Below are 108,462 nucleotides of genomic sequence, written 5' to 3'. Positions count from 1 at the left end.
GGTGCCCGCCCCCTGAGGCTTTCCCGGTTCCTGCTGGGAAAGGCCCGGACTGGTCCTCGATCCCCCTTGCCCGTCTGTGGGCGCTGGAGTTCCCCCCTCCCCTGGGGCCTGAGGGGAAGCCTCGGGCGGGGTCAGGGAAGGTTCCTGGGGGCTAGGCCCTGGGGCTTGGCCATCTTGGGGGGTTGGGGCGGGTTGGCTCTGGCCGGTTTCCGTCCCTTGGGGGTTTCCTGGGGAATCCGGGGCTGGGGTGGTCTTCCCGGGTGAGGACCCAGGCCCTTCGGCCGGTTTACCCCTATCCGGGGAGTCCTGGGGGGTTGCAGGGCGCTCGAGTCCGGGAACGAACCCGAAGGGGTGGGCTTCCCTGGGGGGAAACCCCGCCCACGAGGCCAGGGCCAAGGCCAGGAGGACCAGGTAGCCGACGAGCAAGCCCAGGGGAAAGGGGGGAAGGGGGATCTGCACCTTGCGGGCCTCCTGCCAAAGCCGCTCCTCCCCATAGGCCAAGGCGGTGGGATAGGCCAGGCTGGCCCGGGCGATTTCCCGTAGCGCCCGCCCTTCCCAAAGCCGGGCGGGAAGCAGAAAGGGCAGGAGGGAGGCCAAGGCGAAAAAGGGGTGCAAAAGGCCAAGGAGGGCCAAGGGGATGGCCAAGAGGAACCGGTAGCGCCAAGCCAGGCGCCTTGCGTAGAAAAGGTGGAACCCAGGCTCCACGACAAATCCATTATCCCCACTTCTGGGGTGGGAAAAGGTGGCCCGGGGCCTAAAGGCCCCGGGGGGAGGGAGTACGCCGGTCTACTTGACCGGGGGACGGGACTTGAGGACCTCCTGGGGGGACCTGGCCTTGGCCCTTTGCGCCTTCACCTCCTCGGGGCTGATGGGCTTGGCCTTGGATTTGGCAAAGGTGGTGAGGATGTAGTTCAAGAGATTAGCCACCTCCGGGTCCTTAAGCTGGCGGAAGGGGGGCATGACCCCGTTATAGGTCTTTCCCTCCACCGTCAGGCTTCCTTGGAGGCCGTAGAGGACTACCCGGATCAGGTATTCCCGGCCCCCCTTAGCCTGGACCACCTTGTCCAGATGGGTGAGGGGAGGGAAGGCTCCGGGAACCCCCTGCCCATTGGCCAGGTGGCAACTTTGGCAGTTGGCGGAATAGAGCTTGGCCCCAGGGCTTTGCGCCAGGGCTAGGGAACCCAAAAATACCAACAGAATAAGCCCGCGCTTCATGGTTCCATGATAGGGAACTTCCCTTCCTTAGGCCAGGGGCATTTGTCCTAGGCCTTTGGGGAGGTGGGCGCACCGGGGGTCCGAGGCCAGGTGGTCCCCGGTTTCCGCCCAGGCGCGGGCCCGGCTTCCCCCGCAAACCTCCCGGTACTCGCAGACCCCGCACTTGCCCTTAAGGAGGGCTTTGTTGCGAAGCTCCAGGAAGAGGGGGCTATGCCGGTAGATCTCCAGAAGGGGCTTCTCCCGCACATTCCCAGCGGAAAGGGGCAGGAAACCGGAGGGGTAGACCTCCCCCGTGGAGGAAACGAAAACGAAACCAAAGCCGTCGGAGAGGTGCACCCCCCGGCCCTCCCCCACCAAGGCCCCGTCCTCACCCCCTTCCCGTCTCCGGCGCTCCAGGGCCACCCGGCGGAACATGGGGCCTTCCGTGGTGCGCACCTTAAAGGGGTAGCGGCGGGAAAGGTCGTAAAGAAGGTGCATCACCTCCTCGTATTCTTGGGGGGAAAGCTGCTCTAGAAGCGCTCCCCGGCCCACAGGAACCAGGAAGAACACCTCCCAGGTGGCCACCCCTTTCGCCGCCAGGATCTCGGCGATGCCGGTGAGTTCCCCCTTGGTCCTCCGGGTCACGGTGGTGTTCACTTGGGTCATGAGGCCCACCTCCCGGGCCCATTCCAGGGCCTTAAGGGCCCGGGCAAAGGTGCCGGGAACGCCCCGGAAGCCATCGTGGCTTTCCGGTGTGGCCCCGTCCAGGGAGATGGCCATCTGGTGGACGGAAAGCTCCTTGAAGCGGGCCACCACCTCCCGGGTGAGCCGGGGGGTGACGGCGGGGGTGATGCCCACCTTGAGGCCCAGGCGTTTGGCCTCCTCCAGGAGGAGAAACAGGTCGGGCCGGGCCAAAGGGTCACCCCCCGTGGGCAGGAGGATGGGCTTCGGGGTGTAGCTGGCCAGCTCCTCCAAGAGCCTTAATCCCTCCTCGGTGGTGAGCTCCCCGGGCAAGGGGTCGGGTACCGCCGACGCCCGGCAGTGCTGGCAGGCGAGAAGGCAGGCCCGGGTCATTTCCCAGGCCACCAGGAGGGGGAAGCGGTGCAGGTCGGGTTTCATGTCCAAAGCATGGGCCCTCGAGGCGGGGGCAGATGTCCCTAGCGGGGGAGGGTGAGGCGGTAGGTGAGGGTGCGGGTTTCCTGGGGTTTCAAGGCCAGTTCCAGGCGGTACCCCTGGGGAAGGAGGCTGGCCCCGGGGAAGTCCAGGCGGAAGGGCTGGGGGAAGGTTTCCGAGAGGAGGAGGGTGATGGGGTAGGGGTAGGGGTTTTTGAAGCGGGTTTCCACCCGGTAGGTGGCTTCTTTTTCGCTTTGGCCCAGCAGGCTCACCGTCCGTTCCAGCCGGCCCTCCAGGTCCCGTCCCAGCCACACCTCTGCCACCTCCCCCTCAGGGGTAGCGGGAAGCACGGCCTGCCCCAGGAAGAAGCCTTCCTCCACCACCTCCAAAGTCCCCGGCGCCAGGGGGAAGGGGGCCTTGAAGCGGTAGCCCCGTTCCAGGGCCAAAAACCTGTCCGTGCGAAAAGGCCCCTGATAGCGAAGAAGCCGGCTGGGGTCCACCCGGGCCTTGAGGGCGGGGATCTCCGTGGTCCCAGGTTCTAGCCTTCTGGCTGGGAGCCCATAGCGGAAGAGGCCAAAAGGGCTTTCCCCTAAAGGAGCGGCCTCCGCAAGAGCCCGCATGGGTAGGCCCTTGGCCTCGGCCAAGCCCAGCAGGGGGGCCTCCCCCGCGAGAAGGGTGAGCTTTCTGGCCTCCATGGGCCCTCCCTCCAGCCTAAGCCGGGCCCAGAGGGTGAGGGTGGCCCCTTCCAGGGTGTAGAAGACCTCCCCGGAAAGCCCGGTGTAGAGGTAGCGCAAGGTGGCGGGGCCCTCTCCTTGGTAGCGGAAGAGGACCGCTCCGCCTTGGTAGACGCGCTCTATCTCTTCCACGCCGAGAAGCCTGAACGACCCCGGTACCACCCGGGTAAGCCTCTCCCCGCCCAGGTAGACCCAGGCCCCAGGGGGAAGGACCACAGGTTCTTTAATCTCCGCAAAGCCCGGGTAGACCACCACCTCCTGGGCCAGGGTGGAAAGGCTTAGGAGAACGAGGGCTAAAAGCCTTTTCATACCCCTAGTCTAAGGGCCAAGGCCTCCACTTCCTTCCGGGAGAGGGGTTTACCATGGCCCACATAGACCTTCTCCGCCCCCAGGTCCAGGATTTTGCGCACCGTCCTTTTGGCCAAGGCGTGATCCTCGTTGATGAACCGGGGGGGAAGGCCGTGGCCCCTTAAGGCGTCTCCGGCGAGGAGGAGGCCATCCCGGAAAAGCCCCACCTGCCCTAGGGTGTGGCCGGGAAGCGCCACCACCCTCCACCCCAGGATCTCCTCCCCTTCCTCCACCGGCCTTAAGGCCTCCCGGGGAAGGGGTGGGGCCAGGTTGGCCAACCAGGAGCCCAAGAAGGGGATGGGCAAGGGGGGCCTGGGCTTTTCCTTAAGGAGATACGGCCACTCCCGGGGATGGGCCAGGATGGGAAGGCCAAACCTTGCCCAAAGGGCCCGGGCGCCGCCCGCGTGGTCCAGGTGGTGGTGGGTGAGGAAAAGGAGCCTGGGGGGTTCCTGGAGAAGTCTAAGAAGTCTTCCCGCCTCCCAAGGGAGCCCGGCATCCACCAGGAAATACCCCCCTTCTGCGGGAAGGCGATAGAGGTTGGCGGCAAAGCGCAAGGTCTCAGGCCCGCTCATGGAGGGGAAGGATGCCCATCTCGGCCAAGGCTTCCCGGATGCCCCGGGCGTCTATGCCCGCCTGGCGGTGGAGGCTCGGGATAGGACCATGTTCAAAGAAGCGGTCGGGAAGGGCTAGGACCTTCACCTCGGGCTTTAAGCCCATCTCGTTAAGGGCCTCGAGGACCGCGCTGCCAAACCCCCCCATCCCCTGGTGGTCCTCCACGGTGAGGAGCTTGTAGCGGGCAAGCGCCTTTAGCATCTCCCGGTCCAGGGGCTTGAGGAAGCGGGCGTTCACCACCCCAATCCGGGGGTCGTCTTGGGCGGCCTCGAGGGCGTACCGCAAGGTCTTGCCAAAGGCCAGGATGTAAACCTCGGTGCCCTCCTTGAGCACCTCCCACCGGCCCCAGGCCATCTCCGGCCAGCTGCCCTCGGGAACCCGCTCCACATTGTCCCGGGGGTAACGGATGGCCACTGGGCCCCCGATCTCCAGGGCCTTTTTCAGCATGGCCCTGAGCTCCAAGGCGTCCTTGGGAGCGGCGATTTGCAGGTTGGGGATGGTGCGCAGGTAGGCGATGTCAAAGACCCCGTGGTGGGTGGCCCCATCCGCCCCCACCAGCCCGGCCCGGTCTATGGCGAAGATGACGGGAAGGCCTTCTATGGCCACGTCGTGGATCACCTGGTCGTAGGCCCGTTGCAGGAAGGTGGAGTAGATGGCCACGATGGGCTTTAGGCCCCTTAAGGCCATGCCTGCCGCCACCGTCACCGCCACGTCCTCGCAGATGCCCACGTCCAGGTAGCGCTCGGGGTGCTCCAAGGAGTAGCGCACCAGCCCCGAGCCCTCCCGCATGGCCGGGGTGAGGACAAAGAGGCGGGGTTCCAGGTGGGCCAGCTCCGTGACCGCATCCCCGAAGGCCTGGCTCCAGGAGTAGCCTTTGGAGACCTTTTCCGGCCTAAGGGGGTCAAAGCCGGAAGGCCCATGCCAGTAGATGGGGTCGGCCTCCGCCACCTTGTAGCCCTTGCCCTTCTTGGTGACCACGTGGAGGAGGGTGGGGCCCTCCAGCTCCTTCAAGTGTTCCAGGATGTGGATGAGCCCCTTAAGGTCGTGGCCATCCACGGGGCCCACGTAGCGGATGCCCCAAGCATAAAAGGGGTTTTCCTGATGGAGGATGAGCTTGGCCGCCTCCTTGGCCCGGTCCACCAGGCTGAAGAGCCTAGGGGAGATCTGTTCTAGGATGCTCCGGCCCAGCTTCTCAGCGTCCTGCACCCACTTTCTGATCTGTAGCTCCTTGAAGTACTTGTTGAGGGCCCCCACGTTTTCCGAGATGCTCATCTCGTTGTCGTTCAGAACGATGAGCATCCTCTTGCCCAGCTCCCCGATCTTGTTGAGGGCAGCCAGGGCCATCCCCCCAGTAAGGGCCCCGTCCCCAATCACCGCCACCACGTGGTAGTCCTCCCCCTTTAGGTCCCGGGCGATGGCCATGCCCAGGGCGTTGGCCAAGGAGGTGCTGGCGTGGCCGGCGGTGATGGCGTCGTGCTCCGACTCGGAGACCTTGGTGAAACCGGAAAGCCCCCCTTCCTGCCTCAGGGTGTGGAAGCGGTCCTTACGCCCGGTGACCAGCTTGTGGGCGTAGGCCTGGTGGCCCACGTCAAAAAGGATGCGGTCCTTTGGGGACTGGAAGACTCGGTGCAGGGCCAGGATGAGTTCCACCGCTCCCAAGGAGCTTGCCAGGTGGCCGCCGTTTTGCGCCGTGACCCGGATGATCTCGCTACGGATCTCCTCGGCCAGCTCCAGGAGCTCCTCGAGGCTCAGACCCTTAAGGTCCTCAGGGCTATTCACCTTGTCCAGTACCATCTTTCCCCCTAGAAGTTCTTCTCCACCAGGATGCGGCCTTCCCGGGTGCGCACCTCCCCCACCCGGGGAACGAACCAGACCTCCCGCGCATCCTGGCCGCGCTCATCCTGATACACCTGACGGATCCGGTACACCCGGAAGACCCCCGCGGGCAGGCGTACCTCCCGCTCCTCCAGCACCTCCATGGAGTAGCCCAGGCCGCCTTGGGCCAAGGGCTCCCGCCCCCCAGGGGTGAGGAGTTCCACCCGCACCGTCACCTTACCCCCCCAGCGGTAGCCCGGGCTCAGGAGGGCTTCCGGCGGGTACTCCAGGATGGGCGGGGTGAAGACCACCCGGGCCGAAGGGTCCTGGAAGCCTAAAAGCCGCACGCCAAAGGCCCCCACCTGCCGGTAGTAGACCCTATCCTCCCCCCGGCCAAAGCTTCGGTAGCGTAAGGCCTCCTGCCCCTCATAAAGGGCCGGGCCTTCCGCCCGCACCCGGTAGGGCGGGGCGGAAAGGGCTTCCCCCTCGGGCACATACACCCACTCCAGCCCCGTGGTGGCGGGGTAAAAGCCCGTTTCCTTCAGGAGAGGGCGGGCCTCCTGTGGGGTAGCCTGGGGGACGCAGGCGGAAAGGAGGAGGGCAAGGGCCATAAGGTTCCGCCTCATGATAGGGAGTTTACCCCTTAGGTCCCGTGGGCCGGCCCACACTTTTTGCCTCAGTCTAAGCATGGCCTATAGGGCGCTTCCGCAAAGGGCCCAAGCGGGGAGGGTCTAGGGGGAGTATTGGGGGTATGCGGCCTAGGCCTGGCCCAGTTCCCGCTTGAGGCGAAGGAGTTCTTCCTCCACCTCCCTGTCAGCGGATAGGGCGGCGAGCTCCTTGTCCAGGTCCTGGCCGTCCAGCTCCTTAAGGGCCTCGTGCCGGTCCTCCATGGCCAGGATGCGGGCCTCCATTTCCTCAAAGGCCTCGAGGGCCGGGTGCTGATCCAGCCGGGACTCCATGCGCCGCACGGCTTCGGCGGCCTCCACCCCCTTCTTGCGGGCGAGGAGGAGTTTCTTGCGGGCCTCCGCCTCGTCTATTTTGGCCTCCAGGGCCTTGAGCTGGGTCATGAGGCGCTCAATAAGGGCCCTTTGCTCCTCCGCCTGCTGTTTGAAGCCCTCGGCCAGGTCCAAAGCCCTTTTCCTGCGCCTAAGGGCCTCCTTGGCCAGGTCCTCGCGGCCGGCCTTAAGGGCCTCCTTGGCCTTTTCCTCCCAAAGGGAGGCTTCCTTAAGGTGGCTTTCCACCTCCCGTTCCAGGCGCTTGCCCTCGGCCATGGCGGCGGCCACCCCTTCCCGGGCCTCCCTTAAGGCCCCTTTCATGTCCTCCAGGGCCTGGTTGATGATCTTCTCCGGGTCCTCGGCCCGGCGCAGAAGGTCGCTGAGGTTGGCCCGGATGAGGCGGCTTAGACGGTCTAGTAGGTTCATGGTTGCCTCCCAAGTTGATTATGCCATGGTCCGCGGCCCTGTCCCTTGACCCATCTGGGAAAGGGGGGATAAGGTGCGGAAACGGGACCCTCTTCGGAGAGGGCGAGGGCTCCTCTCAGGGAGGATTCCCGAAGTTCATAGGGGTGATGCTATGGGGCAGGCTTGGTGGGTTGGGGTGGTGTTCCTGGGCTTGGCCCTGGCCCAGGGGCGCCTCGAGGCCGGGGTCTATGGAGTCCCTGGGGCCTTGGCCTCTACCCTGGAAGCGGGTTTCACCCTGGAGCCCGGAGAGGCCTTCCTCAGGCTCCAACTGGGACAGGAAACCCGTGGGGCCTTGGGCTTTTCCTCCAGCCTGGCCTTGGGACCCTTAGGGTATCTGGCCTATGGCCTGCAAACCGAGGCAGGAACGGGGGGGCTTGGGGGAATGGCCTTTGCCGAAGGGGGCGCCGGCCCCTTGGCCCTAGCGGTGCGGCTCGGCTACCGCCCGAAGGGGCTTTTCCCCCTGTTCCCCGAGGAGGGGGTGTTCGGCCGGCTCTCCTTGCGCTACCGGCTGGTGCCCAAGGAGGTGATGGGGTTTCTTTGGGAAGGGGGCGAGAACTCCCGGGCCGAGGTGAGCTACGCCCTGAGGGAGGGGGCCACCTACACCTTGGGGGCGGGTGTTTCCGGCCTTCCCTACCTCCTTTTGGGCTGGAAGGGGGAAGTAGGGGAGGGGATGGAGGTCCTGGACCTCTCCTTGCGCCTGGGGGGGCTAAACCGCCTGGAGGCCGGGCTTTACTTAGGGGAGGCTAGCCTTTTCCTCACCCTTTCCTATCCCTGGGCGGCTAGCCTCGGGGTGTGGCTTGGGGACCTGGGCTTGGAAGGAGGGTACAGGGAAGCCCCTTACGCCTGGGTCCGGTATGCCTGGAGGTGGCCATGAAGGCGATGTCCTGGGGAATCCTGTTGGTGCTGGCGACGGCCTTGGCCCAGTCCGTGGGCGAGATCCTGGACCGGGTGGAGAAGAACCTGCAAGACCCCTGGCAGGCGGTGGTGCAGGGCGAGATCCAGGGGCCTGCGGGCCGGGAGGAGCTCCGGGCCCGGGTCCTGGCCATCCCCAAGGAGAACCTTTTCCGCATAGAGTTTCAAAAGCCTGGCTCCTTGGAGGGCAACTTCACCGTGATCACGGAAAAAGAGGTCTGGAACTACCTCTACCTCACCAACCAGCTCGTCATCAGCCCCAAGGAGAAGGCCCAGGTGCAGGGCTTGGGGTTTAGCCCTCAAGGCCTTGGGGACCTCGTGGCCCTTTCCCAGCGGGTGAGCCTGCGCCTTGTGGGGGAGGAGCGCCTGCCGGAGGGCATGGCCTGGAAACTTGTGGGCCAGGCCCAGGAGGGCCAGGGCTTCGCTAGCCTGGAGCTTTACATCTTGAAGGCGGACCCTAGGCCCGTGCGCTTCCTCTTCCGGGATGAGGCGGGGAAGGTTCTGGCGGACCTTAGGGTGGTGGAGTTCAAGCGGACCCCTTTGCGCCCCCAGGACCTCAAGCGCTACCCCAAGGACGCCCAGGTGCTGCGCCGCTAGGGTTCGGCGTAGAGGAGGGTAGAGAGGTACTTCCAGCCCCCATCGGGGCTGATGCAGGCTACCCTTTTGCCAGGGCCTAGCTCCCGGGCCACCTCCAGGGCCGCCCAGAGGATGCCCCCGGAGCTCATCCCCAGGAAAAGCCCCTCCTCCTTGGCCAGGCGCCGGGCCAGGGGGAAGGCATCCTCCTCCCAGACCTGGATGACCCCATCCAGAAGGGAAAGGTCCAGGTTTTCCGGGATGAAGCCCGGGCCCATGCCCTGGAACTGGTGTTGCCCCATCTTGCCCCCGGAGAGGACGTTGGAGCGGGCGGGCTCCACGGCGATCACCTTCACCCCGGGGAGCCTCTCCTTCAAGTACCGCCCCACCCCGGTGATGGTCCCCCCGGTGCCCGAGCCGTAGACGAAGGCGTCTATACGTCCTCCTAATGCGGCAAAGAGCTCCGGTCCCGTGGTTTCGTAATGGGCGCGCACGTTGGCGGGGTTGGCGAACTGGTCGGGCATGAAGGCCCCAAGCTCCTCCTTAAGGCGCAAGGCCTCCTCCCGGGCGGCCAGCATCCTGCGGCTGGGGTCGGTGAGGACCAGCTCCGCTCCAAAGGCCTTGAGGACCCGCTTCCTTTCCTCGGACATCTGGGCGGGCATGGTGAGGATCAGGCGGTAGCCGCGGCTGGCGGCGATCATGGCCAGGCCGATCCCCGTGTTCCCGCTGGTGGGCTCCACGATGACCTGGCCCGAACCGGGGCGGAGGAGACCCTTTTCCTCGGCATCCCGGATCATGTACCAGGCGGGGCGGTCCTTGATGGACCCTCCGGGGTTTTGTCCTTCCAGCTTCACCCAGACTTCGGCCATTTCCGGCTCCACCACCTTAAAAAGCTGCACCGTGGGAGTTTTGCCGATGATGGCTTCCACCCGCATACCCCCACTATAGCCTTTGGCAAGAAGGGGAAAGGCCCCTTGGGTACAGGAAAAGAGCCGGGCATCTTTCCTGGGGGAAAGAGGTCTGCTAGGCTAGAAGGAGCAAGCTCGGCTTGCGAAAGGGTGACCATGAAGGTTGAACAAGATAAGGTGGTAACCATCCGTTACACCCTCCAGGTGGAGGGGGAGGTGCTGGACCAGGGGGAACTTTCCTATCTGCACGGGCACGGCAACCTGATCCGGGGCCTCGAGGAGGAGCTGGAAGGCCGCATGGAAGGGGAGAGCTTCCGGGCTAGCGTGCCCGCGGAAAAGGCCTATGGCCCCCGCGATCCCGAAGGGGTGCAGGTGGTGCCCCTCTCCGCCTTCCCCGAGGATGCGGAGGTGGTGCCTGGGGCCCAGTTCTACGCCCAGGACATGGAGGGGAACCCCATGCCCCTTACCGTGGTGGAGGTCCAGGGGGAGGAGGTCACCATTGACTTCAACCACCCCTTGGCGGGCAAGGACCTGGACTTTGAGGTGGAGGTGGTGAGGGTACGCGAAGCCACCCCGGAGGAGATCCTCCACGGCCACGTGCACGAGGGCGGGCATCACCACTAAGCCTCGAGGGGTTTTCCAAGCCCCAAGGCCCCTCGCGGTTTTGGGGCTTGACTTTTTGACCTGGCCGTGGGATAGTAAGGAGTCCCTGGAAAACCAGATGGGTTTGAGGGATGAAGGAGAAGCATGAAGAAGGGTACGGTTAAGTGGTTCAACGCGGAAAAGGGTTACGGGTTCATCCAACAGGAAGAGGGTCCGGATGTGTTTGTGCACTTTACGGCCATTGAGGCTGAGGGTTTCCGCAGCCTGAACGAAGGGGACCGGGTGGAGTTTGAGGTGGAGCCCGGCCGGGGCGGCAAGGGCCCCCAGGCCAAGAAGGTCCGCCGCCTCTAGAAGATTCCTCCGTCCAGAAGGCCCCTTCGGGGGCCTTTTTGTTTTAGGCTTGGGGTATGCGCATCCTGGTTTCCAACGACGACGGCATCTTCTCTCCCGGAATCAAGGCCTTGGGCCTGGCCATGCGGGAGCTGGGCCAGGTGTATGTGGTGGCCCCCGATGTGGAGCAGTCCGCGGTGGGCCATGGCATCACCGTAAGGCGCCCTTTGCGCTTCAAACACACCGCCAGCGCCGGCTTTGGGGAGATCCCCGCCTACCGGGTGGACGGCACCCCCGCCGACTGCGTGGTATTGGGAGTGCACCTTCTAGGCCGGCCTGACCTTTTGGTCTCCGGCATCAACATCGGGGTGAACCTGGGCTTGGACCTCACCCATTCGGGCACGGTGGCCGCTGCCTTGGAGGGTACATCCTTGGGCATTCCCTCCATCGCCTTCAGCCTGGATACCTCGGGGGAGGAGTTGAACTTTTCCTTGGCGGCGGAATGGGCGGTAAAGATCGCCCGCCTGGTGCTACAAAAGGGGCTTCCTAAGGGAGTTCTTCTCAACGTGAACTTTCCCGCGGGGGTGCCCAAGGGCCTCATGGTCACCCGGCTTTCCACCCACCACTGGGAGGACACGGTGGTGGAACGTCTGGACCCCGAGGGGAAGCCCTATTACTGGATCGCCGGCACCCCGGTGGGGGAGGAGGAGGAGGGCACGGATCTCCATGCGGTGCGGCGGGGGTACATCTCCATCACCCCGGTGAGCCTGGACTTCACCGCCTTGGACCTTCTGGAGGAGGTGGGGCGCTGGGTGGAGGAGCCATGACCACGGGCGTCCCCTCCCTTAGCCCCAGGGCCTCCTGGGCGCTCCCTCCGTTGATGCCGATCTCCAAAAGCCCGGCGCTTCCCAGGTAGGCCACGGCCTCGCCTTTTTCCACGTCGGCAAAGGTCTTGCGGATGGGGATCCTCTTCCCCGCCACCTCCACAAACCCCCCTAGGGGGGCCCTGAGAAGGGTGGTGATGGCGTTGCCAAAGCGGTCAAAGGTGAGGACCTCCCCTTGGGGTCCTGGGGTAAGGGAGAGGGGGAGGCGCACCAGGTCCCGTACGGGCACCTCCGGTCCGAGCCCTTCCGGAGCCAGCCCCATGGCCAGGTGGGCCGCGGCGGGGGCGAAGAGGTCGCGGCCGTGGAAGGTGTGGCCCCCCGGGGCCCAGCCTGGCAGGGGGAGGATGCCCTTGGGGCTTGGGGGGGAGATGCGGGCGATCTCATGGGCTCGGATGGGTGGGTCCAGGAGCCAGGCCAGGGTGAAAAGGCCGTTGTCGGGCCCCACGTAAAGGCGCCTTCCCAAAGCGGCGATGGCCCGCCTCCTTGTGCCCACCCCGGGGTCCACCACCGCCAGGATCACCCCGCCTTCGGGCAGATAGGGCACAGCCTCAAAGAGGGCATAGGCCGCCCGGCGCAGGTCCTGAGGAGGAAGGGCGTGGGACAGGTCCAGGACGGGCACCCCGGGGGCCTTTTCCCAGAGAACCGCCTTCACCACCCCCACGTAGGGGTCCTCGAGGCCAAAGTCGGAGAGGAAGAAGATGGGACGCATATTCTTGAGGGATTCCCGACCCGACCAAGCCGGGGTGGCCTTAAAAGGCCCGAAGCCAGGGGGCGGGGAAGAGGGCCAGGATCACCCCCGCCACCACCCAGCCCAGGGCTAGTCCCAAGGTGCCCTCCGCCCGCTCCTTAGCCCAAAGGAGCCCAGCCCCCAGGAGGATAAGGAGGAAGGTGGGCCCGGGCACGGCCAGGGCGAAGAGAAGGGCTGCCAGGTAGGGGTGGAGGTCCTTGTACCGCTCCCTGAGGACCAGGGGAACGAGGCCTCGGAAAAAGGGCTCCATGAGGGCCAGGCCCAGGAAGGCCAGGAGGTTTAGGGGCAGGGTGCCAAGCTCCAGGGCTTCCCGGATCCAGCCATAGAGGAAGAGGAGAAGGACCAAGGCCGGCCCCACCCAGAACCCTTCAATCCAGGTGGACCAGGAACCGAGCAGGTTAGGGAGGCGCTGGCGGAACCCCTTTACCAGCAAAAGGCTTGCGAAGAGGAGAAGACCATAGATGAGGTAAAGGTTGGGGAGGAGGAGGTCCTTCTGGTAGGGGGTGAAAAGGGCTAGGGCGTTGGCGAACAGGGTCTTTCCCAGCAAGGCGGCCAACAAAAGGGAGAGGAGGAGGCTACCCAGGAGGGTGAGGTAAAGGCTTCCCGGCCCCGGCAAGGGGTCCTCCACCACCTCGAGGGTGCGCAGGGGTTCGATGCGGCTTTCTCCCAGGAGCACGAGGAGCAAAAAGAGCAAAAAGACGAGAAGCCACGGCCAGGCCCTGGCCAGGAAGCGGGCGGGGAGGTTTTCCAGGGTGGCCAGCTGCCTTAAGGCGGCCTGCCCTCGGGAAAGCTGGCCCTGCCCCAGGTAAGCCAGGACCAGGAGGGAAAGGGCCTCGCTTTGCATCCGGGGCTGGGCGGAAAGCTCAGGGAGAAGCCCCTCCAAAAGGGGGATGGCCTCTTGGGGTTTGCCCGAAAGAAAGAGGAGGCGTCCCCTTTCCAGCCTTTCCCCCAGGGTAGGGCCCAGGACCTTTAGACCCTCCTGGGGATGTCCCAGGGCTAGGTAGAGCTGGGCCAGGAATAGCCGGGCTTCGGGGGTGGGGGGTAGGTTCTGGGCGAACCCCAAGGCCTCCTCGTACCGGCGAAGGGCCTTGAGGGCCTGGGCCTTTAGCAGGTTGGCCTCGGGTCCTGGAGGCAGGGAAAGCTTGAGGACCTCCGCGGCCTGGCCTTTTTGCAGGAGGATCCGGGCGCGAAGGAGCTGGGTCTCCGGTTCGTCGCCCAGTTGCCCCAGGTAGCTTTCCGCCTGCCCAAGGTCCCCCCTTTCCAGATGGATGCGGGTAAGGAGAAGAAGGCTTGGCCGGTGTTCGGGGTCGCTTTTAAGGGCCAGTTCGCAGGTGGCCTGGGCGCTTTCCAGGGCTCCTTGTTGGAAAAGCCGCTGGCAACGGGTGAAATAATCCTCGGCTCCCTGGGCCCATGCGGGGAGGCCCAGGAGCAACAATCCCAGGATAAGCCTCATGCCTTCCAGTTTACGCCGGGCAGGCTTTAGACCCGGTATAATCCCAGCGGGTGAGACCCGTGAAACACTGGATACCCTTTCTTTTGGTGGCGGCCCTTGCCTTGGGCCTGGCCCAGGCGCCGCAGGTGGCGGCCTTGCTGGATGCGGGGCGGTTTCAGGAGGCCTATGAGCTGGGCTTAAAGCAGGGTACCCCCGAGGCCCTGGCCTTAGCCGCCAAGGGAGCCAGCTTCTACGCCCTTTACCAGGCCAAGCCCGAGGAGAAGCGGGCCTGGTTTGAGAAGGCGGAGAAGGCCGCCTCCCAAGCCATCGCTAAGGCTCCCGATTTTCCCGAGGGTTACTTTGAGCGGGCCCGGGCCTTAGGACGGCTTTCCCAGTTCAAGGGGATCCTCGAGGCCCTGGCGGAAGGCCTAGCCCCTAGGATCAAAGGCGATCTGGAGAAAACCCTGAAGCTCAAACCCGACCACGCTGGGGCCATGGTGGCCTTGGCCCTATGGCACTTTGAGCTGGTGCAAAAGGGCTGGCTGGTGGCGGCCACCCAGGGGGCGGATGGTTCCCGGGTGGAACCCCTGATGAAAAGAGCCATAGAACTGGAACCGGAGGTCATCATCCACCGGGTGGAGTACGCCAAGGTGCTGGCGGCCTGGGGCAAGAAGGAGGAGGCGAGAAAACAGCTGGAAACCGCCCTCTCCCTTCCCGCCAAGACCGCCGCCGACCGCTACGACCAGGAGAGGGCCCGGCAGGAGCTGGCCAAGCTAAAATAAGCCTATTCCTCCAGGAGGACCACCGCCCGGGCCTGGACGTGCTCTGGGGCCAGCCCTTCGGAGGTTTTAAAAGTGAGGCCAATGCGGTCTAAGGGTAGGCGGAGGAGCCGGGAAAGGTTTTCCTGGAGGCCCTGCCGGTAGGGGGAAAGCTTGGGCTGGTCCAGGATGATGGCCAGGCTTACCTGGATCAGCTTTCCCCCCCTTTCCTCCACAAGGCGGAGGGCCTCCTTTAGAAAGACCTCGCTGCTGGCGCCTCGCCACGCGGGGTCGGTGTCGGGGAAGAGGAGGCCGATATCCCCGAGGCCATAGGCGGAAAGCAGGGCGTCGGTGAGGGCGTGTAAGGGAGCATCCCCATCGGAGTGGGCTAGGGCCCCGTGGGGGCTTGGGATCAAGAGGCCGCAGAGGTAGAGGGGCTTGCCCTTAAGAAGACGGTGGCTATCCTCCCCGTAGCCTAGGCGCATGGCTATACTTTAGGGCATGCCGAGCTTTGCGGAAGCCTTAGCCCTCATGGAGGCCTGGACGGAAAGCGAGTCCCTAAGGCGGCACATGCGGGCGGTGGAGGTGGCCATGCGGGCCTACGCCCGCCGCTTTGGGGGAGATGAGGAACTTTGGGCCATGGCCGGAGTCCTGCACGATATGGACTACGAGAAGTACCCCGACGAACACCCCTACCGGGGGGTGGAGGAGCTGAGGCGCCTGGGCTACCCGGAGGAGGTCTTGGAGGCCATCCTGGGCCACGCCTCCTATACGGGCGTACCCCGGAGGACCCTCATGGCCAAGGCCCTCTTCGCCGTGGACGAGCTCACCGGCCTCATCACCGCCGCGGTTTATGTGCGGCCAGACCGCTCCATCCTGGGCCTCGAGCTTCCAAGCCTCAAGAAGAAGTTCAAGGACAAGGCCTTCGCCAAGGGGGTGAACCGGGAAGAGATCGTCACGGGTGCGGAAGACCTCGGATTCACCCTGGACGAGCATATGGCCTTCGTTCTTAATGCCATGAAGGGGGAGGCCGAGCTTTTGGGCCTCAAGTAGTTGCCTTCCCGACCCCTATTCCGCTAGGGTGAAGGCGTGGAGCTACCCGACCTAAGCCCCTACCTGGGCCAGATGACCTTTGGCGGTTTGGCCGGGTATGCGGTGGGCTATGCCCTGAAGAAGGTGGGCCGGTTTTTGGCCATCATCCTTGGCCTTCTTTTCGTGGCTGTGCAGCTTTTGGCCCAGGCGGGTTATATCCAGGTGGACTGGACCCGCATCCAAAAGGACGTGGAGCCCCTCCTAAAGCAGCCCGGTTTGCAAAGCCTTTGGGAGAGGCTCCTTAACACCCTCACCTACAACCTTCCCTTTGGGGCCAGCTTCGTGGGGGGCCTGATCCTGGGCCTAAGGGCCGGTTAGCCCTAGAGCCAGGTGAGGTCAAAGCGGGCTTCCAAATGGCCCACCTCTAGCCCCCGATGGTTCCTGAGCTCCGGCCGGTCCCAAGGGGTGGGGCCGGGGTCCAGGCCCAAGAGGCGCACAAGGGCCACCACCGCCACCTCCCGGGCCTGGGCCGAGCCGTCTTCCACCTTAAGGGCGATGCCTAAGGGCCCATGGGGGCCTTCTAGGAGAGAGAGGCCATAGTAGCCGTCCGCACCCCGCTTGGCCACCACCGGCAGGCGCTCCATCAGGAGGGTGTCAATGCTTCCTGGCCCCGCCACCAGCTCAGGGTGGTGGCGCATGGCCTCCCGCACCCTCTTTAGGGCCTCTTGGTAGCTCCTGGGGGCCTCTTGGGGCGCTGCCAGCAGGTAAAAGGCCCGGGCGGCCCGGGAAAGGGGCAGGGCGAAGGTGGGGACGCTGCAGCCATCCGTGGCTATTTTCGGCTCCATGCCGGAAAGTTCCCGGAGGGTTTGGAGGTTGAGGCGTTGGGCGGGATGGTCTGGGCTTTCGTACCCTTCTGGGGAAGCCCCTAGGGCCAGGCTAACGGCCAGCATGCCTGCATGTTTCCCTGAGCAGTTGTGGTGAAGAGGGGTGGGGCTTAGCCCGGCTTCCTCCAGGGCCTTCCGAGCCTCTTTGGAAAAGGGAGGGTGCACGCCGCAGACCAAGGCCTCAGGGCCTAGGCCCAGCTTGGCCAGGAACCTCGAGGCCACCTCCACGTGCCGGGGGGTGCCGTCGTGGCTGGCGGTGGCCAGGGCCACCTCCTCCTCGCCAAGGCCAAAGCGTTCCACCGCTCCGGTGAGGTAAAGGGCCAGGGCCTGGAAGGGTTTGGCCGAGGAGCGCATATAGGTCCATAGCCCGGGGTTTCCCCCATAGGCTAAAAGCCCCTCCCGACCGTGGATGGCCAAGGAAACCCGGTGCCGGTTTTCCACCTCTTGACCGCGGTAGGCGTAGACCCAAGCGTTCACGCCCCAAGTCTACGCCGGGCCTCCTCCCATAGGGGCTGCCAGTTTAGGCCTAGATAAGGGGAAGGGAGGCCCTGAAGTTTGCCTTCCGCCTTCCTGAGGTTCCGCAAGCCGCCTCGCCCTTTTTCCGCCTGGTGCAAGGCTGCGGCCAGAAGTATAAGCCCCTGCAGAAAGCGCCGCTCTTCCCCTCGAGCCTCCCGCCAGACCTCCTCCAGAGCCTCATGGGCCTCAAAGTAACGGCCCTCCTGGAAAAGGTGCCAGGCCTGGCTCAAGGTTTCCACCCTTCCAGGCTAAACTCTTCCCATGCGCTTTATCCAGTCGGTGGTCCTCTTAATTGCCTTGGCCTCCAGCCCAGGCCTAAGCCTTAGGTTGGCCACCACCACCAGCGTCTACGACTCGGGGCTTTTGGATCGGCTTTTGCCAGCCTTTGCCAAGGCTGAAGGCCTACGGGTGGAGGTGTTGGCCGTGGGGACGGGGCAGGCCCTCCGGCTGGCTCAAAGGGGGGATGTGGATGCGGTTTTGGTTCACGCCCCCATCCTCGAGGGGGAGGCGCTACGCCGCGGCTTCATTGCCGAGCCCTTTTGTTTGGCGCAAAACGCCTTCCTCCTGGTGGGGCCACCCCAGGACCCTGCCCGGGTTGGGGAGGCGGGGAGTGTTTTGGAGGCTTTAAGGCGGATCGCCACCGCCAAGGCCCCCTTCGTTTCCCGGGGGGACCGCTCGGGTACCCACCTGAAGGAGCTGGAGCTTTGGCAAAGGGCAGGCCTAACTCCTAGGGGAGGTTGGTACCTGGAGTCGGGGGCGGGCATGGGCCAGACCCTGGTCCTGGCGGCAGAAATGGGGGCCTATACCCTTTCCGATCTGGCCACATACCTGACCGTGGGTCGAAAGAGGGGCCTGGTGGCCCTGTACCGCCGGGAAGACCCCCTTCTCCTGAACCCGTACACCTACTACCTGGTGCCCAAGGGGGCGAGGGTAATGGAGGCACGGGCGCTCCGTCGCTTCCTGGCCACCGAAGAGGCGGCCCGGCTGGTGGAGGGCTTGCAGGTGGAGGGAAGCCGCCTCTTTAAGCCCTTGAGGGGACGGTGTATCATCCCCAGGGGTGGAGGCCGCTGAGCTTTTAGAGATTTCCTTGCGGAGCCTTTGGGTGGCGGGCCTGGCCACCCTTCTCGCGGCCTTTCCCGCCGTGCCTTTGGGGCTTTGGCTGGCCTTAAGGGGAGGCGGGGGTCTTTTGGGTCGGATCCTCCTCTATGCGGGCCTTGCGCTTCCCTCCGTGGTGGTGGGGCTCTTCCTGTACCTCTTGCTTTCCCGTGCGGGGCCTTTGGGACCCTTGGGGCTCCTCTACACCCCTTACGCCATGGTGCTGGCGGAGGCGGTTTTAGCCTTCCCCCTCATTGCTGCCTTTCTCCTTTCCGGGGCCAGGGGCCGGGTGGAGGAGGTGCGGCTTTTGGTGAGGAGCCTGGGGGGTAGTGAGGCAAAGGTGCTCCCCACCTTGTTTTGGGAAAGCCGCCGCACCTTGGCCGCCGCCTTGGCGGCGGGGTTCGGTGGGGCCATCAGCGAGGTGGGGGCGGCTACCCTGGTGGGTGGGGATATCCGCCATCACACCCGGGTTCTCACCACGGCCATCGTGGTGGAAACCCGAAAGGGGGAGCTGGAAAGCGCCTTGGGCCTGGGTTTTGTCCTCCTGGGGGTGGCCCTGTTGGTCACGGCCCTCCTGGTTATCCTGGAGCGGGAATGAACCAGGTTGGGATCAACCCCGAAGGGCCCATCTTGGAGGCTGAAGGTTTGCTGTACCGCCACCTTGGTTTTCGCCTCGAGGTTCCCCATCTCGAGGTCCACCCTGGGGAGATCCTGGCGGTGCTGGGCCCTTCGGGAAGCGGCAAGACCACCCTTTTGCGCCTTCTGGCGGGCCTGGTTTCTCCAGAAAAGGGTCGGGTGGAAGGGGAATTCCGCGCCTATCTGCCCCAGACCCCTCCTCTTCTCAGGCGAAGCGTCCTGGAAAACGCCGCCTTCGGCCTCTGGCTTAGGGGTGTACCCCGGCGTCGGGCCCTGGCCCAGGCCGCTAGGATTTTGCCCCGGGTGGGCCTGGGGGATAAGGCTAGGCATCCTGCCCACCTTCTTTCCACCGGCGAGGCGGTGCGCCTGGCCTTGGCGAGAACGCTCTTGGTGGAGCCTGCGGCCTTACTCCTGGATGAGCCCACCGCTAGCTTGGACCCCGCCAACACCCTAAAGGTGGAGGCCTTGCTTCAGGAGGCGGCCCAAGAGGGCCGGGGTGTGGTCCTGGCTACCCATGACCTCTTCCAGGTGCGAAGGCTCGCCCATAAGGTCCTCTTCCTCCTCCGAGGCCAGGTGGTGGAAGAAGCTCCTGTAGACAGCTTTTTTAAAAGCCCAAAGGACCCAAGAAGCCAAGCCTTTTTGGAAGGGCGCTTACTTCCTTAGCCTCCACCCCGGGCGGCCGCCAGGTGGACCCGACCGTACCAGGCCTCGGCTTCTTCCCCTTCCACCTCCACCCGAAGCTGGCTTACGGAAAGGCTTCCTATCTTGAAGGGCTCTTCTTCTTGAAAGCGCACCGTGGCTCCAGGAAGGACATAGACCCCTTCTTCCACCTTTTTTCCGCCCCATTCCAGAAGGTACCTCTCCAAAAGCCAGGGGGGCAGGGCCCCAAAGCGCTGGACCAACCCTCCCCCCGCCACCGGGGGGAAGAGGTCCAAGGTGGCCTCCTCGGCCAAGGGGGTGGTGAGCCCTTGCAGGTAGCGCACATCCCGCCCATCCAGGAAGAGGGAGACCCCCTCGGACAACCCTTCCCCCTCAAAGAGCTCCGCCCTTAGGGCAGGATAAGCCCGCACCAGGGCTTCCAGGACCTCCCCCACGGTTTTGCCTTCCACCAGGACTTGGCTTTGGCCTGTAAGGTCGCGTAAAGTGGCGTATAGGTTCACCTTGGGCATGGCTTGAGTCTAATACCACCCCACCCCGGCTTGCGCCAGGGTGGGGGCCCGCACAACAAGGGTATTAGTCGGCGGCGTGGGAGAGGATGCCCAGGGCCTGGAGCTTGGCGGGGGGCACCACGCCCTTCTCCCAGCCCCTTTCCCGGTAGTACTCCTCCAACATCTGTTCCAGCTCGGTGAGCTGGCCCTTGGAGCCGGCGCAGTCGGAGGGTTCCTTCAGGAAGCGCTCGGGCAGGTAGTCGGAGCCTTCCCCATGGCCTGCCAGGTTGTTGTAGTAGCGCTCCAGGTTGTAGATGCGCTCCCCGATGAGGAGGATCTCCTCGGGGGTCACGGGCCGGCCCCAGTAAGCGGCAAGCTGCTTGGCGTACTCCTCGAGGCCCTCGGCGAACTGGCTGAACTTGCAGAGGTCCAAGGAGTCGGTGAAGGCGGAAAGGTCTTGGAATAGCTTGGTGAGCTTGCCCTTGCCCTCCCAGGCCAGAGGGTCGGTCTTGTAGGGCACGCCCAGGATCTCCGAGGCCGGGGTGTAGGCCCTAAGGTGGCAGGCCCCCCGGTTGGAGGTGGCGTAGGCGATGCCCATGCCCTTAAGGCCGCGGGGGTCGTAGGCGGGAATGGACTGGCCCTTGACCTCGAGGGAAAGCTCGGGATGGCCGATGGCCTTGGCAAAGCGCGCCGGACCCTCCGCCAGGCTGTCCCCTACCCCCCGGCGGTGGGCGATGGCCTCAAGGATGCGGATCTCCCCCTCCTTGTCGCCGAAGCGAATCCCATCGTGGCCTTGGTAGTAGCCCTTCTCCGTGGCCTCCATGAGGACGGCGATGGCGTTTCCGGTCTCTATGGTGTCCATGCCGTAGGCGTTGCAGAGGTAGATGGCGTAGCCCGTCCAGTCGGTGTCCGTGCTCCCCACATGGGCGCCTAGGGCCCAGGCGGATTCGTACTCGTAGGATTCAAAACGGATGGCCTTGCCGTTGAGGTGCACCTCCACCATCTTCTTGCAGGCCACGGGGCAGGCGTGGCAGGTGTTGTCCTTGATGAGGCGGTGTTCGCGGACGTACTCCCCGGAGATGGTCTCCACCCCCTCAATGCAGGTGTGCTGGCCGTTGAAGGTGGGGAGGGCCCCCATGACGTTGCAGATGTTCATGAGCACGTTGGTACCGTAGACGGAAAGCCCACCCTTTTTGGGGGCGGTCACGTTCTTGGGGTCGTTGATGGTGGCCGAGGCCTGCTGGTCCGCCTCCCGCCATAGCTCGGGGTCCTTGGGCTGGGGCATCTTCTCCTGCTTGCCCACCACCACAATGGCCTTGAGCTTCTTACTTCCGGCCACCGCCCCGGTGCCGCCCCGGCCTGCGGCCCTTTCGTCGCTATTGATCCAGTTGGCGAAGCGCACCAGGTTTTCCCCGGCGGGGCCGATGGCCATCACGTCGGCGTCCTCCCCATGCCGTTCCCTTAGGATGCGGTGGGTCTCGTGGGTGGTCTTGCCCCAGAGGTCGGAGGCGTCGTGGAGGGTGACCTCCCCGTCCTTGACCAGGAGGTAGACGGGTTTTTCCGAGGCCCCCTTGATGAGGAGCCCGTCAAACCCCGCCCATTTCAGCTTGGCTGCGGTCCAGCCCCCCATGTGGCTGTCGGTGACGGTGCCCGTGAGGGGGCTTTTGGTGACCACGGCCAGCCGCCCCGACATCTTGGCCCGGGTGCCGCTCAGGGGGCCATTCATGATGCAAAGGAGGTTATCGGGACCCAAAGGATCCACCTTTGGGCCGTTTTCAAACACGTACTTGACCCCCAGGCCCCGGCCCCCCACGTACATCTCCAGGTCCTTGGGGTCGGGGGCAAAGTACTCCACCTGGCCGCTGGAGAGGTTGATACGGGCAAGCCTATGCGCATATCCGCCAAGCATCTGCCACCTCCTTCTGGGCTTTAGGAAAGCACGCCCATAGCCGGGGGAATCGCACGATACTGCCCAGGTTCTTGGGGATTATACCACGGGGCCCCAGGGGGATTGTAAAGGGGATGACAGGCATAATGGAGCCATGCTGGCCCTAGCTGGGGAGGTGCTGGTGGACCTGGTTTTGGAAGGCCAGGACCCCTTGCGCTTCTCTGGGGTTTTAGGGGGCTCGGTGTTGAACACCGCCACCACCCTAGCCCGCCTCGGCTTTCCCGTGCGCTTCCTCTCGGAGGTGGGGGAGGACTGGGTTTCCGCCTGGGGCGAGGAGGAGATGCGAAGGCGGGGTCTAGGGTTGAGGCTTTTCCGCCATCCGGCCCCCATGCCCTTGGCCCTGGTGCGGCTGGATAAGGAGGGGAACGCCAGCTATAGCTTTCACCGCCCCTTCCGGGAGCCCTACCATCCGGAGCCAGGGAGCCTAAAAGGGGCCAAGACCTTTCATTTCGGCTCCCTCTTCGCCCTCGAGGACCGCACGGAGGAGGGCTTGGGGCTTCTTCTAGAGGAGGCGGAGGGGGAAGGGGCCCTCCTCTCCTATGACCCCAACCTCCGCCACCCCCCTACCCCCAAGGAGCGAAAGCGGATGGAAGCCTACCTGGCCCGGGTGGACCTGCTGAAGCTTTCCCTGGAGGACGCAAAGCTGCTTTTCCCCCAGGACCCCGTGGGGGCGGTGAAGGCCCTGGATCCACCCTTAAGGGTCCTCACCCTGGGGGAGGAGGGGGCGATGGCCTTCTTGGGGGAGGAGGAGGTGCGCCTTCCTGGGAAACGGGTGGCGGTAAAGGATACCGTGGGGGCAGGGGATAGCTTCGCTGCTGGGCTTCTCGCCCTTTTGCTCAAGAGGGGTTTCGGGAAGGAAAACCTATCCCGCCTGTCCCTGGAGGACCTCAGGGATATCCTGGAGGGCTCCATCGCCCTTTCCGCCCTGGCCTGCACCGTGCGGGGGGCCTACCTGCCGGAGGAGGGGCTTAGGGCCTGGAAGAAACGCTATTTAGGGGATTAGGAGGACCTTACCCGTGGTCTTTCGGCCTTCTAGGGCTTCGTGGGCCTCCCTGGCCTTTTCCAGGGGGAACTCCGCCCCGATGCGCACCTTAAGCCACCCTTCCCGAATGGCCTGGAAGACCTCCCCCGCCCGCCATAGGAGTTCTTTGCGGGTGGCGGTGTAGTGGTGGAGGGTGGGGCGGGTGAGGAAGAGGCTTCCCTTGCGGTTCAGCACCTGGGGGTCCATGGGGGGCACGGGCCCCGAGGACTGGCCAAAGAGGACCAGATAGCCCCGAGGCCTCAAGGCCTCGAGGCTCCCCTCAAAGGTGCTCTGCCCCACCCCGTCGTAGACCACGTCCACCCCCCCTCCCGAAAGGGCCTTCACCCCCTGGGCAAAGCCCTCGTAGGGGAGGGCGTGGTCGGCCCCGGCCTCGAGGCAAAGGGCCCGCTTCTCCTCCGTGCTGGCGGTGGCGTAGACCGTGGCTCCTAAGTGCTTGGCCCACTGGATGAGAAGGAGCCCCACCCCTCCGGCCCCCGCGTGCACCAGCACCTGGTCCCCGGGCTTCACGGGGTAGGTGCTCTTCAGGAGGTAGTGGGCGGTCATGCCCTGGAGGAGGCTGGCCGCCGCCAGCTTGGGGTCAAGCCCCTGGGGCACGGGCACCAGCCTTTCCGCCGGCACCACCTGGTACTGGGCATAGGCACCTTGCACGTTGGCGAAGGCCACCTTGTCCCCGGGGCGCACCCCCACCACCCCTTCCCCCACCTCCTCCACCACCCCGGCCCCCTCCTCCCCCAGGGTGAAGGGAAGGAGCATGGGGTAGAGGCCTTGGCGCTTGTAGGTGTCAATGTAGTTGACCCCGATGGCGAGAAGCCTGACCAGAACCTCCCCCGGGCCCGGCTTGGGGATGGGGAGGTCCTCGAGGGTCAAGACCTCAGGGCCGCCCGCTTGGTGCACCCGTATGGCCTTCATGGCTTCAGTCTACCGGTAAACTGAGGGGGTGAACCGGGCCTGGGATTGGCTTTCCCAAGCGGAAAGGGACCTAGAGATGGCCGAGATTGCCCGGAATGCTGGCCGGCATGAATGGGCTTGTTTTGCCGCACAACAGGCCGCAGAAAAGGCGGTAAAAGCCCTTCACCTCCACCTGGGCCAGGAGGCTTGGGGGCACGTGATCGCCCGGCTCCTCAAGGAGTTGCCCTTGGAGGTTCCCCAAGACCTGGTGGAAAAGGCACGCTACCTGGATGGGCTCTATATACCTACCCGGTACCCCGATGCGTTCCCCGAGGGGCCTTCCGCGGAGCACTACGGGCCCTTGCAAAGCCAGGAGGCGGTCCGCTATGCCCGTGAAATCTTTGAATTCAGCCGTGCTCAGATGGCCTAGCCGGGAGGAGGTGGAAGGGGCCCTTAGGGACTGGCTTGCCCGTCACCCCATCCCTGGCCTCTTGGCCCTGGGGTATTTCGGCTCCTACGCCCGGGGGGACCACGGGGTAGGAAGCGACCTGGACCTCCTGGTGCTTGTGGATTCCTCTTCCCTTCCTCCTTGGCAACGGGCCCTAAGTCTGCCCCTAGAAGAGCTTCCTGTACCCGCGGAGGCCCTGGTCTACACCCTCTCGGAGTGGCAAGCCCTGCCCCAGCGAAGCCCCCGTTTTTCCGAAACCCTAAGGCGGGAGGTGCGCTGGCTCCTTCGCCATCCCGCCCTTTCTCCTCTGGACCCTCCTTAAAATCCCCTCTGGTACTGGGGTGGGACCTCGGGAGCTACCCCTAGGGCCTTGGCCGCCTTTAGGGGGAAGTAGGGGTCTCTGAGGAGAACCCGGCCCAAAAGGACCAGGTCGGCGCTTCCCGCCTGCAGGAGGGTTTCCGCTTGCTCGGGGTTGGTGATGAGGCCCACGGCCCCCGTCCTCATGCCCACCTCCTTGCGCACGGCGTCGGCGAAGGGCACCTGGAAGCCGGGGGCCAAAGGAAGCCGCACCCTGGGCACCACGCCTCCGGAGGAGCAGTCCAGGAGGTCCACCCCAAGTTCCTTAAGCCGGCGGGCGAAGGCCAGGGTGTCCTTAAGGCCCCACCCCCCTTCCCCCCAGTCGGTGGCGGAGACCCGCACCAAAAGGGGAAGCTCCTTGGGTACCACCTCCCGCACCGCCTGGGCCACCTTAAGGGGAAAGCGCATGCGGTTTTCCAGGCTGCCCCCATAGGCATCCGTGCGCTGGTTGGAAAGAGGGGAGAGGAAGGAGGAGAGCAGGTAGCCATGGGCCATGTGGAGCTCAATCACCTGGAAGCCCGCCCTTAGGGCCCGCTTGGCCCCTTCCACGAAGGCCGTGAGAATCCGTTCCATTCCCGCCTCGTCCAGGGGTTCGGGTACGGGATACCCCTCGTCGTAGGGGAGGGGGCTTGGCCCCACCACCCGCCAGCCCAAGGGCTTTCCCCCTTCCCAGGGCCTACTGGTCCCCGCCTTGCGCCCGGCGTGGGCCAGCTGGATGCCGGGCACCGCTCCCGCTTCCCGGATCCTTCGGGCAAGCTCCCTTAAGCCCGGAAGATGGTCGTCCGACCATATGCCCAGGTCATGGGGGCTGATGCGGCCTATGGGCTCCACGGCGGTGGCCTCCACCAGGATGAGCCCCACGCCTCCCAGGGCCCGGGTGGGGTAGTGGAGGAGGTGCCAGTCCGTGACCATGCCTTCCAGGGTGGCGGAGTACTGGCACATGGGGGACATGGCCAGGCGGTTTTTCAGCCTGACGCTCCTCAGGTCCAAAGGGGTGAAGAGGAGGGACATGAGTCCATTATGGACCGGGTGGGCCTAGGGTAAAATCCGGGCGCCGAACCGCTGGAACCTCTTCCACGAGGTTCTCGAGGGGGTGAGGGAATGAAGCGGATCCTTTGGAGCCTGGCTCTCCTATGGCCCTTGGCCTTAGCCCAGCCCTTGCGGGTGGCCATCCTTTGGCACCAGCACCAGCCACCCTACGAGAACCCCTTGACGGGGCAGTACGAGGAACCTTGGGTGCGGGTCCACGGGGTGAACAGCTACCCTTGGATGGCCCAGGTGCTTAAGGAGTTTCCTGGGATCAAGGTGACCTTTGACCTTACCTCCACCCTTCTCAAGCAGATAGAGGACTACCTTTCCGGCAAGGCCAAGGACGCCTACTGGCGGCTTTCCGAGAAACCGGTTGCCGCCCTTACCCCTGAGGAACAGGCCTTTATCGTCCAGCGTTTCTTTGACATCAACCCCCGCTTCATAGAGAAAAGCCCCCGCTACCGGGAGCTCCAGGCCAAGAGGGCAAGGGGGGAGCCTTTTGCGGAGCAGGACCTTCAGGACCTGCGCCTCCTTTGGAACCTGTACTGGATCAACGTGGACTACATAGGCCAAGACCCCAGGCTCCAGGCCCTTTACCAGCAGGACCGAGGCTTCACCCAGGAGGATGTGAACTACGTGCTGGAAAAGCACCTGGAGATCATGGCCACCATCCTGCCCCTGCACAAGGAGCTTTGGCAACGGGGCCAGGCGGATCTCATCACCACCCCCTACTACCACCCCATCCTGCCCATCCTCCTGGAAAAGGAGGCCATCCGGGAATCCAACCCTGCTTTGGCCCTGCCCAAGGAGCCCATCGCTTGGCCTGAGGATGCCGCCTGGCAGGTGCGGGCGGGGAAGGCCTATTTCCAAACCCTTTTTGGCCAGATGCCTGGCGGGATGTGGCCACCCGAGGGTGCGGTAAGCCAAAAGGCGGCGGAGCTCTATGCGGAGGAGGGCATCGGCTTCCTGGTGACCGATGAGGCCGTCCTGGGCAAAAGCGGGGTACCCGTGAACCCCCTCACCCTGACCCGGACCTACCACGTGGAGAAGGAGGGCCAGCGGGTGGTCCTTTTCTTCCGCCACCGGGACCTTTCCGACCGCATTGGTTTCAGCTACAGCCAGATGCCTGCCGAACGGGCGGTGGAGGACCTTATCGCCGCCCTTCTGGAGATCCGCCGCCAGGTGATTGGGGAAAACCCCAACGCGGTGCTCACCCTTGCCCTAGATGGGGAAAACGCCTGGGAAAACTACCCCAATAACGGCAACGACTTCCGCCGCCTCCTCTACCGGCGCCTTGTTGAAGAGCAGGCTAAGGGTACCCTGAAGACCGTCCTCTTTTCGGAGGTGGCCCAAGAGCCCTCCTTGCCCTTGGCCCGGCTGGGCACCGGGGGTTGGGCAGGGGATTTTGCCATGTGGGCGGGGGAACCGGAGGAAAACGAGGCCTGGGACCGCCTAAGCCGGGCCCGGCAGGCGGTGATGGCCTACCGGGAGGCCGGAGGGGACCCTAAAGTGGTGGAGAGGGCCATGGCCCTCCTCTATGCGGCCCAGGCCTCGGACTGGTTCTGGTGGTACGGCCAGGACACCGCCTTTCCCAACCACGCCCCCTTTGACGAGGCCTTCCGGAGCCTTCTAAGGGCGGTGTACCAGATTTTGGGAAGGCAGGCCCCGGAGGAGCTCTTCATCGCCGTGCGACCCCCGGTTTCTCCCCAAGGAACGCCAGGCCGGGTGAAGCCCACCTTGGATGGCCAGGTGACCCCTGGGGAGTGGGAGGGGGCGGCCTACCTGCCGGATTCCGAGGGGGCCGCCATGCAGACCCCCGACGACCTCATCCATGGGGTTTACTTGGGTTTTGATGAGGCCAACGTGTACCTTCGGGTGGACCTGCGGGATGGGGTTAAGGCCCGGGACCTGGTGGGCCAAGGGTTCCGCCTGCATGTCTACGCCACCCAGCCTGGAGGGGAAGGGGGTGCCGCCTTTCCCGAGGGCCTGGAGGTTTCCCTGGGATTTCCCCTGCAACAGCGGATCACCTTGGACCTAGACCAGGTGAAGGAGGGGCAAGGGGTTTTGGTGCGCTACGCCTACCGGGAGGGCACCTGGGTTCTGGCCAGCTCCCCAGCGGACCTTTCGGGAAGGCGGGCTTGGGTGGGGGAGGTTTTTGAGCTTCGCCTTCCCTATACCACCCTCAAGGCGGAGGCCGGGGACACGGTACGGTTGGCCTTGGTACTCGAGAAGGGCGGGCGCGTTCTGGACTTCGCCCCCAACGGGGCACCTTTGGCCTTAAGCCTGCCCAGGCGCCTCGAGGGCAAGGAGGTGTTGCGCATCCCAGACCCCGAGGGCGACGAGCACGGCCCCGGCACCTACACCTATCCCAAGGAGGCCGCCTTCGCACCTTTTAAGGGCCTTTTTGATCTCCTGGAGATGCGCATTCTGGATAGCGACCATCTCTACACCTTCGTCTTCACCTTTGCGGAGATGACCAACCCCTGGGGGGCCCCGGCGGGCTTCAGCCACCAGCTCCTCAACATCTACCTGGACTTTAAGGAGGGAGGCCGGACCGACACCTTCGCCAAAGGGGCTAAGGTGGCCTTCCATCCGGAGCACCCTTGGGACCTTTTCCTGAAGGCCGCAGGTTGGCCCCAGTACGGCCAGCGGGTGGGCTTTCCGGACGGCACCGATACCGCCGAGGGCATCCTGGTGAGCAGTAACCCCGCCGACAAACAGGTGATCGTGCAACTGGAAAAAAGGCATTTTAACCCCAAGCCCGGCCAGCAGGTTTGCCTCTATGTCCTGGTGGGAAGCCAGGATGGCTACGGGCCGGATCATTTCCGTCCCGTGGGCCAGGAGGCTGGGCCCTGGAACCTGGGTGGGGCCCGGGATGAGGATGCCCCCTTGGTGGTGGACTACCTCTGGCCGGAAAAGGGGGTGCAGGAGGCCTTGCTTTCCCAATATGGGGGTGGGCGCTTGGCGGTCCTTAAGCCTTATTGCGTCGCTTGGCCTTAGGGGTGGGGTCTACCCCACGAGGGGCCTCCAGGGTAGACTGATCCCGTGGACCCCAGCCCTGGTCAGGGACAAGGTCCCCATCTTGCCACGGCTTTTCGCTATGTGGAAAGCCTTCTCTTCGGGGACATGGAGCGCCCCGGTCTCACCCTCTATGACCTGGAGCGCCTGGTGGGCTACCCAGCCAAAGGGGAGGGGCCTTTGACCTACACCCTGCCCCGCACCAAGAGCCTTTCCGGGGTGCAGGCGGTGCGGTTTTACTACTACCCCAAGGACCCTACCCTCCAGCTCATCGTGGAGATTGAGGACCTTCAGGGGAAAAAGCACCTTCGCCATTTCCGCTGGAATGGGTTTACTTGGGAAACGCCCCAAGGGGGACAAGGGGAGCTAAAGCCCACCCGGGAGGAGGTGGGTCTGGTGCAGGCGGGAGAGGATTTTTTCCTGGGCTTCCCCCGGGAGGAAGCCCTGGAGCTGGAGGAAGCGGTGCGCAAGGGGGAGGCCTCGGGGGCTAAATACCTCCTTTGCCCTCGCTGCCGGTCCCGGATTTTCTACGCTCCCTCGGTCCGCCCCGCGGGCCTTACCTGCCCCAAGTGCGGCAACCCCACCCTGCTTTTCAAGACCCTCTCCGCGCCCGAGGGGCCCAAGGACCCCCTCGAGGCCCTTGTGGAAGAACAACGGACCCTGAGGAAGGCCATAGAGGAGCTAACCGCTTACCTTAGGCGCAAACTGGGGCCTTAGACCCTCACCCCGGGCTGGCCCCAGCCGGTGTAGGCGTAAAACCGGCCCCGTTCCCCTCCGAGGTAGTCCAAAAGGGGCTCCAGGAGGGGGCGGTGGCCGGAAAGCTTGGCCGTCACCTCCTCGGGGGTGAAGAACCGGGCTTCCACGATGTGGCCGTCGGGATCCCTGGGGTTCAGGAGCCCCTCGTAGCTGGCCCTAAAGGCCAGGGCCAGAGTGCGCTCGTTTTTGCGGCGGTCTTCCACCTGGATGGCATAGGCCAGGTGCTCAATGGCCCTCACCTTTAGGCCGGTTTCCTCCCGGACCTCCCGCACCAGGGCTTCCAATACCGTTTCCCCAGGCTCCACCGTGCCCCCGGGGAGGGTGTAGCGCACCTGGCCCCGCCGGCCCCAGTCGTTTCCCACCAGAAGGACCCGGCCTTGGCGGTCCAAGAGGATGGCCGCCACCACCAGGATCTCGCGGCGCATCACGCTTCCGTCAAGGCCTCCAGCTGCCTTTCCTGGTCGGCCCGTTTAAGGGCTTCCAAAAGGGGCTGGAGATGTCCCGAGAGGATGCCCTCGAGGTCGTGGGTGGTGAAGCCGATGCGGTGGTCCGTGACCCGGGACTGGGGGAAGTTGTAGGTGCGGATCTTCTCCGAGCGCTCCCCGGTACCGATCTGGGCCAGGCGGGTCTGACGGAGCTTTTCCGCCTCTTCCGCCCTTTTGATCTCCAAAAGGCGGCTTCTTAGTATCATGAGGGCCTTCTCCCGGTTCTTGATCTGGCTGCGGGAGTCCTGGCAGGTGACCGTGATCCCCGTGGGCAGATGCACCACCCGCACGGCACTATCCGTGGTGTTGACCCCCTGGCCCCCGGGCCCGGAGGCCCGCATCACGTCAATGCGGATCTCGTCCATGTTGAGGTGGAAGTCGGACTCCTCCGCCTTGGGCAAAACCGCCACCGTGGCCGTGGAGGTGTGGATCCGCCCCTGGGTTTCCGTGGCGGGAACCCGCTGCACCCGGTGGACCCCGCTTTCGTACTTGAAGGTGCCGTAGGCCCCAGGGCCCCGGATTTCCACGATGACCTTGGAGAAGCCACCCAGGTCGGTGGGGTGGGAATCCAGGATCTCGGTTTCAAACCCCATCTCCTGGGCGAAGCGTAGGTACATCTCCAAAAGGTCCCGGGCGAAAAGGGCGGCCTCCTCGCCGCCGGTGCCGGCCCGGATCTCCAGGATGGCGTCCCGCTCGTCCAGGGGGTCTTTGGGCAAGAGATGCCGCTCCAGCTCCTTTTCCAGCTCCGCCTTGCGAACCAGGAGGGCCTCCTTCTCCGCCTTGGCCACCTCCTTGAGCTCGGGGTCCTCGAGGAGGCCCTCCAAGCCCTCCAAGTCCTCCAGCACCTTCCGGTACTCCCGGATGAGGGCGATCACCTCCCCCATCTCCGCATACCGCCGGGAGAGGGCCTGGTAGCGCTTCTGGTCCCTGAGGACCTCAGGGTCGGCAAGGAGCGCTTCCAACTCCCGGTATTCCTCTTCTAGGCGCGCAAGCTTCTCCAGCATACCTTACCTCAGGATACTCCAAGGCGGGATTGCCGTCTGTTTTAGGTGACCCTAAAATAAGGCCTATGGAAACCTCGGTTTTCCTCTATGCCCTCTTGGGAGGGCTTTTCACCTGGGGGCTTACCGCGGTGGGAGCGGCTAGCGTGTTCCTGGCCCAAGAACCCAGCCGCAAGCTTCTGGACGGCATGCTGGGTTTCGCCGCCGGGGTGATGCTGGCGGCCAGCGTCTTTTCCCTCCTCCTTCCAGGTATGGAGATGGCCGAGGCTCAGGGCCTGGTTCCTTGGGTGCCTGCGGTGGTGGGCTTCCTTCTGGGTGGGGCTTTGTTGCGCCTCCTGGACCGCTTCCTGCCCCACGTGCACCTGGGGCCAGGGGCTGAGGAGGAGGGTATCCGCACCCTCTGGCGGCGCACCACCCTCCTGATCCTGGCCATCACCCTCCACAACTTCCCCGAGGGCCTGGCGGTGGGGGTGGCCTTTGGGGCTGCGGGGTTGGACCCTACGGGAGCCGCCACCTTGGGTGGGGCCATCGCCTTGGCGGTGGGCATCGGCCTGCAAAACCTGCCGGAGGGGTTGGCGGTGGCCTGGCCCCTAAGGCGGGCAGGTATCCCGGCGGCAAGGGCCTGGTTTTACGGCCAGCTGTCCGCCATCGTGGAGCCCCTTGGGGCCTTGTTGGGAGCCCTTTTGGTCACGCAGATGCTTTACCTATTGCCCTACCTCATGGCCCTGGCGGCAGGAGCCATGGTTTTCGTGATCGTGGAGGAGGTCATTCCGGAAAGCCAGGCGGAGGGCAACGGGGACATCTCCACCTTTGGGGTGATGACGGGCTTTGCCGTGATGATGGCTTTGGACGTGGCCCTGGGCTGACCAGGCGGATTAGGCCTGGGAATCCCCTTTGCCCAAGCGTTCCTTAAGGAGGCGGGCGGCTTCCTCCGCCTTGGCCTTGGCGGCTTCGGCGGCCTGGGCGGCTTTCTCCGAAAGCTCCTTCAGCTTATCGGGGATGCCGTCCTTATCCTGGTCTAGCTGGGCCAGGCGGGCCTTGGCCTCCTCCAGGGCCTTCTGGGCTTCCTGAAGGGCCTTTTCCACCAGGTCGGGCTTGCCGTCCTTGTCCTGATCTAGCTTTTCCCGAAGCTCCTTTAAGCGCTTCTCCACCTCGCCGGTGGCGGAACGGGCCTTCTCGGAAATTCTTTGCAACACATCCTTGAGAAAATCCATGGGGATAGTTTACAACAAGGCTTGGAGGTCCCTCACCACCTTCTCCGTTTCCTCCACCTTGTCCGGGCTAAAGAGGAGGACCAGCTGGCCCTCCTTTACCACAAAGGTGGTGGCGGTGTGGTCCACCAGGTACTCCCCGGGGCCCCGGTACTGGGTTTTCTGGTAGTAGACCCCGAAGGTGCGGGCCACCTCCTGGATGGTCTCGGGGCTTCCCGTGAGGCCTAGGAAGCTCGGGTTAAAGGCTTTGGCGTACTGGTCAGAGATCTCCGGGGTGTCCCGCTCGGGGTCCACGCTGATGAAGACTACCTGCACCCTTTCTTGCTCCTTGGGGGATAGGCCCTCGTAGGCCCGCTTCAGGGCCAGCATGGTGGTGGGGCAGACGTCGGGGCAGTGGACGTAGCCGAAAAAGATGAGAACCAGCTTGTCCTTGAAATCGGAAAGCCGCACCGGGCCTTGGGGCCCCTCGAGGACAAAGTCCACGGGCTTGGGGTTCAAAAGCCGAGTGCCGTAGAAGCTATGGGAGCCCTTAGGCAGGAGGAGGTAGGCCACCGCCACCAGGGCCAGAACCAGCAGGATGGGAATAAGAGGCTTCTTCATCGCATCTCCACCGGTAGCATCACCTTGAGCTTGGTGCCATCCTGGAACCTTAGGACCAGGGTTACTTTCTCTCCCGGCTTCAAGGGCCGCTTAAGCCCTTCCAGCATAAGGTGGTACTTCCCTGGGCGGAACTCCACCCTGCCCTTAGGGGGGATGTCCAGGTAAGGTAGGGGGCGCATGCCCAAGACCACCTGGCCCCCACGGTGCTCCCGGTGGTCTTTGTGGATGGAGACCCGCTGGGCTAGATCCGTTTCCACCGCCACCAGGCGCAAGGGCGTGCTTCCCCGGTTTTCCAGGGTCAGGTAGGCGGCGGTGTCCTTCACCACCGGGGGCACCAGGCGCACCCAGCCGGGGGTGGCCAGGGCCTGGGCCCAGGCGGCCCCGCCCAGGAGCAGGCCGACTAGGGCTAAACCTCTGGGAAAACCCCGTGACAAGAAGGAAATAGGCCTCACGCCCTTAGGGTACCAGGCGGTGGGGAGGAAAGGAACCCGGCAAGTGAAGTACAAATGTCCCATTCCCCCCTCTTACCCTGGGGGAGAATGCGGGCGTTTCTTCCCCCCCTCCTAGCCCTCGCCCTCCTCTCGGCCTGGGCGGCCCCGGCACTCCGCCTGCAGGGGGAGGTGGAGGGGCCTTTGGTCCTTACCACCCCCAACCTGGTGGTGGAGGGAAAAGGGGCGGTGCTACGGGGGAAGGGGGGGCATACCCTAAGCCTCCTGGCCCCGGGGATAAGGGTGCGGGGGCTGAAGGTGGTGGGGGCAGGGCCTGAGGAGGATTTTTTTGAACCCCATGCCGCCCTTTACCTAAGGGGATGCGAGGGCTGTCTTCTAGAGGATGTGACCGTGGAGGGTGCCCCCACCGCGGTGCGGGTGGAGGACTCCCCGGGGGCGGCCATCCTGGGCCTGAAGGCCCAGGGCCTGGGTCAATCCCCAGGGGTCTTGGTCTACGGGAGCCCCGGGGCCAGGGTGGAGGGGGGTTGGCTTAGGGGGTATATGGATGCCATTTACGTGGAGTATAGCCCCGGGATGCGCATTGTGGGGAATCGCCTCGAGGACAACGGGCGCTACGGCTTCCACGTGATGTTCTCCTGGCAGGTGGAGGTGGCCGGCAACGAGTCCCGGGACAACGGCATTGGCAACGCGGTGATGCACGGGGCAGAGAACCGGATAGGGGAAAACCGGCTTTATGGCCACAAAAGCCCCGTGGGCTATGGGCTTTTGGTCCAGGACGAGCAGGGGACCGAGGTCCGGGGCAACCTCTTTGCGGAAAACACCCTGGGCCTGGTACTAATGGACGCCACCCGGGTGAGGGTGGCGGGCAATCGCTTCCAGGAGAACGGCACCGCCTTGCGCATCACCCGGGAGAAGGGGGGAAACTCGGCCCAGGTGGAGGGGAACGCCTTTTGGGGCAACCTCTACGATCTCCTGGTGGACGATCCCTTGGCTAAGGCTCGGGTGGTGGGGAACCGGTACGACCGGGCCTCTAGCCTTCCGGTCCCCCACCTGCCCACGGGGAGCTTTGCCCTTCTCCTTGCTCGGCAGCCCGAGCTTTCCCTCCTAGCCCTTTCCCCGGGGGTCATCCTCTGGGAGGCCGCGGAGGCCCAGGTGCCGGGGCTTAGGCTGGTGGCCCTGGCCGATCCCCAGGCGGCCCCCGTGGCTTGGGAGGCTAGGTTCGGGGGTCTTTGGGCCTTCTTGGGCCTTTTGGGAGGAGTCCTATGGTGGTGGCGGAGGGGCTGATCAAGGCGGGGAGGCTTAGGGGGGTGGGCCTTAGGGTACCGGGGGGCGTGGTGGGGCTTCTCGGCCCCAACGGGGCGGGCAAGAGCACCCTCTTGGCCCTCCTGGCGGGAAGGCTTAGGCCCGATGGGGGTAGGGCCAGCCTCTTGGGCCACCCCCCCAGGGCCCCGGGGGTCTTGCCCCTTAGGGCCTACCTGCCCCAAAGCCCCAGGTTTTTCCCCCACCTGCGGGTCCTCGAGGTCCTGGAAGGGGCCAGGCGGGTGAAGGGCCTGGGCCGGGAAGCCCTGGAGGAGGCCCTGGAGCGCATGGGCCTGGGGGCGTTCTTGGGGAAGCGGGTGGGGGAGCTTTCCGGGGGGCAGCGCCAGCGCCTGGCCCTGGCGGCAAGCCTTATGGGTAACCCCCCCATCTGGCTTCTGGACGAGCCCACCGCGGCCCTAGACCCCAAGGGCCGGGAGCGGTTTTGGACCTGGGTGGGCGAGAAGGGGCAAGGGGCGGTGCTCATCGCCCTGCACCACGTGGAGGAGGCCATGAAGGCGGACCGCCTCCTCCTCATGAAAGGGGGGGAGGTTTTGCAAGAAGGCCCCCCGGACCAGGTTTTGGGCCCAAGGGGAGAACGCCTCCCCTGGCTAATGGAGGTGCTCTATGAGGAACCGGCGTGAGGTGCTCAAGGCTTTGGGCGGTTTGGTGGTGGCGGGGCCAGTCTTGGCCCAGCACATGGGGCACGGGATGGAAAGCCCGGCTCCTGTGGGGGGGATGCGGGTTCCCGCCCGGCCCATTCCCTGGGATGAGGGCCTGTGCGCCTTCTGCGAGATGCCCATCAAGACCCCGGAAGGGCAGTGGCGGGGCCGCACCTTCCCCAAGGGCTTCTTTGAGCAGACCTACAGCCAGATCGCCTTTGAGAAGCCCCGGCCTGCCCCCCACGATCCCAAGCAGGTGGTGGAAGCGTTGCACTTTGAGAGCATCGCCTGCATGGTGAACTACGCCTGGGTGCATGGGCTTAAGGACGGGGAGGGGGCCACCTTTTACGTGACCGACCGGGGAGCCTACGATCCCGCCAGGCCCCAGGAAACCGTGCGCCTCATCCCCGCCCGCCAGGCCACCTTCTACTGGGGGGAGAAGATGATGGTGGTCATGAACGCCAAGCTTCTGGCCTTCGCCAGCGCTAAGGCAGCCCAGGAGTTTGCCGATAGGAACAAAGACCAGCACGGCCGCCAGCGCTTCTATAGCTTCCAGACCCTTTGGGACCTGGCGCCCTTACCGGAGATGAACGTGGTAGCCCTCCTGGCCCGTCACGCAGGGCTTTTGGGGGACAAATAGGGGGCCGGGTTATCCTGGAGGAGCCCCGACATGACGGGGCTCCACCGGGTCTTCCAGAAGGAGAACTATGGACCGAAGGACTTTTTTCCTGTCCCTTCCCTTTTTGTTGCGGGCTCTGGCTGCTCCCCGAACCCTACGGGTTGGGGTGGACGCATGCCCCTACTGCTTCATGACCATCCTGGACGCCCGCTATGCGGCCCAGGCGGTTAATCCCCAGGGGAAGGCCTTCTTCTATGACGATCCAGCCTGCCTTCTGGACCAGTTAAACGGCTGGGGAGGGCCCAGCCTCACCGCCAAGGAGGTCTACCTGGCAGACTTTTCCGAAAGCACCCGCACCGCTCCCAGGTGGGTGGAGGCCGCTAAGGCCGTGCTCTACCATAACCCCAAGATCCGTACCCCCATGGGCTCCGGGCTTCTGGCTTTTGGTAACCGGGAGGCTGTGGAACGACACCTTCGGGAACGGCCCGAGCGGGCGGGGGGACGGGTCTTGACCTGGGCCCAAGCTCTAAAGGAGGGCGAGAAGCGTACCTGGGTGCCCGCCGACTTCTTTTCCCCACCGCCAAAGGCCCCATGACCCCCCTTTTCTTCAAGGAGATAGCCCGTAACCCCTGGACCCTAGGTCTTTTCCTCTTACCTTCCCTCCTGGCCCTGGGCTTTCTGGGCCGGGGGGAAGGGGTAGGGCTGGTGGGGCTTTACTCGGGGCTTCTCCTCCTCCTGCCCCCCTTGGTCCTGGCCCTGGCTCTGCCCCTTTTGGCCTCGAGGGAGGAGTGGGCCTTCCTCTTAGGGCTTCCCGTGGGGGCCTTCCGGGGCTTTGGGGAGGGGGTGGTGGGGGTTTTCCTGGGGCTTCTTCTGCCCCTTCTTCCCGGCCTTCTTCTGGGGGCGGGGGTGTTGGGCCTCTCTGGGAAGGCCACCCTGTGGCTTCTCCTTTCGGGGGTGGGGGTTTTGGCCTTCTGGGTGGGACTTGCCGCCTTCTTGGCCGCCCTGACCCTGGAGGAGAGGCGGGCCCTGGGGCTGGGTTTTGGGCTTTTTGGCCTTTTAAACGTGCTCTACGGGCCCTTGGTGGTGGCCCTGGCGGTGCGCCTTAGGGAGTACCCTCTGGAGGGCCTCCTCACCCTGGCCCTCCTGCTGAACCCCCAGGAGATCCACCGGGTGGGGCTCCTTGCTGGGCTTAAGGCCCCGGTGCTCACGGGGCCCATAGGGTACCTGGTGGCGGAGCGCCTGGGGGCGGTGGGGCCTTGGCTAGGGCTTTTGTACCTGGCCCTCTTGGGGGTCGTTCTGGCCCTGCTGGGTGCCCTGGTCTTCGCCCGCCGGGACCGGTAGGATGGAGGCCATGGGGGTTCTCAGGGCCACCCTAGGCGGGCTGCCCGGCTACCGGCTGGCCCGGGTGCTGGGCGTGGCCAAGGGAAGCGCAGTGCGGGCCAAGCACCTGGGCAAGGACCTCGAGGGGGGTTTGCGCAAACCGGTGGGTGGGGAGGTACCGAAGTATATGGAGATGCCTCAGGAAGCTTGCCGGGTGCGGAACGCCGGATGCTGGCGGTCCATTTGGGATAGGAGCCCCAAAGAGGAGGCCAAGCGCCTGGGTACCGGTGCCGTCTTGGGGGCGCGGTATACCGCGGCCCACGTGTTCCACGGGGCAGCGGAAATCCTGGTCTATGGCACTGCTGTCCGGCTAAAGCCCACAAAGGAGCCCCGATAATGCGCCTGGCCGCCACCCTCCTCATCCTCCCCTTTTTCCTTCAGCTTTTAGGCTTTGGCAACACCCCCTTGGGCGGGGGGCTTTGCGGGGAGCTTTTCCTAGTGCAAAACCCCGCCCTGGCTTTCCAGACCCCAGGGTTTTGGTACGGAGCCCTTTTCATGGGCCTTCTGGCCTTACAGCTGGGGTATGGCCTTTCCCTCCTCCTTCTGCCCCTTTTGGAGGTGCCTATAGGTCCCGGCTGGCTGCGCCTGGGGCGGGGCTTGGTGGGGCTTCTTTTTCTCCTTTTCCTTCTCACCCGCACCACCGGCCTGCCGACCCCGGGACCGGGGGGATGGGTGGTGGACCCGGCGGGTGTAGACCCCCTTTCCTTGCTTTTGGTGGGCTTTTCCCTGGCAGGGGGATTCCTCCTGAGGGAGAATGGGGGGCATGGAACGGCTTCTTGAGGTGATGCGCCGCCTTCGGGGGCCCGGGGGTTGCCCCTGGGACCGGGCCCAGACCCACGAAAGCCTCGTCCCCTACCTGTTGGAGGAGGCCAGCGAGGCGGCGGATGCCCTCTTGGATGGGGACCCCAAGGAGATGGCGGAGGAGCTTGGGGATGTGCTCCTGCAGGTGGCCTTTCACAGCGTGATCGGTGAGGAGGAGGGGCGGTTTACCTATGAGGACGTGGAAAGAAGCATCGTGGAAAAGCTCATCCGCCGCCACCCCCACGTCTTTGGGGAGGCCAGGGCCAAGACCCCAGAGGAGGTGAAGGCCCGCTGGGAAGCATTGAAGGCCGAGGAGGGGAAGGGGGAGGAGCCCTGCGGCCTGCCCAAGCACCTTCCCACCCTGCTTCGGGCCTACGAGCTTCAGCGAAAGGGCGTGGATCCGGGAAGCGAGGAGGGCCTAAGGATGGCCCTGGAGAGGGGGAACCTCGAGGAGGCGCTTTGGAACCTGGTGGGGCTTTTCGCCAAACGGGGCCTGGACCCCGAGACCGCCTTAAGGCGGCGCTCCCACAAAGCCTGCCGGGAGGGCTAGCCCTTCTTCCGGGCTTTCGGTTGGCGGCGGTGGCCGTGCCCCTCCTGGGGGAAAGCCTCCTTTTCACCCTGCGTAGCCCCCACCTGCCCACCCACGCCGGCCAGGTGAGCTTCCCCGGAGGGGTGGTGGAGCCAGGGGAAACCCCCCTGGAGGCCGCCTTGCGGGAGGCGGCGGAGGAGGTGGGGCTAGGGGGGCTGGAGGCCTTGGGCTACCTTTCCCCAGGGTTTTCCCCCCAGGGTTTCTTGGTCCAGCCGGTGGTGGTCTTCCGGGAAGACCTTCCTCCCTTACGCCCTAACCCCCTCGAGGTGGCCGAGGCCTTCTTGGCCCCAGTGGAGGAGCTCCTTGGGATAACCCCCTGGAGCGAGGTGCGCCAGGGCCGGACCGTTTGGCACTTTCCCTGGCGGGGGGTGGACATCTGGGGGGTGACGGGAAATATCCTTAAGGAGTTCCTGGAGGTGTGGCGTGAGGCGAGTGGGCATCCTTTTGGCCGATCTCTTTGACGAGCGGGAGTTCCTCTACCCCTACTACCGGGTCCAGGAGGCGGGCTATACCCCCTTGGTCATCGGGCCTGAGGCCCGGGAGTATAAGGCTAAGTCCGGCTTTGCCTGGAAGGCGGAGGTAAGCGCCCGGGAGGCAGGGGAGGTGGCGGGCCTCCTTATCCCCGGGGGCTTTGCCCCCGATTACCTGCGGCGAAGCCCTGAGGTCCTTTCCTTGGTGCGAAAGGTGGCGGAAGAGGGCAGGCCCATCGGGGCCATCTGCCATGCGGGCTGGGTTTTGATCAGCGCCGGACTGGTGCGAGGGCGAAGGGTCACGGGGTTTGCCTCCATCCGCCACGACCTGGAAAACGCCGGGGGGCTTTACCAGGAGGCCGGGGTGGTGGTGGACGGAAACCTGGTAACCGCCCAGGGGCCCAAGGATCTCCCCGGCTTCCTCTTGGCCTTTTTGGAGCTCTTGGCTAAAGGGTAAAGCGGGTTCCCAAGACTCCCTTTAAGACGCCCTCCAGTACCCCCCTTTCCCCCCGGGCAATGGCCGCCCAGGGAGCCCCGGCCCTAAGGGCGTTCAAGGCCGCCTCCACCTTGGGGATCATGCCTCCTTGGATCACCCCAGAGGCCTTGAGTTCCTCCACCTCCTTCGGCGTGAGGCGGGGCAGGCGGCTTTTGGGGTCCTGGGGGTCCTGGAGGACCCCGGGCACATCCGTGAGGAAAAGGACGGGCCACCCTAAGGCCCCGGCTACCGCCCCAGCGGCGGTGTCGGCGTTGACGTTTAAGGGGCCTGCCTCGTCCAGGGCGATGGGGGCCAGGAGGGGGGTGTAGCCCTGTTCCACCAGGTCCAGGAGCACGCCCACCTCCACCCCCACCACCTCCCCCACCCGGCCCAGGTGGGCTAGGGCCCTCCCCTTTAGGCAAAGGGTATCCCGCCCGGAGAGGGAAAGCGCCCTTTTTCCCCTTCGGGAAAGGCCTTCTGCCAGGCGCTTTCCCGTGAGGCAAAGGCTCATTTCCACCACCTCCATGTGCTCCGGGGGGGTTACCCTCAGGCCCCCCTCAAAGCGGCTTTCCAGGCCCAGGCGGGAAAGCCAGGCCCCGATCTCCGGCCCACCCCCATGCACCAGGACCAGGGGGCCTGGGTAGCCCGCAAGCTCGTCTAGGAGGGTTTCGGCACCTCGTAGGCTTCCGCCCACCTTCACCAACAAGGGTTCACTCAAGGTAGACCACCTCCTCTGGCAGGCCTCCTTCTTCCTCGGCCTCCAACAGGTCCAAAAAGCCCAAGGCCGCGTGGTCGGGGTGGAGGCCAAAATGGGTGGCCAGGGCCTGGACCGCGCTCAGGGGGGGCATGGAGGCGGCTTTCTCCAGCAGGGGCTTGAGGTCCGCAGGGGCTTGGAGCCTGGGCCCTAGCTCCGCCCCCTGGGCCAGTTGGGCTTTAATCTCCCCCTTTTCCGCAAGGAGGAAAAGAAGCTCCTCCTCGGCCAGGACCAGGAAGGCCAGGGCCCTTCCCAGGTGGGAGAGCTCTTCCAAAAAGGCCCGGATGGCCTGGGGGTCTTCCTGGGCCTCGAGGGCCTCGTGGTACAGGCTCACCCAGGGGGGGTCCGGGACCAGAAAGACCCCCGCCCCCTGGGTTTGCCCCTGGGCCCAGGCCCGCACCTCTTCTAAAGGCGCCGCCACGTGGAAGGAGAGAAAGCTCCGCACCAAGCCCTATACTAGCCATTGTGGGCGCCCTCTACCGCAAGCTCCGCCCCCTCACCTTTCAGGAGGTGGTGGGCCAGGAGCATGTGAAGGAACCCCTCATGCGGGCCATAGGGGAAGGGCGCTTGGCCCATGCTTACCTCTTCTCGGGCCCTCGAGGGGTGGGGAAGACCACCACCGCCAGGCTCCTGGCCATGGCCGTGGGGTGCCAGGGGGAGGTGCGCCCCTGCGGGGTCTGCCCGCACTGCCAGGCGGTGCAAAGAGGGGCCCATCCCGATGTGGTGGAGATCGACGCCGCCAGCAACAACTCGGTGGAGGACGTGCGGGAGTTAAGGGAGAAGGTGCTTCTGGCTCCCCTTTCCGCCCCCAAGAAGGTCTTCATCCTGGACGAGGCCCATATGCTCTCCAAAAGCGCCTTCAATGCCCTCTTGAAGACCCTGGAGGAGCCTCCACCCCACGCCCTTTTCGTCTTCGCCACCACCGAGCCGGAGAGGATGCCCCCCACCATCCTCTCCCGCACCCAGCACTACCGCTTCCGCCGCCTCACCGAGGAGGAGATCGCCTCTAAGCTCCGGCGCGTCCTCCAGGAGATGGGCAAGGAGGCGGAGGAGGAGGCCCTCCTCCTGGTGGCCCGGCTGGCGGACGGGGCGCTTAGGGATGCGGAAAGCCTCCTGGACCGCCTGCTCCTCCTGGAGGGCGCCCTGACCCGGAAGCGGGTGGAGGAGGCCTTGGGCCTTCCGCCCAAGGAGGCCCTTTCCCGCCTGGCCCGGGGGCTGGCCCGGGGGGACCTCAAGGAGGTGCTCTCCGAGGCCAGGGGGCTTTACGCCCAGGGCTTTGCCCCGAGAAGCCTGGTGGGGGGGCTTATGGAGGTGGTGCGGGAGGCCTTGTACGCGGCCCACGGCCTGCCGGGAGAGGGGATGGAAGCCCCTCCCGAGGCCCTGCTGGGGGCCCTCACCGCCTTGGACGAGGCCATGGAGCGCCTTTCCAAGCGCTCGGACCTCCTGGCCCTGGAGGCGGCCCTTTTGCAGGCGGCAAGGGTTTTCCCCTCCGGGCGAGCTGTGGGGGTGGTCCGGCCCGCGGCGGGCCTTCCTGCTGGGGAAGCGGCCCAGGTGGGGGCTCTTGTGCCCGAGGGGCCAACGCCTCGGCGTGAGCCCGCGGCCTCCGGGGAAGACCTGCCCGAGTTCCACCCCACCCAGCCCTTGGCGCCGCCGAGCCTCAGGGAGGCGGGTCCCCCCGGGGGGGAGGAGGGGGATCAGGCCGGGAGGTGGAGGGCCTTCCTCGAGGCCCTCAAGCCCACCCAAAGGGCCTTCCTCCGCGAGGCCCGGCCAAGTTTGGAGGAGGGGCGCCTTGTGCTCCGCTTTCCCGAGAGCAAGGCCTTCCACCACAAACGGGCCGAGGAGCAAAAGGCCTCCCTCCTTCCCCTGATACGGGCCCACTTCGGGGTGGAAGAGGTGGTCTTCCTCCTGGAAAAAAAAAGCCTAAACCCTAGGCCCCTTTCCCGAAACCTGCCATTGCCTGAGGAAAAACCCACCCGGGGTGGGCCGGCCGAAGAGCCTAAGGCCTCCGAGCCCTCTTCCCAAGCCCTGCCGGAAGGGGAGGAAAAGCCGAGGGAGGTCTTTCCCGAGCCTGCCGAAAGGCTGCCTTCTGCCCAAGCCCCTTGGCCAGGGTGGCCGGTTCCCTCTGGACCCGATGCCCCGGCGGAGGAACCCCCCAGGCCTCCTGAGGATCCCAACCGGCGCCTGGCGGAGATCATCCGCCTCCTGGGGGCGCGGCTCCTTTGGGTGCGCAGGCCCAGGCTTCCCGAGGCCGAGGAACCCGTGAGCGAAGACGACATAGGGGGTACTGGTATATAATGCCCCCATGACCAAGACCACCGAGTTGGGGCAAGAGACCGTGGAGAACATCCTCAAGCGGCTACGGCGTATAGAAGGCCAGGTGCGGGGTTTGCAGAAGATGGTGGCCGAAGGGCGTCCTTGTGACGAGGTGTTAACCCAAATGACCGCCACCAAAAAGGCCATGGAGGCGGCGGCCACGTTGATCCTGGAAGAGTTTCTCAACATTTGCGCCGCCGAGGTTTCCGAGGGCAAAGTGGACCCCAAGAAACCCGAGGAAATCGCCACCATGTTGAAGAAGTTCATCTAGCCTCTTACCGGGTGGGCTTTTACGGTTTTCGGAAGAGGCTCCGGCGCCTTTGGCAGGCCTTCTTTCCCCAAGAGAAGGGGTTGGACGATGCCTTTGCCCTGGCCTTTTTGCAGGGGGAGGAGCGCACCCTGTACCTGGCCATGGACCCCCGGGATAGGGCCCATGCGGTGCGGGTGGCCAAAAGGCTCCTTAAGGATTACCCCGACGCCCCTGCCTTTGTCATTCGCGCGGCGCTCCTTCACGATGCGGGAAAGGCCTTGAGGCCCTATAGCCCCTGGGAGCGCATCCTTACCGGGCTTTATGCTCCTCCCGTACCGCCCTACCCCTTGCAGGAGGGGTTTTGGGGCGCCTTCCAGGTGCGCCGCCACCACCCCCTGTACGCGGCGGAGCGCATCCGGGATCCCCAGGTGCGGGCCCTGGTTCTGGAGCACCACCGCCCGCAAAGCCTCTGGGGCCGGAGACTCCACCAGGCGGACCAGGAGGAGTAGCCCCCTTTGGGCGAATGCCCCTAGCCAAATCCCACCCTTAAGGAGTAGGGTATCAAAGAGCGAAGGAGGGCTTATGGAAGAGTTCACCTGGCGCGTGGGCGGCCCCCAAGGGGGCGGGATAGAGACGGCGGCCACCCTCTTCGCCCGGGCCGTGGCCAAGGGCGGTTGGTGGGTGGCCACCAAGCGGGAGTACCACTCCAACATCATGGGGCGGCACTCCTATTTGGACGTGCGGCTAGGGCGAAAACCGGTGGGGGCCTTCCGAGAGAAGGTGGACATGCTGGTGGCCCTGGATGGGGAGACCCTGGCCCGGCACCTGGACGAGGTCCGGCCTGAAGGGGTCCTCCTCTACGATCCCCGGGTCCTGGAGCTCACGGTGCACAAGCTGCCCATGTTGGACCACCGGGTGGCGGATGGCCTCTCGGAGCGCTTTGGCAAGCTGGATCCCAGCCTGAAGGACATTCTAAAGGCCTATGTGGAGGCTGGGGTACAGCCCCTCCCTTACCCCTTTGAGGAGGTGGCGGACCGGATCGGGGCGGAACTGGGTGTTCCCTCCCTCCAGGCCCGCCGCACCCTGAACACCATTGCGGTGGCAGCAAGCCTCCACCTCTTGGGCTTTCCCCTAGACCCCCTGCTGGAGGCCCTGGCCCTCCAGTTTAGGGGCAAGGTGTTGGAGTTAAACCAACGGGTGGCCCAGGCGGTCTACCGGGAGGAAATGCCCAAGCTTTCCTTCCAGCTCCACCTGAACGGCTACGAGCCGGGCCGGGTCTACCTTACCGGGGCCCAGGCGGCGGCCTTGGGCAAGCTGGCGGGCGGGCTTCGCTTCCAGACCTACTACCCCATAAGCCCCGCCACCGACGAGTCCACCTACCTCGAGGCCCACACCGCCTTTACCGGGGCGGACGTGGCCGTGGTCCAGACCGAGGACGAGATCGCCGCGGTGACCATGGCCGTGGGGGCCGCCCTCACCGGGGCCAAGGCGGCCACCGCCACCAGCGGGCCCGGCTTCAGCCTCATGGCCGAGGGGATGGGGTTTGCCGGCATGATCGAGGCCCCCTTGGTGGTAACCCTCTACCAGCGGGGTGGGCCCAGCACCGGCCTTCCCACCCGCACCGAGCAGGGGGACTTGATGTTCGCCATCCGGGGTGGGCATGGGGAGTATCCCAGGATGGTCTTGGCTTCCGGGGACATCCAGGACGCCTTCCTGGATGCGCAAAAGGCCCTGGCCTGGGCCTGGCGCTACCAGACGGTGGTGGTGCACCTGGTGGACAAGTTCCTGGCCTCCATGGCCCAAAGCCTTCCCAAAGAGGCCCTAAGGGTGCTTTCCCTGGACGGGGAAAAGCGCCTTGGGCCCAGGCAAGAGGGCTTTGGCCCCTATGAGCGGTATGGGCCATCGGAAGACGGGATTTCCCCCTTCATCCCCATCGGTACCCCCGGGGGCTTTTACTGGATGACCTCGGACGAGCACGACCCCGTAGGCCACATCACCGAGGACGTGGTCCTGCGGGAATACCAGATGGAAAAGCGCATGCGGAAGCTGGAGACTGCCCTCAAGGAGATTCCTTTAGAGGACCAGTACACCCTCTTTCGGGACGGGGAGGTCCTGGTCCTGGGCTGGGGCACGGTGAAGGGCACCTTGTTGGAGGCCTTGGACCACGTTCCTGGGGTGGGCTACCTGCACCTAAGGCTCCTTTGGCCCTTCCCGGAGATCGGCTCCCTTCTGGAGGGTAAGCGGATCGTCACGGTGGAGCACAACTACTCGGGGCAGCTGGCGGACCTGGTACAGCAGGAAACCCTTAAGCGGGTGCACCACCGGGTGGTGAAGTACAACGGCCGCCCCATCACCCTGGACGAGGCGGTGGAGGCCTTGAAGCAGGTGCTCGCGGGCAAGGCCCCTGGGCGCCTGGTGCTCAGGAAAGGAGTTTAGCCATGCTGGAGCTTAAGCTGGCGGATTATAAGGCGGAAAAGCAACCGGACTGGTGCCCGGGTTGCGGGGACTACGGCATCCTCTCCGCCCTGCAGATGGCCCTTTTTGAGCTGAAGCGGGATCCTCCCCAGACGGCCATCTTCTCGGGGATCGGCTGCTCGGCCAAAACCCCGCACTACCTGAACGTCTATGGGGTCCATACCCTCCACGGCCGCGTTCTCCCCGTGGCCCAGGGGGCCAAGCTGGCCAACCCCCACCTCACCGTGGTGGCGGTGGGGGGGGATGGGGACGGTTTGGGGATTGGGGCGGGGCACTTCGTGGCCGCCGGCCGCCGCAACGTGGACATGCTCTATATCCTCTACGACAACGAGGTCTACGGCCTGACCAAAGGGCAGGCGGGCCCCACCCTGGGCCTAGGGGAGAAGACCAAAAGCCTGCCCAAGCCCAACCCCCAGGGGCGCATCAACCCCCTCCTCCTGGCCTTTGCCTCCGGGTACACCTGGATCGCCCGTGGCTACGCCTACGATGTCAAGGGCCTGAAAGAGCTCATAAAGGAAGGTCTCAACCATCAGGGCCTGGCCTTCCTCCACGTGCTCCAGCCATGCCCCACCTACAACGACCTCCACACCAAGGAGTGGTTTGCCCCCAGGCTGTATAGGCTCCAGGATGATGGGTATGACCCTTATGTCCCAGAGGGCTTGCCTCCTGAGGAGTTAGACAAAAAGATGGCCAAGTTTCAGGAGAAGGCGGGAGAGTGGGGGGAGAGGATTCCCATAGGGGTTTTTTGGAAGGCGGAGGTGCCCACCTTTGAGGAGCGCCTTAAGGCCTATCTCCCCCGCTACCCCGAGGTCTACCCCGCCTTGGGCCAGCGGGAGCCTTTGGACCTCGAGGGCCTTCTTAAGGAGTTTGCCCTCTAGGGGCGGATGAGCCGCGCCGGGGTGGCGATGAGGTCCACCCGGCGCTCGGGTTCCACGGGAAGCTTGGGGTAGACCATGAGGGCGTGGGCTAGGGTGGCGAAGGGGGCATCCACCCTAAGCCAAGCCTGGGGAAAGCCGTAGCCCTTGCCCACCCAGCCCCCTTCCTCGTCCACGGCCACGGCGCCGATGAGGACCAGGTCTATGGGTTGGCCCTCGAGGCTGGCCTTTGCCCCATAGCGGTAGGCCTCCCGCACCCTCTTCAGCTTCCTGGGGTCCAGGCTCTTGAGGAGCAAGAACTCCCCTGGCCGGTCGGGATGGGGGAGGAGGAGGGCCTTCCCCGCCTTTAGGGCCGCTTCCCTTAAGGGTTTTAAGACCGCATCCATCCCCGCCAGGATGAGCCTGGCCCTCTGGAACTCGGGGGTAGCTTGGAGGCGCTCCGCCGCCTTCCTGGCCCCCAGGAAGTTGGGATGGTGGCCGTGGGGGGGTGTGGGGTGGAGGGCCAGGTCGTAGCGGGCCAGGGTGTTCCAGACTTCTTCCCTGAGTTGGCCTAGGGTCATGGGGTTTTAGGCTCAGGGGCAGGGTCCATGGGCGACAGCCCCGCCCTTTCCCTGGGGAGGGGATGGGTTCCTTGGGGTGGCCTGGGATCCAAAACCCTGGATGGCGTGGGGGAGGACGGGGGCATCTTCCACTAGACCACTATACCCAGGTCCCGGGTAGACTGGACCCCATGGGCCGCCTTAAGTTCGCCCACCTGCACCAGCACACCCAGTTTTCCCTCCTGGATGGGGCGGCGAAGCTTTCCGACCTCCTCAAGTGGGTGAAGGAGGTCTCCCCCGAGGACCCCGCCTTGGCCATGACCGACCACGGCAACCTCTTCGGGGCGGTGGAGTTTTACAAGAAGGCCACCGCCATGGGGATCAAACCCATCATCGGCTATGAGGCCTACGTGGCGGCGGAAAGCCGCTTTGACCGCAAAAGGGGGAAGGGCTTGGACGGAGGCTATTTCCACCTCACCCTTCTGGCCAAGGACTTCAAAGGTTACCAGAACCTGGTGCGCCTGGCCAGCCGGGCCTATCTGGAGGGCTTCTACGAGAAGCCCCGCATAGACCGGGAGATTCTTCGGGAGCATTCGGAGGGGCTTATTGCCCTCTCCGGTTGCCTGGGGGCGGAAATCCCCCAGTTCATCCTGCAAGACCGCCTGGACCTGGCCGAGGCCCGGCTGAACGAGTACCTCGCCATCTTCGGCGACCGCTTTTTCCTTGAGATCCAGAACCACGGCCTTCCTGAGCAAAGGAAGGTGAACCAGGTCCTCAAGGAGTTTGCCCGGAAGTACGGCCTGGGGATGGTGGCCACCAACGACGGCCACTACGTGCGCAAGGAGGACGCCCGGGCCCACGAGGTGCTTCTGGCCATTCAGTCCAAAAGCACCCTGGATGACCCCGAGCGCTGGCGCTTCCCCTGCGACGAGTTTTACGTGAAAACTCCGGAGGAGATGCGGGCCATGCTCCCCGAGGAGGAATGGGGGGATGAGCCTTTTGACAACACCGTGGAGATCGCCCGCATGTGCAACGTGGACCTGCCCATCGGGGACAAGATGGTCTACCGCATCCCCCGTTTTCCCCTTCCCCAGGGCTGGACCGGTGCTTTGCCCGCAGGGCAAACAGATTTGCGTAAGCAAGGTGCTTTGCCTGCAGGGCAAACAGATTTGCGTAAGCAAGAGGCCCAGTACCTGCGGGAGCTCACCTTTAAGGGGCTTCTTTTCCGCTATCCAGACCGCATCACCGAGGGGTTCTACCGGGAGATTTTCCGCCTTTTGGGCCGCATCCCCCCTCACGGGGACGGGGAGGCCTTGGCGGAGGCCCTGGCCCAGGTGGAAGGGGAGGCGTGGGAAGCCCTTCGCGCCCAGCTGCCCCCTTTAGAGGGGGTGCGGGAGTGGACGGCGGAAGCCATTCTGCACCGGGCCCTTTACGAGCTTTCCGTGATTGAGCGTATGGGGTTCCCCGGCTACTTCCTCATCGTCCAGGACTACATTAACTGGGCCAAGCGAAACGGGATTTCCGTGGGGCCGGGCCGGGGAAGCGCCGCCGGGAGCCTGGTGGCCTATGCGGTGGGGATCACCAACATTGACCCCTTGCGCTTTGGCCTCCTCTTTGAGCGCTTTCTGAACCCCGAGCGGGTCTCCATGCCGGACATTGACACGGACTTTTCCGACCGGGAGCGGGACCGGGTCATCCAGTACGTGCGCGGGCGCTACGGGGAGGACAAGGTGGCCCAGATCGGCACCTTCGGCAGCCTGGCCTCCAAGGCGGCCCTCAAGGACGTGGCCCGGGTCTACGGCATCCCCCACAAGAAGGCGGAGGAGCTGGCCAAGCTGATCCCCGTGCAGTTCGGCAAGCCCAAGCCCCTGGCCGAGGCCATAGAGCTGGTGCCGGAGCTGAGGGCGGAGATGGAGAAAGACCCCAAGGTGCGGGAGGTCATAGAGGTGGCCATGCGCCTGGAGGGCCTAAACCGCCATGCCTCCGTGCACGCCGCTGGGGTGGTGATCGCCCAGGAGCCCCTCACGGACCTGGTCCCCCTCATGCGGGACCAGGAGGGGCGGCCCGTGACCCAGTACGAGATGGGGGCGGTGGAGGCCTTGGGGCTTTTAAAGATGGACTTCCTGGGCCTGCGTACCCTCACCTTCCTGGATGAGGCCAAGAAGATCGTGAGGGAGTCCAAGGGGGTGGAGCTGGACTATGACCGCCTGCCCCTGGACGATCCCAAGACCTTCGCCCTCTTGGCCCGGGGGGAGACCAAGGGGGTTTTCCAGCTGGAATCGGGGGGCATGACCGCCACGGTGCGGGGGCTTAAGCCCCGGCGCCTGGAGGACATCATCGCCCTGGTCTCCCTCTACCGCCCAGGGCCCATGGAGCACATCCCCACCTACATCCGCCGCCACCATGGCCAGGAGCCCGTGAGCTACGCGGAGTTCCCCCATGCGGAAAAGTACCTAAGGCCTATCCTGGAGGAGACCTACGGCATCCCCGTCTACCAGGAGCAGATCATGCAGATCGCCTCCCAGGTGGCCGGCTACTCCCTGGGGGAGGCGGACCTCCTGCGCCGGGCCATGGGCAAGAAGAAGGTGGAGGAGATGCAAAGGCACCGGGAGCGCTTCGTGCGGGGGGCCAAGGAACGGGGCGTCCCCGAGGAGGAGGCCAACCGGCTTTTTGACATGCTGGAGGCCTTTGCCAACTACGGCTTCAACAAGTCCCACGCTGCCGCCTACAGCCTCCTTTCCTACCAGACCGCCTACGTGAAGGCCCATTACCCGGTGGAGTTCATGGCCGCCCTCCTCAGCGTGGAACGGCACGATTCTGACAAGGTGGCGGAGTACATCCGCGACGCCCGGGCCATGGGGATTGCGGTCCTCCCCCCCGACATCAACCGCTCGGGCTTTGACTTCAAGGTGGTGGGGGAGGAGATCCTCTTTGGCCTTTCCGCGGTGAAGAACGTGGGGGAGGGGGCGGCCCAGGCCATCCTGACGGAGAGGGAGCGGGGTGGCCCCTTTAAGAGCCTAGGGGATTTTCTAAAGCGCCTGGACGAGAAGGTGGTGAACAAGCGCACCCTCGAGTCCCTCATCAAGGCGGGGGCTTTTGACGCCTTTGGGGATAGGGCGAGGCTTCTCGCCTCCTTAGAACCCCTCCTTCGCTGGGCGGCGGAGGGTCAAAGGCGAACCCGTTCGGGCATGCTGGGTCTTTTTGCCGAGGCCGAGGAGCCTCCCTTGCTGGAGGCTCCGCCTTTGGACGAGATCACCCGGCTCCGCTACGAGAAGGAGGCCTTGGGCATCTATGTCTCCGGCCACCCTGTGCTCCGCTATCCGGGGCTGAGGGAGGTGGCCAGCTGCCCCTTGGAGGAGCTAGCCGATTTCATCCAGGGCCTTCCCCCAAGGGCCAGGGTACTCCTTGCGGGCATGGTGGAGGAGGTGGTGCGCAAGCCCACCCGTAGCGGGGGGATGATGGCCCGCTTCACCCTTTCCGACGAGACCGGGGCCCTGGAGGCGGTGGCCTTCGGCCGGGCCTACGAGGGGGTTTCCCCCAAGCTCAAGGAGGACACCCCCCTTCTGGTCCTGGCGGAGGTGGAACGGGAGGAGGGGGGGCTTAGGGTGATGGCCCAGGCTGCCTGGACCCATGAGGAGGTGGCCGAGGCCCCCAAGGCCCTGGAGGTGGAGGTGGACCACGCCCTTTTGGATGAAGGGGGCGTGACCTTGCTTAAAAGCCTTTGGGATGAGCACCCCGGGAACCTCCCCCTCTACCTGAGGGTCCAGGGTCCCTTTGGGGAGGCCATCCTTTCCTTGCGGGAAGCCCGGGTGGGGGGAGGGGTTCTGGAGGCCCTCGAGGCGGAAGGCTTCCGCGCCTACCTGGTGCCGGACCGGGAGGCCTTCTTGCAGGGGAATGGCGGGGCTAGCCCCAAGGAGGAGGTGGTGCCCTTTTAAAAAGGAGGCTGGGCCTAGGCCCAGCCTCACTTGCCCCGTTGCTGGGGCCCCCAACCTGGCTTCGCCAGGTGGGGGTGGCTTTAGAAGTCCATGTCGCCGCCGCCTGCGGGAGCGGGGGTGGACTCCTTCTTCTCGGGCTTCTCCGCCACCACCGCCTCGGTGGTAAGGATGAGGGAGCCGATGGAGGAAGCGTTCTGCAGGGCGGAGCGGGTCACCTTGGCGGGGTCCACGATGCCCGCCTCCACCATGTCCACGAACTCCCCGGTGGCAGCGTTAAAGCCCAGGCGCAGGTTCTGGGTCTCGGAGAGGATGCGCTGCACCACCACCGAGCCCTCGTAGCCAGCGTTTTCCGCGATCTGGCGGGCGGGCTCCTCCAGGGCCCGGCGCACGATCTTGGCCCCGGTGGCCTCATCCCCCTCCAGCTTCTTGAGGAGCTCGTCCACGGCGCTGATGGCCCTGAGGAGGGTTACGCCACCGCCCGGGACGATCCCTTCCTCCACCGCGGCCCGGGTGGCGGAGAGGGCGTCCTCAAAGCGGTGCTTCTTCTCCTTGAGCTCGGTCTCGGTGGCCGCTCCCACCCGGATCACCGCCACGCCTCCCGCCAGCTTGGCCAGGCGCTCCTGGAGCTTCTCCTTGGCGTACTCGCTGTCGGTGGTCTCCAGCTCCTTCTTGATGCCGTTGATGCGGGCCTCGATGTCCTCCTTCTTGCCCTTGCCCCCCACGATGGTGGTCTCGTCCTTGGTGATCCGCACCCGCTCGGCCCGGCCCAGCATGGAGAGGGTGGCGTTCTCCAGCTTGAAGCCCAGCTCCTCGCTGATCACGGTGCCCCCCGTGACCGCGGCGATGTCCTTGAGCATCTCCTTGCGGCGATCACCGAAGCCGGGGGCCTTCACCGCGGCCACGTTCAGGGTGCCCCGGAGCTTGTTGACCACCAGGGTGGCCAAGGCCTCGCCCTCCACGTCCTCGGCGATCAGGAGGAGGGGCTTGCCCGTCTGGGCCACCTGCTCCAGGATGGGGAGGAGCTCCCGCACGTTGGACACCTTCTTCTCCACGATGAGGATGAAGGCGTCCTCGAGGACCGCCTCCATGGCCTCGGGGTTGGTGACGAAGTAGGGGGAGATGTACCCCTTGTCGAACTGGTACCCCTCCACGAACTTCAGTTCGGTGTCCAGGCTCTTGGACTCCTCAACGGTGATGATCCCCTCCTTTCCCACCTTCTCCATGGCGTCGGCAATCAGCTTGCCCACGTCGGGGTCGTTGGCGGAGATGGTGGCCACCTCCTCGATGGCCTTGCGGTCCTCCACGGGGATGGCCAGGGAGCGGATCTTCTCCACCGCCGCCTCCACCGCCTTCTCAATGCCCCGCTTGAGGGCCAAGGGGTTGGCGCCGGCGGCCACGTTCTTAAGGCCCTCCCGCACGATGGCTTGGGCCAAGACGGTGGCGGTGGTGGTACCGTCACCGGCCACGTCGTTGGTCTTGGAGGCCACCTCCTTGAGGAGCTGGGCCCCGATGTTCTCCAGGTGGTTTTCCAGCTCGATCTCCTTGGCCACCGTCACCCCGTCCTTGGTGATGGTGGGGGAGCCGAACTTCTTCTCCAGGACCACGTTCCGGCCCCGGGGGCCAAGGGTCACCTTCACCGCATCGGCCACGGCGTTCACGCCGCGCTCCAAAGCCCTGCGGGCTGCCTCGTCAAACACTAGGACCTTCGCCATACCTCACCTCCTATTGCAAGACCGCCAAAAGGTCGCGCTCGGAGAGGATCACGTACTCCTCGCCGTCAATCTCAATCTCGGTGCCGCCGTACTTGGCGAAGACCACGATGTCCCCCTCCTTGACCTCCAGGGGCACCTTCTGCCCGTTCTCCAAGATGCGGCCCGAGCCCACCGCGATCACCTTGCCCTTCTGGGGCTTCTCCTTGGCGGTGTCGGGGAGCACGATGCCGCCTTTGGTCTTAGGCTCCTCTTCAATCCGCTTCACCACAACCCTGTCGCCTAGGGGCTTGATCACCGTCTTCACCTCCGCAGCCATATTCACTCCCCCCTTTGACGCTCAAAGGCCGAGAGTGTCAAACCAAGGGTTATTATTTTGGCCCCGCGTCCTTTTGTCAAGGGGGTTGAGGGGAGTCTTATAAGGCAAGGGTCTGGTGGCCCCGCACCACCCGGAGGCTTATCCCATGGGCCAGGAGAAGGTCCTTCATGGCCAGGGCCCGGGCCAGGCCTGGGGTCTTGCCAAAGGCTACCCGGCCCTTTTCACCCGGGTAGAGGAAGTATCCCTCGGGAAGCAGAAGAAGGACTCCCTGCCGGGCCTGGGCGGCTCCCCTTAGGGTTGCCTCCAGGAAGGATTCCTCCGCCCCCTGGCTGATGAGGAAGTAGGTGCTCCCGAAAGGGGCCTTGGGGGGAAGGGAGGGGCCTGGGGTGGATTGCAAGCGGGCTAGGAGCGAGAGGGCCCTTACCAGGTGGGCCTTTCCCCGCCCTAAGGGGAGGACCTCTCCTGCGGAAAGGCCGTATTGGGCTCCTTTCTTTTCCGCCAGCAGGAGGAGCCAGGCGGCGAGGCTGGTGGCGTGGTCCAGGTAGGCGGGGTGGAGGCTTTGGGTGTCCAGGTGGAGGAAGAGGCCTCCCAGAAGGCTTTTTTCCACCTCCCGTACAAAGGGATGACCCTGCCGGAGGCTTGCCTGCTTGGCCAGAAAACGCAAGGGGTCCCCCGCTTGGTAAGGGCGGAGGCCCTTGGCCTCCAGGGGATCCGGCAGGCCAAAGGGCTCGGGCCTGCCCTCCAGGAAGAAGCTGGGGGCGGGCTCAAAAGGCGGCAGGGGGCGCAGGGAAGGATAGACCAAGGCCTTTCCCACCTCGAGGCTTACAAGCCTTTCCCCCAGGCCCAAAGGGCTTCTCAGGAGGAGGGTGAGGCCCAAAGGGTATTCCCCCCGCCGGCGGTAGCGGTAAGGGAGGGGAAGCGGTAGCCGCATCCTTCCCCAGACCACCCCAGAGAGGCTCTGGGGTTTGAGGCCCAGGGGAGCCGAGGGCAGTGTTTCCAGATGCACGTAGAGGGGTAGGGGGGCCCAGACCTCCACCTCCACCTGCCCCTCTCCCTCCTGGCCGGGGAAACCTGGGGCCAGGCCGTGGGCTTTGACCCGGACCTGGGCGAACCAGGGCGCTCGCCAAAGGGCTAGGAGGAGGGCCAAGGAGAGGAGAGCCAAGACCGCTTCCACAAAGCCCCTTCCTCCATCCCTAGGCCCTTTCCACCGGGGTGGGTACCACCTTAAGGGCCTCGACCACCAGCCCTTCCGAGCTGGCTCCGGCTAGCTCCGCCTCCAGCTTTAGAAGGAGGCGGTGGGGGATGGCGGCCCGGAAAGCCTCCTTGATGTCCTCGGGCACGGCAAAGCCTCGCCCCTGCAAAAGGGCCAGGGCCTGGGCCAGGCGCTCCACCTGTAAGAGGGCTCTAGGGGAGGGGCCAAGCCGCACCTCCTCCCGGCTTCTAAGCCAGGTGGATAGGGCCAGAAGGTAGTCCAGCAGTTCCTCCGCCACCTTTACCCGGCGCACCTCCTGTCGCAGGGCCAAGAGTTCCTCCCCCTGGGTAACGGCCTCCAGGCCCTCCAGGGGGTCCTTTTCCTTGAGGGCCAGGAGAAGGGCTTTCTCATCGGGATAGCCCAGGGAAAGCCGGGCGGTGAACCGGTCCCGCTGGGCTACGGGGAGAGGGTAGGTGCCCTCCTCCTCCACGGGGTTTTGCGTGGCCAGGACAAAAAAAGGCTCGGGCAAGGGGTGGGTTTTCCCTTCCAGGGTCACTTGGCCTTCCCCCATGGCCTCGAGGAGGGCGGACTGGGTCCTGGGGGTGGCCCGGTTGAGCTCGTCCACCAAAAGGACCTGGGTAAAGATGGGACCCTTCTGCCACACCAGGTTCCCCTCCCGGTAGAGGTAGACCCCGGTGAGGTCCTGGGGCAGGAGGTCTGGCGTCATCTGGATGCGGCTAAAGGAAAGCCCCAGGACCCGGGCCAAGGCCTTGGCGAAGGTGGTCTTGCCGGTGCCGGGTACATCCTCCAGGAGGAGGTGGCCCCCGGAGAGAAGGGTGGCCAGGGAGAGCCTTAGGGTCTCCTCTTTCAGGAGGACCCGGCCCGAAAGGGCCCTTTGGATGCGGGTGAGGAACATAGCCTAAGGATATCCGCCAAGAGGGTTTCCGCCCTTTCCGCTTCCTCCTCTCCGGCTTCTCCCCCGTAGCGCACGGGCAGGTAAAGCCTGGTGAGGCCGTCCAAGGGTTCCCTCAACCCGGGAAGAAGGGGGGAAACTCTCCCCAGATACTCCAAGGGCCCCTCGGAGGCCATGCGGGGGAGACCGCTTTTCTTGAGGGCCTTCAGGGCCTGATAATAGGCCCGCCGCACCCGGTTTTGGGGGTGCGTTTCTTTAAAGGACCGGGGAACTTGAGGTTCAAAGCTCCGGTCGGTTTCCTGCCCTCCCCTTTCCCGGTGGCGCCAGACCAGGAAGGCCAGGAGGGAAAGGAGGCCCAGGGTCACGAGGGCGGAAAGCCCCGCCAGGGCCACCCCCACCTCCCCCAGCCTCCTGGGCCCCGGTACGGCTTCCTTTGGACCGCTTTCCTGGGGAGGGACGGGCGTGGAGGCCGACGGGGTGCTTCCCGGCACGCTCTCCCCACCTCCCAGGCTGCCCAGGTAGAGGAGGAAGAGGCCCGCTGCCAAAAGGGCCAGCACCAGGGGCAAAAGGTGCATCCCCCGGTAGGGAAGCCTTTCCCCCCGGCCCAGAAGGGGTAGCAGGGCTAAGAGGATGAGGAGGAGGGCTAGGGGTCCTGCGTAGGCCAGGGCCCGGTTCAGAAAGGCCACCCAGGGGAAAAAGCCTTCCCTAGGAGCCTGGTAGACCACCTCCTCCCCGGGCTGGGGTCTGGTTTCCGGGGAAGCGTGGAGGCTAAGGGAGGGTGGGGTGGGTAGGGGAAGGGCAGGGAGGCGCAGGGGGAGGAAGGCCAGGCCTGCCAGCAGGAGGCCCAGGATCCCCGGAACCCAGAGGGCGGAAGAAGGGCTCCAGAACCGCTCCCCCTTTTCCTGGGCGCGCCGATGGGCCTCCTCGAGGAGGCTAAACCCGTGCAAGAGCCCTAGAAGGAAAAGGCCAAGGGGACCTAGCCAAAGGGCTGGGGGAAGGAGAAAGAGGCTGGAAAGGGGCCGAGCCTTGGTGGCCAGGAAAAGGCCGTAGAGGAGGAGAAGCCCAGACGTCAGGGCCCATCCCTGGAGCCAGGAGGGGAACGGGGAGGCAAGGGCGTGGAGAAGGCCAGGGAGGAAGGCCCCCCACAGAAAGGCTCCCCCATAAAACCTCTTGGCTAGGTGGAGGAGGAAGACGCCCACGGCCAAAGGAGGGGTCCAGAGGGGTAGGAGGGCCAGAAGCCCTAGGCCCAGGAAGGGGGTAAGGGGAACGGGCTTCATCCCCCCTCCCGCTGGCGCAGGGCCTCGTAGAGGAGGAGGGCGGCGCTCACGGAAACGTTGAGGCTATCCGCCGCCCCCCGCATGGGGATGCGCACCCGAACCCCCGCCCGGGCAAGCCAAGCCTGGGAAAGGCCTTCGTCCTCGGCGCCCAGCAGGAAGGCCACGCCTTTTTTGTAGTTCTCTTCCCAGTACACCTTTTCCCCTCTGGGGGTGGCCGCCACCAGGAAGAGCCCTTTTTCCTCCAGGAAATGGGCCACTTCCTCCTCGGCCACGGGAAAGACGGGCAAGGAGAAGACCACCCCGGTGGAGTTCCGGATCACCTGGGGGCTATAGAGGTCCACCCCTTCCGCCACCAGGACCAGGTCTACCCCCGCCCCATCCGCCGAGCGCAGGATGGCCCCCAGGTTGCCGGGCTTTTCCAGGCCCAAGAGGACCAGGACCAGGGGATTTTGCGGGAGCCTTGCCTCCTCGAGGGTCCTTCGGGACAGGCGGAAGACCCCGATGACGGGCGAGGGATTTTCCCTTACGGAAACCCGCTCCATAGCCTCTTGGGAGAACTCCAGAACAGGGGCTTGGCCCGCCAGGGCCCGGTCTTCCGGGGTGGCCTTGGGGCCGAGGAGGAGGGTTTCCAAGCGGAGGCCGGCCCTAAGGGCTCTTTCCACCTCCCGCCGGCCCTCCACCAGGAAAAGGCCAGCCCGCTCCCGCTCCTTTCGTTCCTTCAGGGCGGCTAGGGCCTTCACCTTGGGGTTAGCGGGGCTTTGGATGCGCATGGGGGTCTCCTGAAAGGCGGATGGCAAAGCGGGCGATGGAGGGGCCGGAAAGCTCCAAGGACACCTCCTCTACCTGGGGGAACTCCTCCAGGAGGCGGGAAAGGCGAAGGAGGATTTCCTGGTAGGGGGTAGGGTCTACCTGGTCCCCCAGGGGTCGGGTGAGCTCCCGGGCATCCTTTTCCGTGAGGGGGGAGAGCCTTTCCCCCAAGGCTAGCTCTCCCAGAGGAGTGGGCAGGAGCAGGGCGAGAACGGGGCCGAAGAGGGGGTGGGGCTTGGCGGTGAGCCTGAGAAAAAGGCCTTCTCCTTGCCCCACGGGAAGGCCAAAGCAGCGGAGGAGGGCCTCTTCCTCCTCGCGCCGTAGCTCCTTCTTGCCCTCCAAAAGCCTTCTTGCCTCCTCCAGGTGCAAATCCGCGAAGTCGGGGAAGTGGAGGGGTTCTTCCCGCCAGGCCTTGTAGGCCCAGGCCCGGCTCAAGGCGATGGCCGCCGATTCGGGAAAGCGGTAGAGGGCCACCCGGCCCATAACCCTTGCCCGCACCCCGGGGGAGCCCATCACGCAGCTCAGGAGGAGCTTGTTTCCTTCCACCCCTTCCAAAAGAGCCAGGAACTCCTCCTCGCTGGCAAAGCCCATGGGTACGAAGAGGAGGAACACGCTTCCCGCCTCGCTTTCCATGGCTTCTTCCAGGGCGCGGGCAAACTCCTTCGCCTTGGCGGTGGAGCCCAGGTCCACGTGTTCCGCGGCAAGCCCCCCTTCCCGTAGGGCCTCGAGGGCCAGGTTGGAGGGACCGGAGGCGTTGGAGATGAGGCGGACCCGGTTGTTCTCCGGAAGCTGTCCCAGGGCCAGGAGGGCGGCCACGTCAAAGGCTTCCTCCAGGCTGTTGGCCCGGATCACCCCGGCCTGGGCGAAGAGGGCCCGCACCAAAGGGTCCCGGGAGGGGTGCACCGCCAGGATGGGTTTTTTCTTGCCGATCCTCCGGGCTAAGCGGGAGAAGCGCCTGGGGTTGCCGAAGCTTTCCAGGTAGAGGAGGATCACCCGGGTCCTCTCGTCCTCCTCCCAGAACTGCAGGAGGTCGTTGGAGGAGATGTCCGCCTTGGCTCCTAAGGAAACGAAGGAGGAGATGCCCAGCCCCATGCCCTCCGCATAGGCCATCACCGCCCGGCCCAGGGTCCCCGACTGGCTGGAGATGGCCAGGGGTCCAGGTTTGGGGAGGGGAGCCAGGCCCGCCGCCAGGCGGACCTCAGGGTGGGTGTGGACCATACCCAAGGAGCCAGGCCCCAGGAGGCGCATCCCATGGCGCCGGGCCTTGTCGGCCAGTTCCCTGGCTTCTTTTTCCGTAAAGCCGGTGGTGAGGACGATGGCCGCCCGCACCCCCCGCCTTCCTGAGGCCTCGAGGGCCTCAAAGACCCGCTCCTTGGGCACGGCGATCACCGCCAGGTCCACGGGGCCGGGGATGCTTTCCACCCGGGGGTAGGCGAGAAGGGGCCCCACCGTGCCCCCCTCCTTGCCGATGGCCTCGTTCACCGGGTAGACGGGCCCTTGGAAGCGGCCAAAGATGAGGTTTTCCAGCACCCGGTAGCCGATGCCTTCCGGGTCCCGGCTCGCCCCCACCACCGCCACCCCCTTGGGGAAGAAGAGGGGGTGGAGGCTAGCCAAGGTGGAGACCTTCTCCCGCCACTCAAAGCGCTCCGCCACCCGTTCCTCCAGGAGGATCTCAAACTCCACCTCAATCTCGCCGCTATCCCGGTGGGCCCGCACCTGGAAGCCGCTTTCCATGAAAACGTTGAGCATCTTCTGGTTCTCCGCCAGGACGAAGGCCTGAAACCGCCTTACCCCCCGCTTAGCGGCGATCAGGGCCAGGCGTTCCAGAAGGAGGGTGCCCAGGCCCTTGCCCTGGAAGGCATCATCCACCAGAAAGGCCACCTCGGCGGTGTCCTCCCCTTTAAGGCGCACGTACTCCCCCGTGGCCACCATCCGGGGAGGCTCCCCCGCCAGGACCACAAGGGTCACCTTTTCCTCCTCGGGCTTGGCGGCAAGGAGGAGCTCGGCGGCTTTCTCCGGGGAGATGGGAGAGAAGAAGCGCATGCGCAAGGACTCCGGGGACAGGCGCCTCAGGAACTCTACAAATAGGGGGAGGTCCTTGGGGCTTGCCCGCCTTAGAAAGGCGGTGCGCCCGTCCTTAAGGAGGACGGGGCCCTCCTCGAGGCCGTACTGGGGCGTGGGTGGGGGCACGTAGCCCATGCCTTTAGCCTACTCCCCATAGCCTGGGGGTTATTCCTTTTCCCGCCCAACCAGGTGGCCTTTCCTCTGGATTCCCGGTAGCATGGGGCCATGCTCAGGTTGGATACCCGCTTCCTTCCCCGTTTCCCCGAGGACCTAAGGGCCCATGCCCCCACCCTCCTAGGGGCCCAGGAGGCCCTTTTGGCCAAGCGGAAGGACCCCAGCCAGATGCTGGGCTGGATAGACCTTCCCGAGGACACGGAAACCTTAAGGAGTATCCGCCGCTACCGCGAGGCCAACCCTTGGGTGGAGGACTTTGTCCTTCTGGGCATCGGGGGGAGCGCCCTGGGGCCTAAGGCCCTGGAGACCGCCTTCAACGAAAGCGGGGTGCGCTTCCACTACGTGGACCACGTGGAGCCGGAGCCCGTGCTCCGGATCCTTCGGGGCCTGGACCCCCGGAAGACCCTGGTGAATGCGGTTTCCAAGTCGGGAGCTACCGCGGAAACCCTGGCCGCCCTCCTCCTCTTCCTCAACTGGCTTCGGGAAAACCTGGGGGAGGACTGGCGGCGGCACCTGGTCCTCACCACTGACCCCAAGCGGGGGGCGCTACGGGCTTTGGCGGAAAGGGAGGGTCTTGTGGCCTTCTCCATCCCCGAGAACGTGGGGGGGCGCTACTCGGTGCTTTCCCCGGTGGGCCTCCTCCCCTTGGCCTTCGCCGGGATGGACCTGGAGGCCCTCCTCATGGGGGCCAGGAAGGCCAATGAGGTGGCCCTGGCTCCCCTGGAGGAGAACCTTCCCCTGCAGACCGCCCTCCTGCAGCACCTCCACCGCCAGCTGCCCATCACCGTCTTCATGGTGTATTCCGAGCGACTCCGATACCTTCCCGCCTGGTTTGTCCAGCTCCACGATGAGTCCTTGGGCAAGCGGGACGGGGAGGGCAACCGGGTGGGCACCACCGCGGTGCCCGCCTTGGGCCCTCAGGACCAGCACGCCCAGGTGCAGCTCTTCCGGGAAGGCCCCCTGGACAAGCTCATCGTTTTGGTGGTGCCGGAAAGGGCCACGGAGGACCTCACCCTGCCCCGGGTGGAAGGCCTCGAGGAGGAGGCGGGTTACCTCTTTGGCAAAGGCCTGTTCCAGCTTCTAAGGGCCGAGGCCGAGGCCACCTACCAGGCCTTGGCGGAAGCGGGGCAAAAGGTGTACACCCTTTACCTTTCCGAGATCTCTCCTTACACGGTGGGTTGGCTGCTTCAACACCTCATGTGGCAGACCGCTTTTCTAGGGGAGCTTTGGGGGGTCAACGCTTTTGACCAGCCGGGGGTGGAGCTGGGCAAACGGCTTACCTTCGCTCTCCTGGGGCGCCCGGGCTACGAGCCGTAGGCCTGGAAGCGTGGAAATAAGTGTATGATGCCCTAGGCATAAGGGGGTTGCTATGGACCGACTGGAGCCTTTGGGCATCAAACCGAGGAAACAGGTTTTTTGGAACACGGTTTCCCCCATCCTGGTGGAACACACCCTGGCCCGGGGGGAGGGGTTTTTGGCCCACAAGGGGTCCTTGGTGGTGGACACCACCCCCTACACGGGGAGAAGTCCCAAGGACAAGTTCGTGGTGCGGGAGCCTGGGGTAGAGGAGGAGATCTGGTGGGGCGAGGTGAACCAGCCCTTCGCCCCAGAGGCCTTCCAGGCCCTCTTGGAGAGGGTGGCTGCCCACCTTTCCGACCGGGACCTTTATGTCCAAGACCTTTATGCCGGGGCCGACAAGCGTTTCCGCTTGGCGGTAAGGGTGGTGACGGAAAGCCCCTGGCACGCCCTCTTTGCCCGCAACATGTTCATCCTCCCGCGCCGCTTCCCCGAGGACGACGAGGTGGAGCCCTTCGCTCCCGGCTTTACCGTGGTCCACGCCCCCTACTTCCTGGCTGACCCCGGGCGGGACGGTACCCGGAGCGAGGTCTTCGTGGGCATCAGCTTCCAGAGGAAGCTGGTGCTCATCGTGGGTACCAAGTACGCCGGGGAAATCAAGAAGAGCATCTTCACTGTGATGAACTACCTCATGCCCAAGCAAGGGGTCTTCCCCATGCACGCCTCGGCCAACGTGGGGCAGGGAGGGGATGTGGCCATCTTCTTCGGCCTTTCCGGGACGGGAAAGACCACCCTTTCCACCGACCCGGAAAGGCCTTTGATCGGGGACGACGAGCACGGCTGGAGCGGGGAGGGGGTATTCAACTTTGAGGGAGGGTGCTACGCCAAGGTCATTCGCCTTTCCCGGGAACACGAGCCCCTTATCTATAAAGCCTCCAACCAGTTTGAGGCCATTCTGGAGAACGTGGTGGTGAACCCGGAAAGCCGCCGGGTGGAGTGGGATGACGATACCAAGACCGAGAACACCCGGGCCTCTTACCCCCTTGCCCACCTGGAAAACGTGGTGGACTCGGGTATGGCGGGCCATCCCAAGGCCATCTTCTTCCTCTCCGCGGATGCCTATGGGGTTCTACCTCCCATCGCTCGGCTCTCTCCGGAACAGGCCATGTACTACTTCCTTTCCGGCTACACCGCCCGGGTGGCGGGGACGGAAAGGGGGATCACCGAGCCCAAGGCCACCTTTTCCGCCTGCTTTGGGGCGCCCTTTTTGCCCCTTCATCCGGGGGTTTACGCCAAGATGCTAGGGGAAAAGATCAAAAAGCATGGGCCCAGGGTGTACCTGGTGAACACCGGCTGGACCGGGGGACCTTACGGGGTGGGCCGGCGCTTCCCCTTGCCCGTGACCCGGGCCCTTCTGCAGGCGGCCTTGACTGAGGCCCTCGAGGGGGTCCCTTACCGCCAGGACCCCGTCTTCGGCTTTGAGGTGCCCATGGAGGTGCCCGGGGTACCAAAGGAGCTTTTGGACCCGAGGGAAACCTGGGCCGACAAGGAGGCCTATGACCGCCAGGCCAGGAAGCTGGCCACACTTTTCCAGGAAAACTTCCGTAAATACGCCGACGGGGTAGAGGAGGCGGTGCTCCAGGCGGGGCCGAGGGTGGGATAGAGGCGAGTCTGCAAGGCTGGGCTTAGGGGCCAACCCCTTGCCAAATAGGGCCGGGGGGTCTTAGGCTCCTAGGTGGCAGGTAATGGAAGGGACAAATGTACTTCACCCCCCGGCCGGGTCTTCTGGCAGAATGGTAAGCGTTACCGTCTGGGGGACGGGTTCGCCATGAGCCAAGCCTGGTTTAGCCGTTACGCCTGGGGAGTCTTGGGGTGGAACATCCTGGTGGCCCTCTGGGGGGCTTACGTGCGGGCCACGGGGTCGGGGGCGGGGTGCGGCTCCCACTGGCCCACCTGCAACGGGGAGATCATCCCCAGAAGCCCCCAGGTGGAGACCCTCATTGAGTTCGCTCACCGGGCCACCTCGGGCCTGGCGTTCCTTTCCGTGCTCCTTTTGGCGGGGCTGGCTTTTCGCCTTTTCCCCAAGGGCCATCCCGTGCGCTTCGGGGCCGGACTTTCCCTCCTCTTCATGATCACCGAAAGCCTGGTGGGGGCTTCCTTGGTCCTCTTCGGCTGGACGGCCCACAACGTGAGCGCGGCCCGGGCCGTGGTGCAGATGGTGCACCTGGCCAACACCTACTTCCTCTTGGCCTCCTTGGCCTTAACCGCCTGGTGGGCTTCTGGCGGTGCTCCTTTACGGGTAAGGGGCCAGGGGGCTGTGGGCATAGCCCTCTTCCTCGGGCTCATGGCCTTGCTCTTTTTGGGGATGAGCGGGGCGGTTACCGCCTTGGGCGACCTGCTCTTCCCCGTTAGGAATACCCTCGAGGCCCTGGAGCGCTCCTTAACTCCCGGTGAGCACTTCCTGGTGCGCCTTAGGGTCCTTCACCCCCTCATTGCTGTGAGTGTGGGCCTGTATGTGGTCTTCGCCGGCTACCTGGTAGCCCACCTAAGGCCTTCTTCCCATACCCGCCGCTTGGCCCACGCCCTTGCCTACCTTTACGGGGCGCAGCTTTTGGCCGGGCTGATAAACGTATGGCTTAAGGCCCCGGTCTGGATGCAGATCCTGCACCTTCTCCTGGCCTACGCCGTCTGGATTCTCTTTGTTCTCCTCTCGGCTGCAGCCCTGGCCAAAGGAACCAGGCGGGTGGAACTGGGGGAGGGCGCGGGGGGCGGACAGGTGCACCGGGGTACCGGGGGGGCCACCTGGAAGGATTACCTGGCCCTCACCAAGCCCCGGGTCATCAGCCTTCTCCTCTTCACCACCCTGGTGGCCATGCTCATGGCCGCCAAGGGCTGGCCGGGGACGGGGCTTTTTCTGGTGGTGGCCTTGGGCGGGTACATGATGGCGGGAGCCGCCAACGCCATCAACATGGTGGTGGACCGGGATATAGATGCCCGCATGCGCCGCACGGCCAAAAGGCCCACGGTCACCCAGCGGATCTCCAGTAGGGATGCCCTCCTTTTTGCCTTTGGCTTAGCCACCCTCTCCTTCTTGCTCCTCTGGTGGGGGGCGAACCTCCTCACGGCCACCCTGGCCCTCATGGGCCTTATCTGGTACGTGCTGGTCTACACCCTTTATCTCAAGCGGCGCACTTGGCACAACATCGTCATCGGCGGGGCGGCAGGGGCCTTTCCTCCTCTGGTGGGCTGGGCGGCGGTGACCGGGGACCTTAGCCTCTTTGCCTGGTACCTCTTCGCCCTCATCTTCTTCTGGACCCCCGTGCACTTTTGGGCCCTGGCCCTCATGATCCAGGAGGATTACCGGGCTGTGGGCGTGCCCATGCTCCCCGTGGTGTTGGGGGAGCGGGTTACGGTGATGCAGATCGCCCTTTATGCGGTGCTTACTGCCTTGATCTCCCTTATGCCCCTTCTTCTTGGCGAGCTGGGCCTTTTGTACCTGTTCTTCAGCCTCGCACTTAACGGTTTGCTTATCCTTAAGAGCCTTGCCCTCTACCGCCAGCCCGAGCGGAGGACGGCGGTTTCGCTGTATAAATACTCCATGCTCTACCTGGCCCTCTTGTTCGTGGCCATGGCGGTGGACCGGGTGCTTTAGGGAGGGAAGCGGATGAAAAGAGTGGCTGTGGCGTTCAGTCTTCTAGGTTTGGCCCTGGCCCAGGAGGCTCACCGGGTGGGGATCACCCATCCTTTCTCCCCTTTCAACCGGGAGACCAACTTCCTCCTGGTCTGGGTCTTGATCTTCGCCATCCTTGTCTTTGGGGTGGTGGCAGGGGCTTTGGCCTACGTGACGTGGAGGTTCCGGGCTAGGCCGGGGCAACAGGGGGAGCCCCCCCAGGTTCATGGCAACGACCGCCTCGAGGTCATCTGGACGGTGATCCCAGTGCTCATCGTATTTGTGTTATTCGGCCTGACCGCCCGTAGCCTTATCCAGGTGAACCAGCTTCCTCCCGGAGGCTTGAAGGTGGAGGTGACCGGCCACCAGTTCTGGTGGGATTTCAACTACCCCGAGCTGGGTTTCCGTAACTCCAACGAGCTCATCCTTCCCGCAGGGGTCCCTGTGGTGCTGGAGATCACCTCCAAGGACGTGATCCATTCCTTCTGGGTGCCGGGACTTGCGGGCAAAAGAGACGCCATTCCGGGACAAAAGACCCTTCTTTCCTTTACACCCGAAAAACCCGGAAATTACTACGGCTTCTGCGCAGAGCTCTGTGGTCCCAGCCACTCTCGCATGCTCTTCCGGGCCATCGTTCTGCCCAAGGAGGAGTTTGACCGGTTGGTGGAGGCGGCGAAGAACTATGCCCCCCCTGTGGCCGATGCCCGGGGCCAGGCGGTCTTCCAGCAAAACTGCATGGCCTGCCACGATGTACAAGGGAAGATGCCTCCCGCGGTTATCGGACCAGAACTGGGCTTCTTGGGCAACCGGGTGAGTTTGGCGGCAGGCATCGTGGATTATACCCCTGACCACTTGAAGGCCTGGATCAAGGACCCCGCTTCCATGAAACCGGGGGTGAAGATGCCGGGCTTCCCGCAGCTCTCCGAAGAGGATTTAAACGCGTTGGTGCGTTACTTGAATGGGCTTAAGGTGGAAGGGTTTGACTTTAAGGGGCTTCCCAAGTTCTAAGGAGGTAGGGAAATGGCCATCGCGACCAAGCCAAAAGCCGGTTTTTGGGCAACCCTTTGGGATCTCCTCACCACGGTAGACCATAAGAAGATTGGGCTTCTCTACACCGCCACCGCCTTCTTTGCCTTTGCCTTGGCGGGAGTCTTCTCCTTGCTTATCCGGGCGCAGCTGGCGGTGCCCAACAACCACTTGCTTACCGGGGAGCAGTACAACCAGGTCCTCACCCTGCACGGGGCCACCATGCTGTTTTTCTTCATCATCCAAGCCGGCCTCACGGGTTTTGGCAACTTCGTGGTGCCCCTCATGCTGGGGGCTAGGGACGTGGCCCTGCCCCGGGTCAACGCCTTCAGCTACTGGGCCTTCTTGGGGGCCGTCATCCTGGCCCTCATGAGTTTCCTTTTCCCTGGGGGCGCACCCAGCGTGGGCTGGACCTTCTACTACCCCTTCTCCGTACAGTCGGGTAGCGGGGTGAGCTTTTACATGGTGGCCATTCTCCTCTTGGGCTTTTCCAGCCTCTTGGGCAACGCCAACTTTATTGCCACCATCTACAACCTCAGGGCCCAGGGGATGAGCATGTGGAAGATGCCCATGTACGTTTGGAGCGTCTTCGCCGCCAGTGTCCTCAACCTCTTTAGCCTGGCGGGGCTCACCTCGGCCACCCTCCTCGTCCTGTTGGACCGCAAGATTGGGCTTTCCTGGTTCAACCCTGATATCGGGGGGGACCCGGTTCTCTTCCAGCAGTTCTTCTGGTTCTACTCCCACCCCACGGTTTACGTGATGCTTCTCCCCTACCTGGGGATTTTGGCGGAGGTGGCCTCCACCTTTGCCCGTAAGCCCCTTTTCGGTTACAAGCAGATGGTCTGGGCCCAGATGGGCATCGTGGTCTTGGGCACCATGGTCTGGGCCCACCACATGTTCACCGTGGGGGAGTCCACCGTTTTCCAGATCGCCTTCGCCTTCTTTACGGCTCTCATTGCCGTGCCCACGGGGGTGAAGCTCTTTAACCTCATCGGCACCCTTTGGGGCGGGCATTTGCAGATGAAGACGCCCCTGCTTTGGGTCTTGGGCTTCATCTTCAACTTCCTCCTGGGGGGCATCACCGGGGTTATGCTCTCCATGACTCCCCTGGACTACCACTTCCAAGACTCCTACTTCGTGGTGGCCCACTTCCATAACGTGCTCATGGCGGGGTCCGGTTTTGGGGCCTTCGCCGGGCTTTACTACTGGTGGCCCAAGATGACGGGCCGCATGTACGACGAGCGCCTGGGGCGGCTCCATTTCTGGCTTTTCCTGGTGGGCTACCTGTTGGTCTTCTTGCCCCAGTACGCCCTGGGCTTCCTGGGCATGCCCCGGCGGTACTACACCTACAACGCCGACATCGCTGGCTGGCCTGAGCTAAACTTCATCTCCACCGTGGGGGCCTTCATCCTGGGCTTGGGTGGCCTGGTCTGGATCTACGCCATGTGGAAGAGCCTGCGCTCCAGGGAGAAGGCGTCCGACAACCCCTGGGGCGGCTACACCCTGGAGTGGCTCACCACCTCCCCGCCCAAGGCCCACAACTTTGACGTGGCCTTGCCCAAGGACTTCCCCTCGGAAAAGCCCCTTTACGACTGGGCTAAGAAGGGGGTGGAGCTGAAGCCGGAAGATCCCAGCCATATCCACCTGCCCAACAACTCCTTCTGGCCCTTCTACTCCGCGGCCACCCTCTTCGCCTTCTTCGTCTCCGTGGCGGCGTTGCCGGTGCCCAACACCTGGATGTGGGTCTTCCTGGCCCTTTTCGCCTATGGCCTTATCCGCTGGGCCCTCGAGGACGAGTACAGCCACCCGGTGGAGCACCACACCCTTTCCGGTAAGTCCAATGCCTGGATGGGGATGGCCTGGTTCATCGTCTCCGAAGTGGGCCTCTTCGCCATCCTCATCGCCGGCTACCTCTACCTCCGCCTCACGGGCGCGGCCGTACCCCCAGAGGAGCGGCCGGCCTTGGGACTTGCCCTCCTTAACACCTTCTTCCTGGTGAGCTCCTCCTTCACCGTGCACTTTGCCCACCACGACCTAAGGCGGGGCCGGTTCAGCCCCTTCCGCTTTGGCCTTCTCGTGACCATCATCCTGGGGGTCCTCTTCTTCCTGGTGCAGTCCTACGAGTTCTACCAGTTCTACCACCACTCCAGTTGGCAGGAGAAGCTCTGGACCGCCACCTTCTTCACCATCGTGGGCCTCCACGGCCTGCACGTGGTGATCGGGGGCTTTGGCCTCATCCTGGCCTACCTGCAGGCCCTAAGGGGCAAGATTAGCCAGCACCACCACGGCACCCTCGAGGCGGCCAGCATGTACTGGCACCTGGTGGACGCGGTCTGGCTCTTCATCGTCACCCTTTTCTACGTCTGGTAAGCCGCTGGCCCTTAGCCCCCGCCCAAGAGGCGGGGGCTTTGCTATGTATGGAAGGGGATGCGGCTACTGGTGGTAGATTTTGACTACTTTTTCCCCGTGCCCCAGGATGCGGAAGACCCTCTTGCTTTCCTTTTCTCCTGGGCCCAGTTTGAAACCCCCTTCTACCTGGGGCAGGCCTGGGAGGACCGGGCCTTGGCCTTTCTCTTAAGGAGACTGCCTTTACCCCAAGCCCAGGGCTGGGAAGGGTTTTGGGAACGCTTTACCTTCGCTCCCGATGCCCAGCTCTACTATGCCGACTCCAACGCCTTAGCCTTTCATCCCGAGGTGCGCGAGGGGATACGGGAAGTGGTCCTCTTTGACGCCCATCACGACGCTGGGTATCGCCCCTTGGGGGAGGAGCCCGCCTGTGACGACTGGATGGTTTACTACTCCAGACAAGGGGCCAGGCTTCGGGTGTTCTACCCCCCTTGGCGGGATCCTTCCCGGGAGCCCGAGCCTAAGGTTCCCCTGGTGCGGGCTAAGGACCCTGGAGGCCCGGTGGAGGGGATGTTCCATCGGGCCTTCCTGTGCCGCAGCGGGGCCTGGGTGCCCCCTTGGGCCGACGAGGCCTTTTTCAGCTTTCTTGAGGCGGCTCCTCTTCCCAAAGTGGCCTTAGAGCCTGTGGAGCCTAGGCCTTTTGACCTCGAGGCCCTGCGGCAGAGGGCAGAGGAGGAGGCTTTTGGGCTTTGGTTCCTAGAGCGGCTAAGGGGGCTTTCCTAGTCCGTGCCCTGGACAAGCCCTTGCCCTTCGCCTATAATCACTAAGGCTGTTGGGCCGTTAGCTCAGCTGGCAGAGCAACCGACTTTTAATCGGTAGGTCGCAGGTTCGAATCCTGCACGGCCCACCAAAGCGGGGCCCCATCGTCTAGCGGTCAGGACGCGGCCCTCTCAAGGCCGAAACGGGGGTTCGATTCCCCCTGGGGTCACCACGGGCGGCTAGCTCAGCTGGTCAGAGCGCTCGCCTTACAAGCGAGAGGTCAGAGGTTCAAATCCTCTGCCGCCCACCACGATGGAAACGGCATAAACCCCGGGTTTATGCCCGGGGTTTTGTTTCTTCTTACCCCTTGTTTACCCCTTATCTGTAGCGGCGCATTTACCAAAAGGTGAAAGATAACCCAAGTAGCCCCTTGGTGATGGAGCACGCTCCCCACCGTCCCCACTACCCTCTATCCGGGCTCCACGGGTCCGGCAAGAGCCTAAGGGATTTCAAGGTAGCTTTGAGGTCTTCCTGGGTTACCTTGGCGTAGTGTTGGAGGGCGGTTTGGAGGCTTTTGTGGCCGGCCAGGGCTGCGGCCAGCTTGGGGTTACCGGTTTGGCGGATGATGCGGGTGATGAAGGTGGCCCTGAGGTCGTGGAGGCGGGCTTTGGGGATGCCTGCTTTTTGCAGGAGGGTGGTCCAGGTTCGCCGGAGGTTTTCTGGGCGTAAGGGGGTGCCGTTTATGGAGGGGAAGACCAGGCCTTCGGGGTGGTAGAGGCGGTCTTCTATCAGGCGGGTTCGGTGTTCCAGGAGGACTTGCCGGGCTTCTTCGGGAAGGGGAAGGGTTCGGTTGGACCCCGAGGTTTTGGTGGGACCTAAGACGGTTTTGCCGCTTAGGAGGTTGGGCACTAAGGCTCGGCGGATGTGAATCTCCCCCCGGTCCAGGTCCACATCGGGCCAGGTGAGGCCCAAGACCTCGCCCCTCCTCAGGCCCAAGGCCGCCAGGAGGTAAAAGGCAGCGAAGAGGCGGTGGGACCGGGCCACGGCCAGAATGCGCTCCAGCTCCTCCTCCGTGATCTCCCGGCCTGCTTCCCGAGGGGTGATTCTGGGGAGACGGGCCAGGTCCACGGGATTCTGTCCCGCCCTGCCGTATCGGATGGCCCGTTCGTAAGCTCCATGGAGAAAGTTACGCACATGGGTAATGACGCTTTGGGAGTACCCCAGGCTCACCAGACGGCGGTAGAAGGCTTCCAGGGCTTCTGGGGTAAGGCGGTCCAGGACGGGGTTTCCCAGGTGTTGTTTCACCAGGGTGATGTAGCGTCCATAGTGGTAGAGGGTGTTGTCCCGACGCCCTTCAGTGCGAAGGGCTTCCGCATGCGCCTCCAACCAGTCCAGGAGAGGAGGGGGTGTGCCCTCCAAGGGGGTAAGGCCATAGGCCAGGGCCAGCTTGCGCCGGAGGAGGTCAGCCTTGCGGTCGTTTTCCCGGGTTTTGGGACCTTTCAGGTAGACACTCTTACGGCTTCCGGCCACGGTGATGCGGATCTCGTAGGCCCGGAGGTCCTTCCGGTACCGCACCGAGCCTTCTCCTTTGGCGCGACGGGGCATGGCCTCAGGGCAGGAGATGACGACCAGGCTTGCCCCCGGGCAGGGAGCGCACGATCTGGATCACGGGTCCCCAAACCTTTGCTCCCTCGGGCACAGGCTGGTCGGGATACCGGGGGTTGAGGCTGTGCATCAGGGGCTCCCCCTTGGGGCCGTAGTAGAGCTGCTTCACGATGATGCCGTTTCCGGGAATGCCGATGGCCACCAGGGTACCGGGGCCATAGCCCCCTTCCGTCCACACCACGGCGATGTCCCCCTCATAGAGGAGGGGTTCCATGGAGTCCCCCACGATGCGCACCCCAAACACCTGGCCCCCCTTGCCCCGGAGATCGGGGAGGTAAAGGATCATGGTCTCTTGGGCATCGTCCCAGGCGGGTGACCCGGCTCCCGCCTCCACCACGGGGAGGACCAGGGGGGTTAGGGTTTCCGCCTCGGGCGGCACCTCGGGCTTCTCCTTGGGCAGGGATACCTTCATCCCCGTCCAAAGCCCGATGAGTTCCAGGATGAGCTCCTCCTCCAAACCGTAGGCCTTCAACACCCGGATGAGGATGTCCGGCCTGATCTTGCGGAAGTTCCTATTCCCCGCCTCCAGGTGGGAGAGGTACGAGGCATGCACCCCGGCCAAGGCCGCCACCTGGTGCTGCCTCAGCCCCCGCTTCTCCCGCAACTCCCGTAAAAGCCGCCCTAGCTCCTCCGAGGACATCTCCGCCAGTAACCGGGCTTCAAGATACGGGCTACGCCCGTGACCCAGCGACTCCGCCATAGGGGTATCCTACCTGTTCTTTACATGCTGTCAACACATATGTTTTGGCAATCCTGTCATTGCGCTAAAGATTGACAAAAAGACATGTACTGTTGTATGGTGCTGGCATGGTGGGTGAGCGGTTGCGGCAGTTACGGGAGCGGTTGGGCATAGGGCGTGAGGAGCTGGCCCGGTTGGCCGGGGTTAGTGGGCCGACGGTGTGGCGGTTGGAGAAGGGGGAGAGGGGGGGTTCGGTGGAGGTGGTGGCCCGGTTGGCGAAGGCCCTGGCGCAGGTGGGCAACCTGGAGTTGCGGGAGGTTTTGGCCTTTTTGCTGACCTCTTCTTCCGTTCCCTCCCTTGATCCGATTCCCACCCGGTCCCTGCCGGTGCGGTACCTGACGGTGCGGGAGGCGGCGAAGGTGCTGGGTGTGCCCATCTGGGAGATACGGGAGGCGGTGCGGAAGGGGGTGATCCGCCCCCGTCCCCGGCCTGGTCCACGAGGGGCCACGGTGATCTCCCTGGAGGAGTTGGAGCGTTACGCCAGGGAGCATCTTGAGGCTCCCGCGGGGAGGTAAGGGGATGGGCAGGAAGTCCCGGGTGGATTTGGCCCTGGAGGTCTTGCGGGAGGAGGTTTCCCTCTTCCAGGCCCAGGGCACGCAGGAGGTGTTCGTGGACCTCCCTGGGGGGCGGACCTATCCGGTGGAGGACGAGCGGTTTCGGCGCTGGGCCATGGGGAAGGTGTTTACCTCCTTACCCGACCCCGTGATCCTTCGCCGGGAGGACTGGACCACCCTGGTGGACGGCCTGAAGGCCTTAGGGAGCAAGGCGCCCCACTATCCCCTCTTTGTGAGGGTAGGGGGGTTTGGGGAGGAGCTGTTTTGGGACCTAGGGGAAGGGGTGGGGGTGGTGCGCATAGGCCCCGAGGGGTGGGAGGTAGTCCAGGATGTGCACGCCCTACCGGTGCGGTTTTTGCGGTCGGCCTACATGCAGCCCCTGCCCTTTCCTGAGGAGGCGGAGGCCAGGGAGGTTTTCCTCCTCAAGGAGCTCCTGAGCTTTACCGAGGGTGATCCCAGGGTGGATGAGGGCCTGCTGCTCCTCATAGGGTGGCTTTTGGGAACCCTGAACCCCCATGGGTCCTACCCGGTGCTGTTGCTGAGGGGGGAGAAGGGGGCGGGGAAGACCACGGCGGCCCGGGTGTTGAAGAGCCTGGTGGACCCTCACCGGGTGCTGTCCATGGCCCCCTCAAGGGATGCCAAGGACCTCATGGTGGCCGCCACCTGGAGCCATATCGTGGTGATGGACAACGTTTCCTCCTTTAGCCAGGAGTTTGCCGACTCCCTGTGCCGCATGGCCACGGGGGAGGCCATGTACTTGCGGAAGCTGTACACGGACCAGGCGGAACATGTGGCCGTCTACCGGCGGCCCCTCATCCTCACCTCGGTGGTGGACCCCATGACCCAACCCGACCTGATTGACCGGTCCATGGTGGTGGAGCTCTACCGGGTCCCCGATACGGAGCGTAAACCGGAGACAGAGGTTTACGAACGCCTCGAGGCCCTACGGCCCAGGATCATGGGTGCCCTGATAGAGCTGGTCTCCCTGGCCCTGCGGGGCACCGGTAAACCGGACTTTGTGCCCCGGATGGCCGACTTTGCCCTTTTCGTGTGGCGGGGCCTGGGGGGAATCGGCCTAGGGGATGCCTTCCTGGACGCCTACGAACGCTCCCGGGGGATGTTGGAGATCTCCGCCGTGTACGACGATGTGGTCATAAGCCTCCTGGTGTCCTACATCGGGGAAAAGGGAAGCTTTTCGGGGACGGCCCAGGACCTCCTCCAGGAGCTGGAGGACTATGCGGGCTACACCAAGGTGAAGCCCAAGGGGTGGCCGGGGAATCCCCTGGGGTTATCCCACCGCATAGCCCGTTTTCGCTCCTCCCTTAAGGCCCTCGGCATAGATGTGAGAAAACAACACACCAAGCGAGGCAACATTTGGACCATAGCCCTGCAGGACCTCCCGGATGTTGGCTCTGATGGTGAGTTTGCCAGTGCCGTTGTTCCCGAGGAGGTTATCCTCCTTCGTTCCAGGGCCGCTTTGGACTAGGGCTCATGTCTCCCCAAGACCCCTTTCTTGCCAAGTTTTGGTTCTCCCTGGAGGGTGAGGACTTCCTGCGCTTCCTATACGACCTTCTCAAAAGGGGTAGGGGGTTTACCCTACGGGAAGCCCCCGAAGGGGTGTGGGTATCGGTCCCCAAGGGGTATCCGAAGGATGATCTCCTTCGGCTGGAGAGGGGTTTGGATGCCCTTCTCCCCTGGCTCCGGAGGGACCGACCGGTGTCCTTGGGGGAGGTTCTTTGGCGGATACGGCGGGCCTTGGAGGAGAGGTTCTTGGCCACGGCCAGTCCGGAATGGCTCCGTTGGTGGGAGGAGAGGAGGTGGGGGTGGGATGCGAGCCTGGAGCTCCTTAGGGTTCTCCGGGATTGGGCGGACCTGCCTAGGCCGCCCCGTGCCCCACGGAGAGGTTCATTTGGGGTGCAGGGGCCCCAAAGCGGAGGCCGCCTCCTGCGGAGGCTGGTGCGGTTGGGGAGGCTTTTGGGGTGGCCTGAGGTGGCCTACTGGCCCCATGAGAAGCTTCTAGGGGGGAGGGAAAACTGGCGGAAGTTTCTCTCCTTTGCCGATGTGGAGAGAATGCGTGCCGTATGCCAAAAGTTGGCCAGTCTGTCTACCACAGAAGTCAAACGTGATACCGTTAAAGTAGAATGTTGAGGAAGCATGAACTGGACAAGCTGGTACGCTACTTTGCCCTGTGGAGTGGGTTGCGGGCAAGGGTGGTGCTTGGCGAGGGGGGCTTTAGGCTTGAGGGGTCTTTCCCCCGGGGGTTGTATCCCGATGAGGTGGAGCGGTCCTTGGAGATAGCCGTTTTGGAACTTTTGTCCCTGGCGGGGGGCCGTTTAGACCCCGATGCCCTTAGGATGCTGACCCTTGCGGGGCGGAGCCGAGGGTGGGCGGGCATGGTGGAGGGGGCCAAGGCCTTGGGGGTTCTTCGGAAGTACGGCTTTTTCCTGGGGCAGGGGGTGAAGGATGGGGAGAGGGTACCCGTGGCCTAGGGTTGTGGTCCTAGGGGGTGTGGTCCTTGCCTTAGGGTTTCTCTGGGCCTTATGGGATGGACGGGCTCAACCGGTACACCCTACGGATTGGGTGTTGGAAAACGCCTGGCCTAGGAGGGAAAGGCCCTATGTGCTCCTCTTCACCGATCCCCTCTGTCCCTTTTGCGGGCGTTTGGAAGCGGCGCTCGCTTCCGATGCGGAGGTAAAGGCCTTGGTGCGGTACCTTCCAGTGGCCAAGCACCAGGGGTCCTACGAGGCCTGGCTCATCAGGCTGAGGGATTGGGGCTTTGACGAGGGTGAGGCAAGGAAGTGGTTAGAGGAGGGCCTAGCGGAAGCCGAACGTTCCGGGGTCAGGGTTACACCCACCGCCGTGGTCATGGGGAAGACGGAAAAGGTGATCCTGGGTTTCTCCTCTTACCGGACGTGGAGGGAGGAGGTGTTGGATGCTATTGGCCCTTGATCCGGGGGTTCACCTGGGGTATGCCCGGTTACCGGGGGGGGAGTTGGGAGTTTTGGTCCTTCCCCAAGACCCAGAGGAGGCGGTGCGTCGCATGGTGGAAGGCCTCCGTCCCTTGCTCCTCACCTCAGACCGGATTGTGGTGGAAGGGTGGCAGGTACGAGGTAAACGCCCTGGGCGGCATACCCTGGTCCCCGTGGCCCTGATAGGGGCTTTGGTGGCCTTGGGAAGCCATGTGGTTCCCCCCACCTGGAAGAGAGCTTTTGCTCCCCGGGTCCCCCTCACCCACTTCGCCGGACTTTCTTTCCCATCTGGCTTAGACCCCACGGATCGGGGCATCTGGCTTCGGCTTCACCTGGACGGGTACGGTCCCCTGCTAAAGGACATCCAGATGCTACCTAAGCGATACCGACCCCACGCCCTGGATGCCCTGGGCCTTGCCCGCTATTCGCTCCTACACGGCATAAAGGAGGGAATGGACCATGCACGGGCCGTATGATCCCTTTGGGGCATTCGTGTCCATCGGACTAGCCTTCCTTTTGGGCCTGGCCGTAGGGAGTGTCCTGAGGATACCCCTTCGCTTCCTCCTGGGAGGGATGGCCTTTCTAATCGGGGTTTACTGGGTCCTTTCTCCCCATGAGGTGGAAGGGTGGATTTCCTCTTGGAGAGGGTATGTGGAGAGGGAGGTTTCCCACCTTTTGGTTTGGGGAACCCGGTTCTTCACCTTTGCGGTGCACTCACCGCAGGAGGCCCTAGCCCAGGTCAGTGGTTTTCTCCTCAGCGTGGCTCCTACCTACGCTTTCTGGGCAGGGGTTTTGGGGAGGGTGTTGAGTTGAAGCCGGTTCTCAGGCTCAGTTTGGAGGTGCTTAGGCTTTTGCAGGCCAAGCAAACCTTTCCAGGCTTAGCCCTCATGGAGGGCGTTGGGGTGTTGTGGCGCAGGGAGGTGAGGGAGATACTGAACCTTTTAGAGGAGGGCAGGGTATGTGATGCGGCGGTGCTTTCCGTGATGATGGCCCGATCCGAGTGGTTTCACAAGGACTTTCGGGAGAAACCTCCATCGGGCTGGAGGGAGTTGGACCCCATCCTGGCGGAGGCGGTACGGCGTCAGGACCACCTTCTAGCCGAGGAGGCCGCTCGTCTGAAGCGGGAGGCCACCTGGCCGGAGGCCCGGTGGTTGGAGCTTCTCTATCGGGCTTACGGTGGGGGCAAGGTGGGTTGGGAGGACCTGGTGTTTGCGGTGCGGTTTTTGGCCAATCGCCGGATCGTGGTGGAGCGGTTAGGGATAGGACAGGGAGGTAGGGATGAAGGGTATCCGCATGCGAAACCGGGGGGAGACGGCCAAGCGGATAGCAGAGGTTTTGGTGGAGAACCCCTATCTGGGGAAGGCCTTGGCCCTGGGGTTTAAGGTCCTCTTGGACCGGGAGTACCGGCGGTTTGAGGCCTTGGTCCTGGAGGGGCGCTATGGTGAGGCTGGGGCTTTAGCCCTGGTGTGGATTAGGAGCCCTAAGGTGCCCAAGTTTCCTAACCGTAGGGCACCCTTTGAGGGCTGGAAGGAGTTAGCCCCGGTGGTGGAGAGGTCTTTGGCCCTAGGCGACACGGAAGTGGTAGAAGGAGCGGTGCGACTTAAGATGGAAGGGGATGAGGCGGAGGTCCTCTTGCTCCTGGAGCTCCAGGCCCTAGGGCAAGAGGCCCTTCCCGTTTTGGGGAGGACCATAAAGGCCATGGTGGAGCATCTGCCGGATGACCGTTACCATGGGGCCAGTGAGGTGCCCGGTCCCTTTTTGGGCAAGGGGGTGGTGAAAGGTGGTTGAAGGGCTGGTCCTGCTCCTCATGGTCTACCTGTCCATAGCCCTTCACGAATGGGGCCATTTTGTGGCCCTGAGGCGGTTTGAGGTCCCGGTTTCCCTTTGGGCCGTGGGAGGCCCCCCCTGGCTTTGGCGTTGGCGCAGGGGGGGTACGGAATACCGGATTGGGCTTCTGCCCCTCCTGGGGTTTGTAAACCCTGGGGAGAGGGATTTTGCGGGGTTACGCCCCTGGCAGAAGGTCCTGGTCTATCTGGCGGGGCCAGGGGTCAACTTCCTGGCGGCCTTGGTAGGCCTGGTGGCCCTGGGCTTCTTGGGAGACTGGGGCATTTTCTGGCGAGGGCTGGCCCTCTTCTTCACCCTGCCTCCCTTGCTGGTCTCTGGCCTGGTGGGGTTTTTCTTAGGTTTAATCCCAGCAGGCGAGGCGGGTTTTCTAGCCTTTTTCCGTCAGGGTGCCACCCTTTTGGAGGGTGGTGTGGTGAAGGGGTTGGCCCTTTGGGTAAGCCTTCAGCTAGCCTTGGCCTGGTTCAACCTGCTTCCCCTACCGCCCTTGGACGGTGGCCAGGCCCTGTTGGCCCTGGGGGAGCGCTGGTCTTTGGTGATGAAGGTAGGCCGTGCGGTTACTGTGGCGGGGGTGGTCTTTCTGTTCCTAAGCCTGTTGTGGGGCCTGGGATATGACCTGGGCCTCTTAGGGAGGTGAGAAGGGATGCGGCGGTTGGTGTGGCTCATCGCTTTTCTAGCGGCTTGTGCACCTACAACGGGAGGTCTTTTTGGGGAGGCAGATTTGGCTGGGGTCCTACCTGGTGCGGGGACTTACCGGGGACCGGAACCGGTTCCCACGGTGGGGGAGGACCTCTTGGCCCATCCTGATCCCCGCATCCGGGAGGAGGCGTTTGCCCGGCTTCGGTCGGAGAAGCGGAATGCGGAAGCCTATGGCAGTGGTGCAGGCCCAGAGTTCCATTACCTTTACGGGGTCTACTATGCTGCTTCTGGCCAGTGGGATGTGGCCATTTCCTACTACAACCTGGGACTAAAGGCCCTTTACCCCTATGCCTTTGACCGGCAGGGACGGGACATCTGGCTGTACGGGTACGGGAGGGCCAGGGCCTATCTCCAGAGGGAACCCGCCAAGGCCCTCCGGGATGCCCGCATCCTGCTCCAGCATGCGGCTCCGCCGGTCACTGGCAGGATGCCCCAGGAAATCCTGGCCAGGGAACTCCTGGTGGAAGCCTACGTCCGGACCGGGGGTTATGAGCAGGCCCTAAAGGCCGCAGACGAATACTTCAGGGCCTGGAAGGAGCTTGTGGGGACCATGCCCTATGTGGGAGGGTGGTACTCCTTCTGGCGGGTGGTCTTCCAAAAGGGAAAGGCCTTAGAGGCCCTGGGGAGGAGGGAAGAGGCCAGACAAACCTACGCCTCCATCCTGGCTCAGGAGAAGGAGGCTAAGACCCCGGTGGAAAGGGAAGTCCTCAGGAAAGCCGAGGAAAGGCTAAACGCCCTGGGAGGTTCATTTGGGGTGCAGGGGCCCCAAAGCGGACCCCCGCCACCGCAGGCCTCCCAACCCCAGCCGCAACCCAAGGCCTCGGACGAGCCCGTGCGCAAGAACCCCAGCGAGGTGGCCACGGAAGAGGCACAAAAGGCGGTCCAGGGCCTGGTGGAGGCCCTCAAGGCCGTGGACCTGGTCAAGGCGGACAACTACCTGGCCATCCCCCGGTTTGACCGGAGCCTGGTGGAGCGGATTTCGCCTGAGGCCAGGGCCAAGGCGGCCACCTTCCGGTTTGAGGTGGGCCGGGTGGTCCTGCCCAGCGCGGTGCAGGCCTATATCACCGTGGAACTCACCTACGACTTCGGTACGGGACCCAAGACCATACGCCTGCCCTTGCTCTCGGGTGAAGCGGGCCAGGGCCTCAAGATACGGGCTACGCCCGTGACCAAGGTCTTGAACGGCACCCCGTCGGTGATCATGGGAGCCCTCCTGGGCCTGGGGGACCTCCCGGAAAAGGTCAACGCCTTCCTGGATGAGTACCTGAGGGCTTTGGGCCTGTAAACCGAAAAACCCACCCCCGAGGTCAGGGGTGGGTGCGGGGTACTGGGTTCAGTACCCCAGCAGTTTGGCCACCACCGCCAGAGCTATCCAGAAGCCTACGATAGCCCAGGCGATGATTCCCGCCCTTTTGACAAACTCCCAAAGGGCGGATCCTCCACTCCTTCCATCCTCAACCGCATCACCGACGTCCCGCCAGGGGACGTCAATGACGTCCTCTTCCTTCCGGGGGACCAGGTAGTCCCCCTTCCTCCGTATCAACCCATCCTTTTTCCGCCGTATCAACTCATCCTTCCTCATACCTCCACCCCTCCTATTGGATCACCCCAAGTCTACTACTGACTTAGTAGCTTCACAAGTCTTGCCTTCTGTGTATAATCTATGGCAGATGCGAGGCGTAGGGTTAGTGGTGGGGGTGTGGCTTTGGGGCCTAGGGATGGCCTGGGGTACGGGGGCTTACCGCATTGAGCTGGTACCCTATGCCACCACGGTTTTGCGTTTTGGGGAGGAGGTGCGGTATGTAGCCACGGGTTGGCCCTATGTGCAGGTGGCCGTCTTGGAAGGCACCATAGTGCTGGTGCGACCCCTGGTCAAGGAGGGGAAGGGAGAGCTTTGGGTAATGCTTTGGGACGGCAGGGAGTACCGGCTTTGGATGGAGGTAAAGGAGGGCGTCTTGGCACGGACATACCAGTTTGCACGGAGGTAAGGGGGTGAAGAGGTTTCTTGCCGTTTTCCTAGTCGGGTGGGCTTTAGCCCAGTTAGGCCCCTATGTGGAAAGGGTTTACGACGTCCGGGACCTGATGGTGCGGCCTGGGATCGTGGTCCTCACCCCGGGGTTTCTGACGGTGGTGGATGTGGACGAACAGGTGGAGCAGGCGGTTTCCGCCCGTTCCGACCTCTTTGAGCTCCGGGTCTTCGGCAACAGCATCTACCTCAGGCCCACCAAACGGGCAGGAACCACCGACCTGGTGGTAACCGCAGGAGGTAGGGTCTTCCTCCTCCGGTTGGTGATAGACGAGAAGAACTTCACCACCTACCGTTATCGGATCCGTTACCCTCAGCAGACGCAGGACTTTCCCCCTCCCTTACCCGAGTCGAGGGTCTCGGGTGGGGCGGATTCCCGCAAGGGAGAAGTGGCCCCATCTTCTCCCCTACAAGCGGAGTTCACGGTAACCAAGGCTGGGGAGGGGCTTCTCCTGGAATACCGGGTTCTGAATGCGGGACGGGACCCGGTGGTCCTGGACCCGGCCCGGCTTTCCCTACGGGGCAAGGATGGTCCCTTTTCCTTCCGACTCCTGTGGCGGGAAGGGGCGGCGGTTCCCGGGAGGCTCCTACCTCAGGAATCCGAACGTGGAGCCTTTCTGGTGGAAAAGGGAACTCCTCCTTTGGAGCTCTCTTGGAGTGCCACGGTGGTGGGTACGGGGCGTCAGGTGGTCTTGAGCCAGAGGTGGGGTGAGGTGAAGTGATGCGCAGGTGGGGAGTTTTTGCGGGCCTAATGCTCCTTCCCCTGGGAGTGGCCCAGGGTTGGTCGGAGGAGGCGGCCCAGCAGTTGGTGCAGGAGGGTATCCTCTACGGGTATCCCGATGGGGCCTTGCGTCTAGACGCCAACATCACCCGTGGGGAGATGGCGGCCATGTTATGGCGCCTCATTCTCCAGTACCGGCTTAAGGACCTACGGGACCTCACCAAGGAGGATATAGAAGCCCTCAAGGGGCTTTTAAGGGCGGTGGAGTTGTGGCGCAAGGAGGTGCAAGGTTCTCAGGAGGCGGTGGCCGGGCTTTCGGATCGTCTGAAGACCCTCGAGGGCAAGCTGGCCTCCTTGGAAGGAGAGCTTTCCACCTTGGCGGGGAAAGGGGTAGAGGCTTCCAGGGAGGCCTTGGCCCAGGTGGGAGAGGTGGCGGCCCGCCTTTCCGACCTGGAGGGGGTGGTTTACCGTTCCCTCAAGGACTACCGGGAGGAGATGAACACCCTGGCCGGAGCCTTGCGGGATGTGGACGGTAAACTGAAGGCCTTTGAGGAGAGTTTCTCCCAGGGACTAGAGGGGAACAGAAAGCTCTTAGAGGAGAAGTGGGCTGCCTTGTCCGCCTCCTTAGCCCAGTTGGGTAACCGGCTAGCGGCAGTGGAGGCGGCATCGGCTAAGGTGAGCGAGCTGGAAAAGCGTCTTTCTGGTCTCTCGGGGCGTGTGGACTCCCTGGAGGAGGCGGTGCGTTCCCTTAAGGAGGAGGTGGCCCGTTTACGGAAGGAAATACCCCGGTCTTTTACCCCCAAGCCCTTTGGGTTGGCCGTCTACTTGACCGGGTTGGATTCGGGATTTGCCCAGTTGGATTACACCTTGCCTTCCGGTCTCTCCCTAAGGGTCTTGGGTGCCCTAGGAGGGCTGGGTCCTTACGGGTCCCTAGGCGTGGGTTACCGGGGGGAGGGACAAGGCATCGGCTACCGCATGGGTTTGGGTCTGGGGTATGGCCTCTACGGCCCTGGTTTCCTCTACGGAGAAGGGAGTTTTGGCCTAAAGGTGGACCTGGTGGCGGGTGTATCCCTGGCCCTTGAGGGGTTGCAGTCTTACCCCTTGGGAAGTGGTCCCATCGTGTCCCGGTTTGGTGTGGGGGTGATGTACCGATGGTAAGGGCATGGCTTTTGGGGATGGCCTTGCTTTTAGGAGCTTGCACCAGCATACAAGGTTCCCTGAACGGGGAGCTTTCGGTGGCCGTAGGGGGGCTTCCGGAAGGGGTGGAGGCGGATGTAACGGTCCAACCCAAGGGGATTAAACTTTCCGCTTCCAAGGTTCTGGAGCTTCCTGAGGGCAGCTATGAGGTTACCGCCAATCCGGTAACGGGTTCCGGGGGAGAGAAATACCTTCCCACGGTGGAGGGAAGCCCCGCAGAGGTGAAGTACGGAAAGCGGGCTCAGGTGCGGGTGCGGTATGCCGTGGACGTGTCAACTCTTCCCGGTACCTTCATCCTGGTGGTGGACGGTCTTCCAGAAGGAGCCGAAGGCAGTATTCGGGTAAGTGGCGAAGGATTTGACGGGAGGGTTACCAAGACGACACGGTTAACCCTACGACCGGGTGTCTATACCCTAAGGGCTGAGGCAGTAACCTACGCCGGGGAACGGTACCTGCCCAATCCCACATCAGACTTTGTTAACCTTGCCCCCGGAAGCACGGTTTCCAAGACCATTACCTACGCCAAAGAGATTCGCACCGGAGAACTCCTGGTGAACATCTCCGGCCTGCCTAGCGGCACCGATGCCCGGGTACGGGTGAAGGACGGAAGCGGCACCACCGTGTCCTCCCTCACCACGAGCCGGCTCCTCACCCTGCCCCCAGGCACCTACTTTGTGGAAGCCGACCCCGTGGGCACCTATGTGCCCAGCGTGAGTGGCTCCCCGGCCCTCCTAAACCCCGGAAGCCGGGCGGAGGTCCAGGTGGCCTACCAAAACCGGCCCGCATCCCTCACCCTCAGCCTGGACCCCACCACCCTCACCGTGCCCCAGGGGGGGACCGGCACCGTGAAGGCCACCCTCACCCCCCAGAACGTGAGCGGGAACGTGGCCCTCTCCCTGGTGGGGGCACCCAGCGGCGTCACCTTGACCCCCGATAGCGTGGCCGTGAACGGACCCACCCAGGTGGTCTTGGCCCTGAAGGTGGAGACGGGCGTGGCCCCCGGAAGCTACACCCTCACGGTCAAAGCAGAAGGGGGTGGTGCCACGGCCACCGCCAGCCTGGTCCTCACCGTATCCCAGCCGGACTTCACCTTCAGCCTGTCCCCCACCTCCATGACCCTGACCCAGGGAGCGTCCACCACCTTGGTGGCCTCCATCTCCCCACAGAATGGCTTCACGGGTAGCATCAGCTTCACCCTTGTGGGGGCTCCCCAGGGGTTTAGCCTCACGGGTGGACCGGTAACCCCTAGCGGGCCTACGGACGTACCCCTGACCCTTTCCGTGGCCAACACGGTAGCCCCTGGTACCTACACCCTGGTGGTGAAGGCCTCCGGGGGAGGCGTTGAGCGCACCCAGGGCATCACGGTGAACGTGACCTCGCCCACGGGAGAGCTGGCCCTGGCCATCCTCTTCCAGGGAGCACCGAGCGGCACCGACGGGCATGTGGTGGTCTCGGGCCAAACCGGGGACATCACGGTTACCAAGAGCACTGTCCTTAACCTGCCCCCAGGCACCTATACCATCACCGCCTTCGCCGTGGTGGTGAACGGGATCACCTATACTCCCACGCCCCCAGGGGGCACGGTCCAGATACAGGCGGGACAGACTACTAGCTTTACCATCACCTACACACCATCTAGCGGACAATAACTCTACTACCGTGTATAATGGCTCCCGAGGTGTCTATGCGGGGCATAGCCTTGGGAGCCTTTCTGTTGGGTTTAGGCTTGGCCCAAACCTGCCACGTTCCCCGAACCCCACCGGATTACCGGGAGCTTCCCGTGGGCCAGCCCTCCCTCACCCTCCAGGTGTTCCCTACCGGGCTTACCCAGCGGGGGAGCTTTTCCGTTTCGGCCAGCACCACGGCCCCAGGGGCCACGGCCTGGGTACGGGTCTCGTGGAGTGGCGGGCAGCTGGCCCTTAAGGATGTGGCCTGGGGGACGGCAGGCTACGATCCCCCCTTGCAGGGTCCAGGGGGAAGCCAGTGGGTCCAGGGGTGCCCCAGCGTGTCCACCTCCACCCGGGAGCTGGACGACCGCGATAACGGACGCCATACCTTCCGGGCGGAGGCCTTCGTCTACTGGCGGGAGCAGTGGGCCAACTTCAGGTGTACCACCCAGCAGTGGAACGGGAGCACCTGGGAGACCACCACCTACTACCAGAACTACCAGGTGAGCCCGGTCTACTCTGCCCCCTCCTACTGCGCAGAGGTACCCAATAGCCGCTACTGGGAAGTAAGGTCCGGCACCATCACCGCTACAGGGACGGCCTACGCCTACATCTCCTGGGAGCAGAGGGCGGGGATGGACTACGACACCGCCCTCCAGGAGTTTGCCCGCCGCATTGAGGAGGACCACAAGCGGGCCACCGCCAGCATGCTGGCCTACGCCTACGCCAAGGAGATTCCGGGCCCGGTGCGGGAGGCCCTGGCGAAGGCGGCCCGGGGCTACTTCTACGACTGCAACTGGCTGGGCATCTGCACCAGGGCGGACCCCGCCGGGGAGATCAAGATCCTCACCGATGTGCCCAGCATCCTCCAGGGCCTCCTCTACACAGGGAGGCTTTGCGGAGGGTTCATCACCTTCTGCTTCGGGGGGCAGAACGCCCGTGGCGCCGACATCGGTCCCAAGGTGGAGATCAAGACCTTCCTCATGGTGAAGGGGTGGCGGCACGACTACCTCCTTCTGGACCGCCTCATCCCCCGGCGCTACTACGACCCCGCGGACCGGGAGTACCCCGGGGTACCCGAGGAGGAGCGCCAGCAGGTGCTGGCCTCGTGCCGCCTCTACAAGGACACCCAGGAGGGGAGGCGGTGCCTGGCCCTGGTGGAGACCCCCACGGGCATCGTGCCCACCCTTAAAGGTCTCCTCATGATTGAGCCCATGTTCCAAAGGGGGCGGCAATACCCCTAAGGGAGGCGATATGCGTCAGTTGGCGGTCATTCCCCTTCTCTCCCTGGCCCTGGCCCAGGTGGGCCTGGTGGATGGCCCGAGGCCCTCCACGGAGGTGCGGGGCTACCTGGAGGGCAACGCCCAGGAGGGCTACCGGGTGCGGGTGGAGTTCCTCCTGGAGACCGGGGGTAACCCCACCCAGGGCACGGTGTATCAGTCCCTTTCTTGGAACGGGCGGCTTTACCTGTGCCCGGGGGCTTGCGATACCTTCACCCTTTCCGGCTTTAGCCCTGGGAGCTACCCCAACGGACAGACCTACGACGTCTACGACAGCCAGGGGAGGCTTCGGGGCAAGGCTGGGGTGACCACGGAGTACGACGCCAGCAACCGGCCCTACCGCTACCGGGTGGAGTACGCCGTCTGGCCCCTCTCGGGGGTCAAGACCTGGCAGGCTTCCCCGGATGGGGCCGTGCCTATGGAGACTGGGGGTTGGCTTACCGTCAGGCCCCCCGGGGGAAGCCCGGAGCGCTACCGCTACCCCGGGATGACGGGCTACCAGCCCCCTTCCGGGGGGAGCATCTTCGCCGGCATCTCTCCCGCAGACCTGGCCCAGAAGACCCTCATTGACTCCATGGCCAAGCTGAGGGCCTTCTACGGGCGCCAGACCCGGGGGGCGGAGATCTGGTTCTTCGTGCCCGAGGTTTCCCCCTGGACCTTTCAGCTGGCCCAGGAGTACACGAGCCGGGTGGGGGGGCCGGTGCGTTTCGTGGTGCCGGAGGGTACCGCAAAGGCCTACTGCCCCACGGGCTATAGGGCGGATACCCGCTTCCATGTCCTGCCCAAGGCCACCCTGGACAAAAAGGACAGCCTGGCGGTCATCTGGCCCCCGCAAGGTGCCGGCCAGAAGGGAGCGGCCATGGCGGGGAGGTACCTGGTGGACCGTCCCGACTGGCCGGATGGTCCGGACTGCCTGGGCCAGACCCTGGCCCTGGTGCCCACGGCAGACGGCCTACCCGAGGCCCGGGCCTACCTCTACGGGTGCATCTCCCAGGCCAACCTGAAGGCCCGGGTGGAGTTTAAGGAGCTGAGCTTGAGCGAGCCTAGCCCCTTATGGCGGTGGGGGGGAGGGTGGTTAACGGGGTGGACCAACATCTACACCTACGGAGGGGATTGGAATGGCAAGGCCACCTTCGACCTGGGAAACGGCAGCGAGGAGGTGCGCCTCACCCTGCCAAACCCTCCCCCCACGGACTGGACCCGGGTGGAGCCGGTTACCGACGCCCAGGGGAGGAACCGGGGGTACGCCCTGGTAAAAGCCCGGGGCACCCTGAGCCTGGACGAGGAAAACCCCCAGAGCCTCACCTACACGGACCAGACCATTCCCCCCTGGGACTTCACCTTTGGCGGCAACTATGGGGCCGGTTGGGAGAGCTTCCGCCTCGTCTGGCGCTGGCAAGGCCAAGCCTACTTCTGTGGTCTAACCCGTTACGGTGCCACCAACGCTTACCCCATCACCTGCGAAGTGTGGGACGGGCAGAACCGGATACGGGGTAGCGCCCAGGTGGAGAGGCGTTGGATCAGCCTCTTCTCCGTCCACTACGACTACCAGATCCAGGTGTACGGATGGCGGCTCCAGGTGTCGGCGTGGGATGTGCAGTGGTACCTCTCCCGCTGGCGGACCACCTGGCGGGCGGCCACGGACAACGACCGTCCCGTGGAGCCAGGGGGCTATGTAACCGCAGAGGGGAGGCGGTACCGGATACCCGGGCTTGAAGGTTACCTCCAGCCCCAGGGCAAGGAGATCGAAGCGGTGGAGGGGGACCCCTACGTCACCTACATCACCCGTAGCCTCCTCCCTGACCGCAACCCCTATGGGGGCCTGAACCGCCCCGAGGCCAAGGAGTGGTACAAGCGCCTTGGGGACTGGTGCCGTGAAAGGGGGTTGTGATGCGGCGCCTGTCTTTCCTTTTGCCTTTACTCCCTTTGGCCCTGGGGCAGAACACGGTCCCAGGCCCCAGGTACGAGGAGTGGACCAAGTACTTGCTGTCGCAACCCGACTATCGCTTAGAACAACTCCTCAAAGGGCGGTGGCCTTTCCTGGAGGTCTTGCGCAAGGACCGCTACCAGGAGTACCAGAAGGGGCCATGTGACCCGCAAAAGGACCCCAACGCCTGCAAGGACCGCATGCCCTGGAACGAGGCCCAGGCCCACGAGTTTAGGCTTCCCATGTCCAGCCTCGAGGCCACCCGGGAGGTGGCCAGGGACCTCAGGAAGGCCTGGCAGAGGTTTGAGGAGAGGTACTACTGGCGGGTCATCACCGAGCTTAATAATCCTGCCTTCTGGCTGACCTACTGCGGCTTCGGCCTGAAGGGGCCGGACCTGGACCCACCCCTCCCCGAGGTGCGGCTGAACGTCCCCTCCGAGAGCCTGGACACCGCCTTCCTGGGGAAACTCACCCCCTTTGACCCGGGGAAGATAGCCTCCGCGGGCCTGCACAGCCTGGACCGCTACCTACCGGTACCCCAGGTCAAGGCGGAGGACTTCTGCGACGACCTGGGCCTGAACCTCCTCCCCATCATGTACATCCCGGGGTTCAAGGTGATGGTGCAGGGGACGGAGATCTTCCGCACCCCCGGCTACCCCTCCCGGCCCTTCTGGTTCAACAGCGAGGCTGCGGACGCCCGGGTCAAGGCGGCCATGCGGCACGCCTTTGAGCGCTACTATCCCCAGTACCTGGAGGAGGTGGCCCGCATCCTCCTCACCCCAAGGCCCAACACCCCACAGGACCTCCTCTCTGGCTTGGGCGGGGACTTCCAAAGCCTGGGAGCCCCCAAGGCCTACCTGCCCATCCCCTGGCAGGGGCACCTCCTGAACGGGGGGGCCGTGGTGGCCCCGGTGTACACGGAGCTCCTGCCCCGGGACCCCCAGGCCCTGTGGAACACCATTCAGGGAATATGGGACACCTACAAGGCCCTCATAGACAAGGCGGGAAGCGAGGTGGAGAAGGTCTACCTCTATGTGCACTTCTACCGCTCGGTGAGGGTTTTGTACGACAGTAAGGCCTTCTACGGCATTCCGGGTGTGGCGGATACCTTAAAGCAACAGGTGAAGGCCCTGGTGGAAACCCCCTTGCGCACCCTCACCCAGGGGATACCGGTCCTGAAGGGGTGCACGGGGAGTTTGGACGAGGTGGCGGGGTGCGCCGCCCGGGGCCTCATGCTGGTGGACAGCGCGCTGAAGCTGGGAAACGACCTCACGGGCCTTACCGGGGGCAAACCCCAAAACGAGCCCATCAAGGGGATGAGGGAAAGCCCGGGCCTCTGGAAGTTTGAGGAGGCCAAGCGCTGGTTTCCCCCGGCTTCCTTGCCCGTCTACGAGGCGTTTGGGTACACCAGCCTCTTCCAGGCCTTCAACATCCTGGAGGCCACCAACGTGCCCGACATCCGCAACGTGGACCTCTCCCAGATCAACCTGGGGAACTGGGTGGGCTGGGCCTGGAGCCAGCTATCCCGGCTGGTGGTCTACTGGCACGTGCCCCTCACCATAGACATCCGCATTGAGTACTGCCCCCCTTGCGTCCTGGCCTATCCCTCCTTGCCCCTGGAGGGTCCTGCCCAGCCCCTGGGGGTTCCCCCCTACACCCTGCCCTTCGTGGCCGAGAGGACCCACTGGCGCTGGGTATCCGTGCCGGAAGGATACGAGATACCCGGGGTGCGAGGCACCCCTTACAAGGTCCTAGGAGACCTGGGAGGGATAGCGCCGGACCTCTCCTTCCTCTACCGGCCCCTTATCGGGAGGTGATGCATGCGCAAAGCTTTGGTGCTAGCCCTGGTGTCCCTTACTCCAGCCCTGGCCCAGTTTGACTGGCTTGCGGGGCTGGACTGGGGTGGGATCAGCAACAACCTGCAGCAGGTGGGGGCGGTGCTGAGCTGTAACCCCACCAGCCTCAACAGTCTGGACTTCAGCCAGCCCAGCCTGGTCTTCCGCACGGTCTACAAGGTGACCAAGTGCACCCTGTGCCTGACCTTGAAGATGTGCGGCTTCCCGGACGACATGCTCTACCCGGCCGGCTGGAGCGAGGTACTCCAGGGCTTCAACCGGGGGGACATCATGGTGGTGGGTTCGGGGAGCGGGGTGGAGGCCATCCTGGACTACCTCATCCTGGTGGCCAAGGGGGGAGGGTGCCAGAACATCTCCTACGGGGGTGTGCCCATCTACACCTGCCCGCCCGGGGGGATGCAAATCAGCAAGGCCTATGTGGTCACGGATACGGCCACCGCAAAGAAGTTGAGGGAGAAGCTCAAGTCCCTCAATGACCCCAACCTCTTCAAGGTGGTGGCCGTGGGTGGGGAGCGGGATAGCCCGGAGCTGGCGAAGGTCCTCCTGGGGCTTCCCCTGGTGTGGAGCGGGGGAAAGCCCTACCTCTTTGCCCCCGGGTATTCCACCCCGGACCGGTGGCTCTGGCTTACCTTTGACGGGCCGGTGAGCTCCAAGGTGGCCCTGGTGGTGAACCTGGCCACCCGGTACGTGGCCGATGCCGCCCGCAGGGAGGAGGAGATCAAATGAGAAGGCTTTTACCCCTAGTGTTGGTCTTGGGCCTTAGCTTAGCCCAGGGACTGCCCCAGGTGAGGGAGGTGGACGAGGGCACCGTGTACTGGTTTTTGGTGAATCAGGCCCAGGAGGTGTTTGCCGTGGGGGTGCCCCCGGAGCGGATCGGGGATGCCCTGAAGGGCAAGCGGGTTACCCTGGTCCTGGGGAGCGAGAGGCCCCCCGCCTGGGCCAGGGAGGCCCGGGTGGTGCGGTTGGGAGGAACCCCTTTCTCTGGAGGGTTCCTCCTGGTCAATGGCCGCTATCTGGTGGGGCAAAAAAGCCGCACCCTCTGGCTTATCCTGGATAGCCCCCAGGTGGTGGCCATCTTGATGGGGTATTTCAGCCCATTGGTGCGATGAGAAGACTCGTGGCCCTTAACTTCAAGGAGTACGAGGCTAGTCCCCTTGGGCGGGCCAGGTTTTTCGGTGTCTTGCCCGTGGGCGAGGGGGAGGGAAACGGCCTCAGACGGGAACGGTACGAGTGGGGAGAGGTCTTGGTGCTGGACCGTTTAGGGAGGGAGGCCTTTTTCGCTTACACGTACTACACCCCCTCTTCCGAAGCGGCCCGGAATGCCCTGTTGCGGTATGCCTTTGCCCAGGTGTTGACGGGGAGGGGATACACCCTTAAGGGACGGATAGGGGAAGTGCTGGTGTTCCTCTCCCCAAGCGGCCGTACCATCTTCCTGGCCACCAAATGGGGAGGCTACACCCCCGCAGGAATACGGCGCATCTACGACACCCTTTCCCGCTACCTCTTCCAGACAGGGGGGCTCCTGTGGTTTAGCCCGGCTCCAAAGAGACTCTTTGGCCGCTTCCTGAAGACCCACCCTTCCGCTGAGGTCATTCCAGAGGAGGTAGCCAAAGAGGCACTAGAGGCGTTCCATAGGTTGCGGCAAGGTCCTGTGCCCAGTCCAGGCGGGAGCGGTTAGGGGAGGCCCAGTATACCCGATCCGCTTTGCGGAAAAGGCGGAGCTTTTCCTTGACGGTTTCCCGGGCGTAGTGGCCCGTGTCCACCTCCAGGTAGGCGGTCCCCCAGGGGAAAAGGAGAAAGGCGTCGGGAATGGACACCCCTCCCGCCAGGGGTATCTCCCAGGCCGTGGGGGAGAGGAGGAGTACCCCCTGGACGGAGAGGACCAAGTGGTAGAGGGCTGAGGCCGGGTATCCTTCCAGGGAAGGGTCCAGGTAGAGGTCCAGGAGAATCCGGTTTTTCCCTTTCCCCCGTTCGGCGGCCACCTCTATGCGTCGGTGAAGCCTACCTTCTAGGGGAAGGGAGAGCCTCTTCGCCTGCTTGCGGGTTACCACCGGGTAGGAAGAGGACATAGAGGGGTGTGCCACGATCCACCCTCACCGTGCGCAGGACCGCCGTCTGATCCTGGGGAAGGGCCACCAGGTTGGCAGCCCGGGCCAGGAGGAAGAGCTCCAAGGGGGGGACGGTTCGCTGCACCGCCTGACCACCCCCGGGCAGGGCTACCACATTGGTGGCCTCCAGGGTGGCCTTGACGAAATCCGAAATCCCGCCCAAGGACCCCCTTACCAAATCCGCCAACAGGGTGGGGGCTTCCTCTCCCACCTTGGCCACCAGCCCTTGGGTAACCTCCTGCGCCTCGAGGGCCACGGCAGTTACCCCCAGGACCTGACCCCCCTCCACCAGGGTATCCAGGTCTATCCACACCCTCCCTGTGGCCTCAAACCTGGCCTGGCCCACCATCACCGCCCCGCTTTCCAACTCCACGGCCACGGGTACCGTCTTCCCAGGCACCAGGTACACCCCCGTGAGCAGTTTCCCCCTGAGCAGGGTACCGGGAAGGTATTTCTCTTCCCCAGGAGAGGAGGGCATGGAGGGGGGGGAAGGCAAGGAGGGAAGTGGGGGAAGCGAGGGAAGCTGCGGTAATGCGGAAGGCCCTTGGGGTGTTGAAGGCTCCGTTTGTGGTGGGGGGGCCGGTTTGGGAGCCTGGTAGAGGATCCACGGGTCCCCTTGGGCCAGGGATAGACCCATTAGAAGGACGAGAGCAAAGTAGCCTTTCACCTGTTACCTCCTCTCTAGGGCCCCTACCCCAGATGGACTTCCTGAGGGCATAAAGGGTTCACCTGGCGGATTAACCGGATAGGGCGTGGGGGATGGTGCCGGGGATACGGTATCCCCTTGCCCCACAGCCATCCCCGAAGGTGGAGAGCCGGTGTAAACCAGTATCCCTCCAGAGGGAACCTGTTGGACCAGCATGGGCGAAGGAGAAGCTTCCATACCCCTCTCCAGCGAGGTATCCGTGCCCGTAGGAGCTGGGGAAGGGGCGGACGAGGGTGAAGCCTGGGAAGGCATCCCCGTAGACATGTAGAGAACCATGGGAGGTGGACCCGGCAAAGCGGTTTGGGCCTGGGCTAAGGAAGGCTCTGGTGGCATACCCGCAGAAGCGTAGGAACCGTATACGGGAGGTGGAGGGGGTGGGAGATTGGGCAATCCGCCTGTCTGCCCGCCTTGGGGAGAGGGAGATGTTGAGGATTCCACTTGCCCCTGTCCTTGCACCGAAGAAGGGGCAACACCCGATCCCGCAGGATACGTGGTTCGCTCTTGACCCGCCTGTGACTGCCCGTGACCGGGGCCAAAGTCTCCTTGTCCCTCTGGCGAATGTGCATTCAGGTCCTTAGCCCTCCCAGAAACGTCCACCGTTGGAATACCCGAAGACGCTCCCTCCTTACCCAAAAGACCGCTGACCGCTTGCGTCCCCACACCACCCCCTTGGGCCTTCTTCTTAGGCGCTGTGCCAAAGAAAAAGGCAAAGGCAAACAGTCCCCCCACCAGGAGGAAAAGGAGGAGGCCGATCTTGCGCTTATCGGGAACCTTGCCCGTAGGGTGGTCCCTCAGAAAAAGACGAGCAAAAAACTCCTTAAACTGGTCTCTACGCTTGGAACGGGAAATCTCCTTCTGCAAAGCCTGGGTAATGCCGCCTCCAAGGAGCAGGGCCGAACGGTAGTCCTCCGGTGAAGCCTCCTTCAGCTTCTTGAGAAACCCGGTCCAAGCCTCCGTCCCCGGCTCAGGCATATCCGGGTACTTCTCCCTAAGGGCCGCCTTTATCGCTTCCTTATCCACCTTGGGCTTCGCTTCCACGAGGGAATATTACCCCAAAGAGGGGGAACTTGACAACTGAAGGAGAAAATAGTACTTTCTCCCTAGGAGGAGGCAAAGGATGAAAGCCAAGGAACTCCTTCAGGTTTTCCGGGCTAACCCGGGGTTGGCGTTGGGGCTTTTGGCGGTGATGGGCTCGCAGGTGGTACTGGCAGGGGGTGGTACGAACCCTCTCCAGACTCCCATGACCCGGATTCAGGGCATCATCTGTTCCATTGTGGATGCGGTAACGGGTCCTTTTGGTGCGGCCCTGGCTATCCTGATGCTGGCCCTGGGGTTTGGTGGTCTTATCATCGGCAACCGGAACGCCATGGGGTTGATCATCACTTCTATTGCAGGAGGTGCGTTGCTCCTGGCGGCCAAGGCGTTGGGCAACACCATCCTCAACGCTACCGGGTGCGCATAAGGGGCGTGAGGGTAGTGGGAGCTGCGGGGGTTTCCCGCAGCCTTTTGCCGTATCCACAGGGTGAAAGATGGTCACGAGCGAAGCTCGTACCTTGAGACGGAAAGTCCCCCGGCTGGATGTATCCCTAACCCTGTTTGGGTTGCCCCTAGGGGTGATCCTGGCTTCCCTCTTTGGTGGGTTTTTGGTGCTCCAGGTGGTGCAAACCCTGGTGGCCAACATCTGGATACGGGGGTTGGTTTCCCTGTCCGCCGTGGTGGTGGTGTACCGCACCAGCCTGTGGATCAACGACAACTACGGGCATGGGTTCGGGTGGCGGTTCCTCCGCTTCATCACCAGGGCGGACATGTACTATCCCTCCGAGCCCCAAAAGGAAATCCCCCTTACCCTCTCCAGGGCAGGCCTAAGGGCTTCCGAGTCAGGTGATAAGTATGAGCTTTCTAGGGACCAAAATCCTGCCTTTAGCCGATGAGTTAGGCCAGTGGGAGCTAGAAAACGGCATCGTCTTCACCCGCAACGGGAAGATGGAGGTGGGGGTCAGGTTGCACCTCCCCCCCATGCTCCTCTTTTCCGACGAGGACCTCCTCAACTTCACCGAGAGGTTTGCCCAGTTCCTTCGCCTCACGGTGCCCGAAGGGGAGCGTTTCCGTCTCCTGATAGAGGCTAGAAGGGAGGCGGAAACCTACCTGGAGGCCATCCTGAAGGAACGGGACACCTTCCTCCATCCCTTGGGCGAGGTGTTCTTCGAGGAGAAGCTACGCCTCTTCGAGCGCTTGGCCCAGGAAGGCGTCCTACGCACCTGGCGTTACTACGGCTTCATGACCCTCACCCCACCCCGAGGCAGGGTGCAGGGAATGTTCTCAGAGCGGGAGTACCGGGAAGCCGTGGACCTGGCCCAGGCCATCCGTTCCGAGATGGCCGTCCAGTTGGCCTCTGCCGGGATAAAGGTGGAGCCCGCCGGGGATCGGGAGCTTTTTGAGGTGATGTGGCGGTGGTTCAATCCTGGCAAGCCCATCCCGGAGTACGTCCCCCCTGACCGACGACCTCCCTACGGTACCCCCGACTATCGGGGCCTGACGAGCCAGCTGGCCCAGACGGAGGTGGACAACGCCTACCCCACCCATATCCGCTTGGGAGACCATTGGGTGGGAGGCGTGGCCATGGCCACCTCCCCGGATAGCACCTGGCCTGGGATTGCCGATGTGCTCCTGGAGACGGAAGGGGAGTTTTACCTGGTGGTGGACTGGTACCACAAACCCCTGGAGAGGGAGTTGCGGAAGATGTCCACCACCTTGCGCACCGCCACGGCCATGAGCAAGAGCGACACCGTGGTGGACCCCAGCGTGTTCGTCAAGGCGGAAAACTACGGGGAGGCCATGAAGCGGGTCCAGGGGGAAAACCGGCACCTCTTTGAGGTGGGGGTACACCTGGTGCTGGTGGAGAAGGGATTGAGGGACCTGGTGAAGAAGCTACCCCTGGCCAAGGGACGTTTTGCCAGCCTGGGAGCCGCCCGAGGGGTACCGGTGGCCGACTTTTTTGAGGCCTGGATTTCCCTCTCTCCGGGTTCAGGCCTGGTGCCCTACTACAAGTCCACCCTGTTGGAGGACAACGCCGCCGACCTGATGCCCACCTTCAGCCCCTGGAGGGGTTTAGAAAGACCTATGGCGGTCTACGAGGGTTCGGGGGGGGTGCCGGTGCAGATAGACCTGTTTTCCGACCGCTTCCCCGCCAAACACGGCATCGTGGTGGGAGGATCGGGCCGGGGCAAGAGCTTTTTCGTCCAGTCCCTCATCAACCAGGTGGCCCTGAGGGGGATTGAGGTCATCATTGTGGACCGGGGCTTCAACTATGTGTCCCTGGTGGAGCTCCTGGGCGGCAGTGTGGTGGTCATGGACCCCATTGAGGGGACCAGTGTCAACCCCTTTGAGCTGAGGGAAGGGGAGCTTTTCCCCAGCGAGGAGAAGAAGGACCTGATCCGGGCCGTCTTCCGGGCCATGGTGCCACCTCCACAAAACGAGCAAGAGGCTTCCGTAGAGGAAGCCATCTTCATGGCCGCCGTGGAGCAAACCTACCTGATGCAACAACAGGAAGACCCCACCGGCAAGCGGGTCCTGGAACCCTTCACCCTCTCCACCGTGGTGCGCAAGCTGAGGACCATGGAACAGGTGAACGGCAAACCCATGGGGCCTCAGGAGAAGGAGATCGCCAACCGGTTGGCCTACGTGCTGGACAACTGGACCGGGGATTCCGTGTACGGCCGGCTGATAGACCGGCCCTCCAACGTGAACCTGGACGCCCCCATCGTGTACTTTGAGACGGGCAAGCTGGGTAGCGATGGCCCCCTCACCCAGGTGGGCCTTCTCCTCATATCCGACCTCATCTGGAAGAAGATCACCAAGAAGAAGGGACCCAAGCTGGTGGTGCTGGACGAGGCATGGGCGCTGCTGAAGACCCGGTACGGGGCAGGGGTGGTGGAGAACCTCTACCGGCGCAGCCGGACCTTTGGCGCCGCCATCTACGCCATCACCCAGGAGCTGAAGGACTTCACCTCGGGGTATGCCCAGGGCATCATCAGCAACACCTACTACCACTACCTCCTGCCGGCACCGGGACAGGAGGAGTACATCATGCAGCTTTTCGGCATCCCCGAACGGGCCATCCACCATGTGTACAAGAGGTTGGCCTTCAAAAAGGGCGAATACTCCGAGGTCCTCCTGGTCCTCCGGGCAGGAACGGGTCTGGAAGGAGGTGTGGTGAGGGTAAGGGTGTCCCCCTTGGAGTACTGGGCCTATACTACAGATGAAAAAGACAAGATGCGTAGAGAACGTGCAGTAGAAAAGTATGGTAACCTGAAGGAGGCGTTGCTGGCCTTGACCAGGGGGCAAGCGTGAGAAGGACCCTCCTCCCTCTAGTGGTAGCCCTGACCCTGACCCTCACGGGCGGTGCCCAGGCGGGTGGGGGTGGGGGTGGCCAGAGCTTTTGGGACATCCTTAACAACGTCCTCAATACGGGGTGCAACCTCACGGGCCAGTTCAACTTCGGGAGCAACTGGGAGTGGATCTGCACCCTGAGGAGCGCCTACCGCAACCTGAGGTGGGTGGGGGAGAACATCGGGGACTACATGCAGGACCTGGTGGTCCAGTTCTTCAGTGGCGCCCTGGAAGGCGTCATGCAATCCCTGGGGTATGTCCTGGGACCTGGGATCAATAACTTTGTAGATCAGCTAGCCAATGCCGCAATGGAGGTACGCCGGTTCCCCAACAAGCTGAGGCAGTATGTGGCCAAGGCCATGCTGGAGGATGCCAAGGCCAAATATCTGCCCCTGACGGGGAGGTATCCCCCGAACAGTCCCCCCGACCTCCTGGAGCAGCAGAAGAACACCAACCCCACGGTGGCCACGGGATATGCGGCAGAGTTCATGGACAGCGTCAAGAGGATCCAAAAGCGGGTTGGCGCCGTGGAGGGAGTCACCAACATCGCCCAAGAGATGAAGGATAAGGGCAGTGCCGTACAGGAGGTAGCTAGGATTGCGGCCGCCGTGAATACCCCTAAGGACGCCGAGCAGAAAACGGGCGGAGCGGTCAAACCCGGTATCGCCGACCAGTTGGTGGACGAGGCGAAAACAGCGGCCTCCGCCAGGGAGGTCATGGAGAAGATGGTGGAGGGGATTGCCTATATGCTTCGCCTTCAGGCGGCTAGCAATCCCGTCTTACTGGACTTCCTCCAGGCCCAGCTCCAGGCCCAGCTCTACACCAATGGGTCCCTCATAGGCCTCTACGACGAGATGGCCCGGCAGGCGGAAAGGGAAGCGGGGGATGCGGAGTACGAGATACAAGCCTACCTGCTGGCCATGCAGGAGGCTGCCCGGGAAGCTGAGCTGGAAACGCAAAAGATCAGCGACCTGTTCACCAACATTTCCAGCATGGCCGATAACCTCCCTGAGGGGAGTTCCCTAGCATGGTAGGAGGTGGAAGGTGAACCTGCCCGGAATCCCCGACTACAGCTCCTTCATAGGCGACTTCATCCAGTCGGTGCAAAGCATCGGATTGGCCTCGTGGTTTAATGCGGCTGCACAGGCGGCCATTGTCTTCGGTGTAGCTTGGTCAGCCTTTCTCTTCTTCACAGGGAACCGCTTGGGGGCACAGGGAACCTTTATCCGTACCATGATCGCCCTCCTCCTCTTCAACCTGGGGACCCGTCCGGAAGGAGCGGCCCTAAGGAGTGCCCTCTATGACGGGTGGCGGGCGGCCCATAAAAGCGCCGTCAGAACGGCAGTCGACCCCATAGCCAATCAGTTGGGGAACGCCCTCAACTCCCTGAAAGACCAGGTAAAGGAAGTATTGGTTGTGTCTTCCACCTTGGCCCTGGGTGGATTCACCAATGCCCTGCTCAAAGGGGGAGTAAGGGGAGTGCAAATAGCCACAAAAGCCGCCACTGAAGCCAAGGGTGCAGTGGGGAGCCCCACCAAAGGAGTAGGCGGCATGGGAACATTTCAAGCCGTCAGGAGCGTATCCACCAAAATCGGTTGGGGCGCCCTTACCCTAACCGTACCCTATGTGGCCGCCATGATGGTTTCCGGGCTCATGGTCTACATCAGCCTGGTGCTTTTCCCCTTGGCGGCTACCGCTTTGGCCCTGGGGTACCCAGGACTGGTGCGAAGCATGGTTACCCTGTACCTATCCGGTCTCCTCCTGGGCGTGGTAGCCCCCTTGGTCTTCGGAGCCTCCATAAGAATGCTGCAAAACAACAGCATCGCCCAAATCCAGCGGGAGGTACAGGCGGTCATGCAACAGGCTCAAAACATCAAGCAACAAAACGAGGCCAACATACAACGGCTCCAGTCCGAGGTGGAAAGTTACGCACAACAGATGGAAAACAGCACCGGGCAACAGGGACAGGCAAGCCAGGGCTTTTGGGATCGGTTTAAAGACTGGGCGGGAGGGGTGACGGCTTCGGTGAGTGGTGCCATCAACAACGCTCTTACCGCCCTTCTAACCCCCCTAAACAACATGCTCAATGCCCTCACCACCTGGTTGGTCTCTGGGCTGGTGAGCATCGCCCTATTCCTCATCTCTACCCTGGCCATCATCGTGGGCTCGGCCTGGACGATTAACCGCCTGGCTTCAGCCATAAGGGTCTGATGAAGGCTGGGACTGAGAACACCAAGGCTAAGCGGGTATGGGCTGGGGTTTTCCTCCTGTCCATGCTCCTCATCCTGGTGGGATTGGGGTATGGGCTCTGGAGTTTTGTGGCAGGGACCCTGGAAGCCTACCGGGAGCTTTCCGGACACCGCATCTCCCTCTGGGGTTGTTTGGGAGACAGGGTGTGTAGCCGGTGGTTCAGCCAGAGGGCGGCTTCCGGCTTCGATCCCAACCTACCCTATTACCTCCTACCCCTGGTGCCCCTGGCGGCTCTGGCCCGGGTGCGGATGGCCGAGAAGCCCCGTAAGGCCCCAGGGATGTCCCGTTTTGCCAGGGGAGAGGAGTTGGAACGCTACCTCAAGGGCAAGGAGCGTAGCGGCTGGCTAGGCCTTTACGGGGGAAAGGTGATGCGGTATCCCACCAGGGTGCGGTTTGCCCACACCCTGGTCCTGGGGCAACCCGGGGCGGGTAAGACCAGCCGTTTCTACGAGCCCAACCTCCTCATGGATGCCCTGGACGGCAACAGTGTGGTGGTGGTGGACCTGAAATGGCCCAACACCCAAGGGTTTCCCCGGTTTATCCCCCTCTTTGAAAACTCAGGGCACCGCATTGAGCTCTTCCTCCCCTACACCCAGGGGTCCAAGAAGCTTCCCCTCCTCAAAGACGCCGCCGACCCCCTGGTGGCCATGGAGATCGCCGAGGGTATCATCCCCGTAGACCAGAAGGCCACCACCATGACCTTTTACAAGGAGCAGGAGAGGGCTATCCTCTCAGTCCTGTTGCGCCTGGAGGCCACAGCGGGTACGGGGTCCATGGGTAGGCTGGTACGTCTCCTAAAGCAGGGGTACAAGGAAGTGGAGGCCTTTGTGCAGGACCTGGGGGACCAGCGAGCCAAGGAGGAGATGGGCTTTTTCCTTGACCTCACCCCCAACCAGAAGACCGGGCTTATCGCCGGCCTCTTGGGGAAACTCCAGCCCTTTGACGATCCCCGGCTGGAGAGGGCCACCAGCCGAGGGTCCGAAGAGGAGGAGATAGACGTTACCGAGATCGCCCGTACCCCCTCCTTCTTCTACATCGGCATCCCCCAGGACCAGCTCATGGAAGGGGTGGGGCAGGTGTTTCTCCAGATGGTGGTGCGCTACATCAACCGCACCCTCCTGCGGGAAGCCCGGTACCACGGGGGCCGGTGCCCCGTGCCCGTGATCATCTACCTGGACGAGTGGGCCAACCTGGGCTACCTGCCGGGCATGGACGTGATGCTGGCCACGGTACGGGAAAGGCAGATTGCCTACGTCCTCACCCTGCAAAACCTCTACCAGGGGGTGAAGGACTACGGAGAGGCGGAGTTTAAAGCCATCGTCAACAACCTGGGGCACTGGGTCATCTTTCCCTACGCCATCTCCATTGAAGACCGCATGTACATCAGCCGCTTCCTGGGAGAAACCACCGCCTACGAAACCGCCGTGGCCCGGGGTTGGAAGGGGGTCGTACCCATGTTTGACCCCCGGCTCCAGGTGGTGGAAAAGGAGGTGGCCCGAGCCCTCCTCTCCCCCCTGGAGATGAACGAGTTCCAGGAGGGCCAGGCCCTGGTGGTGGGTCCAGGCATCTATCCGGTGCAGGTGTGGCTTCCCAGGGTGGACGAAAGAAGCATCGGGGGACATAGGAACCCCCTCTATCCCTACGGGAAGTACCTGGGAGCCTTGCGACAGGAACCCGAAGAGGTCATGGCCCATGTGGAACGGCACCTCTTTGCCACGGGGAAAGAGGGGGAACAAACCCCCTTGGCCCGCTTCGTGGAATGGGTGGAGGCCGTGACAGAGGGGCAGTATCCGGTGCGCCTCTTCCGGGACCCCAACACCCTGGCCCTCACCAAGGTCCATGTGGACCGGGAAGCCCTCCCAGAACCCCTGGCCACGCCTCCCTTCTTCCCAGAGTGGAAGCGCCAAGGCTGGGCACGCTTTGAACGCAACGACAAGGCCCTAGCCATCCTGCCCAAGGGCATGGACGTCCTACCCGGGGAAACCCTGAGAAACCTGGAAAGGCTGGGCCTGGCCTGGAAGCTTATCGCATGGGTCAAAGATCACAAGGACCTGGTACACGGCCTATCCGACAAGGTTACCTCCCCCATGGCTTACTTTGACGAGGCTACCCTCACCATACCGGAACCGGTATACCGGGAGATCTTCGGCCCCGAACTGCCCCGGGTGGTGGAACTCCTCTCCCCACGGGAGACTACTCGTAAAGGAGTGAAAAGCGTAAAACTACCTGCTGTGGTAGAATATCCCTGGGATAACCGGGATGCCGAGGCTACCCGAGAGGAGAAACCTGAAACACCCCCGAAGGATTCCCAGAGGTCTCCTAAGGAGGGTCGCCGTCATGGTGATGGCGACCTGGATTGGCTCTTCCAGTAGCGCCGCATCCTGGGATACCCTCCTGCCCCTGGTGGAGCGGGGGCAAAGCGTTATCGTGGTGGCCCCCGTCTTTCGGGAGAAACCCCTCATGGAAGCCCTGTGGAGGCGGCTGAAGGACGGGAAAGGCGGAGTCTACCTGGTGGGGTCCAGGATGGCTCCCACGGACCCGGCCAGCTACTTTGTGGTCTTCAGCTACTTTGGAGCCGAGCTACGCATCCTGAACCCCTGGCCCCTCAAACCCGAGGGGTCCTTCGTGGTAGTGGACGGGAAAAGGGGAATGCTGGGCTCCTTGGTGGCTGGGCTGGGAGACCCCGATGGGAAAACCCGAGAGCTGACGGAAGAGGAGGCAAGGGCGTGGTGGGAGTACGGTAGAAGGTTGGTCCTCACGGGAAAGAAGGTTAGCTACAACCTGGAAGCGCAGGCCATCCTATATGTGTTGCAGAGGTTAGGACTGGTTAGGAGGTAAGCATGCAGTTTCCCCTGTGGGCAAAGGTGTTGCTGTGGTTGGAAGTACCCCTGGTGTTCGTAATGGACCTCTGGTATACCCCGTATGCCATCCTGCTGGCTTGGGGGATACCTCTCCTCTGGAACCGGTGGATAGAACACCTGGAAACCGTGGAGGCCTTGGCCTACTTTGCCAGGCCAGAACAAGAGCCAACACAGGCGGATGAGGAAAGGGCTTAAGGGATTAGCCTTCTGGCTGACCTTGGCGGCTACAGGGTGGGCCTGTGGGTATATCCCCAAGGACCTATGGCACGCCACCTGGCGCTACGCCCAAGGCTTCGGCCTGGACCCCTACCTGGTGGCGGCGGTGGTGTGGACCGAAAGCGGCTACTGCCCCCAGGCCCGGGGTAAGGCGGGAGAGGTGGGCCTGGGGCAGTTTATGCCCGGCACCTGGGTCAGGACCACGGGGGCTCCCCCAGAGTGGCGTGCCCATCCCGATTGGTCCCTCTGGGCCACGGCCAAACACCTACGGGAGCTCTATGCCGCCACAGGGGACTGGCGCTTGGCCCTGGCCGCCTACAACGCTGGTCTGGGAGCAGTACGAAGCGGGAAGATTCCCGCATCCACCCAGAGGTACGTGGAGAAAGTCCTCTTGACCTACTGGCGCTGGCGAGGTGGAAGATGAAGACCTTTCTCAGCGCACTGTTAATCCTTGCCTACACCTTTGCCCTGGTGATGAGCACAGGGCACCTGAGCGAGTGGTACCGCCTAACCCTGGGTAGCTTACCCGGATGGTTTGCCGTGGGTCTGGCCGCTGCCCTGGAAATGAGCGCCTTTCTCCTCTCCCTCCTTTCCAACTCCCTCCTCAAGGGGTCCCGATGGGCCTCATGGGGAGCAGTGGTGGCCCTGGGACTGGTCTGGGTAGGCAACTGGTTCTCCATGCGTCGGGCAGGAGAAGGGATACCGGAGGTGGAAGTCTTCCTCTCCTCCTTGTTCGTACCCGTCTCCACCTTTGTACTGGCCAAAGTACTGGGAGAACTCCTTGAAGCAGGAGCCCGCACCTCGTTCATGAAAGCCACCATGGTCACGGAAGGTCCCGGGGGTAGCTCGTATCTTGGTCACGGGCGTAGCCCGTATCTTGGTCACGGGCGTAGCCCGTATCTTGAAGCCAGTACCTTGAATGCCCAGGATACGCCAGTAACACCGGATGGCGAACCGGTGTACGACACGGGTACAGCCCGTACTACCCACGGAAACGGTATCCCGCATACTTCCACCCTTAACCCGGTAGACCAGGTAGGTCGTCTACCTCGGAAGGAATGGCGGCAAAACTACCTGATGCTTCTGGAAACTCCCCGGACCGCCAGGGAGATTATGGAAACCTTGGGGTTAGCAAAACCCACCGTCTACAAGCAGTTGAAAATCCTGGAACGGGAAGGGTTGGTGCGCAACGACGGCGGTAAATGGGTGAAGGTGAGGACCTATGCTTGATGCCTTGTCAGACCATCCGTACCTTGAGAGAATCCGAGAGGCAGAAAGGGTAGGAACGGAAAGGCTCCTTTCCTACTTCCCCGCCTGGATACGAAACATCCTGGCCGAGGACATAGACGGGGTAGAGGAGGTGGCCATGGACCTGGGTAGACCCCTGGTGGTGCGCATCCGGGGGGAGCAGAAGGTGTACAAGGAAGTAACCCAAAGCGATGTGGAGTACTTCTACAACAAGGTGGGTAGCTTCCGGTCCAACGGACGGGCCGGTATACCGGGCACCCTCCACCGCATCTCGGTGATACGGGATACCGACGACCTGGCCATCGGGTTTACCATCCGCTTCGGCAGGGCCATACCCGGTATCGCCGCCCCCTTGAGGGAGTGGATCAGGGGCCGGGAATCCACCCTCATCATCGGACCACCAGGAGTGGGGAAAACCACCCTCCTTCGGGGAATCGTGGAAGAAAAGGCCAAAACCCTCAAGGCAAGGCTGGTCATCGTGGACACCTCCAACGAAATCGCCGGCGATGGGACCATCCCCCACCCCATCATCGGCTCAGCAAGGCGCATGATGGTGGGCGACCCCAGAAAACAGGCCAACATCATCATGCAGGCCATCACCAACCACTCCCCAGAAACCATCGTGGTGGACGAAATCGGCTACCACGGGGACGTGGAAGTCCTGGAAACCGCCAGGCGCCGGGGAGTGGACATCGTGGCCACCGTCCACGGGGAAGACCTCCGGGACGTCCTGGAAAACCCCGTGCTAAAACCCCTCCTGGGCTACCCGGACCTGGAAACCGGAAAACGCCTCACCCGACCCGTCTTCCAAATCGGCATCGCCGTACTGGATAAGGGCATCTATAAGGTTTACCCTGACTTCTCCAGCGCCATAGACCAAAGCCTCCGCAAAGAAGACCCCGAAGGTATCACCATCAACACACGGAAATCATAGGAGAGATTAAACCCCCACAGACAACAGACCAAGCATAATGCGTGCGGAAATAAATCCCGATAAGGGGAAAGTAGGGCAGAGAAGTGCGGTGAGAAACGGGACATAGGCGGATTACAGAAGGGGCGGGTGGGGATGTATCCCCCCTCGAGGTCCCCCCCTCAAGATACGGGCTACGCCCGTGACCGAGGTCCCCCCCTCGAGGTCCACCGGCCGAGACCAGGGCTAACTCAAGAGCCGACACGGGTGAAGGTTTGGGGAAGATAAACCTTCACCCTATTTTTGTCGTCCCAGACGCAAAGGTGAAAGGTGAAGGCTTATCCTCCTATTAAAGGGGGACACCTACGCACCCGGTAGTGTTGACCCTAGGCGGTTAACCCAAAGAAAAACGGCGGGGCACTCGCAGGCAACCCGGTGGGGACCACGGTGGCAATCCCCATACGACCCGGGTGTGCCCCGCCGGTCTGGGAGGTGAAGGAGGTGAAGAAGGATGTACCTCTACCTTACAGGAGGTAAAACGGAGTTCAAAGGCAAAAGGATGAGCGATAAGCAAGTTATCTATCACGCCATCAACACGGGAATAATATACGTGCACCCAGAGGCCTTGAAAAATGGAACCGTTGCTCTCGACGACTTCCCCACTTCGGTGGACGTGATCATCGCTTCAGAGCCCCCCGAGGGGGCTTTGGAGCTCCACCCAGCCCCTAGGGGGTGGATGGTAAAGGAGTGAAGGAAAACGGCGGGGCACACGCAAGTGAACTGGTGGGGACCACAGTGGTAATCCCCATACAACCTGGGTGTGCCCCGCCGATCCGACTAATGAAGGAGGTAAGTATGGAAGAGAGTGGGATTTGTATAGCATGTGGGGAAGAAGCCAAAGTCGTCTTGGCCAACGCACCTCTCTGCCAGGAGTGCTTCAAAGAGATTATTGGAGAAGAGTGCTTCAAAGAGATTATTGGAGAAAACTCCGAGGAAAACGGTAACAGCTAGATGATGTGGTTCCCCCCGGGCGTTCCCGGGGGTGGGATAGGCCTGAGAGGGGCGGGGCTCAGGCCAGGTTTGATAGCCCTTTCAGGACTGATGAAAACGGCACCGGGTGGTGCCCCATTGGGTGCGGGGGCATAACGGCCACCCGGAAAACGAACGGGTAGACCGGGAAGCCAGGGCCCAATAGAAACGGCGGGGGCTTTGCCCCCGCCAATCTGATAGGTGCGTATGAAAACAGTCATAGCTACAACAGCCAGCTTCCTAGCTGGCTTAGCCGCCTTCCTAGCCGGACGAGAGTGCACTCCCCTCCTGTTCCCGGGAGTGTGCGGTTACCCCAAAGCCGATACGTTCGGTTGGGCATTTATGGGCCTAACCTTGATAGCCCTTTCAGGGCTGACCAGGAGGAAACATGTCCTTTGAAAGAGAAGTCCAAGCCCTCTACACCTGCTTGGTGGCTAATGTCCCCGTCATCCTCTGGGGACCGCCAGGAACGGGAAAAACCGCCACCGTCTCCTACCTGGCCCGGGTCCTGGGGTGGCACCTGGAAGTCATTATCGGCGCCACCCGGGACCGCACGGACTTCGGGGGCTTCCCCGTAGCCCGGGAAGGCGGAGTAGACCTCCACCCCATGCCCTGGGTGAAACGGCTGGTGGAAGCAGGGGAGACGAGCATCCTCTTCCTGGACGAACTCTCCTCCACTCCGGAGGACGTCCGGCCCGCACTCCTCCGGGTCATCAACGAACGCTACGCCGGAGACGTCTACCTCCCCGGACGCATCGTGGCCGCCGCTAACCCCGCAGAAGACGCCGTGGGCGGCCTCGGCTTGGAAGCCCCCATCGCTAACCGACTGATCCACCTGGAATGGACCCTCTCCCCAAAAGAATGGGCCAGGGGCATGCGGGAAGGCTGGGATACCCTCTACCCTAAACTCCCCCCGCCCCCACCACGGGAAACCCTCGAGGCCCACACCACATGGGCCAGGGACATGGTGGCCCTCTATGTGGAGCGCAACCCCAGCCACGCCTACCTCAAACCCCAAGGGGAAGAGGTGGGCAGAGCCTGGCCCTCCTACCGCACCTGGGACCTGGCCGCCCAAGCCCTCGGCACCGCCAAAGCCCTGGGCTTTGACCTGGAGGCCCAAACCCTCCTGGTGGCCGGCGCCGTGGGAAAGGTGGGATACGCCTTCATGACCTTCCTCAACGACCTGGACCTCCCAGACCCCAAGGAGGTCATGAAAAACCCTTCCCTCCTCCCCACCCGGGAGGACCGAACCTACGCCACCCTCATGGCCGTGGCCAGCACCGCCACCGCAGAGTGGTCCCAGGAAGCCTGGACCAGGGCCTGGAAGGTCCTGGGCTACGCCTCAGAACTGGGAAAAGCTGACCTGGCCGTCCCAGCCGCCGGTAGACTCCTGCGAGCCCACCAAAAGGCCCGGGAAGAGAGGAGGGCCACCTTCCCCATCCCCGAGGAGGCCAAACGCTTCCTCCCCCTCCTGGAAAAGGTGGCCCAGATGAGGAGGTGAACGGATGGAACGGCTTAGGGCAGCCAGAATCGCCTTGGCCAGCAAAATGCCCTACCTGGCCCCTATCCTCTTCCACATCCGCTTCCAGGAAACGGATAGGGTCCCCACCATGTCCATAGACAATCGGGGAACCCTGCGCTACAACCCCGCCTTCCTGGAAACCCTCACCGACCCCCAGGTGGTGGGCCTCCTCTGGCACGAAACCCACCACCTCCTCCGGGAACATACCGGCCCCAGGGGGGAAAGATTACTGGAACACCCCCTGGGCAACATCGCCCTGGACCTGGAAATCAACGACGACGCCCAGGAAGCCGGAATAGACCTCCCCAGACCCCCGCACCCCTACGGAGGCTACTTCCCAGAAAACTTGGGCCTCCCACGGGGCCTTTTGGCCGAGGAGTACCTGGAATTCCTTAACCCCCCGCCACCCCCTAAACCTGAACTCCAGGACATAAGCCTGAACCGAGAAGGGGAAGACAACGGACCCCAAATGGCCGTCCTGCGAATGGCCGTGGCCCAAAAGGCCAAGGAGTACGAGGCCCAGGGACGAGGCACCCTCCCCCTGGGCCTGAGGAGGTGGGTGGAGAAGCTCCTCAACCCCCAAGCGGACTGGCGTAGCCTCCTAAGACAGGCAGTCCGCAAGAGCCTGGCGGATTACCTGGCCAAGCGCCGGCCCACCTACGCCCGCCCCAACCGCCGAAGCAGTGCCTACAGCCCCGTCCTTATCCCCGGCTACTACGGCCTAAGGCCCCGGGTGGCCGTGGTCCTGGACACCTCAGGGTCCATGGACGAGGGCAAGCTGGCCCAGGCCTTGGGGGAGATCCGGGGAATCCTGCGGCAGGTGCGCGAGGTCCACGTCCTGAGCGTGGACGCCGCCCTGCACATCGCCCGCAAGGTCTTTAGCGAAAAGGACATCCCCCTCCTGGGAGGAGGCGGTACCGACATGAGCCTCGGAGTAGCCGAAGCAGAAAAACTCCGCCCCGACCTCATCATCGTCCTCACCGACGGCCAAACCCCCTGGCCCGAAGGAATCAGAACACCCACCCTGGCCATCATCATCGGTGAAGGTCCACCCCCACCCCCCTACATCCCCCACGTCCGGATACGGTGAAGGTTTGGGTGAAGGGTGAAGGTTTGAAGAAACCAAACCTTCACCCAGTTTTCCCCGTCCCAGACGTAAAGGTGAAAGATGAAGGTTTTTTCCGGCCCAAAGTTACCCGTTTTATAGTTGAGTGCGATTCACTCAAGAGGGGAGATTTTTTTCACTTGACCCCCTTTTTGACCGCTTTAAACCTTCATCTTTCACCTTTGCGTACTGGACGCTATTCTTCCCCTCTCGGGCACTTCGGAAACCTTCACCGCCTTGGTGGGGGATAAGGATATCCTTATCTTTTTCCCCGCATCCCTCGTTGACGAAGAAAAGGAGTAGGGGGATTTCTACGGTTAGCTACGTTTTGGGGGAAAAAGACAGTTAAGGAGAGGGGAGAGGAAAAAGAAAGGTATACCTTTCTTTCTACTCTCGTCACCCTCGTATCCAGGTTCTTCCAAAAAGAAGAATCGTATCTCTCATCAAGGGGAACGAAAAGTATCCAGGTTATCTCTCTTCTTCACTTCCTCACAATCCAGTGAGAAAAGACAACATTCCCCCCCATCCTACCGTCCCCTCTAGTTGTCAAGATAGCATGGTGGGTTGACAATGTCAAGAGAGTAGGCCATAACGGCGGGGGGGTAGGGAGCTTCGTGGAGGTCGGGTAAGGGGTGAGCGGCGTTTAGGGCGACTTACCCCCCCGCCGGTCTGAATGGCGAAGGAGGTAGAAGATGATGAAGAACGGCAAGAAGGCGAAGCAGGAAGTTCAGGCTCAGGAGCGGTACCGGGTCTTCACTCCTCGGTCCTATGAGGACCGGGAAGGTGAAGAGAAGACCTACTGGACCCGCATCGGTACGGCCTTTAAAGGGGAGAAGAGCATCACCATCCTGCTGGACGCTCTTCCCTTGAACGGCCGCCTGGTGGTGATCCTGGAGGAGGCTGAGGCGGGAGAAGAGACGGAAGGCGAAGACGAGGTGGTTCTCCGCAAGCGGCGCTAAGAGGGTTGGGGCACCGGGGTTGGTCCCGGTGCCCCAGATCCAAAGGAGGGGAGATGCTGAACCCTGAACAGGAAGCGGTGGTCAACCACACCTGGGGTCCCGCCCTGGTGATCGCCGGTCCCGGGAGCGGGAAGACCCGTACGGTAGTATACCGCACTGCCCGGCTTCTCCGGGAGGGGATTAGCCCCGAAGAGATCGTCCTGGTAACCTTCACCAGGAAGGCCGCTCATGAGATGAGGGAGCGGCTGGCTCACCTGGTGGGGGAGGAAACGGCCAACCGGGTGTGGATATCCACCTTCCACAGCTTGGCGGCCAGCATCCTGCGGGATAGGGGAAACATCCGCATCCTGGATGCGGAAGCCGCCAAGAAGGTGTTGGCGGGCTTCCTGGAGGAGATGGAAGCCCCCAGACGGATCACCCCTAAGGTGGTCCAGGGGGCCATTTCCCGGGCTAAGAACGCCGGATGGGATAAGAGCTACCTCCTGTCCCACTACGCAGACCTTGAACCCTACCTGGGACGGGCATACGACCGCTACGAGGAGTACAAGGCAGAAAGGGGCTACCTGGACTTTGACGACCTCCTGATAGAGGCGGTGAAGGTCTTGGAGGAGGAAGAGGACCTCCGGGCAACCTGGAGCAGGCGGGCCAGGTTCCTTACCGTGGACGAGTACCAGGATACCAACCTCCAGCAGTTTCGGCTGGTTTCCCTGCTCCTCGGCCCCGAGGAAAACATCGTGGCCGTGGGCGACCCCAACCAGGCCATCTACTCCTGGCGGGGGGCGGATTACCGCCTCATCCTGGAGTTCAGGCGCCACTTTCCTAGGGCGAGGGTTTACCACCTCTCCATCAACTATCGGAGCCACGGGGGAGTGGTGGACGCCGCCTTGCACCTCATCCGCAACAACCGGGAGCGGGAAGACCTCCCCCTTAAGGCCATCCGCTTCGGAGAACTCCCCATCAAAGTGACGGCCGAAACTAAGGAGGAAGAAGCCCTCTTCGTGGCTGAAGCGGCTAAGCTGGCCCTTGATGGAGGCGTACCCTCCTCCCAAATCGCCATCCTCATGCGCTCCTTGAGCGCTTCCCGGGTGGTGGAGGCGGCACTACGCCGCTTCCGTGTCCCCTACACCATCGTGGGAAGCGTGGGCTTCTGGGGACGCAAGGAAGTCAAGCTGGTCCTCAACCTCCTACACGCCTCCTACGGAGACACCCTGGCCCTGACAGAGGCCATCGCCATGACCATCCCCGGCTTTGGCCCCAAGAAGGCAGCTAAGGCCGCCCAAGACCTGGGTCACGGGCGTAGCCCGTATCTTGAAAGCCTGCGGGGACTGGCCGAGGGTCAAAAGTTCTTGGAGGTCCTGGAGGATATCCGGAACCTCCACGGCCTTACCGGGTATGCCCTAGCCAATGCCTTTTGGACCTGGCTTTCCACCCATCGGGACTTCTTCAGGCCCATCCTCTTGGACCTTTCCGAAGGAGTCCTGGAGGGAGCCGAGGATCGCTGGGCTAACCTGGAAGAAATGAGCAATGCCCTTCGGGGCTTCGCCGAGACCACCCCTAAAGGGGACCTGGCCCTCTTCCTTCAGGATGTCCTCCTCTCCGAGGAAGAGCCCCAGGAAAAGGGAGAAGGCGTCCGCATCATGACCCTCCACGCTTCCAAGGGTCTGGAGTTCCACACCGTCATCATCACAGGCCTGGTGGAAGGCTTCTTCCCCTCCTGGCAATCCGCAAAAGACCCCAAAAACCTGGAGGAGGAACGCCGCCTCCTCTATGTGGGCCTCACCCGGGCTAAGGAAACCCTTTACCTCACCACCTACCGGGTCGGTGAACGAGGCCCCACCATGCCCAGCCGCTTCCTGGACGAAATCCCCGGCCACCACCTCACCTATAACCCCACCATCGGCTTCCACGGCAAAGACGAAACCCAGGCCGCTAACGCCCTCTCCCAAATAGCCTCCCTGGAATGGTAAAACTTGATACCACCACACTCAACTATAAAAGGGGTAAGTTTACCTCCGAAAAAACCTTCATCTTTCACCTTTGCGTCCAGGACGAAGAAAAGTGGGTG

The 108,462-nt window shown here is 63.7% G+C and carries 116 protein-coding genes, 3 tRNA genes and 1 pseudogene (1 of these 120 only partly in view); 81 read left to right on the top strand and 39 right to left on the bottom strand.

The annotated features are described in order from the left end of the window. The 8 genes from L0D18_RS05865 to L0D18_RS05830 all read right to left on the bottom strand — a co-directional run. Nucleotides 1–705 carry the 5' portion of a hypothetical protein gene (locus L0D18_RS05865; protein ID WP_243027948.1) on the bottom strand. 252 nt of this gene lie to the left of the window's left edge, so only the first 705 of its 957 coding nucleotides appear in the window; it begins with the start codon at nucleotides 703–705; the stop codon falls past the left edge of the window. Between the two features lie 81 nt (nucleotides 706–786). Next, nucleotides 787–1,215 (bottom strand): c-type cytochrome, encoded by a 429-nt coding sequence (locus tag L0D18_RS05860; RefSeq protein ID WP_243027947.1) that lies wholly within the window; start codon nucleotides 1,213–1,215, stop codon nucleotides 787–789. 27 nt (nucleotides 1,216–1,242) lie between these two features. Continuing rightward, entirely contained in the window at nucleotides 1,243–2,313 is a 1,071-nt protein-coding gene (locus L0D18_RS05855) for a TIGR04053 family radical SAM/SPASM domain-containing protein (RefSeq protein WP_243027946.1), read from the bottom strand. A gap of 38 nt (nucleotides 2,314–2,351) precedes the next feature. Then, nucleotides 2,352–3,350, bottom strand: coding sequence for a DUF4139 domain-containing protein (locus L0D18_RS05850; RefSeq protein ID WP_243027945.1), 999 nt, complete (start codon nucleotides 3,348–3,350; stop codon nucleotides 2,352–2,354). Next, on the bottom strand, nucleotides 3,347–3,961 hold the full coding sequence (locus L0D18_RS05845; RefSeq protein ID WP_243027944.1) for an MBL fold metallo-hydrolase: 615 nt from the start codon (nucleotides 3,959–3,961) through the stop codon (nucleotides 3,347–3,349). The genes L0D18_RS05850 and L0D18_RS05845 overlap by 4 nt, the downstream gene beginning before the upstream one ends. Continuing rightward, entirely contained in the window at nucleotides 3,948–5,795 is a 1,848-nt protein-coding gene (gene dxs, locus L0D18_RS05840; RefSeq protein ID WP_243027943.1) for a 1-deoxy-D-xylulose-5-phosphate synthase, read from the bottom strand. The genes L0D18_RS05845 and dxs overlap by 14 nt, the downstream gene beginning before the upstream one ends. Before the next feature lie 8 nt (nucleotides 5,796–5,803). Further along, a complete protein-coding gene (locus L0D18_RS05835) occupies nucleotides 5,804–6,442 on the bottom strand; it encodes a hypothetical protein (protein WP_243027942.1) in 639 nt (212 codons plus the stop codon). Nucleotides 6,443–6,574: 132 nt separating this feature from the next. Continuing rightward, on the bottom strand, nucleotides 6,575–7,237 hold the full coding sequence (locus tag L0D18_RS05830; RefSeq protein ID WP_243027941.1) for a PspA/IM30 family protein: 663 nt from the start codon (nucleotides 7,235–7,237) through the stop codon (nucleotides 6,575–6,577). A 151-nt stretch (nucleotides 7,238–7,388) separates the two neighbouring features. Between L0D18_RS05830 and L0D18_RS05825 the strand changes: the two genes are divergently transcribed. Both L0D18_RS05825 and L0D18_RS05820 read left to right on the top strand, forming a co-directional pair. After that, the gene (locus L0D18_RS05825) at nucleotides 7,389–8,150 is read left to right on the top strand and encodes a hypothetical protein (RefSeq protein ID WP_243027940.1); all 762 of its coding nucleotides are present in this window, start codon (nucleotides 7,389–7,391) and stop codon (nucleotides 8,148–8,150) included. Continuing rightward, nucleotides 8,147–8,785: an outer membrane lipoprotein carrier protein LolA gene (locus tag L0D18_RS05820; protein ID WP_243027939.1), complete on the top strand. Its 639-nt coding sequence runs from the start codon at nucleotides 8,147–8,149 to the stop codon at nucleotides 8,783–8,785. Before L0D18_RS05825 ends, L0D18_RS05820 begins: the two co-directional genes overlap by 4 nt. On the opposite strand, the gene cysK is transcribed toward L0D18_RS05820, so the two are convergent. Then, nucleotides 8,782–9,696, bottom strand: coding sequence for a cysteine synthase A (gene cysK / locus L0D18_RS05815; protein WP_243027938.1), 915 nt, complete (start codon nucleotides 9,694–9,696; stop codon nucleotides 8,782–8,784). The genes L0D18_RS05820 and cysK overlap by 4 nt on opposite strands. A gap of 129 nt (nucleotides 9,697–9,825) precedes the next feature. On the opposite strand from cysK, the gene L0D18_RS05810 reads away from it, so the two are divergent. From L0D18_RS05810 to surE, 3 genes are all read left to right on the top strand, one after another. After that, nucleotides 9,826–10,293 (top strand): FKBP-type peptidyl-prolyl cis-trans isomerase, encoded by a 468-nt coding sequence (locus tag L0D18_RS05810; protein WP_243027937.1) that lies wholly within the window; start codon nucleotides 9,826–9,828, stop codon nucleotides 10,291–10,293. Between the two features lie 123 nt (nucleotides 10,294–10,416). Continuing rightward, on the top strand, nucleotides 10,417–10,623 hold the full coding sequence (locus L0D18_RS05805) for a cold-shock protein (RefSeq protein ID WP_114313109.1): 207 nt from the start codon (nucleotides 10,417–10,419) through the stop codon (nucleotides 10,621–10,623). 56 nt (nucleotides 10,624–10,679) lie between these two features. Further along, nucleotides 10,680–11,429: a 5'/3'-nucleotidase SurE gene (gene surE / locus L0D18_RS05800; protein WP_243027936.1), complete on the top strand. Its 750-nt coding sequence runs from the start codon at nucleotides 10,680–10,682 to the stop codon at nucleotides 11,427–11,429. On the opposite strand, the gene L0D18_RS05795 is transcribed toward surE, so the two are convergent. Next, complete coding sequence (locus L0D18_RS05795; protein ID WP_243027935.1) at nucleotides 11,377–12,195, bottom strand: SAM hydrolase/SAM-dependent halogenase family protein; 819 nt, start codon at nucleotides 12,193–12,195, stop codon at nucleotides 11,377–11,379. The two genes, surE and L0D18_RS05795, sit on opposite strands and share 53 nt — an antisense overlap. Nucleotides 12,196–12,235: 40 nt before the next feature. Continuing rightward, a complete protein-coding gene (locus tag L0D18_RS05790; protein ID WP_243027934.1) occupies nucleotides 12,236–13,687 on the bottom strand; it encodes a tetratricopeptide repeat protein in 1,452 nt (483 codons plus the stop codon). Between the two features lie 50 nt (nucleotides 13,688–13,737). On the opposite strand from L0D18_RS05790, the gene L0D18_RS05785 reads away from it, so the two are divergent. Next, nucleotides 13,738–14,448 (top strand): tetratricopeptide repeat protein, encoded by a 711-nt coding sequence (locus L0D18_RS05785; RefSeq protein ID WP_423247896.1) that lies wholly within the window; start codon nucleotides 13,738–13,740, stop codon nucleotides 14,446–14,448. Between the two features lie 2 nt (nucleotides 14,449–14,450). Here the strand turns inward: L0D18_RS05785 and ispF are convergent, their stop codons facing one another. Beyond that, complete coding sequence (gene ispF, locus L0D18_RS05780; RefSeq protein WP_243027933.1) at nucleotides 14,451–14,909, bottom strand: 2-C-methyl-D-erythritol 2,4-cyclodiphosphate synthase; 459 nt, start codon at nucleotides 14,907–14,909, stop codon at nucleotides 14,451–14,453. Between the two features lie 16 nt (nucleotides 14,910–14,925). Between ispF and L0D18_RS05775 the strand changes: the two genes are divergently transcribed. Then, nucleotides 14,926–15,477 carry an HD domain-containing protein gene (locus L0D18_RS05775; RefSeq protein ID WP_243027932.1) on the top strand — a complete coding sequence of 184 codons (552 nt, stop codon included), beginning with the start codon at nucleotides 14,926–14,928 and terminating at the stop codon, nucleotides 15,475–15,477. Nucleotides 15,478–15,513: 36 nt separating this feature from the next. Beyond that, nucleotides 15,514–15,834: an FUN14 domain-containing protein gene (locus tag L0D18_RS05770; protein ID WP_243027931.1), complete on the top strand. Its 321-nt coding sequence runs from the start codon at nucleotides 15,514–15,516 to the stop codon at nucleotides 15,832–15,834. A gap of 2 nt (nucleotides 15,835–15,836) precedes the next feature. On the opposite strand, the gene L0D18_RS05765 is transcribed toward L0D18_RS05770, so the two are convergent. Beyond that, a complete protein-coding gene (locus L0D18_RS05765) occupies nucleotides 15,837–16,817 on the bottom strand; it encodes an asparaginase (protein ID WP_243027930.1) in 981 nt (326 codons plus the stop codon). Beyond that, complete coding sequence (locus tag L0D18_RS05760) at nucleotides 16,814–17,095, bottom strand: DUF309 domain-containing protein (RefSeq protein WP_243027929.1); 282 nt, start codon at nucleotides 17,093–17,095, stop codon at nucleotides 16,814–16,816. Before L0D18_RS05760 ends, L0D18_RS05765 begins: the two co-directional genes overlap by 4 nt. Nucleotides 17,096–17,117: 22 nt before the next feature. Here L0D18_RS05760 and L0D18_RS05755 point away from each other — a divergent pair, with 22 nt between their 5' ends. From L0D18_RS05755 to L0D18_RS05745, 3 genes are read left to right on the top strand one after another with little or no spacing between them, the layout of a single operon-like run. After that, nucleotides 17,118–17,927 carry an ABC transporter substrate-binding protein gene (locus L0D18_RS05755; protein WP_243027928.1) on the top strand — a complete coding sequence of 270 codons (810 nt, stop codon included), beginning with the start codon at nucleotides 17,118–17,120 and terminating at the stop codon, nucleotides 17,925–17,927. Continuing rightward, nucleotides 17,914–18,549 carry an ABC transporter permease gene (locus tag L0D18_RS05750; protein ID WP_243027927.1) on the top strand — a complete coding sequence of 212 codons (636 nt, stop codon included), beginning with the start codon at nucleotides 17,914–17,916 and terminating at the stop codon, nucleotides 18,547–18,549. Before L0D18_RS05755 ends, L0D18_RS05750 begins: the two co-directional genes overlap by 14 nt. After that, on the top strand, nucleotides 18,546–19,250 hold the full coding sequence (locus tag L0D18_RS05745; protein ID WP_243027926.1) for an ATP-binding cassette domain-containing protein: 705 nt from the start codon (nucleotides 18,546–18,548) through the stop codon (nucleotides 19,248–19,250). Before L0D18_RS05750 ends, L0D18_RS05745 begins: the two co-directional genes overlap by 4 nt. On the opposite strand, the gene L0D18_RS05740 is transcribed toward L0D18_RS05745, so the two are convergent. Together L0D18_RS05740 and L0D18_RS05735 are read right to left on the bottom strand one after the other, a co-directional pair. Then, nucleotides 19,247–19,756, bottom strand: coding sequence for a ubiquitin-like small modifier protein 1 (locus L0D18_RS05740; protein ID WP_243027925.1), 510 nt, complete (start codon nucleotides 19,754–19,756; stop codon nucleotides 19,247–19,249). The two genes, L0D18_RS05745 and L0D18_RS05740, sit on opposite strands and share 4 nt — an antisense overlap. Before the next feature lie 64 nt (nucleotides 19,757–19,820). Beyond that, nucleotides 19,821–21,644 carry an aldehyde ferredoxin oxidoreductase family protein gene (locus tag L0D18_RS05735; RefSeq protein ID WP_243027924.1) on the bottom strand — a complete coding sequence of 608 codons (1,824 nt, stop codon included), beginning with the start codon at nucleotides 21,642–21,644 and terminating at the stop codon, nucleotides 19,821–19,823. Nucleotides 21,645–21,777: 133 nt separating this feature from the next. Here L0D18_RS05735 and L0D18_RS05730 point away from each other — a divergent pair, with 133 nt between their 5' ends. Then, nucleotides 21,778–22,686, top strand: coding sequence for a carbohydrate kinase family protein (locus tag L0D18_RS05730; RefSeq protein WP_243027923.1), 909 nt, complete (start codon nucleotides 21,778–21,780; stop codon nucleotides 22,684–22,686). Here L0D18_RS05730 and L0D18_RS05725 read toward each other — a convergent pair. Continuing rightward, nucleotides 22,675–23,634 carry a quinone oxidoreductase family protein gene (locus L0D18_RS05725; protein WP_243027922.1) on the bottom strand — a complete coding sequence of 320 codons (960 nt, stop codon included), beginning with the start codon at nucleotides 23,632–23,634 and terminating at the stop codon, nucleotides 22,675–22,677. The genes L0D18_RS05730 and L0D18_RS05725 overlap by 12 nt on opposite strands. A gap of 28 nt (nucleotides 23,635–23,662) precedes the next feature. On the opposite strand from L0D18_RS05725, the gene L0D18_RS05720 reads away from it, so the two are divergent. Both L0D18_RS05720 and L0D18_RS05715 read left to right on the top strand, forming a co-directional pair. Beyond that, nucleotides 23,663–24,043, top strand: coding sequence for a HEPN domain-containing protein (locus L0D18_RS05720; RefSeq protein WP_243027921.1), 381 nt, complete (start codon nucleotides 23,663–23,665; stop codon nucleotides 24,041–24,043). Then, nucleotides 24,000–24,383, top strand: coding sequence for a nucleotidyltransferase domain-containing protein (locus tag L0D18_RS05715; protein ID WP_243027920.1), 384 nt, complete (start codon nucleotides 24,000–24,002; stop codon nucleotides 24,381–24,383). The genes L0D18_RS05720 and L0D18_RS05715 overlap by 44 nt, the downstream gene beginning before the upstream one ends. Here the strand turns inward: L0D18_RS05715 and L0D18_RS05710 are convergent. After that, entirely contained in the window at nucleotides 24,380–25,429 is a 1,050-nt protein-coding gene (locus tag L0D18_RS05710) for an NADH:flavin oxidoreductase/NADH oxidase (protein ID WP_243027919.1), read from the bottom strand. The two genes, L0D18_RS05715 and L0D18_RS05710, sit on opposite strands and share 4 nt — an antisense overlap. A gap of 90 nt (nucleotides 25,430–25,519) precedes the next feature. Between L0D18_RS05710 and L0D18_RS05705 the strand changes: the two genes are divergently transcribed. Both L0D18_RS05705 and L0D18_RS05700 read left to right on the top strand, forming a co-directional pair. After that, nucleotides 25,520–28,447 carry a glucodextranase DOMON-like domain-containing protein gene (locus L0D18_RS05705; protein WP_243027918.1) on the top strand — a complete coding sequence of 976 codons (2,928 nt, stop codon included), beginning with the start codon at nucleotides 25,520–25,522 and terminating at the stop codon, nucleotides 28,445–28,447. Between the two features lie 126 nt (nucleotides 28,448–28,573). Beyond that, nucleotides 28,574–29,182, top strand: a complete 609-nt coding sequence (locus L0D18_RS05700) for a zinc ribbon domain-containing protein (protein ID WP_243028085.1) — start codon at nucleotides 28,574–28,576, stop codon at nucleotides 29,180–29,182. Here L0D18_RS05700 and L0D18_RS05695 read toward each other — a convergent pair. Then, nucleotides 29,179–29,646, bottom strand: a complete 468-nt coding sequence (locus tag L0D18_RS05695) for an NUDIX hydrolase (protein ID WP_243027917.1) — start codon at nucleotides 29,644–29,646, stop codon at nucleotides 29,179–29,181. The two genes, L0D18_RS05700 and L0D18_RS05695, sit on opposite strands and share 4 nt — an antisense overlap. Beyond that, the gene (prfA, locus tag L0D18_RS05690) at nucleotides 29,646–30,710 is read right to left on the bottom strand and encodes a peptide chain release factor 1 (protein ID WP_243027916.1); all 1,065 of its coding nucleotides are present in this window, start codon (nucleotides 30,708–30,710) and stop codon (nucleotides 29,646–29,648) included. Before prfA ends, L0D18_RS05695 begins: the two co-directional genes overlap by 1 nt. A gap of 65 nt (nucleotides 30,711–30,775) precedes the next feature. Between prfA and L0D18_RS05685 the strand changes: the two genes are divergently transcribed. After that, nucleotides 30,776–31,573 carry a ZIP family metal transporter gene (locus L0D18_RS05685; RefSeq protein ID WP_243027915.1) on the top strand — a complete coding sequence of 266 codons (798 nt, stop codon included), beginning with the start codon at nucleotides 30,776–30,778 and terminating at the stop codon, nucleotides 31,571–31,573. Between the two features lie 9 nt (nucleotides 31,574–31,582). On the opposite strand, the gene L0D18_RS05680 is transcribed toward L0D18_RS05685, so the two are convergent. From L0D18_RS05680 to L0D18_RS05670, 3 genes are read right to left on the bottom strand one after another with little or no spacing between them, the layout of a single operon-like run. Then, nucleotides 31,583–31,921 carry a dolichyl-phosphate-mannose-protein mannosyltransferase gene (locus tag L0D18_RS05680; RefSeq protein ID WP_243027914.1) on the bottom strand — a complete coding sequence of 113 codons (339 nt, stop codon included), beginning with the start codon at nucleotides 31,919–31,921 and terminating at the stop codon, nucleotides 31,583–31,585. 9 nt (nucleotides 31,922–31,930) lie between these two features. Further along, nucleotides 31,931–32,518: an SCO family protein gene (locus L0D18_RS05675; RefSeq protein WP_243027913.1), complete on the bottom strand. Its 588-nt coding sequence runs from the start codon at nucleotides 32,516–32,518 to the stop codon at nucleotides 31,931–31,933. Continuing rightward, a complete protein-coding gene (locus L0D18_RS05670) occupies nucleotides 32,515–32,970 on the bottom strand; it encodes a copper chaperone PCu(A)C (RefSeq protein WP_243027912.1) in 456 nt (151 codons plus the stop codon). The genes L0D18_RS05675 and L0D18_RS05670 overlap by 4 nt, the downstream gene beginning before the upstream one ends. Nucleotides 32,971–33,057: 87 nt before the next feature. On the opposite strand from L0D18_RS05670, the gene L0D18_RS05665 reads away from it, so the two are divergent. The 10 genes from L0D18_RS05665 to L0D18_RS05620 all read left to right on the top strand — a co-directional run bounded on the left by L0D18_RS05665 (nucleotide 33,058) and on the right by L0D18_RS05620 (nucleotide 39,241). Then, on the top strand, nucleotides 33,058–34,251 hold the full coding sequence (locus L0D18_RS05665) for a right-handed parallel beta-helix repeat-containing protein (protein ID WP_243027911.1): 1,194 nt from the start codon (nucleotides 33,058–33,060) through the stop codon (nucleotides 34,249–34,251). Beyond that, nucleotides 34,230–34,907 (top strand): ABC transporter ATP-binding protein, encoded by a 678-nt coding sequence (locus L0D18_RS05660; RefSeq protein ID WP_243027910.1) that lies wholly within the window; start codon nucleotides 34,230–34,232, stop codon nucleotides 34,905–34,907. Before L0D18_RS05665 ends, L0D18_RS05660 begins: the two co-directional genes overlap by 22 nt. Then, nucleotides 34,891–35,565, top strand: a complete 675-nt coding sequence (locus L0D18_RS05655; protein ID WP_243027909.1) for a nitrous oxide reductase accessory protein NosL — start codon at nucleotides 34,891–34,893, stop codon at nucleotides 35,563–35,565. The genes L0D18_RS05660 and L0D18_RS05655 overlap by 17 nt, the downstream gene beginning before the upstream one ends. Before the next feature lie 67 nt (nucleotides 35,566–35,632). Further along, nucleotides 35,633–36,139, top strand: coding sequence for a nitrous oxide reductase accessory protein NosL (locus L0D18_RS05650; protein ID WP_243027908.1), 507 nt, complete (start codon nucleotides 35,633–35,635; stop codon nucleotides 36,137–36,139). Next, the gene (locus L0D18_RS05645) at nucleotides 36,136–36,885 is read left to right on the top strand and encodes a hypothetical protein (RefSeq protein ID WP_243027907.1); all 750 of its coding nucleotides are present in this window, start codon (nucleotides 36,136–36,138) and stop codon (nucleotides 36,883–36,885) included. The genes L0D18_RS05650 and L0D18_RS05645 overlap by 4 nt, the downstream gene beginning before the upstream one ends. Before the next feature lie 10 nt (nucleotides 36,886–36,895). After that, nucleotides 36,896–37,261, top strand: coding sequence for a YbjQ family protein (locus L0D18_RS05640; protein ID WP_243027906.1), 366 nt, complete (start codon nucleotides 36,896–36,898; stop codon nucleotides 37,259–37,261). Next, nucleotides 37,261–37,704 (top strand): hypothetical protein, encoded by a 444-nt coding sequence (locus L0D18_RS05635; protein WP_243027905.1) that lies wholly within the window; start codon nucleotides 37,261–37,263, stop codon nucleotides 37,702–37,704. Before L0D18_RS05640 ends, L0D18_RS05635 begins: the two co-directional genes overlap by 1 nt. Then, complete coding sequence (locus L0D18_RS05630) at nucleotides 37,679–38,275, top strand: MazG family protein (RefSeq protein WP_243027904.1); 597 nt, start codon at nucleotides 37,679–37,681, stop codon at nucleotides 38,273–38,275. The genes L0D18_RS05635 and L0D18_RS05630 overlap by 26 nt, the downstream gene beginning before the upstream one ends. Before the next feature lie 29 nt (nucleotides 38,276–38,304). Further along, a complete protein-coding gene (locus L0D18_RS05625; protein WP_243028084.1) occupies nucleotides 38,305–38,775 on the top strand; it encodes an NUDIX hydrolase in 471 nt (156 codons plus the stop codon). Beyond that, on the top strand, nucleotides 38,738–39,241 hold the full coding sequence (locus L0D18_RS05620; protein ID WP_243027903.1) for a type 1 glutamine amidotransferase domain-containing protein: 504 nt from the start codon (nucleotides 38,738–38,740) through the stop codon (nucleotides 39,239–39,241). Before L0D18_RS05625 ends, L0D18_RS05620 begins: the two co-directional genes overlap by 38 nt. On the opposite strand, the gene argB is transcribed toward L0D18_RS05620, so the two are convergent. Then, the gene (argB, locus tag L0D18_RS05615; protein ID WP_243027902.1) at nucleotides 39,231–39,977 is read right to left on the bottom strand and encodes an acetylglutamate kinase; all 747 of its coding nucleotides are present in this window, start codon (nucleotides 39,975–39,977) and stop codon (nucleotides 39,231–39,233) included. The two genes, L0D18_RS05620 and argB, sit on opposite strands and share 11 nt — an antisense overlap. Next, nucleotides 39,970–40,461: a hypothetical protein gene (locus tag L0D18_RS05610; protein ID WP_243027901.1), complete on the bottom strand. Its 492-nt coding sequence runs from the start codon at nucleotides 40,459–40,461 to the stop codon at nucleotides 39,970–39,972. Before L0D18_RS05610 ends, argB begins: the two co-directional genes overlap by 8 nt. Before the next feature lie 17 nt (nucleotides 40,462–40,478). Here L0D18_RS05610 and dnaX point away from each other — a divergent pair, with 17 nt between their 5' ends. The 5 genes from dnaX (at nucleotide 40,479) to L0D18_RS05585 (ending at nucleotide 45,929) form a co-directional block, all read left to right on the top strand. Continuing rightward, nucleotides 40,479–42,308: a DNA polymerase III subunit gamma/tau gene (gene dnaX, locus L0D18_RS05605; protein ID WP_243027900.1), complete on the top strand. Its 1,830-nt coding sequence runs from the start codon at nucleotides 40,479–40,481 to the stop codon at nucleotides 42,306–42,308. 7 nt (nucleotides 42,309–42,315) lie between these two features. Then, nucleotides 42,316–42,597 carry a metal-sensitive transcriptional regulator gene (locus tag L0D18_RS05600; protein ID WP_015716013.1) on the top strand — a complete coding sequence of 94 codons (282 nt, stop codon included), beginning with the start codon at nucleotides 42,316–42,318 and terminating at the stop codon, nucleotides 42,595–42,597. An 11-nt stretch (nucleotides 42,598–42,608) separates the two neighbouring features. Then, the gene (locus tag L0D18_RS05595) at nucleotides 42,609–43,085 is read left to right on the top strand and encodes a phosphohydrolase (RefSeq protein ID WP_243027899.1); all 477 of its coding nucleotides are present in this window, start codon (nucleotides 42,609–42,611) and stop codon (nucleotides 43,083–43,085) included. 73 nt (nucleotides 43,086–43,158) lie between these two features. Beyond that, on the top strand, nucleotides 43,159–45,012 hold the full coding sequence (locus tag L0D18_RS05590; protein ID WP_243027897.1) for a 2-oxoacid:acceptor oxidoreductase subunit alpha: 1,854 nt from the start codon (nucleotides 43,159–43,161) through the stop codon (nucleotides 45,010–45,012). Nucleotides 45,013–45,014: 2 nt separating this feature from the next. Further along, complete coding sequence (locus L0D18_RS05585; protein WP_243027895.1) at nucleotides 45,015–45,929, top strand: 2-oxoacid:ferredoxin oxidoreductase subunit beta; 915 nt, start codon at nucleotides 45,015–45,017, stop codon at nucleotides 45,927–45,929. Here the strand turns inward: L0D18_RS05585 and L0D18_RS05580 are convergent. After that, the gene (locus L0D18_RS05580; protein WP_243027894.1) at nucleotides 45,926–46,486 is read right to left on the bottom strand and encodes a 5-formyltetrahydrofolate cyclo-ligase; all 561 of its coding nucleotides are present in this window, start codon (nucleotides 46,484–46,486) and stop codon (nucleotides 45,926–45,928) included. The two genes, L0D18_RS05585 and L0D18_RS05580, sit on opposite strands and share 4 nt — an antisense overlap. 170 nt (nucleotides 46,487–46,656) lie before the next feature. Between L0D18_RS05580 and dnaE the strand changes: the two genes are divergently transcribed. Beyond that, nucleotides 46,657–50,400 (top strand): DNA polymerase III subunit alpha, encoded by a 3,744-nt coding sequence (gene dnaE / locus L0D18_RS05575; protein WP_243027892.1) that lies wholly within the window; start codon nucleotides 46,657–46,659, stop codon nucleotides 50,398–50,400. 80 nt (nucleotides 50,401–50,480) lie between these two features. Here the strand turns inward: dnaE and groL are convergent, their stop codons facing one another. The 7 genes from groL to L0D18_RS05540 form a co-directional block, all read right to left on the bottom strand. Continuing rightward, nucleotides 50,481–52,112, bottom strand: a complete 1,632-nt coding sequence (groL, locus tag L0D18_RS05570) for a chaperonin GroEL (protein WP_243027891.1) — start codon at nucleotides 52,110–52,112, stop codon at nucleotides 50,481–50,483. A 10-nt stretch (nucleotides 52,113–52,122) separates the two neighbouring features. Continuing rightward, nucleotides 52,123–52,428, bottom strand: a complete 306-nt coding sequence (gene groES / locus L0D18_RS05565; RefSeq protein ID WP_243027890.1) for a co-chaperone GroES — start codon at nucleotides 52,426–52,428, stop codon at nucleotides 52,123–52,125. Between the two features lie 97 nt (nucleotides 52,429–52,525). Next, complete coding sequence (locus L0D18_RS05560) at nucleotides 52,526–53,602, bottom strand: DUF58 domain-containing protein (protein WP_243027889.1); 1,077 nt, start codon at nucleotides 53,600–53,602, stop codon at nucleotides 52,526–52,528. Between the two features lie 19 nt (nucleotides 53,603–53,621). After that, nucleotides 53,622–54,536, bottom strand: a complete 915-nt coding sequence (locus tag L0D18_RS05555) for an AAA family ATPase (RefSeq protein WP_243027888.1) — start codon at nucleotides 54,534–54,536, stop codon at nucleotides 53,622–53,624. Further along, nucleotides 54,488–55,810, bottom strand: coding sequence for a DUF4129 domain-containing protein (locus tag L0D18_RS05550; protein ID WP_243027887.1), 1,323 nt, complete (start codon nucleotides 55,808–55,810; stop codon nucleotides 54,488–54,490). The genes L0D18_RS05555 and L0D18_RS05550 overlap by 49 nt, the downstream gene beginning before the upstream one ends. Beyond that, nucleotides 55,807–56,580 (bottom strand): TrmH family RNA methyltransferase, encoded by a 774-nt coding sequence (locus tag L0D18_RS05545; protein ID WP_243027886.1) that lies wholly within the window; start codon nucleotides 56,578–56,580, stop codon nucleotides 55,807–55,809. Before L0D18_RS05545 ends, L0D18_RS05550 begins: the two co-directional genes overlap by 4 nt. Continuing rightward, nucleotides 56,558–58,816, bottom strand: coding sequence for a GNAT family N-acetyltransferase (locus L0D18_RS05540; protein ID WP_243027885.1), 2,259 nt, complete (start codon nucleotides 58,814–58,816; stop codon nucleotides 56,558–56,560). The genes L0D18_RS05545 and L0D18_RS05540 overlap by 23 nt, the downstream gene beginning before the upstream one ends. A 90-nt stretch (nucleotides 58,817–58,906) precedes the next feature. Between L0D18_RS05540 and L0D18_RS05535 the strand changes: the two genes are divergently transcribed. From L0D18_RS05535 to L0D18_RS05495, 9 genes are all read left to right on the top strand, one after another. Further along, nucleotides 58,907–60,172: a glucose-6-phosphate isomerase gene (locus L0D18_RS05535; RefSeq protein WP_243027884.1), complete on the top strand. Its 1,266-nt coding sequence runs from the start codon at nucleotides 58,907–58,909 to the stop codon at nucleotides 60,170–60,172. Nucleotides 60,173–60,224: 52 nt separating this feature from the next. Then, nucleotides 60,225–61,814, top strand: a complete 1,590-nt coding sequence (pckA, locus tag L0D18_RS05530) for a phosphoenolpyruvate carboxykinase (ATP) (RefSeq protein ID WP_243027882.1) — start codon at nucleotides 60,225–60,227, stop codon at nucleotides 61,812–61,814. A 165-nt stretch (nucleotides 61,815–61,979) separates the two neighbouring features. Continuing rightward, a complete protein-coding gene (locus tag L0D18_RS05525; protein ID WP_243027880.1) occupies nucleotides 61,980–63,803 on the top strand; it encodes a heme o synthase in 1,824 nt (607 codons plus the stop codon). A gap of 12 nt (nucleotides 63,804–63,815) precedes the next feature. Continuing rightward, nucleotides 63,816–64,829, top strand: coding sequence for a cytochrome c oxidase subunit II (gene coxB, locus L0D18_RS05520; protein WP_243027878.1), 1,014 nt, complete (start codon nucleotides 63,816–63,818; stop codon nucleotides 64,827–64,829). Between the two features lie 12 nt (nucleotides 64,830–64,841). Continuing rightward, a complete protein-coding gene (gene ctaD, locus L0D18_RS05515) occupies nucleotides 64,842–67,217 on the top strand; it encodes a cytochrome c oxidase subunit I (RefSeq protein ID WP_243027877.1) in 2,376 nt (791 codons plus the stop codon). 57 nt (nucleotides 67,218–67,274) lie between these two features. After that, nucleotides 67,275–67,976 carry a hypothetical protein gene (locus L0D18_RS05510; protein ID WP_243027876.1) on the top strand — a complete coding sequence of 234 codons (702 nt, stop codon included), beginning with the start codon at nucleotides 67,275–67,277 and terminating at the stop codon, nucleotides 67,974–67,976. A 51-nt stretch (nucleotides 67,977–68,027) separates the two neighbouring features. Next, nucleotides 68,028–68,103 (top strand) — tRNA-Lys (locus tag L0D18_RS05505). Between the two features lie 6 nt (nucleotides 68,104–68,109). Then, nucleotides 68,110–68,184, top strand: a tRNA-Glu gene (locus L0D18_RS05500). A 1-nt stretch (nucleotide 68,185) separates the two neighbouring features. Beyond that, nucleotides 68,186–68,262: transfer RNA gene (locus tag L0D18_RS05495), tRNA-Val, on the top strand. Between the two features lie 152 nt (nucleotides 68,263–68,414). Here L0D18_RS05495 and L0D18_RS05490 read toward each other — a convergent pair. Next, nucleotides 68,415–69,557, bottom strand: a complete 1,143-nt coding sequence (locus L0D18_RS05490; RefSeq protein ID WP_243027875.1) for a tyrosine-type recombinase/integrase — start codon at nucleotides 69,555–69,557, stop codon at nucleotides 68,415–68,417. Between the two features lie 4 nt (nucleotides 69,558–69,561). After that, on the bottom strand, nucleotides 69,562–70,317 hold the full coding sequence (locus L0D18_RS05485; RefSeq protein ID WP_243027874.1) for an XRE family transcriptional regulator: 756 nt from the start codon (nucleotides 70,315–70,317) through the stop codon (nucleotides 69,562–69,564). Nucleotides 70,318–70,424: 107 nt separating this feature from the next. On the opposite strand from L0D18_RS05485, the gene L0D18_RS05480 reads away from it, so the two are divergent. From L0D18_RS05480 to L0D18_RS05435, 10 genes are all read left to right on the top strand, one after another. Continuing rightward, complete coding sequence (locus tag L0D18_RS05480) at nucleotides 70,425–70,871, top strand: helix-turn-helix domain-containing protein (RefSeq protein WP_243027873.1); 447 nt, start codon at nucleotides 70,425–70,427, stop codon at nucleotides 70,869–70,871. 4 nt (nucleotides 70,872–70,875) lie between these two features. After that, nucleotides 70,876–72,396, top strand: coding sequence for a hypothetical protein (locus L0D18_RS05475; protein ID WP_243027872.1), 1,521 nt, complete (start codon nucleotides 70,876–70,878; stop codon nucleotides 72,394–72,396). Between the two features lie 655 nt (nucleotides 72,397–73,051). Beyond that, complete coding sequence (locus tag L0D18_RS05470) at nucleotides 73,052–73,399, top strand: hypothetical protein (RefSeq protein ID WP_243027870.1); 348 nt, start codon at nucleotides 73,052–73,054, stop codon at nucleotides 73,397–73,399. A gap of 91 nt (nucleotides 73,400–73,490) precedes the next feature. Then, nucleotides 73,491–73,859, top strand: coding sequence for a thioredoxin fold domain-containing protein (locus L0D18_RS05465; RefSeq protein WP_243027868.1), 369 nt, complete (start codon nucleotides 73,491–73,493; stop codon nucleotides 73,857–73,859). Next, nucleotides 73,843–74,355, top strand: coding sequence for a hypothetical protein (locus tag L0D18_RS05460; protein ID WP_243027867.1), 513 nt, complete (start codon nucleotides 73,843–73,845; stop codon nucleotides 74,353–74,355). Before L0D18_RS05465 ends, L0D18_RS05460 begins: the two co-directional genes overlap by 17 nt. Nucleotides 74,356–74,371: 16 nt before the next feature. Next, nucleotides 74,372–74,692, top strand: coding sequence for a hypothetical protein (locus L0D18_RS05455; protein WP_243027866.1), 321 nt, complete (start codon nucleotides 74,372–74,374; stop codon nucleotides 74,690–74,692). 89 nt (nucleotides 74,693–74,781) lie between these two features. Continuing rightward, nucleotides 74,782–75,261: a hypothetical protein gene (locus L0D18_RS05450; protein WP_243027865.1), complete on the top strand. Its 480-nt coding sequence runs from the start codon at nucleotides 74,782–74,784 to the stop codon at nucleotides 75,259–75,261. Next, a complete protein-coding gene (locus L0D18_RS05445) occupies nucleotides 75,173–75,667 on the top strand; it encodes a hypothetical protein (RefSeq protein WP_243027864.1) in 495 nt (164 codons plus the stop codon). Before L0D18_RS05450 ends, L0D18_RS05445 begins: the two co-directional genes overlap by 89 nt. Beyond that, entirely contained in the window at nucleotides 75,660–76,358 is a 699-nt protein-coding gene (locus tag L0D18_RS05440; protein ID WP_243027863.1) for a site-2 protease family protein, read from the top strand. The genes L0D18_RS05445 and L0D18_RS05440 overlap by 8 nt, the downstream gene beginning before the upstream one ends. A gap of 6 nt (nucleotides 76,359–76,364) precedes the next feature. Further along, a complete protein-coding gene (locus L0D18_RS05435) occupies nucleotides 76,365–77,705 on the top strand; it encodes a hypothetical protein (protein WP_243027862.1) in 1,341 nt (446 codons plus the stop codon). Between the two features lie 48 nt (nucleotides 77,706–77,753). Here L0D18_RS05435 and L0D18_RS05430 read toward each other — a convergent pair whose 3' ends face one another. Further along, on the bottom strand, nucleotides 77,754–78,002 hold the full coding sequence (locus L0D18_RS05430; RefSeq protein WP_243027861.1) for a hypothetical protein: 249 nt from the start codon (nucleotides 78,000–78,002) through the stop codon (nucleotides 77,754–77,756). An 88-nt stretch (nucleotides 78,003–78,090) separates the two neighbouring features. Between L0D18_RS05430 and L0D18_RS05425 the strand changes: the two genes are divergently transcribed. The 10 genes from L0D18_RS05425 to L0D18_RS05380 are packed head-to-tail and all read left to right on the top strand — an operon-like array spanning nucleotide 78,091 to nucleotide 88,772. Next, on the top strand, nucleotides 78,091–78,408 hold the full coding sequence (locus L0D18_RS05425; protein ID WP_243027859.1) for a hypothetical protein: 318 nt from the start codon (nucleotides 78,091–78,093) through the stop codon (nucleotides 78,406–78,408). A 4-nt stretch (nucleotides 78,409–78,412) separates the two neighbouring features. Further along, complete coding sequence (locus L0D18_RS05420) at nucleotides 78,413–79,168, top strand: TrbG/VirB9 family P-type conjugative transfer protein (RefSeq protein ID WP_243027857.1); 756 nt, start codon at nucleotides 78,413–78,415, stop codon at nucleotides 79,166–79,168. Beyond that, entirely contained in the window at nucleotides 79,168–80,325 is a 1,158-nt protein-coding gene (locus tag L0D18_RS05415; RefSeq protein ID WP_243027856.1) for an S-layer homology domain-containing protein, read from the top strand. Before L0D18_RS05420 ends, L0D18_RS05415 begins: the two co-directional genes overlap by 1 nt. Further along, a complete protein-coding gene (locus L0D18_RS05410; RefSeq protein WP_243027855.1) occupies nucleotides 80,319–82,013 on the top strand; it encodes a COG1470 family protein in 1,695 nt (564 codons plus the stop codon). Before L0D18_RS05415 ends, L0D18_RS05410 begins: the two co-directional genes overlap by 7 nt. A gap of 35 nt (nucleotides 82,014–82,048) precedes the next feature. Further along, complete coding sequence (locus tag L0D18_RS05405; protein WP_243027854.1) at nucleotides 82,049–83,275, top strand: hypothetical protein; 1,227 nt, start codon at nucleotides 82,049–82,051, stop codon at nucleotides 83,273–83,275. 10 nt (nucleotides 83,276–83,285) lie between these two features. After that, on the top strand, nucleotides 83,286–85,202 hold the full coding sequence (locus L0D18_RS05400; protein WP_243027853.1) for a hypothetical protein: 1,917 nt from the start codon (nucleotides 83,286–83,288) through the stop codon (nucleotides 85,200–85,202). Then, complete coding sequence (locus tag L0D18_RS05395; protein WP_243027852.1) at nucleotides 85,202–87,055, top strand: hypothetical protein; 1,854 nt, start codon at nucleotides 85,202–85,204, stop codon at nucleotides 87,053–87,055. Before L0D18_RS05400 ends, L0D18_RS05395 begins: the two co-directional genes overlap by 1 nt. Before the next feature lie 3 nt (nucleotides 87,056–87,058). Further along, on the top strand, nucleotides 87,059–87,820 hold the full coding sequence (locus tag L0D18_RS05390; protein ID WP_243027851.1) for a hypothetical protein: 762 nt from the start codon (nucleotides 87,059–87,061) through the stop codon (nucleotides 87,818–87,820). Beyond that, nucleotides 87,817–88,203, top strand: coding sequence for a hypothetical protein (locus L0D18_RS05385; protein ID WP_243027850.1), 387 nt, complete (start codon nucleotides 87,817–87,819; stop codon nucleotides 88,201–88,203). The genes L0D18_RS05390 and L0D18_RS05385 overlap by 4 nt, the downstream gene beginning before the upstream one ends. Next, entirely contained in the window at nucleotides 88,200–88,772 is a 573-nt protein-coding gene (locus L0D18_RS05380; protein ID WP_243027849.1) for a hypothetical protein, read from the top strand. Before L0D18_RS05385 ends, L0D18_RS05380 begins: the two co-directional genes overlap by 4 nt. On the opposite strand, the gene L0D18_RS05375 is transcribed toward L0D18_RS05380, so the two are convergent. Beyond that, a complete protein-coding gene (locus L0D18_RS05375; protein ID WP_243027848.1) occupies nucleotides 88,684–89,145 on the bottom strand; it encodes a hypothetical protein in 462 nt (153 codons plus the stop codon). The genes L0D18_RS05380 and L0D18_RS05375 overlap by 89 nt on opposite strands. After that, a complete protein-coding gene (locus L0D18_RS05370) occupies nucleotides 89,096–89,680 on the bottom strand; it encodes a hypothetical protein (protein WP_243027847.1) in 585 nt (194 codons plus the stop codon). The genes L0D18_RS05375 and L0D18_RS05370 overlap by 50 nt, the downstream gene beginning before the upstream one ends. A gap of 897 nt (nucleotides 89,681–90,577) precedes the next feature. Between L0D18_RS05370 and L0D18_RS05365 the strand changes: the two genes are divergently transcribed. The 5 genes from L0D18_RS05365 (at nucleotide 90,578) to L0D18_RS05345 (ending at nucleotide 95,331) form a co-directional block, all read left to right on the top strand. Then, nucleotides 90,578–90,823: a hypothetical protein gene (locus L0D18_RS05365; RefSeq protein WP_243027846.1), complete on the top strand. Its 246-nt coding sequence runs from the start codon at nucleotides 90,578–90,580 to the stop codon at nucleotides 90,821–90,823. A gap of 202 nt (nucleotides 90,824–91,025) precedes the next feature. Continuing rightward, nucleotides 91,026–91,370 carry a TrbC/VirB2 family protein gene (locus L0D18_RS05360; protein WP_243027845.1) on the top strand — a complete coding sequence of 115 codons (345 nt, stop codon included), beginning with the start codon at nucleotides 91,026–91,028 and terminating at the stop codon, nucleotides 91,368–91,370. A gap of 91 nt (nucleotides 91,371–91,461) precedes the next feature. After that, complete coding sequence (locus L0D18_RS05355; RefSeq protein WP_243027844.1) at nucleotides 91,462–91,839, top strand: hypothetical protein; 378 nt, start codon at nucleotides 91,462–91,464, stop codon at nucleotides 91,837–91,839. Continuing rightward, nucleotides 91,799–94,258 (top strand): TraG/VirB4 family ATPase, encoded by a 2,460-nt coding sequence (locus L0D18_RS05350; protein ID WP_243027843.1) that lies wholly within the window; start codon nucleotides 91,799–91,801, stop codon nucleotides 94,256–94,258. The genes L0D18_RS05355 and L0D18_RS05350 overlap by 41 nt, the downstream gene beginning before the upstream one ends. Beyond that, nucleotides 94,255–95,331, top strand: a complete 1,077-nt coding sequence (locus tag L0D18_RS05345; protein ID WP_243027842.1) for a hypothetical protein — start codon at nucleotides 94,255–94,257, stop codon at nucleotides 95,329–95,331. The genes L0D18_RS05350 and L0D18_RS05345 overlap by 4 nt, the downstream gene beginning before the upstream one ends. 33 nt (nucleotides 95,332–95,364) lie before the next feature. Here L0D18_RS05345 and L0D18_RS05340 read toward each other — a convergent pair whose 3' ends face one another. Then, a complete protein-coding gene (locus L0D18_RS05340; protein ID WP_243027841.1) occupies nucleotides 95,365–95,532 on the bottom strand; it encodes a hypothetical protein in 168 nt (55 codons plus the stop codon). A 316-nt stretch (nucleotides 95,533–95,848) separates the two neighbouring features. Between L0D18_RS05340 and L0D18_RS05335 the strand changes: the two genes are divergently transcribed. From L0D18_RS05335 to L0D18_RS05270, 14 genes and pseudogenes are all read left to right on the top strand, one after another. Beyond that, the gene (locus L0D18_RS05335; RefSeq protein WP_243027840.1) at nucleotides 95,849–96,508 is read left to right on the top strand and encodes a DUF2681 domain-containing protein; all 660 of its coding nucleotides are present in this window, start codon (nucleotides 95,849–95,851) and stop codon (nucleotides 96,506–96,508) included. Beyond that, nucleotides 96,508–98,919: a type IV secretory system conjugative DNA transfer family protein gene (locus L0D18_RS05330; protein WP_243027839.1), complete on the top strand. Its 2,412-nt coding sequence runs from the start codon at nucleotides 96,508–96,510 to the stop codon at nucleotides 98,917–98,919. The genes L0D18_RS05335 and L0D18_RS05330 overlap by 1 nt, the downstream gene beginning before the upstream one ends. Next, nucleotides 98,891–99,385, top strand: coding sequence for a hypothetical protein (locus L0D18_RS05325; protein ID WP_243027837.1), 495 nt, complete (start codon nucleotides 98,891–98,893; stop codon nucleotides 99,383–99,385). The genes L0D18_RS05330 and L0D18_RS05325 overlap by 29 nt, the downstream gene beginning before the upstream one ends. 2 nt (nucleotides 99,386–99,387) lie before the next feature. Beyond that, nucleotides 99,388–99,603 carry a hypothetical protein gene (locus tag L0D18_RS05320; protein ID WP_243027836.1) on the top strand — a complete coding sequence of 72 codons (216 nt, stop codon included), beginning with the start codon at nucleotides 99,388–99,390 and terminating at the stop codon, nucleotides 99,601–99,603. After that, entirely contained in the window at nucleotides 99,587–100,048 is a 462-nt protein-coding gene (locus L0D18_RS05315; protein WP_243027835.1) for a lytic transglycosylase domain-containing protein, read from the top strand. Before L0D18_RS05320 ends, L0D18_RS05315 begins: the two co-directional genes overlap by 17 nt. After that, a complete protein-coding gene (locus tag L0D18_RS05310) occupies nucleotides 100,045–100,854 on the top strand; it encodes a winged helix-turn-helix domain-containing protein (protein ID WP_243027834.1) in 810 nt (269 codons plus the stop codon). The genes L0D18_RS05315 and L0D18_RS05310 overlap by 4 nt, the downstream gene beginning before the upstream one ends. Then, the gene (locus tag L0D18_RS05305; protein ID WP_243027833.1) at nucleotides 100,847–101,806 is read left to right on the top strand and encodes an AAA family ATPase; all 960 of its coding nucleotides are present in this window, start codon (nucleotides 100,847–100,849) and stop codon (nucleotides 101,804–101,806) included. Before L0D18_RS05310 ends, L0D18_RS05305 begins: the two co-directional genes overlap by 8 nt. A 487-nt stretch (nucleotides 101,807–102,293) precedes the next feature. Then, the gene (locus L0D18_RS05300; RefSeq protein WP_243027832.1) at nucleotides 102,294–102,533 is read left to right on the top strand and encodes a hypothetical protein; all 240 of its coding nucleotides are present in this window, start codon (nucleotides 102,294–102,296) and stop codon (nucleotides 102,531–102,533) included. Next, nucleotides 102,530–102,793 (top strand): hypothetical protein, encoded by a 264-nt coding sequence (locus L0D18_RS05295; protein ID WP_243027831.1) that lies wholly within the window; start codon nucleotides 102,530–102,532, stop codon nucleotides 102,791–102,793. The genes L0D18_RS05300 and L0D18_RS05295 overlap by 4 nt, the downstream gene beginning before the upstream one ends. Nucleotides 102,794–102,893: 100 nt before the next feature. Further along, a pseudogene (locus L0D18_RS05290) lies at nucleotides 102,894–102,977 on the top strand (RNase H family protein); the annotation flags it as partial. A gap of 222 nt (nucleotides 102,978–103,199) precedes the next feature. Beyond that, nucleotides 103,200–104,312, top strand: a complete 1,113-nt coding sequence (locus tag L0D18_RS05285; protein ID WP_243027830.1) for an ATP-binding protein — start codon at nucleotides 103,200–103,202, stop codon at nucleotides 104,310–104,312. 4 nt (nucleotides 104,313–104,316) lie between these two features. Then, on the top strand, nucleotides 104,317–105,423 hold the full coding sequence (locus tag L0D18_RS05280; protein ID WP_243027829.1) for a vWA domain-containing protein: 1,107 nt from the start codon (nucleotides 104,317–104,319) through the stop codon (nucleotides 105,421–105,423). 707 nt (nucleotides 105,424–106,130) lie between these two features. After that, entirely contained in the window at nucleotides 106,131–106,397 is a 267-nt protein-coding gene (locus L0D18_RS05275) for a hypothetical protein (RefSeq protein ID WP_243027828.1), read from the top strand. 53 nt (nucleotides 106,398–106,450) lie between these two features. After that, nucleotides 106,451–108,364: an ATP-dependent helicase gene (locus tag L0D18_RS05270; protein WP_243027827.1), complete on the top strand. Its 1,914-nt coding sequence runs from the start codon at nucleotides 106,451–106,453 to the stop codon at nucleotides 108,362–108,364. Nucleotides 108,365–108,462 lie beyond the last annotated feature (98 nt).

It is taken from the genome of Thermus albus, from assembly GCF_022760855.1.
GTDB classification, from domain to species: domain Bacteria; phylum Deinococcota; class Deinococci; order Deinococcales; family Thermaceae; genus Thermus; species Thermus albus.
Note: the sequence above shows the minus strand (reverse complement) of the source record. Positions and strands in the feature narration are given on the sequence as shown.

Bases quoted from the DNA above. Each gene is read 5' to 3' on its own strand.
- L0D18_RS05695 (WP_243027917.1), bottom strand. From the start codon at position 29,646: ATGCGCCGCGAGATCCTGGTGGTGGCGGCCATCCTCTTGGACCGCCAA.
- L0D18_RS05300 (WP_243027832.1), top strand. From the start codon at position 102,294: ATGTACCTCTACCTTACAGGAGGTAAAACGGAGTTCAAAGGCAAAAGG.
- cysK (WP_243027938.1), bottom strand. From the start codon at position 9,696: ATGCGGGTGGAAGCCATCATCGGCAAAACTCCCACGGTGCAGCTTTTT.
- L0D18_RS05655 (WP_243027909.1), top strand. From the start codon at position 34,891: ATGAGGAACCGGCGTGAGGTGCTCAAGGCTTTGGGCGGTTTGGTGGTG.
- L0D18_RS05860 (WP_243027947.1), bottom strand. From the start codon at position 1,215: ATGAAGCGCGGGCTTATTCTGTTGGTATTTTTGGGTTCCCTAGCCCTG.
- L0D18_RS05650 (WP_243027908.1), top strand. From the start codon at position 35,633: ATGGACCGAAGGACTTTTTTCCTGTCCCTTCCCTTTTTGTTGCGGGCT.
- L0D18_RS05430 (WP_243027861.1), bottom strand. From the start codon at position 78,002: ATGAGGAAGGATGAGTTGATACGGCGGAAAAAGGATGGGTTGATACGG.
- L0D18_RS05310 (WP_243027834.1), top strand. From the start codon at position 100,045: ATGAAGACCTTTCTCAGCGCACTGTTAATCCTTGCCTACACCTTTGCC.
- L0D18_RS05380 (WP_243027849.1), top strand. From the start codon at position 88,200: ATGAGAAGACTCGTGGCCCTTAACTTCAAGGAGTACGAGGCTAGTCCC.
- L0D18_RS05410 (WP_243027855.1), top strand. From the start codon at position 80,319: ATGGTAAGGGCATGGCTTTTGGGGATGGCCTTGCTTTTAGGAGCTTGC.
- L0D18_RS05580 (WP_243027894.1), bottom strand. From the start codon at position 46,486: ATGACCCTAGGCCAACTCAGGGAAGAAGTCTGGAACACCCTGGCCCGC.
- L0D18_RS05710 (WP_243027919.1), bottom strand. From the start codon at position 25,429: ATGTCCCTCCTCTTCACCCCTTTGGACCTGAGGAGCGTCAGGCTGAAA.
- groES (WP_243027890.1), bottom strand. From the start codon at position 52,428: ATGGCTGCGGAGGTGAAGACGGTGATCAAGCCCCTAGGCGACAGGGTT.
- L0D18_RS05740 (WP_243027925.1), bottom strand. From the start codon at position 19,756: ATGCCCAAGGTGAACCTATACGCCACTTTACGCGACCTTACAGGCCAA.
- L0D18_RS05330 (WP_243027839.1), top strand. From the start codon at position 96,508: ATGAAGGCTGGGACTGAGAACACCAAGGCTAAGCGGGTATGGGCTGGG.
- L0D18_RS05775 (WP_243027932.1), top strand. From the start codon at position 14,926: ATGCCGAGCTTTGCGGAAGCCTTAGCCCTCATGGAGGCCTGGACGGAA.
- L0D18_RS05415 (WP_243027856.1), top strand. From the start codon at position 79,168: ATGCGCAGGTGGGGAGTTTTTGCGGGCCTAATGCTCCTTCCCCTGGGA.
- L0D18_RS05475 (WP_243027872.1), top strand. From the start codon at position 70,876: ATGGGCAGGAAGTCCCGGGTGGATTTGGCCCTGGAGGTCTTGCGGGAG.
- L0D18_RS05555 (WP_243027888.1), bottom strand. From the start codon at position 54,536: ATGTTCCTCACCCGCATCCAAAGGGCCCTTTCGGGCCGGGTCCTCCTG.
- L0D18_RS05835 (WP_243027942.1), bottom strand. From the start codon at position 6,442: ATGAGGCGGAACCTTATGGCCCTTGCCCTCCTCCTTTCCGCCTGCGTC.
- groL (WP_243027891.1), bottom strand. From the start codon at position 52,112: ATGGCGAAGGTCCTAGTGTTTGACGAGGCAGCCCGCAGGGCTTTGGAG.
- prfA (WP_243027916.1), bottom strand. From the start codon at position 30,710: ATGCTGGAGAAGCTTGCGCGCCTAGAAGAGGAATACCGGGAGTTGGAA.
- L0D18_RS05665 (WP_243027911.1), top strand. From the start codon at position 33,058: ATGCGGGCGTTTCTTCCCCCCCTCCTAGCCCTCGCCCTCCTCTCGGCC.
- L0D18_RS05820 (WP_243027939.1), top strand. From the start codon at position 8,147: ATGAAGGCGATGTCCTGGGGAATCCTGTTGGTGCTGGCGACGGCCTTG.
- L0D18_RS05590 (WP_243027897.1), top strand. From the start codon at position 43,159: ATGGAAGAGTTCACCTGGCGCGTGGGCGGCCCCCAAGGGGGCGGGATA.
- L0D18_RS05805 (WP_114313109.1), top strand. From the start codon at position 10,417: ATGAAGAAGGGTACGGTTAAGTGGTTCAACGCGGAAAAGGGTTACGGG.
- coxB (WP_243027878.1), top strand. From the start codon at position 63,816: ATGAAAAGAGTGGCTGTGGCGTTCAGTCTTCTAGGTTTGGCCCTGGCC.
- L0D18_RS05745 (WP_243027926.1), top strand. From the start codon at position 18,546: ATGAACCAGGTTGGGATCAACCCCGAAGGGCCCATCTTGGAGGCTGAA.
- L0D18_RS05850 (WP_243027945.1), bottom strand. From the start codon at position 3,350: ATGAAAAGGCTTTTAGCCCTCGTTCTCCTAAGCCTTTCCACCCTGGCC.
- L0D18_RS05680 (WP_243027914.1), bottom strand. From the start codon at position 31,921: ATGGATTTTCTCAAGGATGTGTTGCAAAGAATTTCCGAGAAGGCCCGT.
- L0D18_RS05385 (WP_243027850.1), top strand. From the start codon at position 87,817: ATGAGAAGGCTTTTACCCCTAGTGTTGGTCTTGGGCCTTAGCTTAGCC.
- L0D18_RS05855 (WP_243027946.1), bottom strand. From the start codon at position 2,313: ATGAAACCCGACCTGCACCGCTTCCCCCTCCTGGTGGCCTGGGAAATG.
- pckA (WP_243027882.1), top strand. From the start codon at position 60,225: ATGGACCGACTGGAGCCTTTGGGCATCAAACCGAGGAAACAGGTTTTT.
- L0D18_RS05405 (WP_243027854.1), top strand. From the start codon at position 82,049: ATGCGGGGCATAGCCTTGGGAGCCTTTCTGTTGGGTTTAGGCTTGGCC.
- L0D18_RS05675 (WP_243027913.1), bottom strand. From the start codon at position 32,518: ATGAAGAAGCCTCTTATTCCCATCCTGCTGGTTCTGGCCCTGGTGGCG.
- L0D18_RS05315 (WP_243027835.1), top strand. From the start codon at position 99,587: ATGAGGAAAGGGCTTAAGGGATTAGCCTTCTGGCTGACCTTGGCGGCT.
- L0D18_RS05280 (WP_243027829.1), top strand. From the start codon at position 104,317: ATGGAACGGCTTAGGGCAGCCAGAATCGCCTTGGCCAGCAAAATGCCC.
- L0D18_RS05435 (WP_243027862.1), top strand. From the start codon at position 76,365: ATGCGGCGGTTGGTGTGGCTCATCGCTTTTCTAGCGGCTTGTGCACCT.
- L0D18_RS05795 (WP_243027935.1), bottom strand. From the start codon at position 12,195: ATGCGTCCCATCTTCTTCCTCTCCGACTTTGGCCTCGAGGACCCCTAC.
- surE (WP_243027936.1), top strand. From the start codon at position 10,680: ATGCGCATCCTGGTTTCCAACGACGACGGCATCTTCTCTCCCGGAATC.
- L0D18_RS05370 (WP_243027847.1), bottom strand. From the start codon at position 89,680: ATGCCCTCCTCTCCTGGGGAAGAGAAATACCTTCCCGGTACCCTGCTC.
- L0D18_RS05645 (WP_243027907.1), top strand. From the start codon at position 36,136: ATGACCCCCCTTTTCTTCAAGGAGATAGCCCGTAACCCCTGGACCCTA.
- L0D18_RS05545 (WP_243027886.1), bottom strand. From the start codon at position 56,580: ATGCGCATCCAAAGCCCCGCTAACCCCAAGGTGAAGGCCCTAGCCGCC.
- L0D18_RS05395 (WP_243027852.1), top strand. From the start codon at position 85,202: ATGCGGCGCCTGTCTTTCCTTTTGCCTTTACTCCCTTTGGCCCTGGGG.
- L0D18_RS05735 (WP_243027924.1), bottom strand. From the start codon at position 21,644: ATGCTTGGCGGATATGCGCATAGGCTTGCCCGTATCAACCTCTCCAGC.
- L0D18_RS05390 (WP_243027851.1), top strand. From the start codon at position 87,059: ATGCGCAAAGCTTTGGTGCTAGCCCTGGTGTCCCTTACTCCAGCCCTG.
- L0D18_RS05320 (WP_243027836.1), top strand. From the start codon at position 99,388: ATGCAGTTTCCCCTGTGGGCAAAGGTGTTGCTGTGGTTGGAAGTACCC.
- L0D18_RS05845 (WP_243027944.1), bottom strand. From the start codon at position 3,961: ATGAGCGGGCCTGAGACCTTGCGCTTTGCCGCCAACCTCTATCGCCTT.
- L0D18_RS05630 (WP_243027904.1), top strand. From the start codon at position 37,679: ATGGGGGGCATGGAACGGCTTCTTGAGGTGATGCGCCGCCTTCGGGGG.
- L0D18_RS05790 (WP_243027934.1), bottom strand. From the start codon at position 13,687: ATGAGGCTTATCCTGGGATTGTTGCTCCTGGGCCTCCCCGCATGGGCC.
- L0D18_RS05275 (WP_243027828.1), top strand. From the start codon at position 106,131: ATGATGAAGAACGGCAAGAAGGCGAAGCAGGAAGTTCAGGCTCAGGAG.
- L0D18_RS05525 (WP_243027880.1), top strand. From the start codon at position 61,980: ATGAGCCAAGCCTGGTTTAGCCGTTACGCCTGGGGAGTCTTGGGGTGG.
- L0D18_RS05550 (WP_243027887.1), bottom strand. From the start codon at position 55,810: ATGAAGCCCGTTCCCCTTACCCCCTTCCTGGGCCTAGGGCTTCTGGCC.
- L0D18_RS05340 (WP_243027841.1), bottom strand. From the start codon at position 95,532: ATGGTACGGATAAAGGTTCCCTGTGCCCCCAAGCGGTTCCCTGTGAAG.
- L0D18_RS05445 (WP_243027864.1), top strand. From the start codon at position 75,173: ATGCGAAACCGGGGGGAGACGGCCAAGCGGATAGCAGAGGTTTTGGTG.
- L0D18_RS05460 (WP_243027867.1), top strand. From the start codon at position 73,843: ATGCTATTGGCCCTTGATCCGGGGGTTCACCTGGGGTATGCCCGGTTA.
- L0D18_RS05725 (WP_243027922.1), bottom strand. From the start codon at position 23,634: ATGAAGGCCATACGGGTGCACCAAGCGGGCGGCCCTGAGGTCTTGACC.
- L0D18_RS05485 (WP_243027874.1), bottom strand. From the start codon at position 70,317: ATGGCGGAGTCGCTGGGTCACGGGCGTAGCCCGTATCTTGAAGCCCGG.
- L0D18_RS05715 (WP_243027920.1), top strand. From the start codon at position 24,000: ATGCCCGTGAAATCTTTGAATTCAGCCGTGCTCAGATGGCCTAGCCGG.
- L0D18_RS05755 (WP_243027928.1), top strand. From the start codon at position 17,118: ATGCGCTTTATCCAGTCGGTGGTCCTCTTAATTGCCTTGGCCTCCAGC.
- L0D18_RS05480 (WP_243027873.1), top strand. From the start codon at position 70,425: ATGGTGGGTGAGCGGTTGCGGCAGTTACGGGAGCGGTTGGGCATAGGG.
- ispF (WP_243027933.1), bottom strand. From the start codon at position 14,909: ATGCGCCTAGGCTACGGGGAGGATAGCCACCGTCTTCTTAAGGGCAAG.
- L0D18_RS05335 (WP_243027840.1), top strand. From the start codon at position 95,849: ATGGGAACATTTCAAGCCGTCAGGAGCGTATCCACCAAAATCGGTTGG.
- L0D18_RS05830 (WP_243027941.1), bottom strand. From the start codon at position 7,237: ATGAACCTACTAGACCGTCTAAGCCGCCTCATCCGGGCCAACCTCAGC.
- L0D18_RS05660 (WP_243027910.1), top strand. From the start codon at position 34,230: ATGGTGGTGGCGGAGGGGCTGATCAAGGCGGGGAGGCTTAGGGGGGTG.
- L0D18_RS05305 (WP_243027833.1), top strand. From the start codon at position 100,847: ATGCTTGATGCCTTGTCAGACCATCCGTACCTTGAGAGAATCCGAGAG.
- L0D18_RS05705 (WP_243027918.1), top strand. From the start codon at position 25,520: ATGAAGCGGATCCTTTGGAGCCTGGCTCTCCTATGGCCCTTGGCCTTA.
- dnaE (WP_243027892.1), top strand. From the start codon at position 46,657: ATGGGCCGCCTTAAGTTCGCCCACCTGCACCAGCACACCCAGTTTTCC.
- L0D18_RS05490 (WP_243027875.1), bottom strand. From the start codon at position 69,557: ATGCCCCGTCGCGCCAAAGGAGAAGGCTCGGTGCGGTACCGGAAGGAC.
- L0D18_RS05470 (WP_243027870.1), top strand. From the start codon at position 73,052: ATGTTGAGGAAGCATGAACTGGACAAGCTGGTACGCTACTTTGCCCTG.
- dxs (WP_243027943.1), bottom strand. From the start codon at position 5,795: ATGGTACTGGACAAGGTGAATAGCCCTGAGGACCTTAAGGGTCTGAGC.
- L0D18_RS05700 (WP_243028085.1), top strand. From the start codon at position 28,574: ATGGAGCGCCCCGGTCTCACCCTCTATGACCTGGAGCGCCTGGTGGGC.
- L0D18_RS05400 (WP_243027853.1), top strand. From the start codon at position 83,286: ATGCGTCAGTTGGCGGTCATTCCCCTTCTCTCCCTGGCCCTGGCCCAG.
- L0D18_RS05730 (WP_243027923.1), top strand. From the start codon at position 21,778: ATGCTGGCCCTAGCTGGGGAGGTGCTGGTGGACCTGGTTTTGGAAGGC.
- L0D18_RS05635 (WP_243027905.1), top strand. From the start codon at position 37,261: ATGCGCCTGGCCGCCACCCTCCTCATCCTCCCCTTTTTCCTTCAGCTT.
- L0D18_RS05510 (WP_243027876.1), top strand. From the start codon at position 67,275: ATGCGGCTACTGGTGGTAGATTTTGACTACTTTTTCCCCGTGCCCCAG.
- L0D18_RS05360 (WP_243027845.1), top strand. From the start codon at position 91,026: ATGAAAGCCAAGGAACTCCTTCAGGTTTTCCGGGCTAACCCGGGGTTG.
- L0D18_RS05285 (WP_243027830.1), top strand. From the start codon at position 103,200: ATGTCCTTTGAAAGAGAAGTCCAAGCCCTCTACACCTGCTTGGTGGCT.
- ctaD (WP_243027877.1), top strand. From the start codon at position 64,842: ATGGCCATCGCGACCAAGCCAAAAGCCGGTTTTTGGGCAACCCTTTGG.
- L0D18_RS05270 (WP_243027827.1), top strand. From the start codon at position 106,451: ATGCTGAACCCTGAACAGGAAGCGGTGGTCAACCACACCTGGGGTCCC.
- L0D18_RS05685 (WP_243027915.1), top strand. From the start codon at position 30,776: ATGGAAACCTCGGTTTTCCTCTATGCCCTCTTGGGAGGGCTTTTCACC.
- L0D18_RS05325 (WP_243027837.1), top strand. From the start codon at position 98,891: ATGGCGACCTGGATTGGCTCTTCCAGTAGCGCCGCATCCTGGGATACC.
- L0D18_RS05540 (WP_243027885.1), bottom strand. From the start codon at position 58,816: ATGGGCTACGTGCCCCCACCCACGCCCCAGTACGGCCTCGAGGAGGGC.
- L0D18_RS05640 (WP_243027906.1), top strand. From the start codon at position 36,896: ATGGGGGTTCTCAGGGCCACCCTAGGCGGGCTGCCCGGCTACCGGCTG.
- L0D18_RS05585 (WP_243027895.1), top strand. From the start codon at position 45,015: ATGCTGGAGCTTAAGCTGGCGGATTATAAGGCGGAAAAGCAACCGGAC.
- L0D18_RS05535 (WP_243027884.1), top strand. From the start codon at position 58,907: ATGCTCAGGTTGGATACCCGCTTCCTTCCCCGTTTCCCCGAGGACCTA.
- L0D18_RS05825 (WP_243027940.1), top strand. From the start codon at position 7,389: ATGGGGCAGGCTTGGTGGGTTGGGGTGGTGTTCCTGGGCTTGGCCCTG.
- L0D18_RS05810 (WP_243027937.1), top strand. From the start codon at position 9,826: ATGAAGGTTGAACAAGATAAGGTGGTAACCATCCGTTACACCCTCCAG.
- L0D18_RS05350 (WP_243027843.1), top strand. From the start codon at position 91,799: ATGAGCTTTCTAGGGACCAAAATCCTGCCTTTAGCCGATGAGTTAGGC.
- L0D18_RS05600 (WP_015716013.1), top strand. From the start codon at position 42,316: ATGACCAAGACCACCGAGTTGGGGCAAGAGACCGTGGAGAACATCCTC.
- L0D18_RS05425 (WP_243027859.1), top strand. From the start codon at position 78,091: ATGCGAGGCGTAGGGTTAGTGGTGGGGGTGTGGCTTTGGGGCCTAGGG.